General features: G+C 39.8%; 113 protein-coding genes, 1 other RNA gene, 1 pseudogene, 1 riboswitch and 1 other annotated feature (2 of these 117 running past the window's edge). Of the genes and pseudogenes, 96 read left to right on the top strand and 19 right to left on the bottom strand.

Going from position 1 to position 115,343, the window contains the following annotated elements; genetic code table 11:
- Window positions 1-157, bottom strand: the beginning of a protein-coding gene (locus MKY17_RS19670; protein WP_339200445.1) for an SH3 domain-containing protein. 1,613 nt of this gene lie to the left of the window's left edge; 157 of the gene's 1,770 nt are visible here — the first part of the coding sequence; the start codon lies at window positions 155-157; the stop codon falls past the left edge of the window.
- 129 nt (window positions 158-286) lie between these two features.
- On the opposite strand from MKY17_RS19670, the gene MKY17_RS19665 reads away from it, so the two are divergent.
- The 18 genes from MKY17_RS19665 (at window position 287) to MKY17_RS19580 (ending at window position 20,678) form a co-directional block, all read left to right on the top strand.
- Window positions 287-460: a hypothetical protein gene (locus tag MKY17_RS19665; RefSeq protein WP_034308777.1), complete on the top strand. Its 174-nt coding sequence runs from the start codon at window positions 287-289 to the stop codon at window positions 458-460.
- A 78-nt stretch (window positions 461-538) separates the two neighbouring features.
- Window positions 539-776: a binding site (T-box leader), on the top strand.
- 97 nt (window positions 777-873) lie between these two features.
- Entirely contained in the window at window positions 874-2,145 is a 1,272-nt protein-coding gene (gene hisS, locus MKY17_RS19660; RefSeq protein WP_339200444.1) for a histidine--tRNA ligase, read from the top strand.
- Window positions 2,146-2,157: 12 nt separating this feature from the next.
- The gene (aspS, locus tag MKY17_RS19655) at window positions 2,158-3,927 is read left to right on the top strand and encodes an aspartate--tRNA ligase (RefSeq protein WP_339200442.1); all 1,770 of its coding nucleotides are present in this window, start codon (window positions 2,158-2,160) and stop codon (window positions 3,925-3,927) included.
- Between the two features lie 86 nt (window positions 3,928-4,013).
- A non-coding RNA gene (gene ssrS / locus MKY17_RS19650) (6S RNA) lies at window positions 4,014-4,199 on the top strand.
- A gap of 375 nt (window positions 4,200-4,574) precedes the next feature.
- On the top strand, window positions 4,575-5,546 hold the full coding sequence (locus MKY17_RS19645) for a nuclease-related domain-containing protein (protein ID WP_339200440.1): 972 nt from the start codon (window positions 4,575-4,577) through the stop codon (window positions 5,544-5,546).
- 276 nt (window positions 5,547-5,822) lie between these two features.
- The gene (locus MKY17_RS19640; protein WP_339200438.1) at window positions 5,823-6,971 is read left to right on the top strand and encodes a M20 family metallopeptidase; all 1,149 of its coding nucleotides are present in this window, start codon (window positions 5,823-5,825) and stop codon (window positions 6,969-6,971) included.
- Between the two features lie 111 nt (window positions 6,972-7,082).
- On the top strand, window positions 7,083-7,844 hold the full coding sequence (locus tag MKY17_RS19635; RefSeq protein ID WP_034308767.1) for a tRNA threonylcarbamoyladenosine dehydratase: 762 nt from the start codon (window positions 7,083-7,085) through the stop codon (window positions 7,842-7,844).
- 187 nt (window positions 7,845-8,031) lie between these two features.
- Window positions 8,032-9,219 (top strand): ABC transporter substrate-binding protein, encoded by a 1,188-nt coding sequence (locus MKY17_RS19630; protein ID WP_339200435.1) that lies wholly within the window; start codon window positions 8,032-8,034, stop codon window positions 9,217-9,219.
- Between the two features lie 76 nt (window positions 9,220-9,295).
- Complete coding sequence (locus tag MKY17_RS19625) at window positions 9,296-10,174, top strand: branched-chain amino acid ABC transporter permease (RefSeq protein ID WP_098369668.1); 879 nt, start codon at window positions 9,296-9,298, stop codon at window positions 10,172-10,174.
- A gap of 13 nt (window positions 10,175-10,187) precedes the next feature.
- Window positions 10,188-11,159: a branched-chain amino acid ABC transporter permease gene (locus MKY17_RS19620; RefSeq protein ID WP_098369669.1), complete on the top strand. Its 972-nt coding sequence runs from the start codon at window positions 10,188-10,190 to the stop codon at window positions 11,157-11,159.
- Window positions 11,134-11,913 carry an ABC transporter ATP-binding protein gene (locus MKY17_RS19615; RefSeq protein WP_098369670.1) on the top strand — a complete coding sequence of 260 codons (780 nt, stop codon included), beginning with the start codon at window positions 11,134-11,136 and terminating at the stop codon, window positions 11,911-11,913. Before MKY17_RS19620 ends, MKY17_RS19615 begins: the two co-directional genes overlap by 26 nt.
- A complete protein-coding gene (locus MKY17_RS19610) occupies window positions 11,913-12,620 on the top strand; it encodes an ABC transporter ATP-binding protein (RefSeq protein WP_098369671.1) in 708 nt (235 codons plus the stop codon). Before MKY17_RS19615 ends, MKY17_RS19610 begins: the two co-directional genes overlap by 1 nt.
- A 745-nt stretch (window positions 12,621-13,365) precedes the next feature.
- Window positions 13,366-14,544, top strand: coding sequence for an ABC transporter substrate-binding protein (locus MKY17_RS19605; protein WP_076365040.1), 1,179 nt, complete (start codon window positions 13,366-13,368; stop codon window positions 14,542-14,544).
- A 163-nt stretch (window positions 14,545-14,707) separates the two neighbouring features.
- Window positions 14,708-15,586: a branched-chain amino acid ABC transporter permease gene (locus MKY17_RS19600; protein WP_339200432.1), complete on the top strand. Its 879-nt coding sequence runs from the start codon at window positions 14,708-14,710 to the stop codon at window positions 15,584-15,586.
- Window positions 15,587-15,599: 13 nt separating this feature from the next.
- Entirely contained in the window at window positions 15,600-16,565 is a 966-nt protein-coding gene (locus tag MKY17_RS19595; RefSeq protein WP_141995116.1) for a branched-chain amino acid ABC transporter permease, read from the top strand.
- Window positions 16,537-17,319, top strand: coding sequence for an ABC transporter ATP-binding protein (locus tag MKY17_RS19590; RefSeq protein ID WP_098369675.1), 783 nt, complete (start codon window positions 16,537-16,539; stop codon window positions 17,317-17,319). Before MKY17_RS19595 ends, MKY17_RS19590 begins: the two co-directional genes overlap by 29 nt.
- Entirely contained in the window at window positions 17,319-18,026 is a 708-nt protein-coding gene (locus MKY17_RS19585; protein WP_098369676.1) for an ABC transporter ATP-binding protein, read from the top strand. The genes MKY17_RS19590 and MKY17_RS19585 overlap by 1 nt, the downstream gene beginning before the upstream one ends.
- A gap of 768 nt (window positions 18,027-18,794) precedes the next feature.
- Window positions 18,795-20,678: a S8 family serine peptidase gene (locus MKY17_RS19580; protein WP_339200429.1), complete on the top strand. Its 1,884-nt coding sequence runs from the start codon at window positions 18,795-18,797 to the stop codon at window positions 20,676-20,678.
- 47 nt (window positions 20,679-20,725) lie between these two features.
- Here the strand turns inward: MKY17_RS19580 and MKY17_RS19575 are convergent, their stop codons facing one another.
- The 6 genes from MKY17_RS19575 to MKY17_RS19550 form a co-directional block, all read right to left on the bottom strand.
- Window positions 20,726-21,199, bottom strand: coding sequence for a VOC family protein (locus MKY17_RS19575; protein ID WP_339200427.1), 474 nt, complete (start codon window positions 21,197-21,199; stop codon window positions 20,726-20,728).
- A gap of 313 nt (window positions 21,200-21,512) precedes the next feature.
- Window positions 21,513-21,893 (bottom strand): helix-turn-helix domain-containing protein, encoded by a 381-nt coding sequence (locus MKY17_RS19570; RefSeq protein ID WP_286176902.1) that lies wholly within the window; start codon window positions 21,891-21,893, stop codon window positions 21,513-21,515.
- A gap of 451 nt (window positions 21,894-22,344) precedes the next feature.
- Window positions 22,345-22,536: a hypothetical protein gene (locus tag MKY17_RS19565; protein WP_048681418.1), complete on the bottom strand. Its 192-nt coding sequence runs from the start codon at window positions 22,534-22,536 to the stop codon at window positions 22,345-22,347.
- 201 nt (window positions 22,537-22,737) lie between these two features.
- A complete protein-coding gene (locus MKY17_RS19560; protein WP_339200423.1) occupies window positions 22,738-23,916 on the bottom strand; it encodes an MFS transporter in 1,179 nt (392 codons plus the stop codon).
- A gap of 1,229 nt (window positions 23,917-25,145) precedes the next feature.
- Window positions 25,146-27,170 carry a hypothetical protein gene (locus MKY17_RS19555; protein WP_339200421.1) on the bottom strand — a complete coding sequence of 675 codons (2,025 nt, stop codon included), beginning with the start codon at window positions 27,168-27,170 and terminating at the stop codon, window positions 25,146-25,148.
- Between the two features lie 1,600 nt (window positions 27,171-28,770).
- On the bottom strand, window positions 28,771-29,721 hold the full coding sequence (locus tag MKY17_RS19550; protein ID WP_339200419.1) for a glycosyl hydrolase family 28-related protein: 951 nt from the start codon (window positions 29,719-29,721) through the stop codon (window positions 28,771-28,773).
- A 136-nt stretch (window positions 29,722-29,857) separates the two neighbouring features.
- On the opposite strand from MKY17_RS19550, the gene MKY17_RS19545 reads away from it, so the two are divergent.
- A complete protein-coding gene (locus tag MKY17_RS19545) occupies window positions 29,858-31,111 on the top strand; it encodes a hypothetical protein (RefSeq protein ID WP_339200417.1) in 1,254 nt (417 codons plus the stop codon).
- Between the two features lie 973 nt (window positions 31,112-32,084).
- On the opposite strand, the gene MKY17_RS19540 is transcribed toward MKY17_RS19545, so the two are convergent.
- Window positions 32,085-32,396 carry a helix-turn-helix domain-containing protein gene (locus MKY17_RS19540; protein ID WP_339200415.1) on the bottom strand — a complete coding sequence of 104 codons (312 nt, stop codon included), beginning with the start codon at window positions 32,394-32,396 and terminating at the stop codon, window positions 32,085-32,087.
- Between the two features lie 478 nt (window positions 32,397-32,874).
- Here MKY17_RS19540 and MKY17_RS19535 point away from each other — a divergent pair, with 478 nt between their 5' ends.
- The 22 genes and pseudogenes from MKY17_RS19535 to MKY17_RS19430 all read left to right on the top strand — a co-directional run.
- Window positions 32,875-33,564 (top strand): Wzz/FepE/Etk N-terminal domain-containing protein, encoded by a 690-nt coding sequence (locus MKY17_RS19535; RefSeq protein WP_339200413.1) that lies wholly within the window; start codon window positions 32,875-32,877, stop codon window positions 33,562-33,564.
- Window positions 33,565-33,600: 36 nt separating this feature from the next.
- The gene (locus MKY17_RS19530; protein ID WP_339200412.1) at window positions 33,601-34,278 is read left to right on the top strand and encodes a CpsD/CapB family tyrosine-protein kinase; all 678 of its coding nucleotides are present in this window, start codon (window positions 33,601-33,603) and stop codon (window positions 34,276-34,278) included.
- A 139-nt stretch (window positions 34,279-34,417) separates the two neighbouring features.
- Window positions 34,418-35,182: a CpsB/CapC family capsule biosynthesis tyrosine phosphatase gene (locus MKY17_RS19525; RefSeq protein WP_339200410.1), complete on the top strand. Its 765-nt coding sequence runs from the start codon at window positions 34,418-34,420 to the stop codon at window positions 35,180-35,182.
- 128 nt (window positions 35,183-35,310) lie between these two features.
- On the top strand, window positions 35,311-35,469 hold the full coding sequence (locus MKY17_RS19520) for a hypothetical protein (RefSeq protein ID WP_339200409.1): 159 nt from the start codon (window positions 35,311-35,313) through the stop codon (window positions 35,467-35,469).
- A gap of 157 nt (window positions 35,470-35,626) precedes the next feature.
- On the top strand, window positions 35,627-37,456 hold the full coding sequence (locus MKY17_RS19515) for a nucleoside-diphosphate sugar epimerase/dehydratase (protein WP_339200408.1): 1,830 nt from the start codon (window positions 35,627-35,629) through the stop codon (window positions 37,454-37,456).
- A gap of 140 nt (window positions 37,457-37,596) precedes the next feature.
- Window positions 37,597-38,841: an oligosaccharide flippase family protein gene (locus MKY17_RS19510; RefSeq protein ID WP_339200407.1), complete on the top strand. Its 1,245-nt coding sequence runs from the start codon at window positions 37,597-37,599 to the stop codon at window positions 38,839-38,841.
- Between the two features lie 362 nt (window positions 38,842-39,203).
- Window positions 39,204-40,169 carry an ATP-grasp fold amidoligase family protein gene (locus MKY17_RS19505; RefSeq protein WP_339200405.1) on the top strand — a complete coding sequence of 322 codons (966 nt, stop codon included), beginning with the start codon at window positions 39,204-39,206 and terminating at the stop codon, window positions 40,167-40,169.
- Window positions 40,170-40,299: 130 nt separating this feature from the next.
- Window positions 40,300-41,421, top strand: a complete 1,122-nt coding sequence (locus MKY17_RS19500; protein WP_339200403.1) for a glycosyltransferase — start codon at window positions 40,300-40,302, stop codon at window positions 41,419-41,421.
- Window positions 41,422-41,434: 13 nt separating this feature from the next.
- Window positions 41,435-42,439: an NAD-dependent epimerase gene (locus MKY17_RS19495; RefSeq protein ID WP_339200401.1), complete on the top strand. Its 1,005-nt coding sequence runs from the start codon at window positions 41,435-41,437 to the stop codon at window positions 42,437-42,439.
- 7 nt (window positions 42,440-42,446) lie between these two features.
- Entirely contained in the window at window positions 42,447-43,727 is a 1,281-nt protein-coding gene (locus MKY17_RS19490; RefSeq protein ID WP_339202423.1) for a nucleotide sugar dehydrogenase, read from the top strand.
- Window position 43,728: 1 nt separating this feature from the next.
- Window positions 43,729-44,922 carry a glycosyltransferase family 4 protein gene (locus MKY17_RS19485; protein WP_339200399.1) on the top strand — a complete coding sequence of 398 codons (1,194 nt, stop codon included), beginning with the start codon at window positions 43,729-43,731 and terminating at the stop codon, window positions 44,920-44,922.
- Window positions 44,906-45,526: a sugar transferase gene (locus MKY17_RS19480; protein WP_339200397.1), complete on the top strand. Its 621-nt coding sequence runs from the start codon at window positions 44,906-44,908 to the stop codon at window positions 45,524-45,526. The genes MKY17_RS19485 and MKY17_RS19480 overlap by 17 nt, the downstream gene beginning before the upstream one ends.
- On the top strand, window positions 45,523-46,146 hold the full coding sequence (locus MKY17_RS19475) for an acetyltransferase (RefSeq protein WP_339200395.1): 624 nt from the start codon (window positions 45,523-45,525) through the stop codon (window positions 46,144-46,146). Before MKY17_RS19480 ends, MKY17_RS19475 begins: the two co-directional genes overlap by 4 nt.
- 17 nt (window positions 46,147-46,163) lie before the next feature.
- Window positions 46,164-47,327, top strand: coding sequence for an aminotransferase class I/II-fold pyridoxal phosphate-dependent enzyme (locus MKY17_RS19470; RefSeq protein ID WP_339200393.1), 1,164 nt, complete (start codon window positions 46,164-46,166; stop codon window positions 47,325-47,327).
- Window positions 47,328-47,565: 238 nt separating this feature from the next.
- Window positions 47,566-48,783, top strand: a complete 1,218-nt coding sequence (locus MKY17_RS19465; RefSeq protein WP_339200391.1) for a nucleotidyltransferase family protein — start codon at window positions 47,566-47,568, stop codon at window positions 48,781-48,783.
- Window positions 48,784-50,149: 1,366 nt separating this feature from the next.
- Window positions 50,150-52,090, top strand: coding sequence for a lasso peptide isopeptide bond-forming cyclase (locus MKY17_RS19460; protein ID WP_339200389.1), 1,941 nt, complete (start codon window positions 50,150-50,152; stop codon window positions 52,088-52,090).
- A gap of 15 nt (window positions 52,091-52,105) precedes the next feature.
- Window positions 52,106-52,237, top strand: a complete 132-nt coding sequence (locus MKY17_RS19455; RefSeq protein WP_339200387.1) for a paeninodin family lasso peptide — start codon at window positions 52,106-52,108, stop codon at window positions 52,235-52,237.
- A 198-nt stretch (window positions 52,238-52,435) separates the two neighbouring features.
- Window positions 52,436-53,380, top strand: coding sequence for an aldolase (locus MKY17_RS19450; protein ID WP_339200385.1), 945 nt, complete (start codon window positions 52,436-52,438; stop codon window positions 53,378-53,380).
- The gene (locus MKY17_RS19445) at window positions 53,367-53,657 is read left to right on the top strand and encodes a lasso peptide biosynthesis PqqD family chaperone (RefSeq protein WP_339200383.1); all 291 of its coding nucleotides are present in this window, start codon (window positions 53,367-53,369) and stop codon (window positions 53,655-53,657) included. The genes MKY17_RS19450 and MKY17_RS19445 overlap by 14 nt, the downstream gene beginning before the upstream one ends.
- Before the next feature lie 33 nt (window positions 53,658-53,690).
- Complete coding sequence (locus MKY17_RS19440) at window positions 53,691-54,173, top strand: lasso peptide biosynthesis B2 protein (RefSeq protein ID WP_339200381.1); 483 nt, start codon at window positions 53,691-53,693, stop codon at window positions 54,171-54,173.
- A gap of 209 nt (window positions 54,174-54,382) precedes the next feature.
- The gene (locus MKY17_RS19435; protein ID WP_339200379.1) at window positions 54,383-56,182 is read left to right on the top strand and encodes an ABC transporter ATP-binding protein; all 1,800 of its coding nucleotides are present in this window, start codon (window positions 54,383-54,385) and stop codon (window positions 56,180-56,182) included.
- Between the two features lie 1,242 nt (window positions 56,183-57,424).
- Window positions 57,425-57,588, top strand: a pseudogene (locus MKY17_RS19430) (ABC transporter ATP-binding protein); the annotation flags it as partial.
- A gap of 291 nt (window positions 57,589-57,879) precedes the next feature.
- On the opposite strand, the gene purF reads toward MKY17_RS19430, so the two are convergent.
- Complete coding sequence (gene purF, locus MKY17_RS19425) at window positions 57,880-59,250, bottom strand: amidophosphoribosyltransferase (RefSeq protein WP_339200377.1); 1,371 nt, start codon at window positions 59,248-59,250, stop codon at window positions 57,880-57,882.
- A gap of 402 nt (window positions 59,251-59,652) precedes the next feature.
- Between purF and MKY17_RS19420 the strand changes: the two genes are divergently transcribed.
- The 7 genes from MKY17_RS19420 to MKY17_RS19390 all read left to right on the top strand — a co-directional run bounded on the left by MKY17_RS19420 (window position 59,653) and on the right by MKY17_RS19390 (window position 63,196).
- Entirely contained in the window at window positions 59,653-59,790 is a 138-nt protein-coding gene (locus MKY17_RS19420; RefSeq protein WP_339200375.1) for a hypothetical protein, read from the top strand.
- Window positions 59,791-60,455: 665 nt separating this feature from the next.
- Window positions 60,456-60,539, top strand: a riboswitch (cyclic di-GMP riboswitch).
- An 18-nt stretch (window positions 60,540-60,557) separates the two neighbouring features.
- Window positions 60,558-60,662: an anti-repressor SinI family protein gene (locus MKY17_RS19415; RefSeq protein ID WP_339200373.1), complete on the top strand. Its 105-nt coding sequence runs from the start codon at window positions 60,558-60,560 to the stop codon at window positions 60,660-60,662.
- A gap of 489 nt (window positions 60,663-61,151) precedes the next feature.
- Window positions 61,152-61,289, top strand: a complete 138-nt coding sequence (locus MKY17_RS19410) for a hypothetical protein (RefSeq protein WP_170974034.1) — start codon at window positions 61,152-61,154, stop codon at window positions 61,287-61,289.
- A 96-nt stretch (window positions 61,290-61,385) separates the two neighbouring features.
- Window positions 61,386-61,667, top strand: coding sequence for a hypothetical protein (locus tag MKY17_RS19405; RefSeq protein ID WP_339200371.1), 282 nt, complete (start codon window positions 61,386-61,388; stop codon window positions 61,665-61,667).
- Window positions 61,664-62,146, top strand: a complete 483-nt coding sequence (locus MKY17_RS19400) for a VanZ family protein (RefSeq protein ID WP_339200369.1) — start codon at window positions 61,664-61,666, stop codon at window positions 62,144-62,146. The genes MKY17_RS19405 and MKY17_RS19400 overlap by 4 nt, the downstream gene beginning before the upstream one ends.
- Window positions 62,147-62,261: 115 nt before the next feature.
- Entirely contained in the window at window positions 62,262-62,720 is a 459-nt protein-coding gene (locus tag MKY17_RS19395) for a hypothetical protein (protein ID WP_144526643.1), read from the top strand.
- Between the two features lie 296 nt (window positions 62,721-63,016).
- Window positions 63,017-63,196: a hypothetical protein gene (locus MKY17_RS19390; RefSeq protein WP_339200366.1), complete on the top strand. Its 180-nt coding sequence runs from the start codon at window positions 63,017-63,019 to the stop codon at window positions 63,194-63,196.
- Here the strand turns inward: MKY17_RS19390 and MKY17_RS19385 are convergent.
- A complete protein-coding gene (locus tag MKY17_RS19385; RefSeq protein ID WP_144526645.1) occupies window positions 63,182-64,111 on the bottom strand; it encodes a LytR family transcriptional regulator in 930 nt (309 codons plus the stop codon). The two genes, MKY17_RS19390 and MKY17_RS19385, sit on opposite strands and share 15 nt — an antisense overlap.
- A gap of 677 nt (window positions 64,112-64,788) precedes the next feature.
- On the opposite strand from MKY17_RS19385, the gene MKY17_RS19380 reads away from it, so the two are divergent.
- Window positions 64,789-65,127, top strand: coding sequence for a hypothetical protein (locus tag MKY17_RS19380; RefSeq protein ID WP_339200362.1), 339 nt, complete (start codon window positions 64,789-64,791; stop codon window positions 65,125-65,127).
- 527 nt (window positions 65,128-65,654) lie between these two features.
- Entirely contained in the window at window positions 65,655-65,777 is a 123-nt protein-coding gene (locus MKY17_RS19375) for a hypothetical protein (protein WP_339200360.1), read from the top strand.
- A 29-nt stretch (window positions 65,778-65,806) separates the two neighbouring features.
- On the opposite strand, the gene MKY17_RS19370 is transcribed toward MKY17_RS19375, so the two are convergent.
- Entirely contained in the window at window positions 65,807-67,078 is a 1,272-nt protein-coding gene (locus MKY17_RS19370; RefSeq protein WP_144549919.1) for a replication-associated recombination protein A, read from the bottom strand.
- Between the two features lie 646 nt (window positions 67,079-67,724).
- On the opposite strand from MKY17_RS19370, the gene MKY17_RS19365 reads away from it, so the two are divergent.
- From MKY17_RS19365 to MKY17_RS19260, 22 genes are all read left to right on the top strand, one after another.
- Complete coding sequence (locus tag MKY17_RS19365) at window positions 67,725-68,144, top strand: Rrf2 family transcriptional regulator (protein WP_076365115.1); 420 nt, start codon at window positions 67,725-67,727, stop codon at window positions 68,142-68,144.
- Window positions 68,145-68,204: 60 nt separating this feature from the next.
- Window positions 68,205-69,350: a cysteine desulfurase family protein gene (locus MKY17_RS19360; RefSeq protein WP_339200357.1), complete on the top strand. Its 1,146-nt coding sequence runs from the start codon at window positions 68,205-68,207 to the stop codon at window positions 69,348-69,350.
- A 29-nt stretch (window positions 69,351-69,379) separates the two neighbouring features.
- Window positions 69,380-70,495 (top strand): tRNA 2-thiouridine(34) synthase MnmA, encoded by a 1,116-nt coding sequence (mnmA, locus tag MKY17_RS19355; RefSeq protein ID WP_339200355.1) that lies wholly within the window; start codon window positions 69,380-69,382, stop codon window positions 70,493-70,495.
- Between the two features lie 122 nt (window positions 70,496-70,617).
- A complete protein-coding gene (locus MKY17_RS19350) occupies window positions 70,618-71,283 on the top strand; it encodes a tetratricopeptide repeat protein (RefSeq protein ID WP_339200353.1) in 666 nt (221 codons plus the stop codon).
- A gap of 36 nt (window positions 71,284-71,319) precedes the next feature.
- Window positions 71,320-73,725, top strand: coding sequence for an ATP-dependent RecD-like DNA helicase (locus MKY17_RS19345; protein ID WP_339200351.1), 2,406 nt, complete (start codon window positions 71,320-71,322; stop codon window positions 73,723-73,725).
- A gap of 86 nt (window positions 73,726-73,811) precedes the next feature.
- The gene (locus MKY17_RS19340) at window positions 73,812-74,378 is read left to right on the top strand and encodes a LemA family protein (RefSeq protein WP_339200349.1); all 567 of its coding nucleotides are present in this window, start codon (window positions 73,812-73,814) and stop codon (window positions 74,376-74,378) included.
- On the top strand, window positions 74,378-75,151 hold the full coding sequence (locus MKY17_RS19335) for a TPM domain-containing protein (protein ID WP_144549914.1): 774 nt from the start codon (window positions 74,378-74,380) through the stop codon (window positions 75,149-75,151). The genes MKY17_RS19340 and MKY17_RS19335 overlap by 1 nt, the downstream gene beginning before the upstream one ends.
- 141 nt (window positions 75,152-75,292) lie before the next feature.
- On the top strand, window positions 75,293-75,757 hold the full coding sequence (locus MKY17_RS19330) for a PRC-barrel domain-containing protein (protein ID WP_260397977.1): 465 nt from the start codon (window positions 75,293-75,295) through the stop codon (window positions 75,755-75,757).
- Window positions 75,747-75,962, top strand: a complete 216-nt coding sequence (locus MKY17_RS19325; RefSeq protein ID WP_063233024.1) for a hypothetical protein — start codon at window positions 75,747-75,749, stop codon at window positions 75,960-75,962. The genes MKY17_RS19330 and MKY17_RS19325 overlap by 11 nt, the downstream gene beginning before the upstream one ends.
- A gap of 228 nt (window positions 75,963-76,190) precedes the next feature.
- Entirely contained in the window at window positions 76,191-77,267 is a 1,077-nt protein-coding gene (locus MKY17_RS19320; RefSeq protein ID WP_339200345.1) for an AI-2E family transporter, read from the top strand.
- A 309-nt stretch (window positions 77,268-77,576) separates the two neighbouring features.
- Entirely contained in the window at window positions 77,577-80,213 is a 2,637-nt protein-coding gene (alaS, locus tag MKY17_RS19315; protein WP_339200344.1) for an alanine--tRNA ligase, read from the top strand.
- A gap of 66 nt (window positions 80,214-80,279) precedes the next feature.
- Window positions 80,280-80,549, top strand: coding sequence for an IreB family regulatory phosphoprotein (locus tag MKY17_RS19310; RefSeq protein ID WP_034311358.1), 270 nt, complete (start codon window positions 80,280-80,282; stop codon window positions 80,547-80,549).
- Window positions 80,549-80,974, top strand: a complete 426-nt coding sequence (ruvX, locus tag MKY17_RS19305; RefSeq protein WP_063232961.1) for a Holliday junction resolvase RuvX — start codon at window positions 80,549-80,551, stop codon at window positions 80,972-80,974. Before MKY17_RS19310 ends, ruvX begins: the two co-directional genes overlap by 1 nt.
- 11 nt (window positions 80,975-80,985) lie before the next feature.
- Entirely contained in the window at window positions 80,986-81,273 is a 288-nt protein-coding gene (locus MKY17_RS19300) for a DUF1292 domain-containing protein (protein WP_339200342.1), read from the top strand.
- Between the two features lie 925 nt (window positions 81,274-82,198).
- Complete coding sequence (mltG, locus tag MKY17_RS19295) at window positions 82,199-83,335, top strand: endolytic transglycosylase MltG (RefSeq protein ID WP_339200341.1); 1,137 nt, start codon at window positions 82,199-82,201, stop codon at window positions 83,333-83,335.
- A 257-nt stretch (window positions 83,336-83,592) separates the two neighbouring features.
- A complete protein-coding gene (locus MKY17_RS19290; protein WP_098369732.1) occupies window positions 83,593-84,258 on the top strand; it encodes an O-methyltransferase in 666 nt (221 codons plus the stop codon).
- Window positions 84,245-85,174: a peptidase U32 family protein gene (locus MKY17_RS19285; RefSeq protein WP_339200340.1), complete on the top strand. Its 930-nt coding sequence runs from the start codon at window positions 84,245-84,247 to the stop codon at window positions 85,172-85,174. Before MKY17_RS19290 ends, MKY17_RS19285 begins: the two co-directional genes overlap by 14 nt.
- 32 nt (window positions 85,175-85,206) lie before the next feature.
- A complete protein-coding gene (locus tag MKY17_RS19280) occupies window positions 85,207-86,478 on the top strand; it encodes a U32 family peptidase (protein WP_098369734.1) in 1,272 nt (423 codons plus the stop codon).
- Between the two features lies 1 nt (window position 86,479).
- Window positions 86,480-87,118, top strand: coding sequence for a uridine kinase (gene udk, locus MKY17_RS19275; RefSeq protein ID WP_034308619.1), 639 nt, complete (start codon window positions 86,480-86,482; stop codon window positions 87,116-87,118).
- A 305-nt stretch (window positions 87,119-87,423) separates the two neighbouring features.
- A complete protein-coding gene (gene greA, locus MKY17_RS19270) occupies window positions 87,424-87,900 on the top strand; it encodes a transcription elongation factor GreA (protein ID WP_034308617.1) in 477 nt (158 codons plus the stop codon).
- Window positions 87,901-88,022: 122 nt separating this feature from the next.
- Window positions 88,023-89,774: a penicillin-binding transpeptidase domain-containing protein gene (locus tag MKY17_RS19265; RefSeq protein WP_339200339.1), complete on the top strand. Its 1,752-nt coding sequence runs from the start codon at window positions 88,023-88,025 to the stop codon at window positions 89,772-89,774.
- Between the two features lie 87 nt (window positions 89,775-89,861).
- Window positions 89,862-90,569 carry a YrrS family protein gene (locus MKY17_RS19260; protein ID WP_339200338.1) on the top strand — a complete coding sequence of 236 codons (708 nt, stop codon included), beginning with the start codon at window positions 89,862-89,864 and terminating at the stop codon, window positions 90,567-90,569.
- 67 nt (window positions 90,570-90,636) lie between these two features.
- On the opposite strand, the gene MKY17_RS19255 is transcribed toward MKY17_RS19260, so the two are convergent.
- Entirely contained in the window at window positions 90,637-90,849 is a 213-nt protein-coding gene (locus MKY17_RS19255; RefSeq protein WP_323598439.1) for a DUF2536 family protein, read from the bottom strand.
- Between the two features lie 158 nt (window positions 90,850-91,007).
- Here MKY17_RS19255 and MKY17_RS19250 point away from each other — a divergent pair, with 158 nt between their 5' ends.
- From MKY17_RS19250 to MKY17_RS19220, 7 genes are all read left to right on the top strand, one after another.
- Entirely contained in the window at window positions 91,008-91,646 is a 639-nt protein-coding gene (locus MKY17_RS19250; RefSeq protein WP_098369737.1) for a class I SAM-dependent methyltransferase, read from the top strand.
- A 16-nt stretch (window positions 91,647-91,662) separates the two neighbouring features.
- Window positions 91,663-92,358 carry a 5'-methylthioadenosine/S-adenosylhomocysteine nucleosidase gene (mtnN, locus tag MKY17_RS19245; protein ID WP_098369738.1) on the top strand — a complete coding sequence of 232 codons (696 nt, stop codon included), beginning with the start codon at window positions 91,663-91,665 and terminating at the stop codon, window positions 92,356-92,358.
- Between the two features lie 94 nt (window positions 92,359-92,452).
- Window positions 92,453-93,376 carry a cysteine synthase family protein gene (locus MKY17_RS19240; RefSeq protein WP_339200336.1) on the top strand — a complete coding sequence of 308 codons (924 nt, stop codon included), beginning with the start codon at window positions 92,453-92,455 and terminating at the stop codon, window positions 93,374-93,376.
- A 2-nt stretch (window positions 93,377-93,378) separates the two neighbouring features.
- Window positions 93,379-94,515 carry a bifunctional cystathionine gamma-lyase/homocysteine desulfhydrase gene (locus MKY17_RS19235; RefSeq protein WP_144526657.1) on the top strand — a complete coding sequence of 379 codons (1,137 nt, stop codon included), beginning with the start codon at window positions 93,379-93,381 and terminating at the stop codon, window positions 94,513-94,515.
- 133 nt (window positions 94,516-94,648) lie between these two features.
- A complete protein-coding gene (locus MKY17_RS19230; RefSeq protein ID WP_144549899.1) occupies window positions 94,649-94,915 on the top strand; it encodes a YrhC family protein in 267 nt (88 codons plus the stop codon).
- 484 nt (window positions 94,916-95,399) lie between these two features.
- The gene (locus MKY17_RS19225; RefSeq protein WP_144549897.1) at window positions 95,400-95,540 is read left to right on the top strand and encodes a YrzI family small protein; all 141 of its coding nucleotides are present in this window, start codon (window positions 95,400-95,402) and stop codon (window positions 95,538-95,540) included.
- Window positions 95,541-95,632: 92 nt separating this feature from the next.
- A complete protein-coding gene (locus MKY17_RS19220; protein WP_260397976.1) occupies window positions 95,633-95,758 on the top strand; it encodes a hypothetical protein in 126 nt (41 codons plus the stop codon).
- Window positions 95,759-95,935: 177 nt separating this feature from the next.
- Here the strand turns inward: MKY17_RS19220 and MKY17_RS19215 are convergent, their stop codons facing one another.
- Window positions 95,936-96,064: a hypothetical protein gene (locus tag MKY17_RS19215; RefSeq protein ID WP_339200332.1), complete on the bottom strand. Its 129-nt coding sequence runs from the start codon at window positions 96,062-96,064 to the stop codon at window positions 95,936-95,938.
- Window positions 96,065-96,267: 203 nt separating this feature from the next.
- Between MKY17_RS19215 and sigK the strand changes: the two genes are divergently transcribed.
- Window positions 96,268-96,990, top strand: a complete 723-nt coding sequence (sigK, locus tag MKY17_RS19210) for an RNA polymerase sporulation sigma factor SigK (protein WP_034308596.1) — start codon at window positions 96,268-96,270, stop codon at window positions 96,988-96,990.
- A 194-nt stretch (window positions 96,991-97,184) separates the two neighbouring features.
- Here sigK and MKY17_RS19205 read toward each other — a convergent pair whose 3' ends face one another.
- Window positions 97,185-97,487: a hypothetical protein gene (locus tag MKY17_RS19205; RefSeq protein WP_144549893.1), complete on the bottom strand. Its 303-nt coding sequence runs from the start codon at window positions 97,485-97,487 to the stop codon at window positions 97,185-97,187.
- A 162-nt stretch (window positions 97,488-97,649) separates the two neighbouring features.
- On the opposite strand from MKY17_RS19205, the gene MKY17_RS19200 reads away from it, so the two are divergent.
- Window positions 97,650-99,440: a M3 family oligoendopeptidase gene (locus MKY17_RS19200; protein WP_144549891.1), complete on the top strand. Its 1,791-nt coding sequence runs from the start codon at window positions 97,650-97,652 to the stop codon at window positions 99,438-99,440.
- Between the two features lie 68 nt (window positions 99,441-99,508).
- Here the strand turns inward: MKY17_RS19200 and pssA are convergent, their stop codons facing one another.
- Window positions 99,509-100,048, bottom strand: a complete 540-nt coding sequence (gene pssA / locus MKY17_RS19195) for a CDP-diacylglycerol--serine O-phosphatidyltransferase (RefSeq protein WP_098369745.1) — start codon at window positions 100,046-100,048, stop codon at window positions 99,509-99,511.
- Between the two features lie 136 nt (window positions 100,049-100,184).
- On the opposite strand from pssA, the gene MKY17_RS19190 reads away from it, so the two are divergent.
- Window positions 100,185-100,970: a phosphatidylserine decarboxylase gene (locus MKY17_RS19190; protein ID WP_098369746.1), complete on the top strand. Its 786-nt coding sequence runs from the start codon at window positions 100,185-100,187 to the stop codon at window positions 100,968-100,970.
- Window positions 100,971-101,022: 52 nt separating this feature from the next.
- Here MKY17_RS19190 and MKY17_RS19185 read toward each other — a convergent pair whose 3' ends face one another.
- A complete protein-coding gene (locus MKY17_RS19185) occupies window positions 101,023-101,163 on the bottom strand; it encodes a sporulation histidine kinase inhibitor Sda (protein ID WP_034311351.1) in 141 nt (46 codons plus the stop codon).
- A 465-nt stretch (window positions 101,164-101,628) separates the two neighbouring features.
- On the opposite strand from MKY17_RS19185, the gene MKY17_RS19180 reads away from it, so the two are divergent.
- The 8 genes from MKY17_RS19180 to MKY17_RS19145 are packed head-to-tail and all read left to right on the top strand — an operon-like array spanning window position 101,629 to window position 106,642.
- Window positions 101,629-102,150: a YqeG family HAD IIIA-type phosphatase gene (locus tag MKY17_RS19180; protein WP_076365171.1), complete on the top strand. Its 522-nt coding sequence runs from the start codon at window positions 101,629-101,631 to the stop codon at window positions 102,148-102,150.
- Window positions 102,132-103,256 (top strand): ribosome biogenesis GTPase YqeH, encoded by a 1,125-nt coding sequence (gene yqeH, locus MKY17_RS19175; RefSeq protein ID WP_098369747.1) that lies wholly within the window; start codon window positions 102,132-102,134, stop codon window positions 103,254-103,256. Before MKY17_RS19180 ends, yqeH begins: the two co-directional genes overlap by 19 nt.
- 20 nt (window positions 103,257-103,276) lie before the next feature.
- Complete coding sequence (aroE, locus tag MKY17_RS19170; RefSeq protein WP_339200330.1) at window positions 103,277-104,119, top strand: shikimate dehydrogenase; 843 nt, start codon at window positions 103,277-103,279, stop codon at window positions 104,117-104,119.
- Entirely contained in the window at window positions 104,113-104,403 is a 291-nt protein-coding gene (yhbY, locus tag MKY17_RS19165) for a ribosome assembly RNA-binding protein YhbY (protein ID WP_144549887.1), read from the top strand. Before aroE ends, yhbY begins: the two co-directional genes overlap by 7 nt.
- Before the next feature lie 11 nt (window positions 104,404-104,414).
- Window positions 104,415-104,984, top strand: coding sequence for a nicotinate-nucleotide adenylyltransferase (locus MKY17_RS19160; protein ID WP_098369749.1), 570 nt, complete (start codon window positions 104,415-104,417; stop codon window positions 104,982-104,984).
- Entirely contained in the window at window positions 104,974-105,546 is a 573-nt protein-coding gene (gene yqeK / locus MKY17_RS19155; protein ID WP_098369750.1) for a bis(5'-nucleosyl)-tetraphosphatase (symmetrical) YqeK, read from the top strand. The genes MKY17_RS19160 and yqeK overlap by 11 nt, the downstream gene beginning before the upstream one ends.
- Window positions 105,546-105,902 (top strand): ribosome silencing factor, encoded by a 357-nt coding sequence (rsfS, locus tag MKY17_RS19150; RefSeq protein ID WP_101222622.1) that lies wholly within the window; start codon window positions 105,546-105,548, stop codon window positions 105,900-105,902. Before yqeK ends, rsfS begins: the two co-directional genes overlap by 1 nt.
- Window positions 105,899-106,642 (top strand): class I SAM-dependent methyltransferase, encoded by a 744-nt coding sequence (locus tag MKY17_RS19145; protein ID WP_144549885.1) that lies wholly within the window; start codon window positions 105,899-105,901, stop codon window positions 106,640-106,642. The genes rsfS and MKY17_RS19145 overlap by 4 nt, the downstream gene beginning before the upstream one ends.
- A gap of 106 nt (window positions 106,643-106,748) precedes the next feature.
- Here MKY17_RS19145 and comER read toward each other — a convergent pair whose 3' ends face one another.
- Window positions 106,749-107,579 carry a late competence protein ComER gene (comER, locus tag MKY17_RS19140; RefSeq protein WP_260397975.1) on the bottom strand — a complete coding sequence of 277 codons (831 nt, stop codon included), beginning with the start codon at window positions 107,577-107,579 and terminating at the stop codon, window positions 106,749-106,751.
- Window positions 107,580-107,689: 110 nt separating this feature from the next.
- On the opposite strand from comER, the gene MKY17_RS19135 reads away from it, so the two are divergent.
- From MKY17_RS19135 to MKY17_RS19125, 3 genes are all read left to right on the top strand, one after another.
- On the top strand, window positions 107,690-108,325 hold the full coding sequence (locus MKY17_RS19135) for a helix-hairpin-helix domain-containing protein (RefSeq protein WP_141994189.1): 636 nt from the start codon (window positions 107,690-107,692) through the stop codon (window positions 108,323-108,325).
- A gap of 84 nt (window positions 108,326-108,409) precedes the next feature.
- Window positions 108,410-108,970 carry a ComE operon protein 2 gene (locus tag MKY17_RS19130; protein WP_098369754.1) on the top strand — a complete coding sequence of 187 codons (561 nt, stop codon included), beginning with the start codon at window positions 108,410-108,412 and terminating at the stop codon, window positions 108,968-108,970.
- 18 nt (window positions 108,971-108,988) lie between these two features.
- Window positions 108,989-111,295, top strand: coding sequence for a DNA internalization-related competence protein ComEC/Rec2 (locus MKY17_RS19125; protein ID WP_339200325.1), 2,307 nt, complete (start codon window positions 108,989-108,991; stop codon window positions 111,293-111,295).
- 76 nt (window positions 111,296-111,371) lie between these two features.
- Here the strand turns inward: MKY17_RS19125 and MKY17_RS19120 are convergent, their stop codons facing one another.
- A complete protein-coding gene (locus MKY17_RS19120; protein ID WP_034308559.1) occupies window positions 111,372-111,506 on the bottom strand; it encodes a YqzM family protein in 135 nt (44 codons plus the stop codon).
- A 343-nt stretch (window positions 111,507-111,849) separates the two neighbouring features.
- Here MKY17_RS19120 and holA point away from each other — a divergent pair, with 343 nt between their 5' ends.
- Window positions 111,850-112,863 (top strand): DNA polymerase III subunit delta, encoded by a 1,014-nt coding sequence (gene holA / locus MKY17_RS19115; RefSeq protein ID WP_098369756.1) that lies wholly within the window; start codon window positions 111,850-111,852, stop codon window positions 112,861-112,863.
- A gap of 88 nt (window positions 112,864-112,951) precedes the next feature.
- Here the strand turns inward: holA and rpsT are convergent, their stop codons facing one another.
- The gene (gene rpsT, locus MKY17_RS19110) at window positions 112,952-113,218 is read right to left on the bottom strand and encodes a 30S ribosomal protein S20 (protein ID WP_034308554.1); all 267 of its coding nucleotides are present in this window, start codon (window positions 113,216-113,218) and stop codon (window positions 112,952-112,954) included.
- A gap of 275 nt (window positions 113,219-113,493) precedes the next feature.
- Here rpsT and gpr point away from each other — a divergent pair, with 275 nt between their 5' ends.
- Window positions 113,494-114,612, top strand: coding sequence for a GPR endopeptidase (gene gpr, locus MKY17_RS19105; RefSeq protein ID WP_098369757.1), 1,119 nt, complete (start codon window positions 113,494-113,496; stop codon window positions 114,610-114,612).
- Between the two features lie 86 nt (window positions 114,613-114,698).
- Window positions 114,699-115,343: the 5' portion of a stage II sporulation protein P gene (locus MKY17_RS19100; RefSeq protein ID WP_144526672.1), read on the top strand. 555 nt of this gene lie beyond the right edge of the window; the window shows 645 of its 1,200 coding nt (coding positions 1-645); its start codon is at window positions 114,699-114,701; its stop codon lies beyond the right edge, outside the window.

Below are 115,343 nucleotides of genomic sequence, written 5' to 3'. Positions count from 1 at the left end.
CGATAGGGAAACTGAGGCCTGCACCTTCACGGACATTGACCACTTGGGTTGTCACGATATTTTCCCCTTCATCTTTTCCAAAAGCGTGATTGACGGGGAAAATCGCTGAGAATATCAGCATCAGTGTCAGGCCGAATAAACCCGATTTCTTCTTCATAAGTTGTCTCTCCCTTTTAATGTCTATAAGTATGTATTCTCGTTCAATGAAAATTTCCCTCTTCCCCTGTGCAAAAAACATTTTTTTTAGGAAAGAATAGAGCTTATATAACTCAAGGAGGGAAACTACATGAAATTCAGCGAAAAAGATCAAACGAGCTTAAGCGGAGGCAATCAAGTACTGGGCGTCGATTTTCACGATTTCATTCAAAAGGAACAAAGCGCAAACCTTGTTGAATTGGCATCCGAATTCGGGGTCAATGTCCGGACGATCAAAAATTTGAAAAAACGTTTGAACCAATAAAATGCGACAAAATCCTCAGTCTGCCTTGACATTTGATGTTAACGTCCGTATGATTATAAAATATCAGACTCATTACTGCAATAACCAATGATGGAGAAGAGTAATTAAGAAACACATGAAAAGAGAGGAAATGCCGAGGCTGAAAGCATTCCACATGATGACTTAATGAAAGAACCCTCCGTAGGCTTCACTCCGAACGGATTTACTTAATAGGAGATGGACGTAAAACAGGCGTTAACTGTTTTTGAGCGGGGGCACTTTTTTTTGTGCTTCAACTAGGGTGGCACCACGGGATATCCAAACTCTCGTCCCTTGTAACGGATAAGTTACAAGGGGCGGGAGTTTTTTGTTTGGAAAAAATCAGTATAGCGCCGTATCAGAAAGGGCGTCTTGCTTTAAAGGAGGAAACACACATGTCTATTCAGATTCCTAGAGGTACCCAGGATTTATTGCCTGGCCAAACGGAAATTTGGCAGTATATCGAGAACACAGCGCGTGAGATTTGTCAACGTTACCAATATAAAGAAATCCGCACACCGATTTTTGAGCATACGGAATTATTTTTACGTGGTGTAGGGGATACAACCGATATCGTACAAAAAGAAATGTATTCATTTCAAGATCGCGGTGAAAGGAACTTGACCCTTCGTCCGGAAGGCACCGCATCGGTTGTACGGTCATATATCGAGAACAAAATGTTCGGGTGGGCCAATCAACCGGTCAAGCTTTATTATATCGGGCCGATGTTCCGTTACGAACGTCCGCAAGCAGGCCGGTTCCGCCAGTTCGTTCAATTCGGCATCGAAGCTTTAGGAAGTAAGGATCCCGGAATCGATGCAGAGGTTCTGTCACTTGCGATGAACCTTTACAAGGAACTTGGTTTGAAAAAGCTGAAACTTGTGATCAACAGCCTTGGTGATAAGGAAAGCCGGACAGCGCATCGCAATGCGTTAATTAAACATTTCGAACCTCGCATCGGCGAGTTTTGCGGCGATTGTCAAAACCGTCTCGAAAAAAATCCTTTGCGTATCCTGGATTGTAAAAAGGATCACGATCACGAATTGATGAACACGGCTCCTTCCATCATTGAATATTTAAATGATGAATCCCGTATTTATTTCGAAAAGGTGAAACAGCACTTAACCGATTTGGAAATCGACTTCGTTGAAGATCCGACCCTAGTGCGGGGCTTGGATTACTATAATCATACCGCATTTGAAATCATGAGTGATGCAGAAGGCTTTGGCGCCATCACTACCCTTTGCGGAGGCGGCCGTTATAACGGGCTAGCTGAAGAACTTGGCGGACCGGAAACACCCGGAATCGGCTTTGCACTTAGCATTGAACGCCTGATTGCTGCCCTCCAAGCAGAAAACATCGAGCTTCCGATCAAAAAGGGAATTGACTGCTATCTTGTTTCATTAGGTGAAACAGCCAAGGATTATACCGTCAAACTTGCCCATCAATTGCGGAATGCCGGTTTTACCGTCGAAAAAGACTATCAAGACCGTAAAGTGAAAGCACAATTCAAATCAGCCGACCGCCTCGAAGCAAGATATGTGGCGACACTCGGGGATGATGAATTGGCAAATAATAAAATCAATGTGAAGTTCATGGAAACCGGTGAACAAGTCCAAATGGAACTTGCTACATTCGTTGAACAATTCAAAAAGCTACAGGCTTAAGGGGGAAATACCATGTTTGGCAGAACATACTTCAATGGTGAAGTGACAGAAGCAGCTATTGGTGAAAAAGTAACATTAAAAGGATGGGTACAAAAACGCCGGGATTTGGGCGGGGTCATCTTTATCGACCTACGTGACAGAAGCGGAGTCGTCCAAGTCGTTTTCAACCCGGATATCTCGGCAGACGCGCTGGCCACAGCCGAAAAGATCCGTAATGAATACGTCCTTGATATCCAAGGAACAGTCATCAAACGTGATGAAGCCAACTTCAATCCGAACGTAACAACAGGGACCGTCGAAGTTCAAGCTGAAAACGTTACAATTTTAAACGAAGCAAAGACCCCTCCATTCATCATTGATGAAAGAACGGATGTATCAGAAGACATCCGCTTGAAATATCGTTATTTGGACCTGCGTCGTCCAGCGATGTTCGAAACGTTGAAAATGCGTAACCAAACAACAAAAGCGATCCGTGATTACTTGGACGGTGAAGGCTTCCTTGATATCGAAACACCTATCTTAACTAAAAGTACACCTGAAGGAGCACGTGATTATTTAGTGCCTAGCCGTGTACACGAAGGTGAGTTCTATGCACTTCCGCAGTCACCGCAAATCTTCAAGCAGCTATTGATGGTATCCGGTTTCGAACGTTATTATCAAATTGCCCGCTGTTTCCGTGATGAAGACTTACGTGCTGACAGACAGCCTGAATTCACGCAAATCGATATTGAAACAAGCTTCATGAGCCAAGAAGATATCATTAACACCGCTGAAAACATGATGGCTAAAGTGATGAAAGAAGTAAAAGGATTGGACGTAACACTGCCATTCCCTAGAATGACATACAATGAAGCAATGAGCCGTTACGGTTCCGACAAACCGGATACACGTTTCGGAATGGAGCTTAAAGATGTTTCCGAAATCGTCAAGGACAGTGATTTCAAAGTGTTCACCGGCGCTGTTGCAAACGGCGGACAAGTTAAGGCGATCGTCGTTAAGGACGGAAATGCGGATTATTCCCGTAAAGATATTGATGGATTGGCTGAATTTGCAGCGATTTACGGTGCAAAAGGCCTTGCATGGCTGAAAGTTGAAGAAGACGGAGTAAAAGGGCCGATCGCCAAATTCTTCGCAGAAGATCAAGAGCAATTAGTATCTGCATTGGAAGCTGAAGTGGGCGATTTAATCTTATTCGTCGCGGATAAGAAAGGCATAGTCGCTGATGCACTTGGAGCACTTCGCAACAAGCTTGGTAAAGAAAGAGGCTTGATCGATCAAAGCAAATTCAACTTCCTATGGGTGACGGACTGGCCATTATTTGAATATGACGAAGAAGAAGGACGCTACTATGCAGCACACCATCCATTCACAATGCCATTCCGTGAAGACATGGACAAACTGGAATCAGACCCAGCAAGCGTCCGTGCACAAGCATATGACCTTGTACTGAACGGCTACGAACTTGGCGGCGGATCACTGCGGATATTCGAACGCGACGTTCAGGAAAAAATGTTCAAAGTACTCGGATTCTCCGAAGAAGAAGCAAACGTACAATTCGGCTTCCTAATGGATGCATTCGAATACGGAACGCCTCCACACGGCGGGATCGCCCTTGGACTGGACCGCATGGTCATGCTGCTCGCAGGCCGCACGAACCTTCGCGACACCATCGCGTTCCCGAAAACAGCAAGCGCAAGCGACCTGCTCGTTGACGCACCGAGTACTGTAAGTGACAAGCAATTGGCCGAACTTAACCTAAGACTTGCTGCACTTAAAAAATAATTCATTTGGCAAAAATATGAAAAAATACCTAGGTGTTTTTTCTTGAAACAGAGTTAAGCATTATGATATGATGTCTTCAATAAGTAAGAGTCCTGATGTGTTCGTTCTTTAACCTATAAGTTTTGACCGAACACTTATAGTTACCGGGAGCACTAGTTTCCTGGCCGCGTAAAAGCCTCCCTCGAAGAGGACTTACAAACGCGAGGAACCGAGCACCCACCTGCGGAGAGCGGGTTCAAAACAAAGGCGTAAACGGCACAATTGGGACTCTTACACCTTACAAAGCAACTCATGTTAAACAACATGGGTTTTTTTGTGCGTCAAAACAGTTAACTCACGAGTAAATGGTGCGAACTCACGAGTAAACTGCGTAAAATCACGAGTAAATGTCGCGAACTCACGAGTAAATAGTGCAAATTCACGAGTAAACTGCTTATATTCACGAGTAAAACGCAAACTCACGAGTAAATGGCGAGAATTCACGAGTAAATACCCCAAATTCACGAGTAAATGGCGCAAACTCACGAGTAAGCTACAAATCCCATGAATTAAACAGAGCGAACTCCCGGTAAAACGTCTGATTTCAGATCCTAGCAGGAAAAAAGGGCATTTACATAGAAGCTAAAGTAGAAGGAGTTGATGAATGGATGCTAAAACCGTGTGAAATGCCTATGAAAATGCTCAAACTGGAGGCATTAAGCAGGAGGCTATCAGCAAATCATCCAAAACAGGAAAGAATCAGGAACGATTTCCAAAAAATCCGTACAGGATATAACGGGGAGCTGAGTATCGGAAAAGAGCTGAAGAATCTTCCGAAAGAATATTGTGTATTTCATGATTTGAGATTAAGCCCCGATGGGAGCCGTTATTTTCAAATGGATTTCCTAATATTCACCCGGAATTACTGTATCATCATTGAAGTGAAAAATTTTGCCGGAACGCTCTATTTTGACCGCACCTATCCCCAATTGATTCGGACAAAAGATGGACAGGAACAGGCATATCTGGATCCGCTAATCCAGGTTGACGTGCAAAAATCCCGATTAAATGATTGGCTTACTTTTCACAAATTCCCCTCGCTGCCGATTGAAACGCTCATTGCCAATGCAAACTCGAATACCATCATCAGGACTACCCCAGGTTTTACCCCCATTTTCAAAAAAATCACGGGAAAAGAAACTCTGATTACCAAAATTCACACCCTTGAAGAAAAGTATCCTTCTGAGCAATTAACCCAAAGGCAGAGCAATAGACTTTCGAACACGATTCTGCATAAAAACACTCCGCATAATCCTGATATACTCGAATTGTATCAAATTGATGAGCAAGATCTGCTCAAAAGCGTTCAATGTCCTGAATGCTCTGCTCCCCATATGCAATATCACTGGGGCAAATGGTCATGCAGTCAATGTTATTACGCCGCGAAAGATGCCCACATTCAAACTCTTCGTGATTTTGCTCTCCTCATAAAACCCAATATAACAAATAAACAAGCACGGCTCTTTTTACAAATCGATTCAATTGATATCATGCAACGGATGCTATCTGCTTTGGAATTGCCTTATTCGGGGCAATTTAAAAATAGAGCTTATAAACTTGATGGATTAATTCACGAGTAAATAGTGCAAATTCACGAGTAAATGTCGCGAACTCACGAGTAAACTACGCAAACTCACGAGTAAACTGCGTAAATTCACGAGTAAATGGCCCAAATCTACGAGTAAACGCAAATTCACGAGTAATCAAGCCAAACTCACGAGTAAATACCCCAAACTAACGAAAAAACCCAAAAAACATCGAATAAACTTCAAATATTCCCATTTAAGTAACATTCCGCAATATAGATTCGTAAATTATAGTAAGGTTGAGCAATAGTCAGCCAAGGATAGAAAGTAGTGAGGGCTTTGAAAGATTTATTGTATGCAAAGAGGATGGAAATGCTTCAATTAGTGGAGCGGCTAGTGAATATAGATAGTGGTTCTCATACGAAAAAGGGTATTGATGAAATTGGTTCGATTTTAAAAACTAAATTTGAAAGTCTGGATTTTATTGTGAATACCGTTGAGCATCAGAATTATGGCAATCAGCTGGTCATCCAGCATCGTGATGCGCAACAACCGCATATTCTGCTCGTCGCCCATATGGATACGGTTTTTTCGGAAGGCACAGCGCAAAAACGTCCTTTTAAAGTGAAAGGAAGTCGGGCATACGGTCCTGGTGTAGCGGATATGAAGTCCAGTTTGGTTGAGCTTTTTTATGCGATCCTTTGCTTGAAACAGACGGGGCAGACAGGCTATAAGCATATCCAAATCATTCTTAATAGTGATGAGGAGATCGGATCTCCGTCGTCCGCTTCACTCATATCGGAAAAAGCGGCTAATAAGAAGTTCGCGTTAATTCTTGAACCGGCTAGGACGGACGGTTCGCTTGTCACGGCAAGAAGGGGCTGCGGTCAGTTTAAAGTGGATATCGTCGGGGTGGCCGCCCATTCAGGAATCGAACCGGAAAAGGGACGAAGTGCAATTGAAGAATTGGCCCATAAGATCATCGCCTTACACCAATTGAATGATCAACAGAAAGGAATCAGCGTCAATGTCGGCATGATTGAAGGAGGTTCCGCTGTCAATATGATCGCTTCCCATGCGGCTGCTTTTGTGGATGTGCGGATTTCGGAAAAAAGGCAGGAAGGCATCATCCTCAAGCAACTGAAAAATATCTGTGCTGAAACCTATATTTCAGGAACGATAACGACATTAAGCGGGAAAATGGACCGGTCCCCCATGGAAAAAAATGAGAAAACGAACTTGCTTTTAGAGACAATCCGTCAGGCTGGGAAGGAAATTGGCATCGAAATCACGGATACTGCCACGGGTGGAGGTTCGGATGCTTCCATCTCTTCTGATTTGGGAATCGCGACAGTGGATGGACTCGGGCCAATTGGAGGCAATGCACATAGTGAAGAGGAGTATATGGAAATTCCAAGTCTGACGGAAAGAACCCTTCTATTGGCAACCGTCATTCAAAAATTATCAAAAATGACCTAGTGCACCAATTCCGATTAGACTGCTCATATTTCGCTTGTCATTAATGATGTTTATGATATATTGTTAATTGGAAAGCTAAATAAGAACAGAATTTATTGGAGTTGAATATATATGCTGCATCAGTTTTCACGAAATGAATTGGCAATTGGCAAGGAAGGAATCGATATTCTGAAAAACACGACCGTTGCTGTCCTGGGGGTAGGAGGCGTTGGTTCATTTTCAGCCGAAGCATTGGCACGTTCCGGGGTAGGCCGTATTATTCTTGTGGATAAAGACGATGTCGACATCACAAATGTAAACAGGCAGATCCATGCTCTATTATCTACAGTCGGTCAACCGAAAGCGGAATTGATGAAAAATCGCATTCAAGACATCAATCCCGACTGCGAAGTGATCGCACTTAAAATGTTCTATACAGAAGAGACGTTTGAAGAATTCTTCAGTTATGGCCTGGACTATGTCATAGATGCATCGGATACGGTCATTTATAAGATCCATGTGATGAAGGAATGCCTGAAACGGAATATTAAGGTGATTTCAAGCATGGGGGCCGCTAATAAGATGGACCCGACGCGTTTTCAAATTGCCGATATCTCCAAAACGCATACCGATCCGCTTGCCAAGGTCATTCGTACTAGATTGCGTAAAGAGGGCATAACAAAGGGAATTCCCGTTGTTTTCTCCGACGAGAGCCCTATTGTCATTCGTGAGGATGTCCGAAAAGAAGTCGGTAATGATGAGGCAAAAATCCGTAAAGCCCAAATGCCTCCGTCTTCGAATGCTTTCGTTCCATCCGTTGCGGGTTTAATTGCAGCAAGCTGGGTGATCAATGATATATTGAAAGACATTGAAGTTCGCCGTGTAAACGATTGATAAAAATCAACTGACTCTATAAAGGGTCAGTTTTTTTGTGTCGAATAGTAGATATTCCCTTTTAATAACTTTTTTATCCATATCATATAGACGGGGTCGAAAGAATGAGATACACTATTTTCAGAATATTATTTTTATTCAGATATTCTATTTGTTTAAAAGAACACACAAAACAAGGGGGTTTCAAATGAAGAAGAAAAAGCTAGCAGGAGTGTTTCTATCACTTTCATTGGTTGCAGGGGCGCTGGCAGGTTGTAGCGGCGACTCGAAAACTAGCAGTTCAGGCGGGGGTTCATCAAAATCTGGTGACACAATTAAAATTGGGGCCAACCTTGAATTGTCTGGAGGTACGGCATCATTCGGCCAATCGGCTGCAGATGGTCTGAAACTGGCCATCGATGAGATTAATAAAGAGGGCATCAACGGTAAAAAACTGGAAATCGTTAAGGTTGATAATAAATCAGATGCAGCAGAAGCTACAAGCGGTTCGATCAAGTTAGTCAGCCAGGACAAGGTTGTGGCTGTAGTCGGATCTGCGACAAGCACGAATACATTGGCACAGGTTCAAGTCGCACAGGATAATAAAGTTCCTCTACTCACACCAACTGCAACAAATCCCGACATTACCAACAAAGCTGGAAAATTAAATGATTATGTGTTCAGAACTTGCTTTATCGATCCATTCCAAGGTACGGTGGCAGCCAATTTCGCATCTGACGAAATAGGGGCAAAGACGGCTGCGATCTATGTGGATAGCGCAAGTGATTATTCTAAAGGACTGGCCGCAGCTTTTAAAGAAGCGTTCACTGCCAAGGGCGGTAAAATCGTGGCAGAAGAAGCTTATGTAACGAAAGATACTGATTTCCGCTCTACATTGACACGTATCAAATCCGCAAAACCGGAGTTCGTTTTCCTTCCTGGTTATTATGAAGAAGTCGGATTGATCTTAAAACAGGCACGTGAAGACGGCATAGACCTTCCATTCATGGGTGGGGACGGCTGGGATTCCCCGAAGGTCGTTGAAATTGCCGGAGCGGAAGCTTTAAAAAATACTTATATCACGAATCACTATTCCCCGGAAGATGAAGATGCTAAAATCCAGGATTTCGTTGCAGCCTTCGAAAAGGAATACGATAAAACACCGGATGCCTTTGCCGCACTTGGCTATGACACTGGGTACTACCTGGCCGATGCCATCAAGAGATCTGGAGATGCTTCTCCCGAAAAAATCAGACAAGCATTGGAAGATGTCAAAGATCTTCAATTAGTTTCCGGAACACTGAACCTTGATGAAAATCATGATCCGATCAAATCGGCGACCATCTTGGAATATGTAGATGGCAAACAAACGTTCAAGACAAAAATCAATCCATAATACCTTATGTGAATAGGGGGCAAGTTCCCCCTATTCTATATTCACTTAAAAAACACCTTAACGGGGAGAGTGCAATATGGAACTGATTCAGCAATTGGTAAATGGCATTTCACTCGGAAGCATTTATGCTTTGATCGCTCTTGGTTATACGATGGTATATGGAATCGTCAAGCTCATCAACTTCGCCCATGGCGACGTATTCATGGTCGGTTCATTTGTAGGGTTTTACGCCATTACCGTAATGGACTTATCCTTCATCCCGGCTTTATTGATTTCGATGGTCACATGTGCCATCTTTGGCGTTTTAATCGAACGCATTGCTTATAAACCCCTTCGTAATGCAACACGGATTGCAGCCTTGATAACGGCCATCGGTGTTTCCCTTCTGATAGAAAATGGGCTGATTTACATCCGGGGCGCCCAGCCGGAAGCCTATCCAAATAATGTCCTTCCGATGGATAAACTCGATATATTGGGAGTTTCCATCAGCAGTCAATCGATATTGATCTTATCTGTTTCCATCATATTAATGATCATCCTACAATTCGTTGTCCATAAAACCAAAATCGGCAAAGCGATGCGTGCCGTTTCATTCGATTCCGAAGCTGCAAAGCTGATGGGAATCAATGTGAATAATACGATTTCAGCTACGTTCGCCATAGGTTCGGCCCTTGCAGGGGCGGCTGGTGTCATTTTTGGAATCTACTATATTAAAATCGAACCGTTGATGGGTGTCCTTCCTGGCCTTAAAGCATTTGTTGCAGCCGTCTTGGGCGGCATCGGCATCATTCCGGGAGCGATGGTCGGCGGTCTGCTGCTTGGAGTGATCGAAGCTTTGGTCAGTGCAGCCGGTTACTCATTATGGCGCGATGGTGTGGCTTTCGTCGTACTTATCTTGATTTTGATTTTCTTGCCGCAGGGACTGTTCGGTAAAAATAAAAGAGAAAAAGTATAGGGGAGACATGGCGATGACTACTTTAAAGAATTCAAAGGGTTTTTGGCTCTCGATCGTGCTCGCACTTATTTTTTTCGGAATCATGCAGTACACCATTTCAAACGGTATCCTTAATCCATTTTATATCAACACGCTTATGTTCATCGGCATCAATATCATGCTGGCGACGAGCCTTCATTTAATCATTGGTATAACCGGGCAGTTCTCGATCGGACATGCAGGTTTTTTAGCGGTTGGGGCCTATGCTTCCGCAGTCATGACAATGAAGCTGGAACTTCCTTTCATCATAGCTATATTGGCTGGGGGCGTCATCGCCGCTGTTGCGGGTATGGTGATCGGAATACCCAGCTTGCGTCTGAAGGGGGATTACTTGGCGATAGCTACCCTTGGATTTGGGGAAATTGTCCGGATCGTCCTTTTGAATATTGACTATGTAGGCGGGGCAAGCGGGATGCAGGTATCCCACCTGACCACTTGGCCATGGGTTTTTGCCTGTGTCATGATCACCGTCTTAGTCATCAGGAATTTCACCAATTCGACTCACGGGCGTGCATGCATATCCGTAAGGGAAGATGAAACGGCAGCTGATGCGATGGGAATCAATACGACCTATTATAAAGTGGCGGCTTTCGTCATCGGAGCTTTTTTTGCCGGAATTGCCGGATCGCTTTATGCCCATAATTTTTATATTATCCAGCCATCGAATTTCGGTTTCCTGAAATCCTTCGATATACTGATTTTCGTCGTACTTGGCGGTCTTGGAAGTCTTTCAGGCTCGGTTTTGGCCGCAATTCTACTGACGATCGTGACGACATTCCTTCAGGATTATCCGGAAACGAGGATGATCATCTACAGTCTTGTCCTGATCCTGATGATGATTTTCCGCCCGCAGGGTTTAATGGGAACAAGAGAAATCACATCATTGTTCAAACATAAAAAAACGAAAGGGGGCAAAAAGGATGGAAGCCACAATACCGTTGCTTAAAGTAGATTCGGTGGGTATCCGTTTTGGCGGATTGAAAGCGGTGTCCGATGTGAACGTCGAATTATTTCCAGGGGAACTAGTAGGCTTGATCGGACCGAATGGAGCTGGGAAAACGACCTTCTTCAATTTATTGACGGGTGTGTATGTCCCTACAGAAGGAACGATTGCCTTGAACGGGGAAAATCTAAATAAGCAGCCGCCATATAAAATTACCCGAAAAGGGATTTCGAGGACCTTTCAAAATATTCGCCTCTTCAGTGAGTTATCCGTGATCGATAACGTGAAGGTTGCTTACCACTCGCTTTCCAAGCATGGAATTGCAAGCTCCATATTCCGGGTGCCGGGACATTTTTCCGGAGAAAAGGAAATGAATGAAAAGGCGCTGGAATTCTTGAGGATATTCAACCTTGATCATTTTAAGGATGAAAAAGCGAAGAATCTTCCATACGGACAGCAAAGGCGGCTGGAAATTGCCCGTGCTCTTGCCGCCAATCCGAAACTTCTTTTACTGGATGAACCTGCAGCCGGGATGAACCCGCATGAAACGAAAGAATTGATGAACCTCATTGCTTTTATCCGGAGGGAATTCAATCTTACCGTTTTGCTCATCGAACATGATATGTCATTGGTCATGGGGGTATGCGAACGGATTTATGTCCTTGATCATGGACAGCTTATCGCTCACGGAAAGCCGGAAGAAATCCGCAACGATCCAAAGGTTATCGAGGCATATTTAGGAGAGGAGGTTTCCTGATGCTGAAAATAGAGGACATCAATGTTTATTATGGCAATATCCAAGCGTTAAAAGGGGTTTCCATGGAGATAAACGAGGGGGAAATCGTGACTTTGATCGGGGCGAACGGAGCGGGAAAAAGCACGTTGCTTAAAACGATTTCCGGTCTGTTAAAACCAAAGCAAGGAAAAGTTCTGTTCGAAGGCGATCCGATCGGGGGAAAAGCTGCACAGTCCATCGTGAAAATGGGCATATCCCATGTACCTGAAGGCCGCCGTGTCTTTGCTAACATGACGGTTGCCGAAAACCTGGAGCTTGGGGCCTATTTGCGGAAAGACAAAGAGAACATTAATAAAGACATGAAAAAGGTCTATGAGTTATTTCCGAGACTGCTGGAGAGAATCAAACAGCAGGCTGGCACGCTTTCAGGCGGTGAACAGCAGATGCTTGCAATGGGTCGGGCTTTGATGGCGAAACCACGTTTATTATTGCTCGATGAACCTTCGATGGGCCTTGCACCGCTTCTGGTGAAGCAAATATTCAACATCATCCAGGAAATCAGTGAGTCCGGCACAACGATCCTTTTGGTCGAGCAAAACGCCAACCTTGCTTTATCCATTGCAGATCGGGCTTATGTCGTTGAAACGGGCCGAATCGTCCTCTCGGGCAATGCCGATGAACTCACTTCAAGTGAAGAAATAAAAATGGCCTATTTAGGAGGCCATTGAACCGCCGTTTGGCAGTTTGAGTTTCTAGTCAAAAGGAGTTGTTTGGAATGGGTGTGCGAGACTCCTGCGGGAAAAGCGCGTCCAAGGGAGACACCACAGGCGCAAAGTCTGCTGAGGGCGGGACCGCCCGCGGAAAGCGAGTGCTCTACGTTCCAATCAACGTTAAATCAAATATTATCAGGTTTGTCTACAGTCAAGAACCGCCATTTGGCGGTTTTTTTGATTGATGATCGGGATATGCATAATATACAGGGAGATAAAAGCAGGGGATATTCATGCACGATTTTATACATCCAGTATAGTATTATTCAATTTTGATATAGGAATTAAGACTAAAAAACAATGAAAAAAATGGGTTTAATTCCCTATCAATATACTTGTATTTTGGAAAAAATGTAAGTAATAGGATGAAAAAAATAAGAGAATGAATAAAATTTTTTGAGCAATTAATAAAGATTTTACAATATCAATATAATTAAATTATCAGTTTTTTCTGATTATATCGCCTATTTTCACAATATTTAAAATATATAAAGATAAAAATGATATAGCACTCTCTGTGAAAAATATCCTATTTAGCGAAATCTTCTCACAATTATTGTATAGACGGAATGAAAATTATGCGGTAAACTATTTTTCGAAATATTAATTTAATTTGAAACATTTCATCTAATCAATTTTTTCTGAGGCATCTTGAATAAATATTCATGCATCAGAGCTTGATTACAAAATGGGGGGATTATTTATGAAAAAGAAAAAGTTAGCAGGTGCATTCCTTTCTCTAACACTTGCTGCAGGAGTGCTGGCTGGTTGTTCCGGCTCTGGTTCATCAGAAAAATCAAGCGGGGATGGAGATACGATCAAGATTGGTGTCAACCTTGAATTATCTGGCGGCGTAGCTTCATATGGACAATCGATTGCAGAAGGCCTGGAGCTTGCGACTGCAGAAATCAATAAAGAAGGCATTGACGGTAAAAAAATCAAACTTATAAAAGTCGATAATAAATCTGAAGCATCTGAAGCGACAAGCGGAGCGATCAAGCTGACATCACAAGATCAGGTTGCAGCGATCGTCGGTGCAGCGACAAGCACGAACTCAATTGCACAAGTGCAGATTGCCCAAGATAATAAAGTGCCGGTCATCTCACCATCTGGTACAAGCCCTGAAATCACTTTCAGCAAGGATAAATTGAACGATTACATTTTCCGGACAAGCTTCATCGATCCGTTCCAAGGGACAGTAGCTGCGAATTTCGCCACTAAAGAAATCAAAGCGAAAAGTGCAGCCATCTATATTGACAGCGCAAGTGATTATTCAAAAGGATTAGCCGCAGCCTTTAAAGAACAATTCGAAAAAAATGGCGGAAAGATCGTGGCTGAGGAAGCTTACATTGCGAAAGATACTGATTTCCGTTCCACATTGACTCGTTTGAAATCGGCAAAACCTGATTTCATTTTCCTTCCTGGTTACTATGAAGAAGCTGGTTTGATCGTGAAACAGGCACGCGAAACTGGACTTGACGTACCATTCATGGGCGGCGACGGATGGGATTCTCCTAAGCTAGTTGAAATTGCCGGTGCAAAAGCTCTAAATAACACATTCATCACGAACCATTATTCTTCAGGTGACCCTGATGAGAAAATTCAGAATTTTGTGTCAGCATTTAAAGCGAAGTACAAAGATAAATCCCCTGATGCATTTAACGCTCTAGGATATGACACAGGATACTTCCTTGCAGACGCGATTAAACGTGCTGGTTCAGCGGATTCAGAAAAAATCAAAGAAGCGCTGGAAAAAACGGCAGACCTTGAGCTTGTAACAGGTACATTCACATTGGATGAAAAACATAATCCAATCAAATCTGCTACCATCCTTGAATTTAAAGAGGGAAAACAAGTATTCAACACAAAAATCAATCCTTAATTTCGGAGAAAAACTCCAACCTTTTCGCCGGCCCTTCGTCAATAAGAAGGTGCTGGCGAATTCTCATTTTCAAAGCATACCAGGTCGCTGAACTTCCCCATTGCGGAATGAAAAGAGTCTGGACTAATCACTCATAAAATTAGATTTTCAAGGAGAGTCGAACATGGAATTGATACAACAGTTAATAAACGGGATTTCACTAGGAAGTATTTATGCCCTTATCGCTCTCGGATATACGATGGTTTACGGGATTGTAAAATTGATAAACTTCGCACATGGCGATGTATTCATGGTAGGCTCATTCGTTGGGTTTTACTCGATAACGGTTCTGGATCTGTCATTCATTCCCGCCCTATTAATCTCGATGACGGTCTGTGCGCTGTTTGGGGTTTTGATCGAGCGTATCGCGTACAAGCCATTGCGTAACGCAACACGTATTGCTGCACTTATCACTGCCATCGGTGTTTCCCTTTTGATCGAATACGGATTCATCTACCTACGCGGTGCACAGCCGGAAGCTTATCCGAATGATGTATTGCCGACAGAAAAGTTCAATATTTTTGGAGTTTCCATCAATAGCCAATCGGTTTTGATTTTTGGAGTGGCCGTAGTTCTAATGATCATCCTTCAAATCATCGTTCATAAATCAAAAATAGGAAAAGCGATGCGTGCCGTTTCCTTCGACGCGGATGCAGCTAAGCTGATGGGAATAAATGTCGATAACACGATTTCTGCCACCTTTGCAATCGGTTCCGCATTGGCTGGGGCAGCGGGTGTCATTTTCGGTATTTACTATATTAAGATCGAGCCGCTCATGGGTGTGCTTCCGGGATTGAAGGCATTCGTTGCCGCCGTACTTGGAGGGATCGGGATTATACCGGGCGCGATGGTCGGTGGCTTATTGCTAGGTGTCATCGAGGCTTTGGTCAGTGCCGCCGGTTACTCATTATGGCGTGATGCTGTAGCCTTCGTCGTACTGATTCTTATCTTGATTTTCATGCCACAAGGCTTATTCGGTAAAAACAAAAAAGAAAAAGTATAGGGGAGACAAAGCAATGACTACAATTAAGCGAGCAAAAGGTTTTTGGCTCTCGATTTCACTATCATTGATCTTTTTCGCCGTAGTTCAAGTGTTAATCGGCGGCGGATCGCTAAATCCTTTTTATCAAAATACGCTCATGTTCATCGGGATCAATATCATTCTGGCAGCGAGCCTTCACTTGATCATCGGGATAACCGGGCAGTTCTCCATCGGACATGCCGGATTCCTGGCAGTCGGTGCCTATGCTTCAGCCGTTATGACGATGAAGCTGGAAATGCCATTTTATGCGGCATTGATAGTCGGAGGTTTGGCGTCAGCGTTGGCAGGATTGATCATCGGAATTCCAAGCTTACGCTTAAAAGGTGACTACCTGGCGATTGCGACCCTCGGTTTTGGGGAAATCGTCCGGATCATGCTTTTGAATATCGATTATGTCGGCGGGGCGAGCGGCATGCAGGTTTCCCATTTGACTACTTGGCCGTGGGTATTCGCTTCCGTCCTCGTTACGATCATCGTTATCCGAAACTTTACTAGCTCGACCCATGGTAGGGCCTGCATATCGATCCGCGAGGACGAGACGGCTGCCGATTCGATGGGAATCAACACGACGTATTACAAAGTTGTCGCGTTTGCAATCGGTGCTTTTTTTGCCGGTATTGCTGGAGGGCTTTACGCTCATAACTTCTATATCATCCAGCCATCGAACTTCGGATTCTTGAAATCATTCGATATTTTGATCCTAGTCGTACTTGGCGGTCTTGGAAGTCTTTCCGGTGCCGTATTGGCCGCGATATTACTGACGGTAGTCACGACTTTCCTGCAGGATTATCCGGAAACTCGAATGATCATCTACAGCCTTGTGCTTATCGTGATGATGCTCTATCGTCCACAAGGTTTAATGGGGACAAAAGAAATAACATCCATGTTCAAACGTAAAGGAGGAAGCAGCCATGAAAAAAATAAAAACACCGCTGCTTAAAGTCGATTCAGTCGGCATCCAGTTCGGAGGGCTTAAAGCCGTTTCTGATGTTAACGTCGAGTTATATCCAGGAGAATTAATTGGCTTGATCGGGCCGAACGGCGCTGGAAAAACAACTTTCTTTAATTTGCTGACAGGAGTTTACGTCCCGACAGAGGGCACCATTTCTTTGGAAGGTGAAAACTTAAGAAAACTGCCTCCATATAAAATTACACAAAAAGGGATCAGCCGGACATTCCAGAACATTCGCTTATTCAGTGAACTATCCGTGATCGATAATGTTAAAGTGGCCTATCATTCGCTTTCGAAGCATGGCATTTTAAGTTCAATCTTCCGCATGCCGATCCATTTTAAAGGCGAAAAGGAAATGGATGAAAAGGCGATTGAGTTCCTGAAGATCTTCAACCTTGATCAATATAAGGATGAAAAGGCGAAGAACCTGCCATATGGTAAACAAAGACGTTTAGAAATCGCCCGTGCACTTGCAGCCAACCCGAAACTGCTTTTACTGGATGAACCGGCTGCGGGGATGAATCCCCAGGAAACGCATGAACTCATGAACCTGATTGCCCTTATCCGTAAGAAGTTTGATTTGACCGTATTATTGATAGAACATGATATGCCGCTCGTCATGGGTGTTTGCGAACGCATATACGTACTCGATCACGGACAACTGATCGCTCAAGGAAAGCCAGAGGAAATCCGTAACAATCCAAAAGTCATCGAGGCCTATCTGGGCGAGGAGGTTTCATAATGTTAAAAATCGAGGACATCAACGTCTATTACGGAAACATTCAAGCCTTGAAAGGAATCTCGCTTTCTATTAACGAAGGCGAAATCGTGACCCTTATCGGGGCGAATGGAGCCGGGAAAAGCACGATGCTGAAAAGCATTTCCGGCCTATTAAAACCAAAACAAGGGAAGATTATCTACGAAGGGCAATCCATCGGCGGAAAGGCAGTACAATCCATCGTGAAAATGGGCATATCCCATGTCCCTGAAGGCCGGCGTGTCTTTGCTAACATGACGGTTGAAGAAAACCTTCAGCTTGGTGCTTATTTACGCAAAGATAAGGCAGGAATCAAGCAGGACATGGAGAAAGTCTATGAATTATTCCCGCGTTTGCTAGAGCGCCTGAAACAGCAATCCGGAACCCTTTCCGGCGGGGAACAGCAAATGCTCGCAATGGGCAGGGCCCTCATGGCCAAGCCCCGGCTTCTGTTATTGGACGAGCCATCGATGGGACTCGCGCCATTATTGGTGAAGCAAATCTTTAACATCATCGAAGAAATCAACAAAACAGGTACAACGATCCTGCTGGTCGAACAAAATGCCAACTTAGCACTATCCATCGCGGACAGGGCCTATGTTGTCGAAACCGGCCGAATTGTCCTATCAGGCAAATCAGAGGAACTGACCGCAAGCGAAGAAATCAAGAATGCCTATTTAGGAGGACATTAAACCGCTTTATAGTGTTACAGACTGCAGGCAAACTCGAAGAAAATCGAGTTTGCCTGCAGTTTTTTTGAGGGATTGTTGATTTCCACTCCAGGCACTCGCTTTCCGCGGGCGGTCTGGGAGCCTCCTCGCCGCTTCGCGTCTGCGGGGTCTCCCCTGGACTCGCTTTTCCCGCAGGAGTCTCGTACCTTCCACTCCAATCAACTTTGTTTTAATAGTAAGATAGAACTCCTTTTGCCTGCAGTTTTTTTGAGGGATTGTTGATTTCCACTCCAGGCACTCGCTTTCCGCGGGCGGTCCGGGAGCCTCCTCGCCGCTTCGCGTCTGCGGGGTCTCCCCTGGACTCGCTTTTCCCGCAGGAGTCTCGTACCTTCCACTCCAATCAACTTTGTTTTAATAGTAAGATAGAACTCCTTTTGCCTACAGTCTTTTTGAGGGATTGTTGATTTCCACTCCAGGCACTCGCTTTCCGCGGGGGGGCCGGGAGCCTTCTCGCCACTTCACGTCTGCGTGGTCTCTCTTGGACGCGCTTTTCCCGCAGGAGTCTCGCACCTTCCGTTCATATAAAATTTAGGCAGAACCTAATTTTGTCGACAAACTGAGTCCGCTTTATAGCGGTTTTTTGTTTTTAAATAAGCTATTTTAACTAGATAAAAAGGTTAGTAAATCCAAATCAGACGGTATACAATCTAGTTAGGAATAATAGTAGAATTGGTTCATGATATAACCTCATCGATAGCTATTCTTAATCATATTTTTTGGAGTGATTGTATGCACAAACTTATTCAGGCTTTACTGCCGGTATTATTACTGTTTATGATTCTGCCAATCTACCAGCCAGATGTTGCATCTGCAGAGGAGACCCCGCAATCTGATGGTGTCATCGTCAAATATAAAGAGACGAATGATGAGCCGATCAACGAGTTGATAGAAAAGGTGGAGGTTCCTAAAGGGGAAACGACCGACAACGTAATCGAGGAACTAGAAGAACAGAAGAATGTGGAATATGCAGAACCAAACTATCTTTTCAAGAAGATGGAAAGCCCGAACGATCCAGCTTACATAGACCAATGGCATCATAAAAGGCTTGGTACGAGTGCAGCGTGGACAAAAACTATGGGCTCGAAGGAATTGATCGTGGCCATCATTGACGACGGCATCGATCGCAACCACGAAGATTTAAAAGGGAAGATCGTCAATGCCTATGATACGATAAAAAATCGGAAGCATATCGTACCAAAAGGGGCGCATGGAACACATATCGCAGGCATCATTGCCGGTTCTGCGAACAACAGCATAGGCGGAACTGGTGTTGCCCCAAACGTTAAACTAATGCCGATCAATGTCTTTGATGGAGAATATGCCGATACGGCCGATATCATTGAAGCGATACATTATGCCGTTCAGCAAAAGGCAAACATCATCAATATGAGTTTAGGAGATACCAGTTATTCGGAGGCCTTGAATAAGGCTGTCCAGGAAGCCTATAAAAAAGGCGTACTGATCGTCGCGGCTGCCGGGAATGAAGGGGATATGGGGAAAAATGTACAGCGTGTGTACCCAGCCGCATTCAGCCACGTCATATCCGTTGCTGCCACTGACTCAAGGGACAGGCGTCCCAGTTATTCCAACTACCATTCAACAGTCGATATTGCGGCCCCTGGAGATGATATCCTTTCAACCTTGCCATATGGTAGATACGGCTGGATGAGCGGAACATCGATGGCCACGCCGATGGTGGCGGGTGTAGCGGCATTGATTTGGTCCAATGAGCCCAAACTCAACAAAACTGAGGTCGAATACCGTCTCTACGATTCAGCCGTGGACCTAGGTGCAAAAGGGAAAGACATATACTATGGAAACGGGCGGGTCAATGCCAAAAGAGCACTCGAGATGAAGACACTGACCAAACCGGCCGTGACCGCGATATCCGATAAGGACACCAAGATCAATGGGAAAATCCCGACTGATTTTAAAACGGGTACCGTCTCCATTTATACCGGTAAAAAGCAACTTGCCACAGTGAAAATCAACGGCGAAAAAACGTTTACAGCGACTATTGCAAAACAAACAGCAGGCACGACCATCTCTACTAGAGTCATCGATAAATCGGGAAATAAAAGTATTCCTGTTTCATTTAAAGTGGCAGATAAAACGGCTCCTGCAAGACCGTCCGTAAATACGGTAGGTGACAATACCGTCAAAGTAACCGGCAAAGCGGAAACGGGCTCTTCCGTCACTGTCAAAACTGGCAGTACGGTTCTAGGCAAATCAAATTCCAACAGCGCAGGGAATTTCACCGTAACGATGGCAAAAAAACAAAAAGCCGGAAAAGTCCTATCCGTTACAGCAACCGATAAAGCAGGAAATGTTAGCTCGATCAAAACAGTAACCGTCGCAGACAAAACAGCACCAAGTAAACCGACGGTCAACACAGTAACGACAAAAACGACAAAAGTAACAGGCAAAGCAGAAGCCAACTCCACGGTATCCATCAAAGCATCAAGAAAAGTGATCGGCTCTGCCACAGCAACGGCTAAAGGCACATTCTCGGTTAATATCCCTAAGCAAAAAGCCGGGCAGAACCTATATACCTATGCTAAAGACAAAGCGAAAAACGTTAGCGAATCAAGAAAAGTAACAGTTAAAAAGTAATAAAAAACAAGAACAGCTCCCAATACTCAAATTGGGGGCTGTTCTTGTCAATCTCTATTTCCATACATCATTTCCGTGCTTCGGCTGTAAAGTTCAATGATATTGCCGAAAGGATCTCCACAATATATTAAATAATAGGGCTTTTTCTCCCATGTATTCCATATATCGCTCCGCTTTCTTCCGCGAGAAGCAGCAATATCATCAGCCAGCTTTTCGATATCATCCGCTATTAAGCAAATATGAAAAAAGCCCTCATAACCGCGACTCTCACCCTTAGGCATCCTCGGCTCCACAAACTCAAAAAGCTCAATCCCCACTCCATTATCCGCCATCAAATGTGCATTACGCATCTTTTTAACATCATCACCAAGAAGATCATTCGTCATATTATGTTCATTCTCTGAACTTGCATCAAACGAATAGGGACCCGCCAATAACCTGAAACCCAACACCTGCTCATACCACTTAATCGCAGCATCCAAATCAGGTACAGCCAAGCCAACATGAGTAATTGCTGTCATATGTATCCCCCCTGATAATAAAATACCCTTTTAAGGTGAGGGGCAAACGGTACCGTTTTGGACAAAAAAAGAAGCAATAGCCAATGGTATAAATAAGATAAGTAGTCGAGGAAAAATGAATTTAAAGAAGCATACGGTGCAGGAACAAGCGGAAGATATTTGTGATAAATTAGGGAGTTTACGCTTTGCTGGATAGCTTTGCAGACCAACAGATTTAATAAAAAATACAAATAAGGTGCTGCCATTACGTAGCACCTCAGCTTTTTTTAAAATTTCTATTAGCTAGACAATTTCGAAATGACTTCTTCTTGTTTTATTTTTTCTTTGATTGTAACCAGTCTAAAAAGTCATCCCTGAAAACCCTCTTGGACCTTTTTAAACGAATTAAAGGAAAATCGGGACTTCCCATGTATTCATCAGCAGTTCTTTCACTAACATTTAAATAATCTGCCAAATGCTCTACAGTTAATAATTCTGGTAGTTGTGATATCTCATTCGTTTCGTTCGTTATTATTTCTTCCCTTTTTTCATCATTTACGTAATTTATATGCCCTTCTCCAATGCATACTGCTACTTTCTTAGAACACTTGGGACACGTCAGTGTATCAACCCTATCTTCCATAACAGAAAAACGAGATACTACGCCAAACAGCGTTGAACAACTTTCACATAAATAAGTATATACACCTTCCACTTTCAAATTTATCACTCCTTTGACTTATCATTTGTTAAACTAACAAAATCTATAAGGAGCCAATCTGATATGTGACAGGCTTAAGCGCTTTTCACTAATGACGCTTCTATTATAATGCTACACCGAAGGTACTCCTCCAGTGTTAAAACAAGGGGAACTGTTGGGATAATTCGCCGATGGGGAGTTTTTTTGGCCACTTTAAAGATTTAGCAGAATATAAAACATAAACGGATAGATGTTGATCGAGTTATATAAGAATACAATGAATCTCGTTATCAATGGACTAAAGAAAATGGCCTCGGTACAATCCCGGGAACACTTATTAGCTTTATTAGCACTTTGTTAATAATACACTTCTAAGGTGAGGGGCAAACGGCATCGTTTTTGGACAAAAAAAGAAGCAATAGCCAATATTGCTTCTGGTTTACATATATCGACCTCATGAAATTCTTTAAATCTCACCCTCTTCAAGCCTCCTATTATACTCAACTTTACTAATTAATCCCTTTGCATTACAGGTAAGACAATCTGTATAAATATCGTAAGCACCTGTACCTGCACAAACATGGCATTTAACATGAGTTTCCGGTATATCCTTATGCATGAATGAAAAAACTTTTCCAATATACTGCAGAATAATCATTCCCAAAACTCCTTTTTTTTCTATCATACAACGAAAAAGAGAGAAGGAAACAGGGAATACAATAACATTACTTAAAACAAATAAAACCATAACATAGTTTACATAGGGTTAAAAAATGTGCTGATTCAAATGCGATAAACTGTTCTGCACTTCTGTTTTCAGAAAAAAAGAACATCGATAAAGATGTCCTATAATGTGTAATTACTTCATTTTTCTTAAAATCCATAGGTACGCCAATATTGAAATCCCCACAGAGACTGCGGCCATTATGTAAATGCTTATATACCCAAACAGATAGCCGATTTGTCCGAAGAGGATGGCCCCGAAACCGATTCCAAGATCAAAGAAGGAATAGAAAGTGGCATTGGCCATACCTTTTCGATTTCGGGCAGCGTGTTCAAGAGACCATGCTTGAAGAGCCGGTTGGACAGCACCGAATCCAATGCCATAAAAAATAGCTGCCATATACAGAATCATGTTACTTGGCATCCAGGCTAGCAATAGCATCGCCACTACGATAAAAAGAGTAGACGGAATGAAGACAGCTTGATGTCCTTTTTGATCATAGATCTTTCCAGCAAACATACGTGTGAAAATAAGAGCTAAAGCGTAAAGAAAAAAGTACCCTTGAATACCTGTCAGACCTTTTTCAATTGTATAAAGCGGTAAGAAGGTAGCAGTCCCGCCAAAAGTTACCGTAATGAAAAAAACAAGTACGGACGGAGCAACAGCGCTTTTTTCATATATGTCAAACCTATTAGTTTTTACTGGGACAGAAGCATGATCTACTTTTTTATACGTAATTGTTGAAGCCATGATCCAAGCTGCCAGGCTTAATACTCCGCAAAATAAAAACAAATGTTGAAAGGTTAAAACATCCGCTAAGAACAGCCCGAATGAAGGACCAAAAGCCATCGCCAAATTACCCGATAAAGTGAAGTATCCCATTCCCTCACCCCGACGCCTTGCTGGGATAAGATCAGAGGCAATCGTACCTGATGCCGTGGTCGTATATCCCCAGCCAATCCCTTGTACAATCCTTATGGCGCATAGAAGGAAAATACTCATCATAAATCCAAACGAACCAATCGCTACAGCCAAAAGGGCTAGACCGAACAAGAAAACAAAACGTCTGCCTTTTGTTTCCAAGGCCTGTCCAGCAAAGGGGCGGACAATCAGGGCAGAAAATAAAAACATGCCAGCAACTAACCCAATATACCGTTCATTTCCGCCAAGCTCTTTTACAAAAAGCGGAAGGGTAGGGGAAGTCATCTGAAAGGATAAAAAAACAAAAAAGTTAGCCAAGAAAATCATAATAAAATCACGTGACCAGATTTTATTAACAACCGGAAGTTCTTCTTTTAACAAACGTACACCCATAATAGTTATTCTCCTCAATTGATAGTAATTATCATTCTCATTTTACTAAAGTTATAAAGAACAATCTATAAAAATTAAGTGAACACTATAAATCTAAGTAATATTGACTACAACAAAATAAAAAGAGCCCTAGGGCTCTAAAATAAACTATTAATGATCAATTTTATCCATCCAATAAAAGAAATCCATAGCGGTATGCTCAAAGATGTACCAAACAAAAGTCCTTTAAAGAAATTCCCTTCATTTTCACCTATCATATTGAACACACCCCTCGGCTTGGTTTTCTTGTGATTATTATAAATGAAAGCGCTTTCTTTGTATATGAGGCATTTGAAGCAATTACTTTACAATTTAATCCATAGATTAAATTGTAAAGTTGAATCGGTAGGTTTGCTCATGAAATTAAAATAAATCTTGAGCATCTAACCAGGATCTTGATATGATGCTGGATTTTCTAGTTTTTCGAAATACCGCTAACTGTGCTGTTAAGAACATCTACAAAGATGTTAAGCATTACGCATCTTTGTAACATGATCACCCAAAAGATCATTCGTCATATTCGTTTTTTTTCATCAATGCATCATATGAAAAGGGACCAGCCAATAACTTGAATCCCGACACCTGTATTTAATCGCACCATCCAAAATCAGGTACAGCCAATCCAATATGAGTAATTGCTGTCATATGTATCCCCCCTGGTACCCTATTTATGTTAGGGGCAAACGGCATTGTTTTGGACAAAAAAAGAAGCAATAGCCAATATTGCTTCTGGTTTACATATATCGACCTCATGAAATTCTTTAAATCTCACCCTCTTCAAGCCTCCTATTATACTCAGCATTGCTTATTAATACCTTTGCATTGCAGGTAAGACAATCTGTATGAATATCGTAAGCATCTGTACCTGCACAACCAGGGCAATTGACCTGAGTTTCCGGTATATCCTTTTGCATGTGTGAAAAAACTTTTTCAAAATACTGCAGAATAATCATTCCCAAAACACTTTTTTTTCTATCATACTAAGAAAGTGTGAAGGAAACAGGAAATACAACATTACTTAAAACAATTAAAACCATAACATAGTTTACATGGGGTTAAAAAAAATTCTACTGAGATTGATTCATGTGTAGTGAAATTAGATGTAAGTAAGGGGGAGAGTTGTGAACAGTTTATTAATGGCGATTCTGAATTGTGTTACTTATTTAAATTTATGGTTTCTCATTTGTTATTTAGCGTATCTGTCCACCAGTATCCATTAATTCTGTTCCTGACGGTTGTGTACCGTTCATAATTATTGTACCCCCAGATTGAGCTCTTAAATTATTTATTCTACTTAACCCAGTGTTTGAAGAACTATAGATTGTAGTTAGGCGCTGAGCTGATATTCCGTATCTTATATTGTTAAAATCGCAATTTTCAACAATGATTCTATCAGATGCTAAAGCTGTCAATGCATCTTTAGAATGTAGTAAGGAGTTGCGAATGTTGGCAAATCCGGTAAAATATTGGAAAGATACACCATCTGTTGTTGCATGATTTGTTTTTACACCCTCTATTATTAATTGTTGGATAAACGAATTCCAAAAGTATATACGGGGAATGATAACATTATTGGGAGTAGTTACATTCCCTGTAATCGTCAACATTCCATTCATTTGAAACTCTGACAATCCGACGGAAGTAACGTTATTATATATCCCATCGGCAATCTTGATTATTATAGAAGCACTTTCACAGTTTTTAGGCAGCATTGTCAATACACGAGATAGCGTTTTTGCGGGATATCCGATTTCGGTTAGTCTGGCATTATTGTCATCTCCAGTGGTTGCATTGACATAAAAAGTATATGTTCCAAACATATCTGATTCAATTTTTTTAGGTGATCCATTTTTGAACGTGAATGGTTTTCCTTCTACAGAGTTTCCTTTAAAAACTATTTTTTCGATTTGACCATAACTCGAATTCAAAAATGCATTACAGAATTCAACCGCATTAAACCCTTTAAATGAATTTCCTTCTATTAAAACACTTTTTATTACTGATGTTCCGACTGATGTTATTTTTACAGAACCATATGATTTAACAATGTTCGGATCAAATATATTGTTAGAAATAATAACGTCTTCATAATCAAGACCATAGGTTCCTACTGCTCCATAGATTTCGACAACCTCGCGTGTGTTTATGGTTTTAAAGTTATTTCCCATTATTTGAACACGCTGACCCCATTTAGCTGTAATACATGGAAAATACCCTTTTTGACCACTTGTACAATCGATAAAGAATTGATTATTACTTGCAATTGTATGAGAATTTCTAAAATGCACAACGGCTTCTCCTTGGAATAAATGTTCATCAAGGATGACGAATTTATTTCCTGAAACACTATTAAACCTCTCATCGTTAAAAGGATTACGTGTAAATTTTGAAAGTTGTGTATTTTGCATTTCAATATTATTTCCTTCAACACCCCAAAACTCATTATTTGTAACGTTCAAGAAAATACCGCGTAAATACATTCCATTAGCGTCATTGCCAGTCCCTGTCTTTCCTGGTAAGGGATCTTTTATATTAATAAATTTATTTTTATCAAAGTTCCAACTAGAAGAACTATATATATGGTCGTTTACAATAGTACTTTCATACATTCTAATCGCACTACGAACCTTTAAATTTATAAATATACACATGTGTATATTTCCCCCATGAATAGCAGCTTGCATATTAATTGCAAAGCCTAACGGAACAGTAATATCACTTTGTGTAAATTCACAAGTATCAATATTTATATTGTGGTTTCTCTCATAGGAAGCATGACTAGTTGTAGATGATAATAAAATACCAGTATTAGATATAAAAAATTTACAGTACTCAATATTTACATCATATACGTTGACTAATGTAATCAGTCGAGTTGAAGCACTATCATTTCCATTAGCATCAAATTGTATGCCTTCGATTCTAATACCTTTTAAAGCAGGGAGAGAATCATCAATGTCTATTGTTTGATGATTTAAATTTCCATAATACAAAATGCTTCCTTCTGTTGTTCCTCTTGGTAATTTTAAAACAGCGTTTCCTAAACCGAACCAATGCATATTATTTCTAGGAATTACGTTCTTACAAATATAATCACCATCTGGAAAAAATACTGTATACCCTGTATCGGTAGCTCGTTGTATCCTTGAGCTATCGTCTATTTCAGGGAAAATTATCGGAAAATCTTTAATGCTTACCCAGTCGATGTTATTCATTTTTCTTTTCAACCTTGATGTGGTAGGTTTTATTTTTATTCATATATACAACTCCTTATATAACAATATATGTTGTTGTTCTTGTCTTGTCTCAACAAGTAACACAGTTATTGTTAATTAAATGCTCAACATTTTAATACTGATTTTCTTCAAACTCTCTCCGTGATTTACTAGCAATTGTATTCCTTCTTTTTAGGCCAATAACAATCCCTATAATTTAATATAAGCCCTATATTTTGAAAGAATTGAACATAATGAAACAGTAATAAAAGTCGCTTATTCGGGGAGTTTCTTTTTCTATATAAAAGAAACTCCGTTTATCAAATTCAAATATATGAACGGGTGAAAAACTTAAGTGAATATTTTCAATGAATTTAAAAAAAGTAATAGAGAATAATTTACATGACAACATGTTTCCAACGTTGGTTTCTTATCCTCCAGACTTCATGCTGAAAGCAGGACAAGAACCTAAAACAAATCTTTATAAAACATGAATTTAATGAAGGATGATTGTCAGGAAAATCGAAAAGTAGCTTAAAACGTTGGGAAATTTGTTTGATCAATATAGGGGGGGCTACACAGAATGACGGGGAAAGGGAAGTTTAGGTAGAGCAAAATTTAAAGAGTATATAAAGAATATTTTAAAGAAAGCAGAAGCACGTACTTAAGAGGATGTTCAAGATTTCTAAAAAAGCTAAAAGAACTCGACAGGCGGGCATCTAGAAGAAAAAGCAACTAAAAGGATTAATTCTGATTAGTAGAACAAACGATTCGTCACACGACAACGCTTGTATAGTAAGCTTTTGTAAACTAGCAGGATTTAGCAGAAGTGGATAATTACTTGTTTACTCGCCGAAAATACCTAATTTAGTGAAAATGCGAAAGACTGATTACTACCTCATAAAAAAGTTATTTGAAATAACTAATCAATGAACTTGAGCTCTAATCAAAACATGATTTTGGGGAACAAGTATTTTGTCACGATAATCATATTGCAAAAGCTCCATCTAGAAACAAAACTCGGCGGACTAAACTCTAAAAAATTTACCATCGCGACTATGAGCAGAAAACTGTTCCTAACCTATTAAATAGGAACTTTCACCAAGGAAAGTTCTGCTTACAAATATTACATACGTTAATTGCAGTACAAGAGTATCAACTTATCAATCTTGTGTTAAAGAAGAAAATAAACGAGAAATAATTGCTCTTTACGTACTTAATAAGAAGCATTAAGCTAGAGGTATCTATCGAACACTAGAGATGCTTTCTGATTCCCTAAATGTACTCTTTCATTCTGAGCGATGAAACACTTAGATTCAAGGTGTTCATAATACGCATCTAGAGTTTAATGTTATCAATAGAGCATAAATAAAATGACTCCAGCACAATACCGAAGTCATTTATTAGTTGCTTAACTATAAAGGTTTGTTTTTTCAGCACAGTTCAGTGTTTACTAATTTAAGCAATTAACTTATTGACCAGTTTACCATATTTTCGTTACTTGATGGGGTTCCCCCCTATAGTTTTATAAGTGGATATTGTAATATTAACTGCTTGGAAAAGGCTTTTTATCGTATTCATTTTATCGTACAGTTTTTTACTACTTTGGGTTTTTTAGAACATATTCTTCACCCATTTTTATATGTCCTTTTAAGTCTCCAGGTATGAAAGTACCGATGTTATCTCTTATCTGTTTCGTTTTGTGAATCTCTATGCTTACAGGATGGTTACTACCTGCATAACCACTTAGAGCAAATAATATTCCATAACCTTCGTTTTTTTCGGTAGTAGGATTAATAATTTTTATACCTTGCAGAAACTCTGAAGGATTGTTGGGTTCAAAATCAATCCCACTTGCTGGCGGGGTTCCATTCGTATTCGTTATTACAGGATCAATTATTTTTAAATTTATCGCTGAAATAACTGAAATACCCTGTCTTCTGTTATTTTTTATGATAGGTTTCTCTATGGTAATATTATTGCTGAAATTTTGTTGTTCTGTACTTCCAATATATATACCATCTCCCCAAAAATTTAGAATTGTATTATTTTTAATATAAACATTCTCCGATCCCCTGATACTTATCCCAATTCCCCATTCTCCAGTTTTTCCTTTGTGTTCCTCCCTTTCTCCTAAAAGGGTCACGCCCCCTAATATAGACACATTTTTCACATTATGAATCCTTAAAATTTCATAACTTTCAGCATTGTTTGGAAGAGCCTTTAATGTAGTTCCTTCTTCAAATTTCAAGGTAATGTTATCTCGTAAATTTATAGACTTTAATGCATCAATTAAATAAACCCCTTGAGAAAATGAAACAGTCCCCCCACCTTTTGTGTCTACATGATCAATAGCCTTTTGTATTTGATGGGTATCATCAATTCTATCATCAGCAATTGCATTATAGGATTTAACATTCACAGTTATATTGTTGTCTAGACCGGTCTGAACTTGTTTGGATTGGTGATTTGTTAATACTAACACGCCTCCTATTAAAGCTAGGGTAATGAAAATATTAATTAATTTACGGTTTTTTATAATAATGATCATCCTCCTACTATTATGTATATCTCTATTGATAATACCATGCAGTCCCTTTCTTTTAAGTATAAATATTTAGAATTTAGATTGTACTTCCAATGGTGTTCATATAGAATAAGAGCTGATTACTAAAAGGTGGTGCTTCATGAACAAGCTAATTTATTTAATTTTTCTATTAGGGGTGTTTTTTTCCCCATTTACAACTTTTTTGCCTCTTGGAATTAACATTTCAATGTATGACATCATATTAATTAGTTGTTTTGGACTTATAATCGTTGCTACAGCAATTCAATTTGAGGGTTACAATAAAATTTTAAGTTCGAAAGAATACTTTCTTATTATTTTATTTGTTTTAGGTGGTTCAATATCTGCCTTTAATGCAACATCTTTTTTTGGAAGTACACTAATAATGGTTCAGTATTTGTTTGCAATAATAATTCAAATAATAGTGATCTCACACATTCTTATATATTCAAAAAATATAGATAAAAATTTGTTTCGAATTTTAGACACTTCCATTTATGCATTGATGGCTATTTTGAGCATTGGAGTTCTTGCCCAATTAGGTCTTCTACCGAATAGCTCTGAGTTTTTCGCAGGCAATGGAAGACTTATTTCAGTCCAAGGTAATGCAAACTCATTAGCAAAATACCTCGTGTGCTGTCTACCAATCTTGCTTTTTTATATTGACATAAAAAGAAAAACTTTGTTGTCCTTTTTTTTATTAGCTATGCTTATTATTAATTTATTTTTAACAGCTTCATTTGGAGGTATGGCATACGCATTAGCAACTTTTATATATTATTTTATGATAAAATCATTATTCATCACCAAACCTATACGATTTAAAAATGGAGAAGTATTTTTTGTGAAAAAAATATTAAGTATAAGAAATATTTTTATTATGTTTTTTTCTGTTGCTATAGTTATATACATTTTTATCAATCCACCTGAAATTTTTTCAAAAAGAGTTTTAGCTACAGATGATTTAGATGGGGCAGGTAGTTTTAGTCTTAAAGTATCACTAATGAAAGAAGCATTAGAACTTATAGTTACTAAGTACGGTATTATAGGTATGGGACTTGGTAGTTATCCATTTGAAAGCCAATATCATACAAATGTACACAACTTATATCTTCTTGTTTTTGCAGAATCCGGGGTGTTTGGCTTTGTTGGTTTAATCGGGTTATTGATATATACATTTTGTATTAGCCTGAGACTTATCAAACATGTAGGTAACACTACCAAATACATTCTTATAGGTATGAACAGTTCATTATTCGGCTTATTAGTTTCGGTTATAACTACACCACATACATATTCCCGAAGCACTTGGTTGTTAGTGGTTCTCCTTTTATGTTATACAAAACATATCCAGAAAAAGAATTTTAATATTTAAGGAAGAAATATTAAATAAATCTCTTCGTATTTTATTTGCTCTCCAGCGGGACAGGATAATTGGTGAAAGAACTTAGTACAACGTAGGAGGTAACTTATTCGAGAGAATTCGAGCAGAGGACTTGAAGTCAAACCTCCGAACATACTAACCTGTTAATCCTTATAAAAAACAAAACAATTTTTGATATTACCAATGATCGTAATGGAGTGGAAATCCAAAGTAATATATTGGAGAAGGGAAAAATACTTCTCTAACAATAGAACTAAACCGAGAGGTGTTAAACTAAATTCAGCTTGATGATTTAAATTAAGGATTTCTAGATACTTGATAGTTTTTTTGGTTTAACCTATCACATTCATGAGATTGACGGTACTTTTAAAAATAATTTAACACTTTTGAGTATCCAGCAGAAATGCTGGGTTTTTTTATAAAATATAAATTAGGAAGTTAATGACGTGTGGTAAATTGGAATAATCTACTTTATTGCTGCATGGAAGAGTGATTAAAAAGGAGAAAAACAATTAGAAATAGTGAAAAATATAAAGCTTGAATAAAAGTTTTCGTTACCCTATTCTAATGTTGACTGTAAGAATCATTCCTCCAAATCCGGGCGCTAATAGTAAAACGGAGAATAGTTTATATTTTAATTATTTGGATAATATAAAAGGCTTCTGAGAAGGTTATTAAAAGGAATAAATTTACTTTTGTTTAAAAGTGTTGAAGAGACTGACTAATGAAGAGGGTATGAGATTGCTTGATATTTTAATAGATGATAACATCGAAATCAAGGGCATATCATCATAGAGCCTATGTGAATAAAGTAAATGATTTTATTAAAAGTCAAAAAAAGGTGTACTGAGGGAAAAATGGTTATACCTAATATTCCCTCTCTTGAAATAGTTTTAATAGTGTATGTTAAGTATGTTCTCGATGTTATAGAACCAAAAAGAGAGCAATTCATGAATATTCATATTTAACGAACATTACATTTCCTAACCTCGATAAATTCGCGTATTTCCTCTTTCGATATTCCTGCCCCCAGAACATCCAGCATGATTTCCATCCACTCTTCATCCATCCCCTTGTCTGTTTGTTCATTCAACAGAGCATCGACCTTAATACAAAGTATTTTAGCGATTTTTTCCAAAACTAATATAGTAGGGTTTGTTTGAAGGTTTCTTTCCAGTGAGCTTATATAGGATTTGGCAACGCCGGATTTTGCGGAGAGTTCACTTATTGACATTTTCCTTTCTTCCCTAAGCGACTTAACTCGGTAACCTATCATATAGACCACACCTAACCATTAATATGAAAATAATATATACTAATTTAAACTATTACTTTCAGTTTACACATTTTCCTTTCATTATTAATGATAACTAGGCACTAAAATACTTGACTCAATTATATATATAAACGAATTTTCTTGTATTGGTAGGCATTTAGTTAGGTTTTATTATGGTAAATGTTGTTAAATTACACAAATGCCTAACAAAATATGGTAGTAGGTATATACTTAGGTTTAATAAAATTTCAGGCGGAAATATTCTGGGAAATGAGTTATTTAGATGTCATTAATACAATATTTGAGATTTGGATTTTTTTTCCTTTGTGTTACCGTTTTCTTTTTTGTAAAATTACTTAGGCATTTGAAAAGTATTCTTTCAATGTAAGTTTCATGTAAATTTCCTTGAAAATACATAATGATAGGTAATATTATGGTATAATGCAATAGGTCATTTTTAACATAACAGGAGGATGAAATGGAAGAAACTATTAGTATTAATGATATTTTTAAAACATTAAAGAAACGTTGGAAGCTAATCATACTGCTGACATTAATTGCCGCTTTGATTAGTGGATCAATTTCTTATTTCTTATTAACACCCGTTTACCAATCTTCAACACAGATTCTCGTTAATCAGAAACAATCGGAAAACCAATTGGACTCTACACAAATCCGATCTAATATCGACATGATCAATACATACAGTGTGATCATAAAAAGCCCTGCCATTTTGGAGAAGGTCATTGATGAATTAGAACTAGAGCAAAGCGTAGAACAACTTAGTGAAAAAATCACGATTAACAGCCAAGAAAATTCACAAGTCTTCTCATTAACGGTTCAAGATAGTAATCCGTCAAAGGCAGTAGAAATAGCAAACACGGTTTCTGAAACTTTCCAAAAGGAAATCAAGAATATCATGAACGTCGACAATGTAAGCGTACTAGCAAAGGCAGAAATTAAGGAGAATCCTACACCTGTAAAACCTAATCCACTATTGAATATCGCAATTGCAATCGTAGTAGGATTGATGGCTGGAATAGGCTTGGCATTCCTACTAGAGTATATGGACAATACGATCAAGGACGAGGATGATATTGATAAACTCCTAGAATTACCTATACTTGGATCGATTCAAAAGATTACACAAGTACATAATAAAGGATAATCCGGATAAGAAGCTGTATGAAAGGAAGCGGGATTTTTGAGAAGTAAAGATAAAAAACAGGTGAATTTGATTGCACAGACAAATCCTAAATCACCTATCACTGAACAATATCGATTAATTAGAACGAATATACAATTTTCCTCAGTGGATAAGGACGTACAAACCATTGTGGTAACTTCATCGGAGCCTAATGACGGAAAATCGACCACGGCTGCGAACCTTGCCATCGTTTTAGCACAAGAGGATAAAAAAGTTGTGCTCGTGGATGCTGACTTGCGGAAACCATCGGTTCATTATGCTTTTAGCCTTAGTAATATAGAAGGACTTACGAGTGTGCTAACGAAGAAAATGAGCATAGAAAAAGCACTTATGAAAACGAATGTGCCTAATCTGGAAATTCTGACGAGTGGACCAATACCGCCTAACCCTTCGGAATTATTAAATTCCAAAGCAATAGAAACAGCGATTGATGAATTAAAAGGAATGTATGATTATATCATTTTTGACACACCGCCGGTTCTTGTAGTGCCGGATTCCCAGATTGTAGCCAGTAAATGTGATGGAGTGATCATGGTAGTGGCGAGCGGCAAGACAAACAAACAAAGTGCAGTAAAAGCAAAGGAGCTTTTAGTTAAAGCTAAAAGCTCCTTGCTTGGAGTCGTTTTGAATGGCGTTGAAACGGATAACAGCAATTATTATTACTATCAATCTTAACAAAAATAAAACAATTTTCGACAAAATAACACCCTGTTTAATAGCAGTTTTATATGCTACTATTAATCAGGGTAATAGTTCCTATTTTTGAGAATTAGGCCTTTTTCCCTATTTGTTTTATAAAGGAGATGTATGAAATTTGATTGACATACATTGTCACATTCTCCCAGGGGTTGATGATGGATCCGCGGACTTAAAGGAAAGCTTGAATATGGCACGAAAAGCGGTAGAAGCAGGAATTACCCATATTTTTGCCACGCCACATCACTTAAATGAGAAATATGTAAATGTTAAAAGCAACATCATTGACCGTGTAGTGAGGTTAAATGAAGGTTTACAAGAAGAAAATATTCCTCTTACCATTCATCTCGGACAAGAAGTAAGAATACACCGGGACATATTTACTTCACTTGAAAAGGAAGAAATTCTAACACTGGACGATAATGGTACATATTTACTACTAGAGCTCCCATCTGGAAGGGTTCCTACATACACACAAGAAGTGATTTATGAGTTGCAGCTGAAAGGAATCACACCGATTATCGTACACCCGGAGAGAAATAAGGAATTAATAGCGAATCATAAACTATTATTTGAATTGGTTCAGGAGGGCGCGCTAACTCAAATTACCTCAGGCAGCATTACCGGGACTTTCGGGAAAGGCATCCAATCATTTTCAAAAAAAATAATTGGACATAATCTGGCTCATTTTATTGCAACAGATGCCCATAATATTGGCTTTAGAGGGTTCACGTTACAACAAGCCTATGAAACAATTACTAAAGTATATGGGATAGAACGTACATTTTATTTCAAAGAAAATGCTGAACAGCTATTAAAGGACCAAAGTCCTGTTGTTGAAAGCCCAGTACCTTTCAAAAAGAAAATATTAGGAATCTTTTAGATTTATAGTAAGTTGGGAAACGCTTTCATTATTATAATAAATAATATTCGTTAATGTGTAAAGTTTTTTGGGGGTCATTTGAAGTATTGGATTCAGTGTAAAAGGAATTAATAAGGAGATAGATTCGATTGAAAAGGTTTGATGATTATCCGAAATCTATAAAGAAAGCACTGCGTTACATACAACAAGATGCTCCCTTAGTCTTATTAAATCAATTAGAGACGAGCTTGACAAAGTCTATTAAGAAAAGAAAAGAAGCTCTACAAAAGAAGGAAAAGGAACTATGAGAGTCATTTAAAATATAAATGACAATACAAGGTTATGTAATGGAATAAAATTCATACCGGTTTTCATTTAAAAGTAAAGGCCTAGAACATTAGAGTATTGCTTTTCCGGTATTAAAAAGTGAGTATCCTGATTTCATTATTAAAGGGGGAAATTTGGTTGGCCTATCGAAATCGACTAACACTACTGGCACTATTAGATTCCTTAATTGTATTATCGGCCATATACGTAAGCTATTTAGTATTACATCCATATTTAGAAATATTTAAGCTAACAGCACTCTTAGTCAGCTCAGTCTCTCTATTAATAAGCCATCATATTTTTGCTTCGATTTATAAGCTATATAAAAAGGCTTGGGAGTATGCAAGTATCGGGGAATTGATATCCATAGTAAAAGCTGTAACCTTATCAGTTATCACTGTAGTTATAATTCAGGTTTTGGTTTTTCAGGATGTATATGTAAGAGCTATGGTATTAACGTGGATGATGCATGTAATCCTTATTGGTGGATCCCGTTTTTCATGGAGAATGCTGCGTGACCGTTTTATAAACAATCAATTGGATGTAAAAAATACATTGGTTATTGGTGCTGGATCAGCTGGAACCATGGTTGTTCGTCAACTACTTAATAATCATGAAACGGAACTCAAACCTATTGCATTTATTGATGATGATCCTAAGAAAGATAAATTAGATATCTTGGGTATACCCGTTGTTGGCAACTCTAAACATATTCCTGAAATGGTTGAAAAATATCATATTGATAATATTGTCATTGCAATTCCTTCATTAAGTAAAAAAGAATTAAAGGTCATCTTTGATGAATGTGTGAAAACAAATGCAAAAACTCAAATCATGCCGATGATTGAAGATATTATGTTAGGAAAAGTAGCCGTTAATCAGTTTAAAGAAGTGGAAGTAGAAGATTTATTGGGCAGAGAACCTGTTGAATTAGATATGAATAGTATCTCGGGATACGTTACTGGTATGACCATTCTTGTAACGGGTGCAGGCGGCTCTATTGGATCGGAAATTTGTCGTCAAATATGCAGATTCTCTCCAAAAAAAATTGTACTGCTCGGACATGGTGAAAATAGTATTTATCAAATTGATATGGAATTGAAAAGATTGTATTCAGATCAAATAGAAATCATACCGGTTATTGCAGATATACAGGACCGAGAAAGAATATTTGAAGTAATGGAAACCCAAAGACCCGATGTTATCTATCATGCGGCTGCACATAAACATGTGCCACTTATGGAGTACAATCCTCATGAAGCCGTAAAGAATAATGTTTTGGGAACTAAAAACGTAGCAGAAGCAGCAGATATTTATGGGGTGTGCACTTTTGTTATGATTTCATCCGATAAAGCTGTTAACCCAACGAATGTAATGGGGTCAACTAAGCGGATTGCTGAAATGGTCATACAACAGTTAGATAAACATAGTACAACAAAATTTGTTGCCGTCCGATTTGGAAATGTTCTTGGAAGCAGAGGAAGTGTAATCCCTCTATTCAAAAAGCAAATTCTAGCTGGAGGTCCCGTTACTGTTACGCACCCTGAAATGACACGTTATTTTATGACAATCCCTGAAGCATCCCGGTTAGTTATTCAAGCTGGATCTCTTGCAAGAGGAGGAGAAATCTTTGTTTTGGATATGGGGGAACCTGTGAAAATTGTCGATTTAGCTACTAATCTTATTCAATTATCGGGTTACTCAATTGAGGAAATCGGAATTGAATATTCTGGAATACGACCTGGAGAAAAAATGTATGAAGAGCTACTAAATGAAAATGAAGTCTATGCAAAGCAAGTTTTTCCGAAGATTCATATTGGAAAAGCGGCTGTGGTTGAAGGAGAAGTTCTTTGGCAGTTTATTGATAGTCTCCCAGAGAAACAAACAGCTCTGTTGAAAGAACAGTTAATCGAGATTGCCAATGCTAAAGAAGGAATACAACAAGCTATGAAAGAAGCAATCTATTAAGAGGAGAATGAAAAAATTGCTTGTAAAGAAAGGGCTTGGTTTTCCTCTTGTTTAATTAAATAAAGAAATGATGTAAATAAATTGTTTAAATAAGTCATTAAAAATAAAATTTCTAGGATTTTTATATAAGGAAAACTTAAATGTGGAAAAAATTAAAAAATATATTTTCTAAATTATCATGGTCCTTGTTTGGGAATATAATTTATGCATTGTCCCAATGGATTATTATTACTATAATTGCCAGATTTGGCTCTACTGCTGACCTTGGAGTCTACTCTCTTGGATTAGCTATTACTGCTCCCATTGTACTTTTTTTTAGCTTTCAATTAAGAACCTTTTTAGCGACTGACAGTAATAATGAATATAATTTCGCTCAATATTTTGGTGGGAGAATTATACACTTAACTATTTCTTTCATATTGATAATTCCTATAGCATTTCTTTATAGTAACAATATTGAAACTATTTTAGTTATCATATTATTAGGGATTATTAAGTATTTTGAAGGTTTAAGTGATATTTGTATGGGGCTTTATCAAAAGAAAAGCAAGATTGATATAATAGGAAAATCCCAAATGTATAGAGGGATTTCTAGTATAGTTGCAGTAGGTATCCTTTATTTTTATACTCGAAGCCTTATTTTCTCTCTTCTGGGGTTGCTAATTGTAATGATAGTAAGATTAGTGAATTATGATCTGAAACATTTGAAACCTTTGGGGGAATTTACTCCTGTATTTGATCGTAGCTCGATACAATTAATGAAGATGGCATTTCCATTAGGGGTAGTTTCGTTGATTAGTTCCTTGAACACTAATATCCCAAAATACTTTCTTGAATATTTTTCAGGGACTGAAGAGGTAGGAATATTTTCAGCATTATATTATATATTAATCGCTAGCAATATGCTGATTACACCAATTTCGTTACTGGTTGCCCCTGGAATTGCTAATGCATACAAACAAAATAAAATCAAAAAGTTTTTGAAAGTTAACTTGCAATTATCTATGGTCTCAGTAATTGTTTCTTTATTAATAATCACTTTAATTGTTCTACAAGGAGAATTTATACTGAATATTTTATATGGTAGTAAGTATACTCCCTATAATGATTCTTTTATAATAATTTCATCTTCCCTGATATTTGGTTTTCTTACAACCTTTTTCACTGTGTCCATTGTTGCTGCAAGAGCTATTCAAATACAACCCATAATGAATTTAATAGTAACTATTGTTACCATAATTAGCAGTTACTATTTCATTAGTACAGATGGTATTAATGGAGCATCATATACCCTATTAATCTCTCGTATGTTTCAAGCTTTACTTAGTGGCAGTTTATTGTTTTATATTATATATAAAAAAAATAAATTCTATCACGTCAAATGATTATCGCAATTGTGATAAAAATTTTTTTGTGAAGATAAAATCATTTGTTAATAAATACCGATATTTTACCGCGGAATTTCAGTGGTAAATGATATGAGGGCACATAACCGATGTGAGTTTATTTACTAGGGTAGTGGGCAATACAAACGTATTTAATCTTGTTAGATTAAGCGAAATTAATGATTAACAAGCAAAGTTATGTCTCCAATTGCGATATTCTTTAGTTGACACCCTATAAAGCCTGTCATGGATATGGTCTCTTTATTAGAAAAAGTGCCTGAGCTCATTATCCGAGAGAAGTTATCCCGAGTCGCTAAGTGACGTTGCATGTGATATTTCTATCTTAAGGGAGGTTTTATAAAATGATTTTTCAAATCAAAAATACGTTAAGAAAAATTTCTAATAGAAATAAATCAATAAAAAAACTATACCTATCAGCTAATAAAATTAAAGTTAGGGCAGTATCTAAAATAAGTGATGAAAGATTTGCTAAGATGAAATATAAAGAAAATACAGGTAAAAAATTGAATATAGAAAATCCTGTATTATTTAATGAAAAATTATGGTGGTTGAAAATTAATAATAGAGATCCTTTATTAACTATTTGTTCCGATAAATATAAAGTTAGAGACTATATAAAAAAGTGTGGATTAGAACAAATATTGACCAATATTTATGGGGTATACAATAATGCTGATGAAATTAAATTTGAAGAACTGCCAGATAAAGTTTTCATCAAATGCAATCATGGTTCAGGTACAAATATAATATATGATAGGAATACCTTTTTTGATGAAGAGAAATTTAAAAGGAATTTTAATTATGCTTTGAAACAGAACTATTATTTACAATCAAGAGAGTGGAATTATAAAAACATTATACCTAAATTAATAGTTGAAGAAGTATTAGAAAGTGAAGATAATAGTTCATTAATAGATTATCGATTTCTATGCTTTAAAGGAAAAGTAAAGTTAATATTTGTAGATATAGATACAACTAATCCTGATGGGTCTCATAGTGCAGATGCTCGAAGAAATATATATGATACAAACTTTAATCATCTAGATGTGAAAGTAGGAAGGGAACACTTTGATCAATCCTTAATATCCAAACCTCAAAACTTAGATAAAATGATTGAATATGCAGAGATACTATCTAAACCGTTTCCTCACTGTAGGGTAGATTTGTACAATATTAAAGGGAAAATTTATTTTGGAGAAATAACTTTTTATCACGGTGGTGGTTCACAAAATATAACTCCGCTAGAGTGGGACAAGAAAATGGGTAGCTGGATAGATATAGAAAGTGAAACAGTAGTGAAAAAATAATATTAGAAATATAGTTAATTGTTTTTTGCTTATTAATTAATTTAATTACTTTTATACTTAAAGGGTAAAAATGAAATGTTTTATTAAATAAATTAAGTAATAGAAATACATTAGGTGATGTGATAAATATATGTCTAAGCTGAAAATTATCCACATTATAGTTGGATTAAATGTGGGTGGCGCAGAAACTATGCTTTTCAAGCTGTTAAAAAATGCTGACCATACAAAGTTTGATTTCGAAGTTATCTCTATGATGGATGAAGGGGTTTTCGGTCCTAAAATAAGAGAGTTGGGAATACCAGTGCATACTCTAGGGATGAAAAGAGGTATAATTAATCCTTTTTTTATAAAAAGGGCTAGGTCTCTTGTAAAAGATGCACAGATTATTCAAACATGGATGTATCATGCAGATTTCTTTGGTTTTTTAATTAAAAATCGTTCCACTAAACAAAAACTTATATGGGGTATAAGACACTCGAATCTTGAGAAAAATATGAATAAAAGTTTGGTATTAAAGATTGCTAAATTAAATGCATTACTTTCCAAAAAGGTAGATTCTATAATCAGTTGCTCAATAAATGCAGCAGAAATTCATGCGAAATTTGGTTACAGTACTTCTAATATGATAACAATACCAAATGGTTTTGAATTAGATACATTTTATAAACTACCTAATGCAAAGAGTTTAATTGAGAAAGAAATAAAATTACCTAAAAATAAACCGCTTATAGTACATGTAGGAAGATGGAATGTCCAAAAGGATTACCCGAATTTAATAAAGGCAATTCATTTAATTCAGTTAAAGAGGTCAGATGTAAACTTTTTACTATGTGGAGTAAATATTGATGAAAATAATAAAGAACTAATAGGATTATTAAAGCAAAATAAGGTTGAAGAAAATGTGTTTTTACTTGGTAAAAGAGAAGATATACCGAAAATTCTCTCTGCTGCTGATATATTGATTTCATCATCCTCTGGAGAAGGTTTTTCAAATGTTATTGGTGAAGCTATGTCTTGTGAAACTCCATGTATTGTAACCGATGTTGGTGATTCGGCATTTATTGTCGGTCCTTATGGTGTAGTGGTTCCTCCTCGTAATGCTGAAATGCTTGCGCATGCAACAAATGAATTTTTAAATAAAACCGAAGAAGAAAAAAAATTATTAGGTAAACAAGCAAGAAAAAGGGTTATTGAGGAATTCGAAGTAAAGAAAATTGTAAGTAAATTCGAAGATCAATATAAAATCAAATAAAGGGGTAATTATAATGAAAGTATTAGTTACGGGTGCAGCTGGTTTCATAGGCTCTCATTTATCAAAAAAGTTATTAACAAACGGTAATACGGTTATTGGAATTGATAATTTAAATGACTACTATGATGTGAATTTAAAAAAATCCCGACTTTCGTTGATAGAAAATAAAAATTTTTATTTTGAGAAAACGAATCTCGAAGATCGCGAGAGCATTAATGCTATTTTTGAAAAACATATGCCAGACGCAGTTGTAAATTTAGCTGCTCAAGCAGGCGTACGCTATAGCTTAGAGAATCCACATGCATACATTGAATCAAACATAGTGGGTTTTACTAACATTTTAGAAGCATGTCGCCACAACAAAGTTGGACAGCTAATTTATGCCTCCTCGAGTTCAGTATATGGTGCAAATACGAACCTTCCATTTTCTGTTCATGATAATGTGGATCATCCAATTAGTTTGTATGCTGCAACGAAGAAAGCAAATGAATTAATGGCACATACATATAGTCACTTATATGGCTTGCCTACTACTGGACTTCGGTTCTTTACTGTATATGGTCCATGGGGTAGACCAGACATGGCCTTGTTCTTGTTTACAAAGGCAATTATCAACGGTGAACCTATAAAAGTATTTAATAACGGAAATATGATGCGCGACTTTACGTATGTTGATGATATTGTTGAAAGTATTTTTCGTTTGATTCAACAAAAGCCAGAACCAAATTTAGAATGGAGCGGAAAGAAACCTGATCCAGGAACAAGTTATGCTCCATACAAGGTTTATAATATAGGAAATAACAATCCAGTAACATTGATGGAGTTTATCAATGCTATCGAAGAAAAATTAGGAATTGAAGCTAAGAAAGAGTTTTTACCACTTCAAGCCGGTGATGTTCCGGAAACATATGCGGATGTTGAGGATTTATATCGTGATATCAATTTTAAACCTCAAACGGATATTAAAGATGGAATTAGCAACTTTATTGATTGGTACAGAGAATATTATGGAGTGTGATTTAGAGATGAATAGAAAAATAGCAGTAGTTGGACTTGGATACGTAGGATTACCAGTAGCAGTTGCTTTTGGTAAAACACATCCCATTGTTGGTTTTGATATTAATGAACACCGTATTAATACCTTAATAGATGGAATAGATTATACAAATGAAGTAGAGACTAATGATCTCTTAGCAGCTGAAATTGAGTTTACCAATGATGGGTCTAGATTGCATGATAGTGATTTTATTATTGTCGCTGTTCCAACCCCAATTAATGAAAATAAGCAACCAGATTTAACGCCATTACTAAAGGCTTCAGAAACAGTAGGTGCATATCTATCAAAAGGTACAATTGTTGTATATGAGTCAACTGTCTACCCTGGGGCAACAGAGGAAGAATGTGTTCCAGTACTGGAGAAAGCATCGGGCCTAAAAGCAGGGAAGGACTTCTTTGTTGGGTATTCACCTGAACGTATTAATCCAGGAGACAAGGAGCATAAATTCACAACAATTACCAAGGTTGTATCAGGACAAAATGAAGATGTATTAGAAACTGTAGCTAGTGTATATGGATCTGTAGTAGAAGCAGGTGTTTACCGTGCTAGTTCAATTAAGGTAGCAGAAGCCGCAAAAGTTATTGAAAATACCCAACGTGATCTTAACATTGCACTGATGAACGAGTTATCCATTATATTTGACCGTCTAAATATTGATACGAATGAAGTATTGAAGGCAGCTGGAACGAAATGGAACTTCCTGAAATTTTCCCCTGGTTTAGTTGGGGGACATTGTATTGGTGTTGACCCATATTATTTAACACATAAAGCAGAAAGCGTAGGTTATCACCCCGAAGTTATTTTAGCGGGCCGCCGAATTAATGATGAAATGGGTAAATTCATTGCAACTTCTTTGGTTAAACAAATGATTCATAAAAATATGCCTATACAAGGGGCAAGAGTAACTGTACTGGGTCTTACCTTTAAGGAAAATGTACCAGATCTTCGTAATTCTAAAGTAATAGATGTTATTCGAGAACTAGAGGAGTTTGGTATTGAGGTCCAAGTTACAGATGCAATGGCTGACTTTGGTGAAGCAGTAAAAGAGTACGGGGTTGAATTAATTCCTCATAATCAACTTAAACCAGCAGATGTAGTTGTTTTTGCTGTAGCCCACGATGATTATATTCAAAAAGGGTGGGAACAATTTAGTCAATTACTTAAGCACGGTAAAGGAATAGTTGTTGATATTAAGAGTGTGTTAGAAAGAGAAACCTGCCCTGATAATATTACTCTTTGGAGATTATAGTATGCAAAATAAAAAAGTACTACAAATTTGTGCAATTGATTTGAGTGTTGATGCTCTATTAAAGCCATTGATACTCAAGTCAATGGAGGAAGGGTATGAGGTACATAACGCATGTACAGACACAGGGCGATTTGAAAGGTTAAGAACAGAAGGGTTGACGATGGTGGATATAAAAATCGATCGCCAAATCAACCCTGTTTCTAATCTCAAATCAGTTATTAAACTGTTCAAGTTAATGAAAAGGGAAAAATATGATATTGTCCATGTACATACACCAATTGCCGCCTTAATAGGTAGGGTTGCAGCCAGATTGGCCGGTATAGAAAATATAATTTATACAGCTCACGGTTTTTATTTTCATGAAGAAATGTCACCTAGACAATATAAACTTTTCTATTATATCGAAAAATATGCTGCCCGCTTTTTGACAGATTGGCTCCTCTTACAAAGCAGAGAAGATTATGAGCTTGCTTTAAAAGATAAATTCTGTCATAAAGAAGATCGTATACTGCATTTGAGTAACGGTGTTGATATCCATAATAAATTTAATCCTAACCTGAAGTCACTATCTAAAATAGATGAACTTAAATCTAATCTTGGTGTTGATCAGGCGGATGTTGTGTTTATGTTTGTAGGACGGTTAGTAAAAGAAAAAGGAATTTTTGAACTATTAGAAGCTTTTAATGGTATTTCTAAAATGCATAATAATATTAAACTGATATTAATAGGAAGTCTGCTAGAAAGTGAACGGGACCAAAGTAGTTATCATAAGATGAAAGAGTTATTAAATAACCCAGGGATTATCCAATTAGGATTTAGAAAAGATATTCCTGATCTAATGGCTATAAGTGATGTATTTGTTCTCCCATCTTATCGTGAAGGCTTACCAAGATCTATTATTGAAGCAATGTCAATGAAGTTACCGGTTATTGCAACAAATATTAGGGGATGTCGGGAAGAAGTGTTTAACGATAGAAATGGTTATTTGGTGAATAAAGGATCATCAAAAGAATTGTCTGACAAGATGATCCAGCTTTTCTTAAATGAAGATAAAAGAGTGAAATTTGGAAACGAGAGCCGGAAAATTGTAGAAGAACTATTTGATGAAGAAAAAGTGATAAATAAACAAATAAATTTATTTAACTATTTAATTTCTAAAAAGAAAAAGAGTGATTATATTGAAAAGACTATTTGATTTTATTTTCTCTTTTTTAGGGCTTATCTTTTTGTCACCCGTTTTTTTGATAACTGGTTTGCTTATAAGGTGTAAGTTAGGATCACCTATAATATTTAAACAACAACGTCCTGGAATGTATGGAAAGTCGTTTAATGTTTACAAATTTCGCTCTATGACAGATGAGCGGGATGAAAAAGGTGAATTGCTGCCAGACCATGTGCGTTTAACAAAGTTTGGACAGTTACTTCGAAAGCTTAGTTTGGATGAATTGCCCCAACTGTATAATGTATTAAAAGGTGATATTAGTCTAGTCGGTCCTCGTCCGTTATTAATAGAGTATTTGGAGTTATATACACCTGAGCAAGCTAGACGGCATGAAGTCCGTCCAGGTATTACTGGCTGGGCACAGGTAAATGGTCGAAATGCTATTTTATGGGAGGAAAAATTCGAATTGGATGTTTGGTATGTTGATAATCGTTCTTTTTGGTTGGATATGAAAATCCTATTTATGACAGTGCATAAGGTGTTTAAGTCTGAAGGTATTAGTCAGAATGGCCATGTTACCATTGAAAAATTTAGAGGTACATATCAAAAAGAATCAATGCAAGAGAGGCATTTATGAAAAAGATCTGTATTATTGGGCAGGGTGGCCATAGTAAAGTAATTGAGGATATTTTACTTTCTTTAAAGGAATACGAAATAGGGGCATATTTAGATGACAGATTTATAGATACTAAACATAAGAATGGGACTTTATATGGTCCCATTTCCTTAGTTAATCAATTGATAAGTAACTCCCATTTTAGTTTTATTGTTGCAATAGGAAATAATGAAATTCGTAAGAAAATTGTAGAAACATTAAAAATTCCGTACGACCGTTATGCACTTCTAATACATCGAAGTGCAATTATAAGCCCAACCGCTTCAATAGGATTAGGAACGGTTGTAATGCCAGGTGCCATTATTAATGCAGATACTCAGGTTGGACAGCATGCTATAATAAACACAGGTGTGGTTGTAGAACATGAGAACAGAATTGGGAACTTTGTTCATCTCTCTCCAAATGCTACATTAACTGGAAATGTTCAAGTAGATGAAGGAAGTCATATCGGCGCAGGTGTAACGGTTATTCCAAATATAAGCATAGGTAATTGGTGTATTGTTGGTGCAGGAGCAACTGTTATACGAGATGTAGGGGAATTCAAAAAAGTAGTAGGGACACCTGCTAAATTAATAGAATAGTAAAAGGTCGTGATATTATGACACAATCAACTATACAGCAGAAAAGAATATTTTTGTCATCACCACATATGAGTGGAAACGAACAAAAATATATTAATGAAGCGTTTGAATCCAACTGGATTGCGCCGCTTGGTCCGAATGTTGACGCCTTTGAAAAAGAATTGGCTGAGTATGCGGGCACAAAGGGTGCAGCGGCACTCAGCTCCGGTACAGCAGCAATCCATTTAGCGTTACAATTGTTAGATGTAAAACAGAACGATAAAGTGTTCTGTTCTTCCCTTACATTTATTGCTAGCGCTAACCCGATTGTTTATCAGAAGGCAGAGCCAGTCTTTATTGATTCAGAGCCAGACACTTGGAATATGTCCCCAAAAGCATTAGAAAGGGCGCTTGTTGACGCAAAGCAACAAGGCAATCTTCCAAAAGCAGTTATTGTGGTGAATTTATATGGCCAGAGTGCTAAAATGGATGAAATTGTATCACTTTGTAATCAATATAGAGTGCCTATTATTGAAGATGCAGCTGAATCTATTGGTTCAACATATAAAGGAAAGAAAAGCGGATCTTTCGGTAAGTTTGGGATTTATTCATTTAATGGAAATAAAATTATTACTACATCTGGCGGTGGGATGCTCGTGTCAGATGATGAAGAATCGTTACGGAAAGCTAGATTTTTAGCCACGCAAGCACGAGATTCTGCTATGTATTACCAGCATAGTCAGATAGGTTTTAATTATCGTATGAGTAATATTCTTGCAGGTATAGGACGGGCACAGCTAGAGGTATTGGACAACCGTATAAATGCTAGACGGTTAGTTTTTCAACGATATGAACAAGCCCTAGAACAAATTGAAGGCTTACAATTTATGCCTGAACTAGAGGATACGTTTTCTAATCGTTGGTTAACTACATTAACAGTAAATAGCGAAAAACTCGGATTTTCTCCAGTGGATATAATTAATTCATTAGCGGATGTAAATATTGAAGCAAGGCCTGTATGGAAACCACTTCATCTCCAGCCAATTTTTGAAGGGTGCAAATACTATCCCCATGATGAAAAGGTAAGTATCTCAGATCATCTCTTTGCAAACGGTATTTGCTTGCCATCAGGTTCAAATATGACGATTGAAGAACAGGAAAGAGTAATTAACACTATTTTAGTTACACTTTCTAAAAAATAATCATTTATTTTAATAAAAAATAAAATCTTTTTAATATCTTAATTATAAGCGAGTAACAAGATGAAAATCATATGGCTGTTTTGAAATAACTGATACTATTAGTATCTCGTTATGATTACAGCCTTTTTTGAATGGCGATTTTTAGCCAAAAGTTATCCTGGAGTAGTGGTACTAATATCAAGAAGAGTTCTAATGAGCGGAATTATCAAAATTAGTTAAAATGCCTAAGGAGGAGTCAATGGATAACAATTTCAATCTCGATTTTGATTTATTATCTAAGGAATTAAGTTTGTTACTTGAGATTCTGAAGATAGAAGATGAAAATAGTATAAAGAAATTAATTATTGAATTACCCAAAGATATTGATTGGGAGAAATTCCTGAGTTTAACAAGACATCATCGGGTTTATCCATTAATTTATTCAAAGTTAATTAAAATTGATGAAAAAATTGTTCCTTCACATGTTATTCAAACCTTGTACAATGATTATAAAAAAAATACGTTTCAAATGCTACACTTAAGCGGAGAAATGGAACAAGTAAGCAAAGTGTTTACAGAAAATCAGATTCGACTTCTTTTTTTGAAAGGTCCTGTAATTGCAGCTGACTTATATGGAGATATTTCCTTGAGAACTTCCAAGGATTTAGATATTCTAATTCAAATTACCGATTTAAAAAGAGCAGACGAGTTTTTATTGATTTTGGGTTATGAAAGAGAGGAAATCCCATTTGCCAAGTGGAAATGGATGAATCATCACGTAAGCTATTTTCACCCTCAAAAGAGGATCGAGATTGAAGTTCATTGGAGAATCCACCCTTATCCTACGAAGGTGCCGAATTTTAATGAATTATGGGAACGTAAAAGGATTAGTGAAATCACAAGCTATCCTGTCTATTATCTTGGAGTAGATGATTTGTTTTTATTCCTAGTTGAACATGGTGCTAGACATGCTTGGTTTCGTCTACGTTGGTTGGTAGATATTGATCAAATTCTAAGAAAAAGAATAACTAACAATAATATATTACAAAAAAATCAGCAAAACAATCATTCAGGAGGACAAGCAATTATTTTAGCTTCTCAGCTATTAAACAGTCCAATCAATCAAGAGATGCATCTATTATCAACTGAGAAACGTTCAAGAAAGCAAGCACAAATGGCGTACTTTTTCATAATAGAAATGGGTAATTTAAATGAACTCCAGCCAAAAGATAATTTGGCTAATTATCAAAAGCATCATACGTTTTTGACAAATATGAAGAAATATTTCTCCCTTAATCGTTATTTATTTTCACAGAAGTCGAATGTGCATAAGTTTATATTTATTATTAAATTATTTTTCCCAAGTTCTATGGATGTAAATACTTTGAAGTTGCCTAAACTCCTTCATTTTTTATATTTTCCATTACGTCCTTTTTTATGGTTCTGGAGAAAGACAAGGTACAAAGTTCTTAAATAAATAGAAAAAATATCCAAAACAAAAGAGTGGTAACTTAATAGTGTAGTATTTTGTGTTATCTTTCTGCTGCATAGTTTTTCTATATCTATTTTTATTTCCATCATTTATATATTCTTTGGGCGTGACAATTAATATGTGGGGTAGGGGAAAACACCCTATTCCTTAACTTTATATGCGAAAATCAAATCTAAACTGAAGTAAAAAAATATACATTCTTGCGATTTTGAACACTGTTTGTTTTTTTACACCTTAGAAATTCAGTAGTTATAACCACCTATCTCTGCCTCCATAAATTCGAATGGATTTCTATCCCATCAAGCAAGTAATCCAGCCTTTGGTATTTCTTAATCATTTATAAATGGTAAGCAAATCCTTATTTTTCATGAATATGTTGGGAGTGAAAAAATCTTCATTGTTTTTTATGATTAAATAATTGAAAAGATTTTTAGCTTACTGTAAAAACAGGTTTTTCTTTTTCCTATTTTCTCGGAATAAAAATTTTCATTCATATCGGTCAATAAGGAAATTTGAACGGAACACTCCTTCTTTTCTACACTTAATTTTTTACTTCATCACTAGGTAATATATCTTTTGAAAAGAGCTATTAGAGCAAAAGATAGGGCGTTTCTTAGGCCTCTTCAACGTTATCTCCCAATAATTTTAAAACAATAGTTGTGATATTTTTTAATGATTTGCAATCTGTGGAATAAAAAACTTTTGTTCTTCCATTTAATGTATTTTTATATAGTATAAATTATTTCTTTACGTTTTTACCCCCTAAAACAAAAATATAATTAGCATAAGTTAATGAGTTTATTTATTCACAAAGGTGTTCAATCATTGTTGGATATAATGTTTTCAAATGTTAGATTTCGAGAATTTCCCTCTTCATCATTTTGATAGCTTCTTTCCCACTAACTGGCCTTTCTGTATGCAAAAGAAGGAGATAATGCGTGTGGATAAAATAGCTAATTTATGCAGTTTGTTATCTAAATCACAATCATTGTGAAGAGATAGTATTTTAAATTGACACAGAGAAAAATAAATGATATTTTTAACTTAACTAATTCGTTATAAAGAACAAAAATATTCTTAGTGAAGTACGAGTGAGAATATATATTCATATATTGAGGAAAGGATGAATATTAATGCCTCTATTTCTAATGAAAGAAATTTGGACACCATTAAAATTAGTCGGGGTGAAATTCTTTAAATCAGATGATAGAAGTATTTTCATCAAAGTAATGAACCAACGTAGAAGGAAGTTAAAATAAGTATACTTGATGCTCATACTCATAACCTATATGAGTTAAAGGTATGGGTATAAATGGATATATTAACAGGACACAGTAACCAGGGGGAAAACATGAGTGCTATAGCCGGTATTTATCATTTTAATGAAGAGCCTATGAATCTTCAACAATGCCGTAATTTGATGACGGCTTTACAAAAATACCCTGCTGATTCTATCCAAATCTGGCATTCTGAAAAGATTTTTCTCGGTTGTCATGCCCAATGGATTACGCCGGAATCTGTTGGAGAGCAGCTACCGTTTTATGATTTTGAAAGGCGATGTACCATTACTGCTGATGCGATTATTGATAATCGTGATGAGTTATTCCAGAGGTTACAAGTGAAGCCATCCGATCAAAAGGGCATGACGGATAGTGAACTGATTCTCCTCTCCTATTATAAGTGGAGTGAAGATGCTCCCAAATTCTTAGTAGGGGATTTTGCTTTTGTCATTTGGGACGAAAAGAAACAGAAGTTGTTTGGAGCAAGGGATTTTTCAGGAAGTAGAACTCTTTATTATCACCAAAATCATCAGAAATTTGCATTTTGTACGACTATGGAACCACTTTTATCATTACCTTTTATTGAAAATAAGTTGAATGAGCAGTGGCTAGCTGAGTATTTGGCCGTATCGGGAATGATTGATGCAGTAGATTCTTCATTAACCCCGTATACAACCATAAATCAGATACCACCATCTCATAGCTTAACAATACAGAATAATAGGGTGACTTTAAAACGATATTCCTTCTTAACTCAAGGAGATAAGTTAAAACTTAAATCTAATGAAGATTACATAGATGCATTTCAAAATGTCTTTCAGGATGCTGTAACATCTAGGTTAAGGGCACACCGGAAAGTTGGCGCCCAGTTGAGTGGAGGTTTGGATTCTGGGGCTGTTGTTGGCTTTGCTGTGAATAAATTGCAGCGGGAAAACACTGCACTACATACATATAGTTATATTCCTTCCGAAGATTTTAAAGATTTTACCCCTAAATACTTATTGACAGATGAGCGGCCTTTCATCAAATCAACGGTAGGTCATGTTGGCGGCATTATTGATCATTATTGTGACTTTAAGGGGAAAGATTCTTATTCTGAAATAGAAGAATTTCTTGACATCATGGAAATGCCATATAAGTTTTTTGAAAATTCCTTTTGGTTGAAAGGGATGTTTGAAAAGGCAAATGAGGAAGACATAGGTGTTTTACTTAATGGGGATAGAGGAAATTTTTCAATTTCCTGGGGGTTCCCCTTGGAGTATTACTCGCTCCTATTAAAAAGATTAAAGTGGATTCGCCTTTATCAAGAGTTGGACCAATATAGGAAAAATGTTGGAGTATCTAGACGAAGTCAGATGCAAACTATTGTGAGGGTCGGATTTCCAGTTATTAATCGTGTATTTCCGGAAGGTGCTCGATATAGGATTCCTTCCTTAATTAACCCTAGTTTTGCAGAAAGAACGGGCATTTATGACAAATTTAAAGAATTCGGCATGGATCAAACAGGCTGGTATTCGAATTCTGATATTTTTAATGAAAGAAAAAAGCACTTTGAAGATATCTTTCAGTGGAATGCAGGTAATACGCTCTCAACAAAGCTCTCCTTACGATACAAGTTATGGAAGCGAGATCCAACTAATGATATCCGTGTAATTCGCTTTTGTTTGTCACTCCCTGAAAGTCAATATGTACAGAATGGGTTGGATCGTGCCCTGATTAGAAATGCTACAGTGAATTTCTTACCCGATAAAGTAAGGCTAAATCAACGGTACAGGGGTGTGCAAGGAGCAGATTGGGTTCATCGAATGTTGCCAAAATGGGAAGCATTCACAGATGAGTTGCAGCAGCTTAGAACAGATAAAAAAGCATTAGAGTATCTAGATCTTCAAGCAATTAACAAAGCACTAATAAAGATTAATGAAGGTGCTAGGCCAGAATATGCAACTGATCCTGATTATAAGTTTTTAATGCGTAGTTTAATCGTATATCGATTTTTAAAAAAATTTGATTAAAAGGAGGTGATTAGTATGAAAAAGGAATGGAAAAAACCTGAATTAGAAATTCTTGATGTTAATCAAACAATGCTTGGAACTGACGGCGAGTATACAGATGCTGCATTTCCTAATGACACTCCTAAAGGTAAATTAACTTTTAGTTAAAAAAGAAGTTAATTTGTTTTAAAGCTTTTTGTACCCTCAGCTCAGAAGGAATCATACATATTAAGTCGCAAAAAAATTGACCCCTAATAGTTGGTTAATAGGGGTCTCTCTATCTTAATATAATAGAAGTTGATCTGCAATTTAGAGATCTATTGAACGAGTATGCGTATGAATTATTGATAAAGTGGTGATAATTATATGATCGGTATCAAAACAAGGACTGTTTATGAAGCGTATGGTTTAACCGTCTCAAGTGATATAGCTTTGCCTGAATTGCTTCCTATTAATATAGTGGATGATAAAACGGATATTGCTATCGAAAAAGCTGATCTCCATACATTATGGTCAGAGCATTCAGTTCCTGATGATGATTTTGTCATTAAGAAAGACTGGATTATGTTCCATGTTTCCAATACGGCCATTTTCTTGATCCAAAGCGGTAATAGAATAGAATTTTGTCCAATTGATGCGGCACAAGAAGATGAGATTCGGCTTTATATCCTCGGAACATGCATGGGTGCCATTTTGATGCAAAGAAATATCCTTCCTATACATGGAAGTGCGGTAGCCATAGATGGAAAGGCATATGCGATTGTTGGTGATTCTGGTGCTGGGAAATCGACTCTTGCTTCAGCTTTTTTAAAAAGGGGCTATAAGCTCATGAGTGATGATGTCATACCAGTAACATTGAATAATGAAAATATACCCATTGTAACACCTTCGTATCCACAACAAAAATTATGGCTGGAGAGCTTAAAACATTTTGAAATGGATTCAAATAACTATCAGCCACTCATTGTTAGAGAAGATAAATTCGCTGTTCCTGTACAAGATCAATTTATTACCGAACAACTCCCGCTTGCTGGCGTTTTTGAATTGATCATGAGTGAAGATACCGAGATAGATATTAAGCCTATACCATCTCTTCAAAGATTTTATAAATTATATCATCATACATACCGCAATTTTTTTATCCAAAGAGCTGGTTTGATGGACTGGCATTTCAACACTTCTGCCAAAATGATTAAGAAAATTGAGTTTTTCCAATTACGTAGACCAACGAATCGTTTCACGGCTCCGGACTTATCCGAAATAATTTTAAATGCATTAAAAAGGGAGGAAAGTGTTCATGACTATCAATAAACTTGATACAAAAAATCTATATAGCCAAAGTCCAGGAAACATAGTAAGTGACATGGATGGGGAAAAAGTCATGTTAAGCGTTTCTAACGGAAAATATTATAATTTAGGTGAACTGGGCGGGGAAATTTGGGAGTTAATGAAGGAACCCATTACAATTCAAGAGTTAGTTACAACATTACATTCACAATACAATGTCGATCAAACCGAGTGTAAAGAGCATGTCACGGACTTTTTAAGTCAATTGCTGGAACAAGGCTTAGTTAGCATCCATTCCTAGTATCATGAATCTTTAGTCTAGGAGGCTAAAACAATGAATATCGTAAAGAAAGCTCAGACTTTTCTTCGATTAGATTTCAAGACAAAGTTGCTGTATATCGAAGCCTTTTTACATTTAGGCAGGGCCCGTTATCTTAAAAGCATTTCCTTTTCAAAAGTTGCCCCAACACTTGGTGAACAGATGAAGGAGTCATCATTTGAATTAAATGCAGCGGATAAAGAGACTTTAGCAAATGTATCGCGGGCTATAAAAATTATGAGCCGCTACACCATATGGGAAAGCCAGTGTCTTGTAAAAGCAATGGCGGCTATGAAGATGCTGGAAAAAAGAAAGATTGATAGCACTCTTTATTTAGGTACAGCCAAAGATGAGAATGGAGGGCTCATTGCACATGCTTGGCTGCGCAGTGGACCTTTTTATATAACAGGAGCTGAAGTGATGGATAGGTTCACTGTTGTCTCTAAGTTCTCTAAAGAGAACGGGATTAAGGGTCTAAAAGAACAAAAATCTAGTTAATCTGATAACAGTCTATTTGAGCCAAATAAACCCTCCAAGATTTATCCAGGAGTCCACGCTTCACCACCCCACCCTTACTATTATATCTTCATTGTGAATAATAATCTTAGAAAAGTGGATACCGATACCTTTCCTTCCATTTTCGCGCTTTACCATCGGTAATATGGAGGAAAACGATTAAATATGGGCTGCGAATGGAGGATATGGTTATGAAACATCTGTTACTTTTTACGAAACAAATACATGATTATTCGGGGAAAATTCTCTATATCAATCTTGTTTGTATGATTTTAATAGGTTTTTTAGAAAGTTTAGGAATTTTCTTATTGATCCCATTGATTGGATTGACCGGTGTAATGGATATAAAAACGGATGAAGTGCCTTTCATAAGCTGGGTTAATGAGTTATTCTTGGGAATTCCGGAAACGCTAAGCCTTTTATTAATACTTGGTGTTTATGTGATATTAATGGTGGGACAAAGTGTATTTAAGCGGAATCAAACAATTTTGGGAGTGAAAATCCAACAAGGTTTTGTTAGAAAGTTAAGGGATGAGGCGTACGGAAGTCTGCTGCAAGTGAATTGGGGATTTTACTTAAAAAAGAGGAAATCCGATATTATCAACATCATGACAAATGAAACCTTCAATGTAAGTGCAGGGATAAATTTGTTTTTACAGTTTATATCCTCCCTTATTTTTACTTTCATTCAAATCGGCATAGCTTTTTATTTATCTGTTCCAATGACGAGTTTTATAATAGCATTTGGGTTCATTCTCATTTTTTCGTCCCGGAAATTTGTGAAAAAGTCTCAGTCTATTGGGAAGGAAACCTATCAGCTAACACAAACCTATTTAGCGGGCATGACAGATCACCTTAACGGAATGAAAGATATCAAAAGTAATTCCCTTGAGGAATCTCATTTGAATTGGTTTCTGTCTTTAAGTGAGAGAATGGAAAAAAACAGAATCAAGTTAACGACTTTAAATACTACCTCCCAGATGATCTTCAAAATTGTATCTTCAATCTTAATTGCCATTTTTGTATTTTTTTCGATAAAGATGTTCATGGCCCAGCCAGCACAATTAATGTTGATAACGGTTATTTTTTCGAGATTATGGCCAAGGTTTACTAGCATTCAATCTAATTTAGAGCAAATAGGATCTACGCTTCCGTCTTTTAAAGCACTGTCGGATTTACAAAACGAATGTAGAGATGCAAGAGAGTTATATGAATCCGATTATAAAAATATCAAGCCTATTGAAATTGAACGAGGGTTGGATTGCCGTAATGTTTATTTTAGTTATGATCAAAACGAGGGCACCTATGCCCTTAAAAATATAAACATACACATACCCTCTAACCGTATGACGGCTATTGTAGGGCGATCGGGGGCCGGTAAAAGCACCTTAATAGATATATTAATGGGATTAAATCAACCTGATCGGGGCGAAGTCAGAATAGATGATATTCCCCTTACTAATGACCGCTTATTATCGCTGCGGAGGTCCATAAGTTATATACCACAAGATCCATTTCTCTTTAATGCAACAATAAGGGAAAATTTGCTGATCATTGACCCTGATGCAAGTGATGAATCCATATGGGAATCTTTGGAGTTCGCTGCAGCTGCTGATTTTGTCAGTAAGCTTCCTCAAGGTCTGGATACACTCATCGGGGATCGGGGTGTCCGACTGTCAGGGGGAGAAAGGCAGCGTCTAGTGTTAGCCAGAGCGATTTTACGCAAACCTGCCATCCTGGTATTGGATGAAGCGACAAGCGCATTGGATACGGAGAACGAAGCGAAGATTCAATCTGCTATTGAAAGATTAAAAGGAAAAATGACCATCATCGTCATAGCTCACCGATTATCGACGATTCGCAATGCCGATCAAGTACTGGTCATGGATCAGGGAGAAATCATTCAGGTCGGTGGATATAACCAGTTAGCGAATGAAAAAAGAGGGATGTTTAGCAATTTATTAGGTATCCAAATGGAATCAAGTGTGTAATTCTCTAATTAAAGCCGATTTGCTGACCTTTCTTTTAACATTGAGTAGATACTATACTGAAATGGTATTAATTAACATCGTAATAAATAAATGGTATATCCGGCGTATTTAATTGTAATAAAGAATGAAAGGTTCGTTGAATGTTATGAAGTAACAAGCTTATTTCTTATGAATAGTTCTACCATCAGGATTATATGACATTACAATGCATAAGTTAGAAAAGAATAGAAATAAAAAATGAATTTCTAATATGTGGATTAACCAATCGAATATTGGGTATTATTAAATATAATTAAAGATAGAGAAACTATTAAAAGCTATGACTCATATCTAGAGAGCGGTTGCTCTATTGACTGGGTTAATTAAGAAAGGATGAATTTTTTTTAATGCCTTTATACCAAATGAGAGAAATATGGACACCCTTAAAATTAGTTGGAGTTAAGTTTTTTAAATCCGATGATAATAGTATTTTCATCAAGGTTTTTAACCAACATCGAAGAAGGTTAAAGTAAGATGTTTTGATATAATGAGTATTAACCTAAATGTACCTCCAAAGTGTTAGGAGAACCACTTTAGCAGAGCAGATAGCGTGTTATATAAAAGTCATTAATTTGTTTATTGAAAGCCTAAAATAAAAAAGTTTTAGGCTCCTTAGTATGCTTGGTTTTAAAGATCCATCATGATATGAGTAAGTGAAGTAATATTATGATAAAAGGTGTCTAAGGGGACACAGGGGTATGAAGAAAATCGGTGAAATCACCTGTCATAAAAATACAAACTTCACATCATTTAAGGAAAGATATTTTGTATGAGGTAATAGTTACAGAGTAAAAGAATGGTATGTATAAAGGGAAAAAATTCAGGATTATCGTTCGTGACTTCATTAGGAGAGAACAGAACTTGAAAGGTCATCATATCAATGGAAAATATAAGAATATTAGTACATGGGGAAGACTGTTAATCAACCTTCTTTTTTTATGAACTGTTTTCTAATCAACCACAAACTTATTTCTATTCCATTTGTTTAAATGGAATTAATTGGTGTGTTAAAACAGGAACAAGGTCACAATAATAAAAAATCATATAAATGAGTGATATTTTATAATAAATAAACCTAGCAATTTTGTGAGGGGACTATTGAGGAGAACATTATTCAGTTTACCATTGTGGTTGTCATTTCTTGGTTGGATCAAAATTATAATGAATTTTATAAGTTAAGAAATTATAGACTCGGAATAAAAAGATACACTCATTGGTGATCGAGAAGTTCGACTGTTAGGAGGAGAAAGACAGCTCGTGTACTAGCCCGAAGAATTTTACGTAAACCATCGATCCTTGTTCTTAAACAACAAGTGCCTGAAAGACTCAAAGGAACCTTGACCATTATTGTAATTGCTCACCGGTTATAGACGATTCGTAATGCGGATCAGTATTGGTTTTGGAGTAGGGTGAAGAAGCCTAGTAACACGAATCTCTTAAATCCCGGTTCAGCATAAACTTGAACACCTTAAAAAAGTTGTATAGATAAGTGGAGCCATCCATTTGTAGAGAGAAAGAGAGAGATAAGTAATTGTAAGTGGTAAGAGAAAACAGTGACATATTCCAAGGTTTAATAGTAGGAAAATGGCAGGCATCACACAAAGACGGTTGTTTTTGTGCGGTGCCTGCCATTTTTATCCTACTTAAGCTGTATCACTTCAAATATTAGTTGGGTATGCACCACTAAAACAGGCTATACAGCGACTGCTAGTTTCTCCAAGATCCATATCTACTGCCTCTAATAACCCTTCGGTGCTTAAGAAGGCTAATGAATCTGCCCCGATAACCTTTCCCATAGCTCGTTCGTGTTCGTGTTTGTTGGCAAATAGTTCTTCCTTAGTTGGCATATCCACTCCATAAAAACAAGGGTTTCTAACCATAGGTGAACTAATTCTTACATGGACTTCATTGGCACCTGCTTGCCGAATCAATTGGACAATGCGCTTGCTTGTCGTACCCCTAACAATCGAATCATCGACTAATACTACCCTTTTTCCTTCCAAAATTTCTTGCACAGCGCTTAATTTCAGTCGAACAGCTAAGTCGCGCAATTCTTGCGTGGGCTCAATAAATGAACGACCAGCATAAGGATTTTTAATAATCCCCATTTCATATGGAATTCCTGATTGTTGGGAAAAACCAATGGCGGCAGGAACGCTTGATTCGGGAACTGCAACGACAACATCAGCTTGTGTCGGATGTTCTTTTGACAGAATTTCACCTAATTCTTTCCGGATTGTTAAGACACTTCTTCCTTGAATAACGCTATCCGGACGGGCAAAATAAACAAACTCAAAGGAACAAAGGGAAACCTTACCTTTTTCTGCAAATCTTCCAGTTTGAATTCCATTTTCATCTATAAGAAGCCATTCACCCGGTTCAACTTCCCGCCAGAACTTAGCATCAACCGCATTTAAAGCGCAGGTTTCTGAGGCGGCGATGATTGATTCGCCAATTTTTCCAAGGCTAAGCGGACGTAACCCATGACGATCCAAGGCAATTAGCATTTGTTTTTCAGTCATGATAATTAAGGCAAATGAACCGTCGATACGTTTAAGCATATCAAGAGCGCTTTCTGCGAAATGCTTTTTACTTGAACGAGCTATTAAGTGAGCAATAATTTCAGTATCGGTTGTTGTTTGAAATATGCTTCCCTGCTGTTGTAACACGTCCCGTTCTATCCTTGCATTTACGAGGTTACCATTATGAGCGACAGCCAAGTCCCCCTCGCTATATTTAAAAACGAGGGGCTGTGCGTTTTGCAATAAACTTTCACCAGAAGTTGAATATCGTACATGACCAATGGCCATATTTCCGCTTAGTCCATCAAGGATGTCCCGTGAAAATACTTGGGTAACTAATCCCATTCCCCTGTGATTCCTGAATGATTTCCCATCACTAGCCACAATCCCTGCACTCTCCTGACCACGGTGTTGAAGTGCATGAAGTCCGTAATAAGTTAATTCGGCTGCTTTTGGGTGATTAAACACTCCAAATACCCCGCATTTCTCCTGCATTTCTGAATCCATTTTTCTCTTCCTCCCGTTGATATCCTTTTTGTTATTTTTGGCAAAAGGTGAATTTATATCCTATTTATTTACTAAGAGGTAAATCGATATGGATTAAACTAATTGCAGCCATAAAACAGTTCTATGGACAGGTAGGGATAATTGCTTAGCATTATTATATTGGTATAAAAGACTTTTGGGTATAATGGAATATTTTGAATTAATGTATTTTGTATAATTTATAGTAAACTATATAGTAAAGAACAGATATTAATTTATAAAATCTAGCTCATTATAAAAATAGTGAATAATACAGTTAATATTTTTGCAGATATGAAGTTACTTTAATATGAAAATCAAGCAAAGGGACTTCGCAGAAAGCGTTGTCATATAGCTGCCATCAAGATATGAGGAGAATATTTGATGACAAAAAACAAATTTATTACGTACGAGGAAGCTTATGAAAAGAAAGAAAGAAGTAAGAAAATTTTTATTGGGTCTTATATTACTATTATTTTAATTTTGATTTCTTTATTAACTTTTTTTCTTGGTAAATCATAACGGATGTTAAATAGGGCTGAGAAATCAGTTCTTTTTTTGTGTTAAGAAGGTGAATGAGGGAGTATGCAGGGAGCTCTCCTTTTGTCGAAATGGCTAGTCAAAAGAGCCAATCTTTATTTTCAGAATACTTGTTGTGGGACTTTTGTGGGGAATGCTTTGCTTTTAAGCTTTACGTTATGGTTGTCATTTTTCGGTTGGCTCAGGATGTTTAGCAATTTATTAGGTATCCAAATGGAATCAAGTGTGTAAATATTTATAGAGTCACGAACAGTCAGGTTACAGCCATATTATGGCTTGTAATGCTGGCTTTTTTTCTTAGAAGAAATATTTTAAAACTGAATTAATAGTTCAAAATATTATTTTTGTGAAATAGCAAATATAAGAATTTTATAGAGATTATATCTCTATTTTCAATAAAAGAGTTTTATATAAAGCGCATTATACCAATGTTTTTCCATTGTGATGTCACTTTTTGATGAATGATGTTGAAAAATGACGTAAAAAAACGAATAGTATTATGAGCTATTATTACGTTTTTAAGTATAATTAACATTAATATAGTTTTAATTAAGGGGAAATTTTTTAGGTCATGATGGTTTATTTAGCACCATGGAAACAGGGATTCTAGAGATTTATTAATTTTTTAGAAAATTAATGTGAAATATTCTTGAGAAAGGCAAACCTATTGAAAAGTAGGGACGCAAAATTACAGGTCTAAGGCTAAATGCTAAGACGGCTGTTTTACCACAAGTTGGGTGGGATTTGACATGGAAGCTAAAAATGAACGGGAAGAATGGGTTTATCTAATTTTAGAGGCTAAAAGTTTAGGATTATCTATTGAAGAAGTGCGGGAGTTCATAAAAGGAAAATGAAAAATTATCTTAGGGAAGGCTGTTATACAGTCTTCTCTTTTTGTTTTCATTACAGGAAATTACCGTAAAGGTATCTAGAATAAAGAACATGGGGACAATAATAAAAATATAACCTAATTGAGAGGGATTTTTATTATGGATGGACTTAGTGCTTTTGTGAAGGGATTAATATGGGGAACTTTATTCAGTGTACCGTTATGGCTGTCATTTTTCGGTTGGGTAAAAATAATCATGAATTTTATAAAGTAAGCGCTTAATTAAAATGATACCTAGGCAGGATTTAACATGATGATCATAGAATTTAGTTATTGTACATAATGCGTTAGTCGTAACCTACTACATATGTAAGAAATATAGCCTATAAAAAAATAGTTATTAATACTTAAATATTTTTGGTAATGTGCCGATAATACATATAGAGCTCAGGCAAAGGTACTTCGCTGAAAGCGATGTCAGATAGCTGCCATCAAAATATAAGGAGATTATTTGATGACAAAAAACAAATTCATTACGTTCGAGGAAGTTTATGAAAAGAAACAAAGAAGCAAGAAGATTTTTATTGGGACTTATATTACTATTACTTTAGTATTGATTTCATTAATGACTTATTTTATGGGACAAGCATAATATGGATTTTCGAAGGGGCTGAGGAATCGGTCCTTTTTTGTTTTTTTATCCACACATATTGACTAGTAGATTTCTTTCCTACTGAATATGTACAAAATGTTAATTTTCAGTAATTTTTCTGTTAGTAAACTAGTTTCCACTTGCCATCCCCTTATATATATGGGATTATCAAATAAAAGAGCTATATTCCTTATTTTTGAAAAAAGATTAGGGACAACTTATGAAATGGTGGAGTGGAAATTTCAAATGGATTTTTATGATATTTTAAAAGACACTTTTGCAAAAGGTGAGTCTGGACAAGATGTTACTGTAAATGAACTTGTGGAAGAGATTAAGGAGAAATTAAGCGGGATCATTGAAGAACCTGAAAGAATATGATCCGTAGATACTTCTTCCCGGGTTTGCTCGTTTTGTGGGCGATGGTCATCTTCTTTTTTTCCTCGCAGACGTATGAGGAGCAAAGCATAACCCCTTTTTTAGCGCAGTTCAATACTCCATATTGGTATGATAAGCTAAGTGGCATTTCATTCATGTATGGAGGGGTTGAGGTGAGTGCCCAAATAGCTGGAGTAAATGGCTTTCTGGAGTTTTTCCTTCGGAAGGGTGCCCATCTTTTTATCTTTTTTGTGTTTGGATTATTGACGTATCGTGTTTGGGGCCGTTTTGTGAAGAATCCTGTTCTTTCGTTTTCAGGGGCTCTTTTATGTGTCCTTTTTTATGCAAGTGCTGACGAACTGCATCAAAAACTAACCGGTGGCCGAACTCCCTTGTGGCAGGATGTCATGCTTGACACGTTCGGCGGTTTGCTAGGAATCTTCTTTTCTTTTTTCTTTTATCGATGGAGAAGGCGTCAATGAATCTAAGAAATCATTTCAGAAACATATACTTAAGGAGCATGTCTAACAACATGCTTCTTTTTTATGGTTTTCCATTATATATATAAATGAATGATAACCTGTGAGGGTGATGAGGGTGAGGAGACAAAGTAAGATTCCGATAGGAGTATTGACGGCTATTCTCATGGTTTTAGTTGCAGGAGTTTGTATCATTTTTCTTTTTCCGAGCGGATCAGAAAGCGTGGTTGAAGATTTCTATGAGTATGAAAGTGAAGCGGAGTTCGGGAAATCCTGGGATTTGTTAAGTTCTGAAATGAAGCAGCGGTTTCCGAATCGGGCAGATTATGTGCAAAATCGGTCACATGTATTTTTACAGCATATGGATGTGAAGTCCTTTCAGTATGATGTAGGCCGTTCTAAGAAAGTGAAGAACTGGAAGTTGGATAAGAGTGGAAGGCTGCATAAAACGGCCTATGAGATTCCAGTTACACAGGTCTTCAATTCTCGCTTTGGAATGTTTACTTTGAAACAAAATTGCTATGTCGTCAAAGAAAAAGGCGAATGGCGTATATTATGGGATTATCGGTTTGAATAGATTCCTCTCCTTTTTCAGGCTCAAGTTCTTTTTATTGAAAAGGGAGAGGCGCTGCTCTCATGTAATGCCGAATAGATTTACTTCTCATGAAACATATTTCATTCTTGAACGGTCACTGATGGCTTTCAAAATAAACATTTTGTCCTGTGTGCTTAGCATAGCCCAGCTGCCTGCTTTGATTTTCATTTAAATACACTCCTTTTGTTTAGGTTTAATTATTTTAGTTGATGATTGTTGGTTGTGGATTTCCGGGTCCAAAGAATAATTGTGTCTAGTGATTATAGGGGCAAGGGGAGATGGAATTGTCAGCTCATATTAGATTATACCGTCTTTTAATGCCTAATAAACAACAAAAATTCCAACAAATCTCTACAATTGGTGTTCGTTTTTTGTCAGAATATTGGACGGGGAAATTGAAAAAGCTGTCAGGATGCGGGTCCGGACAGCTCTTTCATTTTTTCTTATTTAATGGATAATTGTTCTTTTAATTCGGATTGAACCTTTTCTTTTTCTTCATCCGACACAATATAATAGTAGATTCCGTCGATTTTCGTTCCGGTACCGTTTATGGATGATTGGGTAATGCTTTTGCTTGCATCCCTGTAGTTCTTTTGGATGTCCATCATGTCATCAAACGTCAAATTAGTCTGGATATTATTACCGAGTGCATCGAAGACTTCATCGTATTTCGTCAGGGAGGAAAGGCTTGCGCCTTCTTTGATGACTGCTTCGATGATGGCACGTTGTCTCGATTGACGGCCAAAATCACCACTTGGATCATCATGTCTCATTCTTGAATAGGCAAGGGCTTCTTTCCCGTTTAGGGTCTGCGTTCCTTTTGCAAAATGAATGCCATCGGAGGTGAAGTCCAAATCGTTTTGAACGGTCACGCCGCCGACTGCGTCAACGATATCCTTGAAGCCTTCCATATTGATCTTCATATAATAGTCGATTGGGATATCAAGGAAGTTTTCAACGGTATCCATGGACATTTTCGCGCCGCCGAAGGCAAATGCATGGTTGATTTTATCCTGTGTACCATGACCGACAATCTCGGTCCGTGTATCACGTGGAATGCTTAGCATTTTGACCGATTTCTTTTGTGGATTGACTGTCAAGACGATCATAGTATCTGAACGGCCTTTGTCGCCATCACGTTCATCGACGCCAAGCATGAGCATCGAGAATGGCTCCTGATCTGATAGCGCAAGGTCTTTCGTTCGTTTATCCGTGGTACGGTCTATTGGTGTATGCATTGTGTCAACGGTTTTTGTCAGTGAATTCCATACGGAGTAGGCAAAAGCTCCCCCAGCTAATATGAAAAGTAGGACAATTATCCCGACTACCTTCAGCCATGTCCGTTTCTTTTTCTTCTTTTTTTCATGTCTCATATTTTACTTCCTTCCTCTTTTTGTAACCACTTCATCTATTATATTTAATTTCATAATAAAAGAATAGTATATTTTACTATTTTATAATACCTTTGACATATTTTGGTGTGGTGTTTACTAGTAACTAGAACAAATCTGAGGGGTTAGGAAGTTAGAATCATTAAAAGTTTAATATAGTGAATGATTGGGAACTCTACACTTTTTTCATTGTTGGTTGTGTAATTTGGCCTAGTGCATCCAGATATTTAGAGATTGCAAGTCTTTTTATAATCATGATCTTACAGCCATTTATTATGTTCTCTTTGATTTTTAAATGTTTGAATTATGAAGGGGAGATGCAATTGTGGATGTACAATCCTTTGTCTGCAGCGATGTTGCTTGGAAGTAAAATATTGTAACGGCGGCAAGTTTTGTCTTTACCATGTTTATGATGAGTTTATGGGGAGTGTTTCATGAACTCGAAAGGATTCAACGACTGTTTGTGTCACTTCAGTGATGATATTTGGGCTGCACTCGGCTTTTAGTGGTTCATCGTTGTTTAGCTTGTCTCAAGCCAAGTCGAATGAAGTTTTACACTAAAATGGGTGGTAAGCAAAGTCCCTATTAGAAAGGAGGCGCATATATATGCAGTACGGATATCCCTAAAGAATAAATAAATATTGGAGGCTAAAGAATAAATGGAATATTCAACTGAAAGTTCATCGTACGAAAGCAGTTCAACGGAAAGCTCATCAGATGAAAGTAGCTCAACGGAGAGCTCATCGTCCGAAAGCAGTTCAACCGAAAGCTCATCAGATGAAAGTAGCTCAACGGAAAGTTCGGAAAATGAAGGCGATTCAAATGAAGGTGATTCAAATGAAGGCGATTCAAATGAAATCCTTTCCGACGCCGCAGAAGAAATTGAAAATTCAGCTGAGGGAGAAGAGAATGGCAGCCCTCGTCGTGTGAATGTATTTAAGAAAATGTGGCTGGAAAATATGATTAAAGCTTCGAAGGGTATCTATAACGAAGATTGAACACACAGGTACAGCAACTAAAAAGTTGTTGTGCCTTCATATGAAAAGGGACATGCCGCTAGCAGTGGTAATTGACATATCCTCTTACTGGATACAGGAGCCTAATTTTTCTGCGGCTAAAAGTACGTACATGCAATAATCTGAATTTAAAATGCTGTAAAAGTAATCGGGCTAGAATCATATTTGGAAATGTTGTTTCTGCCCTTGATGAAACCTTAACAGATTGCGGACTAATTTCCGGGAAAGATTGGCCAAGCAAGGCGATTCAAAGGGAATTTAGCCTAAGCGTTCCGGTTTCTAACTAAGAAAGACCTAGCCGGAGCGTTTGGCTGACAGTTATACATACTGATTGTGGATGATTTGGACACAATGGCTTACTGTTTGGATATAGGTTGTTTTTTACGGTCACCAAATGATATCTAAATTTATTGGTCAATATAATTAGAACTATATGGAAATATTCATCTAGTTGGGATTTTAATAGAAGGAAGTTTGTAAATTTAGTTCGGAAAGGAGATATCTTTAATGTGCCGAGATGGAATGTAGCTGTACACTTTACGGCGAAAGTTGGCATCATTGAGAAGGTGAATGCTCAAGGGGAGACGGTTTTTGTTAACAGGGGGCATGTTAAAAGTTTTCATTTTCCATAAAAAAACTCCGGATCTGAAGTGATCCGGAGTTATTTTTTTTTCTCGATATTTTCATAGACCGAGGCAAGGGCTTGTTCAAATTTCCCGCTCTTTTTCGGTTTGTAATATTTTTTGCTGCGCAGTTTGTCCGGTAAGTATTGTTGCTTCACCCAGCCATTCTCGTAGTCATGCGGATAAAGGTAGCCGATGCCTCGTCCGAGATCTGTGGCCCCTTTGTAATGGGCATCCTTAAGATGATCAGGTACATCTCCACTATGGCCGCTGCGAATGTCGGTAAGCGCTGCATCAATTGCGGCAATGGCCGTGTTTGATTTTGGTGATAGGCATAACTCGATCACTGAGTTGGCAAGTGGAATCCGAGCTTCAGGAAAACCGAGTCGTTCAGCGGCTTCGACTGCAGCGAGGGCCCTGGGACCAGCCTGCGGATTGGCAAGAGCTATGTCTTCGTAAGCGATGACTACCAAGCGGCGGGCAATGCTGACAAGATCACCGGCTTCGACCAAGCGCCCCAAATAATGAAGGGCTGCATTCACATCACTGCCGCGAATTGATTTTTGGAAAGCCGACAGTACATCATAATGGGCATCCCCATCCTTGTCATGTGAGAAGCTTTTTTTCTGCATGCATTCCTCGGCAATTTGCAGATCTATATGAATGGTTCCGGATTCATCGGGTTCGGTGGAAATGACGGCGAGCTCAAGAGCGTTAAGGGCACTGCGGACATCTCCGTTCGAAGCAGTCGCGAAATGGGTAAGGGCATCAAGGCCGACATCGGTTTTATACGCACCAAGCCCCCGCTCTTCATCATGAAGTGCCCGTTCCAGGGCTTTGGTTATATCATTGGTTTCCAATGATTTGAGCTCGAAAATCTGGCACCGGCTTCTGATGGCCGGGTTGATGGCGTGATAGGGATTGCTGGTCGTTGCACCGATCAAGGTAATCATCCCGTTTTCAAGATAAGGCAATAGGAAGTCCTGTTTCGCCTTATCGAGTCGATGAACCTCATCAAGCAGCAGGATCACTTTCCCGGACATCTTAGCCTCCGCTGCCACGATTTCCATATCCTTTTTATTATTGGTCACCGCGTTCAGCGTTCGGAAAGCAAACTTCGTGCTTCCGGCAATCGCACTTGCAATCGATGTTTTGCCAATTCCCGGCGGACCATACAGGATCATGGAAGAAAGCTGTTTTGCTTTCACCATCCTTGCGATAATTTTTCCTTCACCGACCAGATGCTCCTGCCCGATGATCTCATCAATCGACCGAGGCCGCATCCGGAAAGCAAGCGGTTTTATATTCATTGCGCACCTCTCCTTTTTATATAAGGTATCACAACTGATGGGGGAAATGCGCTGATTATGCTGTAAAAGAAGTCGAATTCGATTATGGCAGTTCCTTTGGGGATTTAATTTGTGCTATAAGGTTGATAAATCGACCTACCGGCGGAATAATCCTACCTATCCTTCTATGAGAGAGTTAAATAGATAAAACTCTGCCTTTAGTCTGGTCAAAATGGGCTGGTTTGTAATGGTGGGTTTAACAAGGTATAGAAATCATGAAGTGCCGAAATGTGAGCATCAAGGGAATTATCAGGTACGGCAAATCCGCTTTCTTGATTGCCGCCCCTTGGAAAATTTATGGCACTTGTGGCAGCATACTCCGGTTTGGAGGGCGGTGATCGGAATTCTATCTTTCTCTAGCGGTTTAGGGATATAAGGAATATGACCATAGAGCAATAAATTCGATAATCGTTTTATTGCTTTAGTAGAAAGGACCGCTTCGTTATATTTCTCAATTTAAGAAGCATTCCATTCTTTTCTCCCATTTTTCCTACCTCTCCAATTTGGATAATTTGACAAATGGAGGGCGGGTGAATGCATTTCCGGCGGGAATATGCTATAATTTCAAAAGAATTTAGAAACGGATAAATAATTTGAGGTGTATATTATGAAGATATCTACTAAAGGCCGTTATGGTTTGACGATCATGATCGAGCTTGCTAAACATTATGGAGAAGGCCCGAAGAGTTTAAAATCGATTGCCCAGACGCATAATCTGTCGGAGCATTATTTGGAGCAGTTGATTGCGCCGCTTCGTAATGCGGGGTTGGTGAAGAGTGTCCGCGGTGCGTATGGCGGGTATATCCTGTCTAAAGATCCTCAGGAGATTACTTCGGGAGATGTCATTCGCGTATTGGAAGGCCCGATTACCCCTGTTGAAGGAATTGAGGATGAGGAGCCGGTTAAGCGGCAGCTTTGGATCCGGATTCGCGATGCCGTGAAGGATGTATTGGATAATACGACGCTTATGGATTTGGCGAGCTACAAGGATACGGGTGAAATCGATTCTTATATGTACTATATTTAAGTGATTAGCAATGCGCCTATTATGTAGGCGCTTGCGTTTTTTAATGGAGGCGACAAAAAAGTGGACAGAATATATTTAGATCATGCTGCGACTTCCCCGATGCATCCGAAGGTGATCGATAGGATGATGACAGTCATGAGCCATGACTTCGGAAATCCGTCGAGCATTCATGCTTTCGGGCGGGAGGCACGCCATGTTTTGGATGAGGCGCGTTCGAGTATTGCGACGAGCATCGGTGCGGGCCGGAATGAAATCATTTTCACGAGCGGTGGAACTGAGGCTGATAATACGGCGATCATTGGTGTTGCGAATGCTTATAAAGAAAAAGGAAAGCACATCATTACGACGGAGATTGAGCATCATGCGGTTTTGCATACATGCCAATACCTTGAGAAGTCTGGCTTTGAGGTCACATATTTACCTGTGAATGAAGCGGGGCTTATTTCAATTGCCGATTTAAAGGCGGCATTGCGGGATGACACGATTTTGGTTTCGGTCATGTATGGCAATAATGAGGTTGGAACGATCCAGCCGATTGCTGAAATTGGACAGCTGCTCAAGGGGCATCAAGCCATTTTCCATACGGATGCGGTTCAGGCATATGGTTTGATCTCTATCGACGTTCGTGAGTTGGGTGTGGATTTGCTGAGTGTATCCGCGCATAAAATCAACGGTCCCAAAGGAATTGGCTTTCTTTATATGCGTGAAGGCTTGAAGCTGAATCCGCAATTATATGGCGGGGAACAAGAACGAAAGCGCCGTGCTGGTACGGAGAGTGTGCCGGCCATTGCCGGTTTTTCAGAGGCTGTTTCAATTGCTAAAAGCACGATGGAAAAGAAAAAGGAGCAATACAAGCGATTTAAAGACGTATTGCTTGCCGTCTTTGATGAGGCGGATGTACAATATGAAATTAACGGATCTATGGAACAGTCGCTGCCGCATTTGCTGAATGTCAGTTTTCCGGGTACGAATGTGGAATCGATGCTCGTCAATATGGACTTGGCAGGTGTTGCTGTATCGAGCGGGTCCGCTTGTACTGCTGGGTCAATCGATCCGTCGCATGTGCTTGTGGCGATGTTCGGGAAAGATTCGGAGCGGACGAAGAATTCGATTCGTTTCAGCTTCGGTCTGAACAATACGGAAGAGGAAGTAAGGCAGGCAGCTGAAACCACCGTGAAAATCGTTAATAGATTAGTGGGAAGATAATTCTCACTTTAAATAAATGAGGTGACAGAATGAGAAAAGCACCACAGGACACCCGCGTCGTCGTGGGTATGTCAGGAGGCGTGGATTCTTCTGTGTCAGCCCTGCTATTGAAGAATCAAGGCTATGATGTGGTCGGGATTTTCATGAAGAACTGGGATGATACAGATGAAAACGGAGTTTGTACGGCAACGGAAGATTACAATGATGTAATTGCCGTTTGTAATCAAATCGGCATCCCTTATTATGCAGTCAATTTCGAAAAGCAGTATTGGGATAAAGTTTTCACTTATTTCTTGGATGAGTATAAAGCGGGCCGTACCCCGAATCCGGATGTAATGTGCAATAAGGAAATCAAGTTCAAGGCCTTTCTTGAACATGCCGTAAGCCTTGGCGCCGATTATGTGGCTACAGGTCATTACGCACAGGTTGAGTACCGTGATGGCGAATACAAAATGCTTCGCGGTGTCGATAATAATAAAGATCAAACGTATTTCTTGAACCAGCTTACTCAAGAACAGTTGGAAAAAGTCATGTTTCCGCTTGGACACATTGATAAGAAGGAAGTCCGTGAAATTGCGAAAGAAGCGGGCCTTGCCACGGCAACGAAAAAAGATTCTACAGGGATCTGTTTTATCGGTGAACGCAATTTCAAAGAGTTTTTAAGCAATTACCTCCCAGCTCAGCCCGGAGATATGGTCACGATGGATGGCAAGGTAATGGGCAAGCATGACGGATTGATGTATTACACCATCGGTCAGCGTCACGGTCTAGGGATTGGCGGCAGCGGCGAACCTTGGTTTGTTGCGGGAAAAGACTTGAAGCGCAATGTTTTATATGTGTGTCAAGGCTTTGATAATGATGTGCTGTATTCCAATTCCCTTCGTGCAGTGAATGTCAGCTGGGTAGCGGAACAAATACCGGCTGGTGAATTTACATGTACCGCAAAGTTCAGATACCGTCAAGAGGATAGCGGTGTTAAGGTGAAGGTATTGGAAAATGGTGATGTCGAAGTCATCTTTGACGAGCCAGTCCGCGCGATCACGCCTGGACAAGCAGTCGTATTCTATGATGGTGAAGTGTGCCTTGGCGGCGGTACGATTGATGAAGTATTTAAAAAAGGTGAAAAACTGACTTACGTAGGGTAAAATAAGCATGTCCCCAGCTGTGTTTGCGGTTGGGGACTTCTTTTGGATTGCGGGTGTACCGCCTGAATTCGACCACTGGCTTATGCTATACTTTTTAATATAAAAATGGAGTGTGAATGGATATGGATAAGAATCAACAAGGAATTGAATTTATGCAGCAAGGGAAATACGAAGAAGCGGCGAAAGTTTTTAATGAGGCGATCGAGGAAAATCCGAATGAGCCTGTTGCCTACATAAACTTTGGGAATGTATTGACTGCCGTGGGTGAAACGGAAAAAGCGGTCAAGTTTTACAAAAAAGCGATTGAGCTGGATGAAAATGCAGCAGCGGCTTACTATTCATTAGGAAACTTATATTATGAATCCGATTCTAAATTAGTTGAAGCGAAGGATATGTTTGAAAAGGCAATCCGTTTGGGACTGGATAACAGCGATGCTTACTTCATGCTTGGATTGACATTGATGGCGTTAGATCAACCGAAATTGGCGATGCCTTATTTACAAAGAACGGTGGAGCTGAGCCCTGAGGACGTTGATGCGAGATTCCAATATGCGCTATGTCTTGCCAATGCTGAATTGTATGATGAATTGATCAATCAACTGAATTTAGTTGTGGAACAGGATCCGGGCCATGCGGATGCTTATTATAATTTAGGCGTTGCGTTTGCAGGGTACCGTGAGGATGCGAAAGCAGCGATGGTTTATTTTGATAAGGCTTTGGAAGCACAGCCAGACCATATGCTCGCTGCGCACGGAAAGAAACTGTTGGAAGAAATGAATGCTGAGTAAATAAACGGCATATGCATGGAAAGGTGGGGAGAAGCGTTGAGCCAGCAAGACTCATTGGATTTGTTTTCAGAAGAGAAAATGTTCATGAAAGGAAGTCATTTAGTGACGATCTTTCATAATGAAGAAAACATGTACTCGGTTGTAAGAATTCGCGTGCATGAAACGAATCTGAATTATGAAGAGAAGGAAGCGGTCGTAACAGGTTATTTTCCAAGGATGCATGAGGATGAGATCTATATTTTTTATGGGGCCATGAAGGAACATCCGCGTTTTGGCCTTCAATACCATGTAGAACATTTTCGCAAGGATCTCCCTCAATCCAAGGAAGGAATCGTCAGTTATTTATCCGGTGACCTTTTCAAGGGCATTGGGAAAAAAACAGCTGAAAGCATTGTTGAGACACTGGGTGAAAAGGCAATTTCAAAAATTCTGGCTCAGCCTTCGCTACTTGATGATATTCCGAAGCTATCCGGGGAAAAGGCAAAGGGACTCTATGATACATTGGTCGAGCATCAAGGTCTGGAGCAGGTGATGATTGCCCTGAATCAATATGGCTTCGGTCCGCAGCTGTCGATGAAGATCTATCAAATGTATAAGCAGGATACGATCACGATGGTTCAGGGAAATCCGTATAAGCTCGTTGAGGATATTGAAGGGATTGGTTTTGGACGGGCGGATGAGCTTGGGCATCAGCTAGGCATTTCCGGCAGCCATCCCGATCGAATCAAGGCTGCGTGCTTGTATACGCTTGAATCACAATGCCTCCAGGACGGAAATATCTACATAGAAGCCGAGCAGCTATTGGAGGCTGTCAAACGTCTGCTGGAGGAAAATAAACGGGATCGCATTGAGTTCACGAACATTTCCTCGGAAATAATCGAATTGACGCAAGAGGGGAAAATAGTTGTCGAGGATCAACGAATTTATCCGCCTTCGCTATTCTATTCGGAAAAGGGAATCGTGATGAACATCAAGAGGCTGCTTGCTCAAACCGAGTATGAGGACCAGTTCCCGGAATCGGAGTTCTTGCTGGCACTTGGGGAGCTGGAAGAGCGGCTGGATGTATCCTATGCCCCGGCCCAAAAGGAAGCGATCCAAACAGCCCTGCAATCACCCATGTTAATCTTGACGGGCGGACCTGGTACCGGTAAGACGACAGTCATCAAAGGCATCGTTGAGCTATATGCAGAGCTGCATGGTGTATCCATGGATATTAACGATTATAAAAAAGAAGGAAGCGATCCATTTCCATTCGTACTTGCGGCCCCTACCGGCCGTGCAGCGAAACGCATGGCCGAATCCACGGGGCTCCCCGCTGTTACGATCCATCGTTTGCTTGGGTGGAACGGGAGTGAAGGCTTTTCCCATGATGAGGATAATCAGCTGGATGGCCGTATCGTAATCATCGATGAGGTTTCCATGGTGGATACTTGGCTGGCCCATCAATTGTTTAAAGCTCTGCCGGAAAATGTCCAAGTGATATTGGTTGGTGATGAAGATCAGCTGCCATCTGTAGGCCCTGGGCAGGTTTTAAAGGATTTGCTTGCATCGAATTGTGTACCGACTGTCAGTCTGGAACATATTTATCGTCAAGCTGATGGCTCATCGATCATTGAATTGGCCCATGAAATCAAAAAAGGAAGGCTTCCGGATGATGTCACGAAACAGCAAGAAGATCGATCGTTCATTCGCTGCCAAACAGGTCAAATCCCCCAAGTAATCGAGAAAGTGGTTGCTAATGCGAGGACGAAAGGCTTCACGGCCAAGGATATACAGGTGCTGGCTCCCATGTATAGAGGGCCTGCCGGGATTGATGCCCTGAATAAAATGCTTCAGGAAGTGTTCAATAGCAATGTGAATGAAAAGCGGCGGGAAATAAAATTCGGAGATGTGATATACAGAACGGGAGATAAGGTGCTTCAACTGGTGAACCAGCCAGAGGAGGGTGTCTTTAATGGCGATATGGGTGAAATCGTGTCCATATTGTTCGCTAAAGAAAATACCGATCATGTCGATAAAGTAATCATATCGTTCGAAGGCATCGAAGTGACTTACACGAAACAGGACTTGAACCAGATTACACATGCCTATTGCTGCTCCATCCATAAGTCGCAGGGAAGTGAATTCCCGATTGTCATTTTACCTGTAGTGAAAAGTTATTATCGGATGCTCCGCCGTAATTTATTGTATACGGCGATTACCCGCAGTAAAAATTTCTTGATCCTTTGTGGTGAAGAGGATGCATTCCGTTTAGGGATCGAGCGTAATGATGAGATGCGCCGGAAAACGACTTTGCGTGAAAAGCTGCAAGAGATTTTGAGTGAAGAAGAAATGCCGGTGGTAAAGGAAGAGGTACAACAACAATCAAGTTATCTTGATATTCTCATGCATGCTGATCCGATGATCGGGATGGAGAATGTCACGCCATATGATTTTATGTAGCTCTATTTGATGAATTTTGTTTAAAATTCATAGTTTTGGTGGAACTATAGAATATAACTTATATGTGAAAGAGTAGGGGGAATTAGATGAAAAAAGGTTGGATAATAGGGATAGTCGTTGTCGTTTTACTGGTCATTTTTGGTGCATCTTCGTACAACGGCCTTGTAAGTGCCAGTGAAGACGTCGACAATAAATGGTCACAGGTGGATAACCAATTAAAACGGAGAGCGGATTTGATTCCGAATCTTGTCGAAACGGTTAAGGGTTATGCTTCGCATGAAACGGAAGCCATTAAAGCGGTGAGCGATGCACGCTCGAAGCTGGCTGGTGCCAATTCGACTGAAGATGCGATTGCAGCCGATCAACAATTAAGCGGGGCCTTGAGCCGGCTTTTGGTGGTTGTGGAGAACTATCCGGATTTAAAGGCAAATGAGAACTTTAAGAGCCTCATGGATAGTTTGGAAGGAACGGAAAATCGGCTCACGGTAGCCCGAAAAGACTATAATGATGAAGTTACCAACTATAATAAAATGATTAAACGCTTTCCGAAGAATGTGATGGCAGGAGCGTTCGGGTTCGATGCCAAACCATATTTTGAAGTGACCGATCAAGAAAAAGAAACGCCAAAGGTTGATTTCGGGAGCGATAAATAATGAAAAAACTCGCTGTGTTTGCGCTATTCTTCATTCTCACGTTCAGTTTAGCAAACGTGGCCGCAGCACAACCTAACATTCCTGAACCAGTTGGGGATATATATGTTCAGGACTTTGCCGGAGTCCTGAGTGAACAGGAAAAATCCGAACTCATCGAACTTGGGAAACGATTGGATGATGCCACAAAGGCACAAATTTCCGTTTTGACGGTTGATTCGATGGAAGGATCCGAAATCGAGGAGTACTCGGTCGAGGCATTGAGATCATTCAAGCTTGGGGATGCCGAGCTGAACAATGGAGTCCTCATTGTGCTGGCCATGGAAGAACAGAAAATCCGTATTGAAGTGGGGTACGGTTTGGAAGGGGCCATTACCGATATAAAATCTGGACAGATTTTGGATGATGTGGCTATCCCTGCGCTGAAAGAGGGTAAATATGATGTTGCCCTGACGGAAACCTATAAGGCCGTATATAACGATGTCACGAAAGAATACAACTTAGGTGACGAGTTTTATCAGGATCTCTCCGTTCAGCCCGAGTCAGAAACCTTTCAGCCATCAGGTTTACAGATTTTCCTGATCATCATCGTTGTCATCATCGTATTCATCCTCGATGCCAAGTTCTTTAAAGGATTTTTCCTTCAAACGCTAATCAATATCCTTTTGATATTCATCAGTCGCGGAGGCGGCGGCGGCCGTGGAGGCGGCAGCGGCGGTCCACGGGGCGGCGGAGGAGGAAGTTCCGGTGGCGGAGGTGCCAGCAGAGGATGGTAAAGCAGTGGGTCAGACCGGGAAACCGGTCTTTTTTTTATGCATGGTCCCTGTATTTTAAGGAAGTTGCACCAACAATGGAAAACCTTTCAGCACATCTATTTTCAGCAGTAAAGAGATAATAAAAATGTTCGGAAAGGCGGGATGACCTTGCGGACGTTTTCTTTATTGAAAGGTATGCCGGTTTTTACAATCAAAGGAGAAAGAATCGGCACGGTCCACGATTTATCAATTTCTGAAATGGGACAGGTAACAGGGTTGGTCATTCATCAACAAGCATTGTTCAAAAGAGCTTTTCATTTGAGACTTGACGATATTTCTTCATTCGGTCCAGATGGGATCGTCATCAGGCAGCAAGATTCAACCTTAAGTAAAGTGCCTGCGGATTCCATTTGCCTGTCGAAGGACGAGTTATTGGGACGCATGCTTTTTTCAGAAATGGGCGAAGAACTTGGTTTACTGCAGGATGTATATTTCAAGGAGAAAATGGGCACGATTATAGCGTATGAAACAACGGATGGATTTTTCTCTGAGTCGACAGTGATAGAATCAAAACAGCCGCCTGCAGTAGGGAAGGATACCATCATTGTTTCAGTTTATGAACAGTGAGGTGTCCATTTTGGAAATAAAATGTCCGAATTGCCGCAGTAAAGATGTCGGGAAGATTGGCGTAAATCAATATTATTGTTGGAATTGCTTTATTGAAATGACTCTATCCGAAGGGCTCATTAATACGCATCAGGTCGAGGAAGATGGAAGTTTAAGCTCATTGGACGATTTGTTTGAGGAAAATGACCGCCGCTTCAGTATGTAATTAACGGAAGAGGTGTTTGCAATGGCTAGACGTTCACGCAATACTCTAATGAATATGGGTTCGGATTTGATGAACTCGAAGATGGTCAAACGGAACATGAAGAAAATACGCAAAAGATTAAAGTCTTTATTATAGCAGGAATGGGTGTCCTGAATTAATGAGGGCACTCTTTTTTATGTATGAAAACCTTCCGCCTTTCGAAGAATAAATGAGCGGGAGGTGTTTATTGTGAGTATTCGTTTAAAATGGTTTTATCGCCTGGGTTTTTTATTGCTCTTATTTTTCGTTATCTATATTTTTATGAAACTTAAGCCCATGTGGGGACCTGCCGTCACTGTATTCGTGACGGTACTGCTGCCTTTTTTGATTGGTGCGTTCATCAGCTACTTGCTGCACCCTGTAGTGGAATATTTAAATGAGAAAGGGATGCGTCGCTGGCTTTCGATTACGATCATCTATTTGTTGTTTTTCGGAGGGATCGGCTTTGCTGTGTATAAAGGTATTCCTGTGATGGTCAGCCAGGTACGCGAGCTTTCGGAAAGCGTACCGGAACTGGTTGAACAGTACCGGGGCAGAATTGATAAACTCAACCATCAGACGGCGGCCTGGCCGTTCGGAATTCATGAAAGATTCGAAGAAGGTGTCACCCTTTTCGAAGGTTGGCTGAAGCGTATACCTGAAAAGGCGATGGAGTATGCAATGAGGATGATTGATTTCATACTCCTTATTGCGTTGATTCCATTCATTGCTTTTTATATCCTGAAAGATTTCACAGCTTTAAAAAAAATGGCATGGTATATGACTCCGAAGAAGTGGCGCAAGCAGGGACGGGCATTCGTTCGTGATGTGGATGCGTCGCTTGGCGGATATATCCGCGGACAAATCATCGTCTGTGCCGTGATCGGATTGATTTCCTCGCTGCTGTTCTGGGTAGTCGGAATGCAATATCCGCTTCTATTGGGGGCGATTATCGGAATAACGAATGTCATTCCGTATTTCGGACCGATTATTGGGGCCATTCCCGCAGTGATCATCGCCGCGACAATGTCAGTTAAAATGGTGTTGATCATCGCGGTCATCGTGCTCGTACTTCAATTTCTTGAGGGAAATATCCTGTCGCCGCTAATAGTCGGTAAAAGCCTCCATATGCATCCGCTGTTCATCATGCTTGCATTATTGGCCGGAGGCGAAATAGGCGGTATCGTGGGCATGGTCGTTTCGATTCCCATTTTGGCTGTGTTGAAAGTTTTTGTACTTCATGCCCGCGTTCACTTTAGAAAGAAGCCGCCCCTTATTGACAAATAAAAGTCTTGTGAATATAATCCATTACATAAGATAATTCGTTGAAGGATGAAGTATGCTGAAGTCCATCTAAAAGAGAGGGGTCCCCTAGGCTGAAAGGGACTGCCAGGTGAAGAGCAGCAGAAAGCTAGTCCTGAGAGCAGCTAATACCTGCCGTCATGCCGCGTTAAGGCTTTTATGAAGGTGATGGGCCTGGGTGAATTCCCGCGTCCATAATCAGGGTGGTACCGCGAGTCAACTCTCGTCCCTGTTTTTGGGATGGGGGTTTTTTGTGTGCTCAAAATTACATAATTTTAAAAGGAGGATATATATATGAAGTATTTAACTGGTGCTCAAATCCGCCAAATGTATTTAGATTTTTTTAGTGAAAAAGGCCATAACATCGAACCGAGTGCGTCATTGGTTCCTCATGAAGATCCATCATTGCTTTGGATCAATTCCGGGGTGGCGACGTTAAAGAAATATTTTGATGGACGGGTGATTCCTGAAAATCCAAGGATTACAAATGCTCAAAAGGCCATCCGTACGAACGATATTGAAAACGTGGGGAAAACGGCACGTCATCATACGTTTTTCGAAATGCTCGGAAACTTCTCCATTGGTGAATACTTCAAAGAAGAAGCCATCACATGGGCTTGGGAGTTTTTGACGGATGAAAAATGGATTGGGTTCGACAAAGAGAAATTGGCTGTGACGATCCATCCTGAAGATGATGAAGCATTCGAACTCTGGAATAAGAAAATCGGTGTTCCTGCTGAAAGGATCATTCGCCTGGAAGAAAACTTCTGGGATATCGGTGAAGGTCCAAGCGGCCCGAATACGGAGATTTTCTATGACCGCGGACCGGCATATGGCGATGATCCGAATGATCCGGAACTATATCCAGGCGGGGAAAATGAACGACATCTTGAAGTCTGGAACCTTGTGTTTTCTCAATTCAACCATAATCCAGATGGTTCTTACACACCGCTTCCAAAGAAGAATATCGATACAGGCATGGGCCTTGAACGTATGGCTTCCGTCGTTCAAGATGTGGCGACGAACTATGATACAGATTTATTCATGCCAATCATCCGGGCAGTCGAAGAGATTTCCGATGTGAAGTATGGTGTTGATACAGAAAAAGATGTTGCATTCAAGGTCATTGCCGACCATATTCGTACGGTAGCCTTTGCAGTAGGTGACGGGGCTCTTCCATCCAACGAAGGACGCGGTTATGTATTACGCCGTTTACTACGCAGAGCGGTTCGATATGCTAAGCAAATCAACATCAATCGACCATTCATGTTCGAGCTTGTGACGGTCGTAGGCGAAATCATGAAAGACTTCTACCCTGAAGTCCTCAAGAATAAAGAGTTCATTGCAAAAGTAATCAAAAATGAAGAGGAACGCTTCCATGAAACATTAAATGATGGACTGTCCATCCTTTCTGAAGTCATTAAAAAGGAAAAGCAAAAAGGCGGTACGACCATTCCGGGCAGTGATGCATTCCGTTTATATGACACATATGGTTTCCCGATTGAGTTAACGGAAGAATATGCAGAAGAAGAAGGCATGACGGTCGATCAAGCCGGATTTGAAAAAGAGATGGATGCACAGCGTGAACGTGCTCGTTCAGCGCGTCAAGATGTGGATTCGATGCAAATTCAAGGCGGGGTATTGGGCGATATCAAAGTTGAAAGTGAATTTGTCGGCTATGATCAAGTAGCTGTCGAAGCGAAAGTTGCTGCCATCATCAAAAATGGCGAGCTTGTTACGGAGGCAGAAGAAGGAGAAGAAGTTCAAGTGATACTGGACAAGACTCCTTTCTACGCGGAAAGCGGCGGACAAATAGCCGATATAGGAACGATGGCCAGTGAATCCGTGAAGGTTGATGTCCATGATGTCCAAAAAGCTCCTAATGGCCAAAATCTGCACCGTGTAACAGTTACTGCCGGCACTTTAACAGCAGATTCCAATATCGTTGCTACATTAAATCAAGAAAACCGCATCCATATCACGAAAAACCATACAGCGACGCATCTTCTGCATCAGGCGTTGAAAGATGTGCTTGGTACACATGTCAACCAAGCTGGTTCACTCGTACAAGCTGAGCGTCTTCGCTTCGACTTCTCTCATTTTGGTCAAATAACGGCGGAAGAGATTGAACAAATCGAAACGATTGTAAATGAAAAGATTTGGCAAAGCTTACAAGTGAATACGGACTATAAAAACATTGAAGAAGCCAAGGCTATGGGCGCAATGGCCTTGTTCGGCGAAAAATACGGCAAGATTGTCCGTGTCGTTCAAATCGGCGATTACAGTTTAGAACTTTGCGGCGGTGTCCATGTCCCGAATACAGCGGTAATCGGCTTGTTCAAAATCGTTTCCGAAAGCGGCATCGGTGCAGGGACTCGCCGTATAGAAGCGGTAACGGGTGCTGGGGCATACAAATTGATGACTGAGCAAATCGGTGTCTTGAAAGACGCGGCTGCTAAATTGAAAACAAACCTGAAAGACGTACCTTCAAGAATTGAAACGGTACTTTCTGAAGTGAAGGATCTTCATCGTGAGAATGAAAGCCTTACTGCAAAATTAAGTAATATCGAAGCAAGCAGTCTTGTTTCTAACGTAAAAGACATAAATGGGGTTCAAGTATTGGTGGCAAAGGTTCAAGCTACCGACATGAATAATCTGCGTGCCATGGCAGATGATTTGAAACAAAAGCTTGATTCTGTCATTATCGTATTAGGTTCGGCCCAAGGCGATAAAGTCAATTTGATTGCCGGGGTGACCAAGGATTACATCGATCGCGGTTTCCATGCTGGTAAATTGGTCAAAGAAGTTGCTTCCCGTTGCGGCGGTGGCGGCGGCGGACGTCCAGATATGGCCCAAGCCGGCGGAAAAGACCCTGAAAAATTGGATGCAGCACTTAATTTTGTTGAAGAATGGGTCTTATCGATTTCATAATCAATGGAAAGTGTTGTACAATGAAGGTAATAGTGGATTCTGGACGCTGAGGAGAGGTGCATGTTAATGAGTTCCTTTGATAAAACGATGAAATTTAATTTTCCCGAAGAACCATTCGAAAGAGATGTACAAGAAGTATTGTCTCAAGTATATGTTGCACTTCAGGAAAAAGGTTATAACCCGATAAACCAGATTGTCGGTTATCTATTATCTGGTGACCCGGCCTACATCCCGCGCCATATGGATGCTCGAAACATTATTCGTAAGCTTGAACGCGATGAAATCATCGAAGAATTGGTTAAGTCGTATCTTAAGAACCATCGAGAGGAATACTAATGCGCACAATGGGACTTGATTTAGGTTCAAAAACCATCGGCGTTGCCGTGAGTGACGCGATGGGTTGGACTGCACAAGGATTGGAAACGATCAAAATTAACGAAGCTGGAAATGACTTCGGCTTTAAACGCCTCAATGAAATTATAAAAGAGCATGATGTTTCTAAAATTGTCCTCGGTTTACCTAAAAACATGAATGGGACTGTTGGACCGCGAGGCGAGATCAGCCAAGATTTCGCTAAACGATTAGAAAACAAATTCAAGCTGCCGGTGTTTCTCTGGGATGAACGGTTGACAACTATGGCGGCTGAACGTGTCCTTCTTGAGGCGGACGTGAGCCGAAGCAAACGCAAGAAAGTCATTGATAAAATGGCAGCTGTCATGATTCTGCAAGGATTCTTGGACAGACAAACAAATTCTTTATGAGGTGAATACAAATGGAACACGGCGAAAACAACATTACAGTAGTAGATGAAAACGGAAACGAGCAGCTTTGCGAAATCCTTTTCACATTCGATTCAGATAAATTCAACAAATCTTATGTACTTTACTATCCGATGTCTGCAGAAGATGACGAGGAAGAAATTGAAATCCACGCTTCATCATTCGTACCAAGCGAAGATAATAAAGATGGTGAACTTACACCGATCGAAACAGAAGAAGAATGGGATCTTGTCGAAGAAATGTTAAATACATTCCTTGACCAAGAAGAAGAAGAAGAATAAGAAAAAAACCGGCCCCTAAAGGTCGGTTCTTTTTTTGAAAAGGGGCTCAATCTAAATTTTAAAACAAAGTTGATTGGAATGGAAGGTACGAGACTCCTGCGGGAAAAGCGTGTCAATCGGAGACCCCGCAGGCGCAAAGGCGCCGAGGAGGCTCCCGGACCGCCCGCGGAAAGCGAGTGCCTGGAAAGGAAATCAACGTTCAAATTGTACAAACCCCTAAAAAACAGTAGACATTAAGGACGGTTTTTCATTTATGTACTAGTAACGGCCTTATCTTTTCTCTGCGAATAAAAGTATAAATGTAGCGAGTGGACCTAAAAATAATGATAACAAGAACCAATTCAACGCCGTTCTATTTTTACCTTGAGCAAGTCCGGCGTTTATGAGTGCCAATGTCCCCCAACCTACAAAATAAGAATTATCCAACTCCTTCACACCTTTCTATATCATTAATTAATAATACCATTCCTGTATGAATATTCCTTTCATTTCCTGAAATGCCTAATACATGCAGGGGGAATTTTTTTTAAGCTGAGTAAATAATTAAAACAAAGTTGATTGGAGAGTAAGGTGCGAGACTCCTGCGGGAAAAGCGCGTCTAGGGGAGACCCCGCAGGCGCAAGCCGAGGAGGCTCCCGGACCGCCCGCGGAAAGCGAGTGCCTGGAGCGGAAATCAACGACTAAATTGTACAAGCCATAAAAAGACTGTAGACAAAGATATCACTATTTTCCTATAAAATAACATCTGTATATTGACAAAACTAGTGCATTTTTGCCATAAATAGAGTATTGATGAATGTAGTTTTGCAAAAAACATGTAATTATTTGTTGATTTTAGTATAATGTTCGAAGCAAAGATTAATTAGAGAAAGCATCATCAAGAAACCATTCTGTAGTTGGTGTTGAGTTTGCAGGGGGAATGAAAATGGATGAAAAAGATAAAAATTTATCTAAAAAGGAACATATCCGAATGAAATTGTTAGAACAGCAAGGAGAAGCCAAGCTGGTTCGTAAAATCATCATGATTACGGTAGCTTCGCTTATTTTACTAATTGGGATAGTTGGTCTTGTGGGCTTTTTATATATCAACTCAGCCATGAAACCAGTCGATCCGGATGATGATACCATCAAGAAAGTGAAAATCCCAATCGGTTCTTCCGTTAACGGAATTTCAACGCTGCTTGAAGAGCAGGGAATAATCAAGGACGCACGCGTATTCAAATATTATATTAAATTCCGCAATGAATCCGGTTTTCAGGCAGGGGAGTATAAATTATCACCTTCCATGCCAATTGAAGATATCGTCACAAGCATCAAAACCGGAAAACTCATGAAGGAAGCTGCAATGAAGATAACCATTCCTGAAGGAAAGCAGCTTATCCAAATTGCTGATATCATCGCAGTGAAGACGGGTGAAGATCCGAAAAAGGTCTTTAAGAAATTGAATGATAAAAAGTTCGTAAATACCATGCAAGAGAAATTTCCGCAGCTCTTGACCTCAGAAATTGAAAATGAAAAGGTTTTATATCCGCTTGAAGGGTACCTTTTCCCGGCTACTTATGACTTTTATGAGGAAAAGCCGACCCTGGAATCGATCGTCATCGAGATGCTGAAGAAAACCGAAGAAACATTGCAGGCTTACGAGAGCCAAATGGACAAGAACGATTATTCCGTACACCAGATGCTGACCTTCGCCTCGCTTGTCGAAGAAGAGGCGACGGCGCAAGTCGATCGCGGAAAAATAGCTTCCGTCTTTTACAATCGTATTGAGGAAGGTATGCCGCTTCAAACGGATCCGACCGTTTTGTATGCGAAGGGTTCACATAAGAGCAGGGTGTATTATAAAGACCTTGAGGTGAAATCCCCTTATAATACGTATAAGAATAAGGGGCTGCCGCCAGGACCGATTGCCAATGCCGGAACGACATCGATCGATGCGGTACTGAAACCTGAGAAAACGGATTATCTGTACTTTTTGGCTACACCTGAAGGGGAAGTCCTTTACTCCAAGACCTTGGATGACCACAATAACAAAAAGGCAGAGCATATTTCCAATAAATAAATAAAAAATAGCAATGAGACTGTGGGGGGAGAGATATTACTTTCCCCTTGTTTTTATGATAGAATAGTACAAGTGAATTTTTGATCCGATTCTTATCGGTGACGTAACTCGGCGAATGCCGGGTTTTATTTTGAAAGATAAGGAAATGTAGATCGTCAAGCATACTTGTTTCAGCTCCTTGTGAAGAAATTGTCCAATCAGTTTTTTCATGTTACTGACCAAGCGCTTTTGTTTTCCTTATAAATGGAGGAAACGTTTTGAACGGAAAAATAGAACAATATCTTCATTCCTTAATTCCGGAGCGTACGGGTTTGCTTAAGGAGTTGGAAGATTTTGCGATGGAAAATAATGTGCCGATCATGGAGCCCGAAGGCATTGAGGTGCTGCTTCAGATTTTAAGGCTTCATCAGCCAAAGAGGATATTGGAAGTAGGTTCGGCAATTGGCTATTCGGCCATTAGGATGGCTGAGACCCTTCCGGAAGCTCGAATCGTCACACTTGAACGGAATGAAGCCCGTATTGAGCAGGCAAGGGCTAACTTCGAGAAGGCGGGACTGTCGGAAAGGATCACCCTCATTGAAGGGGATGCCCTTGAAGCGGGACCGAAAGTGATGGAACATGGTCCGTTTGATATCATCTTCGTTGATGCAGCTAAAGGGCAGTACAAGCGATTCTTTGAACTGTTTGAACCATTCCTTGCTGGTGCTGGCATTATCATTACTGATAATGTTTTATTCAAAGGCTTGGTTGCCGAAAACATTGAAGAAATGGAAATGACGAGAAGAAAGCGAGCTCTTATTAAAAAAATCAGGGACTTTAACATCTGGTTACATGACCATCCCAACTTCGATACCGTAATTTTGCCGATTGGTGATGGTGTGGCCATTAGTAAACATAGAGGTGACAAAAATGAAAAAGCCTGAATTACTTGTGACTCCGACAAGTGTCGACCATATAACAGAACTCATCGATGCTGGCGCTGACGCCTTCGTCATTGGCGAACAACGTTATGCGCTAAGGCTGGCAGGGGAGTTCAAACGTGAAGATGTAGAGAAGGCGATTGAGCTTGCACATGCTGCGGGCAAGAAAGTGTACGTATCCATGAACGCCATTTTCCATAATGAAAAAGTGGACGAGCTTGAAGGGTATGTCACATTCCTTAAAGAGGCTGGTGCCGACCGGATCATATTCGGTGATCCCGCAGTCTTGATGGCTGTCCGTGCCGTGGCACCTGAAATGCCCCTGCACTGGAATACAGAGATGACGGTAACGAACTGGTACACATGTAATTATTGGGGGAAACGCGGTGCTGTCCGCGCCGTTGCTGCCCGTGAGATAAGTCTGGACGAGATAGTGGAAATGAAGGAAAATGCCGAAGTGGAGATTGAAGTCCAAGTGCATGGCATGACATGCATGTTCCAATCGAAGCGTACGCTTCTTGGTAATTACTTTGAATACCAAGGCAAGGCATTGGAAGTGGAAAATCGGAAGGAACAAAGAAATATGTTCTTGCATGATAAGGAACGTGAAAATAAATATCCGATTTATGAAGATGAAAATGGTACACATATCATGAGTCCGAATGATATGTGCATGATTGATGAACTTCAGGAATTGATTGAAGCGGAGATTGATTCACTGAAAATCGAAGGATTATTACAAACACCGGAATATATCATTGAAATGACAAAGTTATATCGGGAAGCGATTGACGTATGTGCTGAAGACCCTGACGGCTATGATGATGTGAAATCGGAACTTTTTGAAAAAGTCAAAGCGATTCAGCCGGATAACCGTGAGTTGGATACCGGGTTCTTCTTTAAAGAATCGGTTTATTAAAGAAAAGGGTAAGAGAAAGAGGAGGAATAGCCTTGAATGCTATTGCTGATAAAATTTCCAAGATCGTTGATGGAAAGAGAGTCATTGTAAAAAAACCGGAATTGCTAGCTCCGGCCGGCAACCTTGAAAAATTAAAAATTGCCGTCCATTACGGCGCGGATGCCGTGTTCATTGGCGGTCAGGAATATGGTCTTCGTTCCAATGCCGGCAACTTCACGTTTGAGGAAATGAAGGAAGGCGTCGAATTCGCTAATAAGTATGGTGCTAAAGTATATGTAACTACAAATATCTTCGCACATAATGAAAATATCGATGGTCTGGATGAATACCTGGAAGGTCTTCAGGAGGCTGGGGTTCATGGTATCATCGTCGCCGATCCATTAATCATTGAAACATGTAAAAGGGTCGCTCCGAACGTCGAGATCCATTTAAGCACGCAACAATCGCTATCGAACTGGAAGGCTGTTCAGTATTGGAAAGAAGAAGGCTTGGAGCGTGTTGTTTTGGCACGTGAGACGAGTGCTGATGAAATCCGTGAAATGAAGGAGAAGGTCGATATCGAAATCGAGGCTTTCGTTCATGGAGCCATGTGCATTGCCTATTCTGGTCGCTGCACCCTTTCGAACCATATGACGGCACGTGATTCGAACCGCGGAGGCTGCTGTCAGTCTTGCCGTTGGGATTATGATTTATATGAGTTGGATCAAGACGGAGAAAAGGCTTTATTCGATAAAGAAGATGCTCCATTCGCAATGAGTCCAAAAGACTTGAAGCTGATTGAATCACTGCCAGGCATGATTGAAATTGGCATAGACAGCTTAAAAGTCGAAGGAAGAATGAAATCGATTCATTATATTGCAACAGTTGTCAGCGTCTATCGTAAAGTGATTGATGCGTATTGTGCCGATCCTGACAATTTCAAGATTAAACAAGAATGGCTGGAAGAGCTTGATAAATGTGCGAACCGTGAGACGGCATCATCGTTCATGGAGGGGGAAATTCCTGGGTATAAACAGCAAATGTTCGGGAATCATACCGTAAAGACTCGCTTCGACTTTGCAGGATTAGTGCTTGATTACAACGAGGAAACTAAAATCGTTACCATGCAGCAACGTAATTTCTTCAAGCCTGGGGATGAAGTGGAGTTTTTTGGACCGGAAATTGAAAACTTCACTCAAAAAATCGGTACGATCTGGGATGAGTCAGGTAAGGAGCTGGAGGCAGCCCGCCATCCGCTTCAAATTGTCCGCATTCAAGTAGATAATAGAGTTCATGTGAACAATATGATGCGGAAGGAGAATTGATATGACAAGAAAGAAACCAGTGGTCATCGGAGTTACCGGAGGGTCGGGATCAGGTAAAACAAGTGTTACCCGTTCCATTTTTGAATTCTTTCAAGGACATTCCATCTTGATGATCGAACAAGACTATTACTATAAAGATCAAAGTCATCTGCCTTTTGAAGAGCGCTTGAAAACGAACTATGATCATCCGCTTGCATTTGATAATGATTTGCTAATCGATCACATTAACGCATTGCTGCGTTATGAAACGATAGAAAAACCGGTTTATGATTATTCGATCCATACGCGTTCAGAAGAAGTCATCACAGTTGAGCCCCAGGATGTCATCATCCTTGAAGGGATTCTTGTGCTGGAGGATGAGCGCCTCCGGGACCTGATGGATATGAAGCTTTATGTTGATACGGACGCAGACTTGCGGATCCTTCGTCGGATGACCCGTGATATTAAAGAACGCGGCCGTTCCATAGATTCCGTCATCGAGCAATACATCAGTGTCGTCCGTCCGATGCATAATCAGTTCATAGAACCGACGAAGCGTTATGCCGACATCATCATACCAGAAGGCGGTCAGAACCATGTGGCGATTGACCTTATGGTGACAAAAATTCAAACAATCCTTGAACAAAAGTCTTTTTTGTAATAACATAGCATAAATAATGATAGGTGCCATTTTCCTCCGTTTATTTAAATAATCCCATTTATTTATTGGGAAAGACTGGACAAATGTTGGAAAACGCAATACTCTATTCTTGATACAGAACGAACCGGCTGCTCACCGCAGTCGGTTTATATACTAAGGAACGGATTGTTTCTTAGTATCGAAGCGTGTACTTTTTAAGTCGCGCAATTATATATTTTGACTCGATTTCAGGGTTAAGCACTATATAGTACATAAACTTGTCACAGCGAAAGCTTGCTGTAAAGAATTTGAAGGAGTGAAGGGTTTTGGCAATTGAAAAAGAATATCCAATGACTAAAGAAGGTAAGTTAAAGCTTGAACAGGAACTGGAACAGTTAAAAACGGTTAAACGTAAAGAAGTGGTGGAAAGAATCAAAATCGCCCGCAGTTTTGGGGACCTTTCCGAGAACTCAGAGTACGATTCCGCAAAAGAAGAGCAGGCTTTCGTTGAAGGACGCATTACAACAATCGAAAACATGATCCGTAATGCAAAAATCATTGAAGGCAATGATTCGAATACAGATACAGTTTCACTAGGGAAGTCGGTAACATTCGTGGAACTTCCAAATGGTGACGAAGAAACATATTCCATCGTAGGAAGCGTTGAAGCGGACCCATTCGAAGGGAAAATCTCCAATGATTCCCCGATCGCGAAAAGCCTGATAGGGAAAAGGGTCGGCGACAAGGTATCGATCATGACACCTGGCGGCGAAATGAGCGTGAAGATCGTATCCATCGACTAAATAAAAGCAAAAGAGGGTGTCCATGGGGCATCCTCTTTTTTATCGGAAAAGTGCCGCGTTAAATTTGTTCATAATTGTTTAAAAATTCGCACCTCGTCAACAATGGTTACGAGGTGTATTTTATGAAAAAGAAACGAATGAGGTTGCTGGCTGTTTTTTTGACCACTTTCATGCTGATGCTCATAGGCAGGCTTGCCTATATCCAACTTGTATCGACAGAATCTTTTTCAAAGCATGATGTGAACCTGTTAGAAGCAAGCGTGAATCAGCGTTCACAAGTATTAAAGATTGATGATGGACGCGGAAAGTTTTATGACAGAAATGGAGAACCGCTTGCACATGAAGAAATCCCGACGCTCGTCCTATTTCCATTTTTAAAAAAAATGACATGGCCCATAGATGAAGTGGCCTCGATAATAGGCAAATCGGAAGCGGAGTTAAAACGGGCGATAGAACAAGCGGATGAACCATTCGTATTTGGCGGAGATGAACCGATAGAGTTGACGTCCAGTCAATCCAAGGCAATCAATGAATTGAAGATTCCCGGGGTCTTTGCCGTGAATGAGAAATTATATCCTGATCAGACCCCTGCAGCGCAATTGATCGGAACGACGAATATATCAGATGCGGAAAAGAAAAAACGTTATCCGGACATGAATTTATCTCCTGAAACGAAAATAGGCAATACGGGGCTGCAAAGGACCTTCGATGAGTTCTTGCTTTCCTCTGGGGAATCGAAGCTCGTTTTTCACGTGGACGCCAGTGGAGGCCCAATGTTCGGTGTAGATGTTAAATATGTGGAACCTGCAAATCCGCTTTACCCGGTGAAGGTCGTGACGACGATCGATAAAGAAATTCAGGAGAAAGCGGAGAAGCTCGTCGATGAACGCGGGATAAAAAAAGGCGGTCTCGTACTGATCGATATCGAAAAAAGTGAAATCGTCGCAATGGTATCACGTCCGGCACTTAATGTAAAAGATCCGAATGGCGAAGGGGCCGTCAATATGATGCTGACTCAAAAAACGCCGGGTTCCGTCTTTAAAACGGTCACGGCAGCAGCGGCCATCGATTATGAAGCGGCTAGTCCCACCAGGACATTTAATTGTAATTTGACGATAGACGGCAAAACGGATAAACAGAGGGAACTGGGCATGCTTAATTTTGAAAATAGCTTTGCCCAGAGCTGCAACAGGACGTTTGCCGAATTGTCACAGGAAATAGCAGAGAAGGATCCGGAATTTTTGGACAAATATGCAAAAATGTTAGGGCTGGTTGGTGAATCGGGCTGGCAAGGGGACGTCTATCACACTGAAGTCACTCAATTGCATCAAGAACAAACCGGGAAGGTCTGGCATGATGACGATTTAAAAAAAGATCCTAAAATGATTGCCAAAACAGCAATTGGCCAGCAGGATGTCCAAACGACACCGCTCGCGATAGCGAATATGATGGCAACGATTGCCCGCGGCGGCAAGAAGGAACAGGTCAAAGCCGTTTCCAAGGTCGAATTTAACAATAGTACGACGGTAGTCGATTTTCCCAATCAAACTATTGGCGGTGATACACTGTCTCCATATACAACGATGAAGATGCAGCATCTTCTTAGGAAGGTCGTGACGGAAGAGAAAGGGACGGGCGCTTCCTTGAGAGATTTGCCTGTGGAGGTCGCTGGCAAGTCTGGAACGGCTCAGACCAATATCAAAAAGGGGCAGCTGAATAAATGGTTTGCGGGCTACTTTCCATATAAAGATCCCAAATATGCTCTTGTTACCGTAAGTTTTGAAACGAAGGAAAACAGTTCCAGCATGACGCCTCTTTTTTCAGATATTGTAAAAGTCCTGTACTCCAAGGACCAGGACAAAAGCGAGAATTGACGAAAGGTGTAGGAAACCCTTCCCTTCTATCTCTGGCTAAATCATGTTAAAATGAGTCAGTAAGAAATGGTAAGGGAGGAATGGACCTTGGGCTCACGTTTTAATCAGAGAGATCAAAAAAGAAAAGTAAATAAAATATATAATATTGCAATCACCATCGTTTCCATTTTAATCGTCATTGTCGCAGTCACGATTTTCTTAAGTGATGATGGCACCGAAACAAAAAAAGCTACGACTGAACCGAAGCAAATCGCCGATACAGATTCGGGGAAAGTAGCGGACAAGCCTGCTGGGAAAGAGGAAGAAACGGATTCAGAGAAGGAAGACGCAGTAGGAGATAGTGAAGCAACAGAAGAAGATGCAGTAGAAGAAGATAGTAAAGCAACAGAGGAAGATGCAGAAGAGAAGGCTGAAGATGGTGCAGATTCAGAAAAAGCGGGAGATGCCGAACTTGTGGAAGTGGAAGGCAGCGGAGATGGCAATGTTGCTCAAACATATACGAGTGAGGGCTGGAAACCAGTAGGAACTGAGCAATCCGGGGATCACACTACAAGCTTTGAAAAGGGCTCGGTCGATTGGAATGAAATGAGTAAAGCCATAGCAAGCGGAGCTGGAATCGATGAAGGCAGCATGAAGATATGGTGGCTGCAAAACGGCGGTTCGTCCAGCACGGCAATCGGTACCGTTTCTGAAGGAGATGATCCTAAAACCTACCGCGTTTATATTGAATGGGTGGACGGATCAGGTTGGAAACCTGTAAAAGTCGAAGAGCTGAAGACAAACGATAAAAGGTAATGGTCAAAAATTTATAAACGAAAACCCCCGAAAGGAATTCAACTTTTCGGGGGTTTTTTCATGGTGATCACTTTTTTGCTTTAAAGTGGACGACTGCACTATAAAAACGTCTGCCTTCTTCACTTACATACATTTGGTGTGACACGGATTCCACCTGAAGCATGATCGCTTTATTGATTTCAATTTGTGATTGGATTTTTTCTTCAAGATTCTTAATGCTTTCTGCCTCGAAAAATTCTATTTTATCTTCAAATAAGTTTAAGTCGAGTTGAAAACCCATGACTGTTCCCCTCCAACATTCAGATACTGTTAGTTTAACACCATTTTGGACGAATCTGAACCGAATGAATGATTTGCCTAAAAAACAAGAACTGATTCTGTGTTTATTTCATATTATGCTTATAGGTTTTATTATCTTATCATAAAAGGTGATTAAAAATGGGCAGAGAATTTATAGATTTATTTGAAGAATGGTCGAAATCTTATGATGATACGGTTGGTGGACACGATATTGAGTATCAAGAGGTTTTTAAACATTATGATAACATATTGAACAGCGTCACAGATCGAGCTCATGGCCATGTGCTGGAGTTCGGAGTAGGTACCGGGAATTTGACGGAAAGGCTTTTGAAGAAAGGCCTGAAGGTATCGGGAATAGAACCTTCACCTGCGATGAGGGAAATAGCGGTAAGCAAGCTGGACGGAAAAACAGAAATTGTGGATGGCGATTTTATCGATTTTCCGAAGCCGGAACAGGTTGATTCGATTGTGAGTACGTACGCGTTTCATCATTTAACAGATGAAGAAAAAGAAAAAGCTATAGCCAACTATGGAAAGTTACTGAATACTGGTGGTAAAATAGTGTTTGCGGATACGATGTATCAATCAAGGGAAGCGCATGAACAAGCGATTCAAGATGCAAGGCAGGCAGGCTTTCATAATTTGGCAAACGATTTGCAAACGGAATATTATACTACGATTCCTTTTTTGGAAAAAGTGCTTGAAGTAAATGGATATAAAGTGAACTTCGAGCGCTGCAATCAATTTGTCTGGATTATGGAGGCGGAAAAATTATAGGAAGAGGTTTTTACTAATGAAGGTAGCCATAATCGGAGCAATGGAAGAAGAAGTTACGATTTTACGTGATAAATTGGAGGGTTTGGAGCAGGTGACCATTGCCGGTTCCGAGTTCAATACAGGCACACTGAATGGTGTCGAGGTCATTTTGCTTAAATCGGGAATCGGTAAAGTGAATGCGGCAATGTCCACAGCGATCCTGTTAGAAAAATTCAAACCGGATGCGGTCATCAATACTGGCTCTGCCGGCGGTTATCATCCAGCACTTAATGTAGGGGATGTGGTCATTTCCTCGGAAGTACGCCACCATGATGTCGATGTGACGATTTTCGGATATGAATACGGTCAAGTCCCTCAGCTGCCTGCAGCTTTCACTCCGGATGAGAAGCTTTTCGCAATAGCGGAAGAAGCAGCAAAAGAAATCGAGGATATACAAGTGGCAAAAGGGTTGATCGTGACGGGGGATTCTTTCATGAATGATCCTGACAGGGTTGAATTCGTCAGGGGGAAATTCTCTGATTTATACGCGGTGGAAATGGAAGCGGCAGCCATTGCACAGGTAGCCTTCCAATTCAAGACACCGTTTGTCATCATTCGTTCCCTTTCGGATATCGCAGGTAAAGAGTCCAATATTTCCTTTGATAAATTCCTGGAAACTGCGGCTCTTCATTCAGCGGCACTGATTTTGAAAATGGTTGAAAAAATGAAATGAATGGTAAGTGATCAGCGGAAGTCTTTCTGCTGATCATTCTTTATTGCATAATTCTTATTAAGTTGGTAGGATAACTATGAAAGGGTGTCCGAATATGAAAGTCTTTCAAAACATTCATGAGTTGATAGGGAAAACGCCGATGATGGAAATCACCCATTTCACGCTTCCGGATGAGGTCCGTATCTTTGCCAAACTCGAATACTTTAATCCGGGAGGCAGTGTGAAGGATCGGCTTGGTCAAGAACTGTTAGCCCAAGCGTTACAGACAGGGAAGGTGAAAAAGGGCGGGACGATCATCGAACCGACTGCCGGAAATACTGGGATTGGCTTGGCGTTGGCTGCGATAAACAGTGGAGTGGACGTGATATTTTGCGTTCCGGAGAAATTCAGTGCCGAGAAACAGGAATTGATGCGTGCCCTTGGAGCGAATGTGATCCAGACCCCGACAGAGGAAGGAATGACAGGAGCAATCGCAAAGGCAAAGGCGCTGCTGGCTGAAATTCCGGGATCATATTGTCCCCAGCAGTTCGCCAACCCATCCAATCCTGATGCATATTATAAAACTCTGGGACCTGAAATATGGGAACAGATGGAAGGCGATGTGGATGTGTTTGTAGCCGGTGCCGGGACGGGCGGGACATTCATGGGAACATCGCGATATTTAAAAGAAAAGGACGCTGCTGTCAAAACGGTCATAGTCGAACCAGAAGGATCGATTTTAAACGGCGGCAAGGCGGGACCCCATAAAACAGAGGGGATCGGGATGGAATTTTTACCTGCCTATATGGATGAAACGTATTTTGACCAAATCCATACGGTAAGCGACGATGAGGCGTTCCATATGGTGAAGGAATTGGCGCTTAAAGAAGGACTTCTTGTTGGAAGTTCTTCTGGCTCGGCATTTGCAGCGGCATTGAAAGAAGCAGCTAAAGCTACCCCGGGTTCGAATATCGTTGTGATATTTCCGGATTCCAGTGAACGGTACTTAAGCAAAAACATTTATCAGGGAGGTCTTTGAAAATGAGGAAAAAAACACAAATGATCCATGGCGGTATTTTTGGTGATGAAAAAACGGGAGCGGTGTCGGTGCCGATTTATCAAGTGAGCACTTATAAACAGGATGGTCTGGGGAAAGATCGAGGATATGAATATTCACGTACAGGCAACCCAACCCGCCATGCCCTTGAGGAATTGATCAAGGATCTTGAAGAAGGAAAAAGAGGATTCGCCTTCGGTTCAGGAATGGCAGCGATAACGGCGGTTATGATGCTGCTGAGTCAAGGTGATCACGTTTTATTGACGGATGACGTTTATGGAGGTTCTTTCCGAGTGATGACAAAAGTGCTGAACCGCTTCGGGGTGGAAGCTACGTTCATCGATACGAGTGACATACATTCGATCCAAAACGAGATCAAAGACAATACAAAGGCACTGTTCATTGAAACCCCGACGAATCCATTATTGAAGATCACTGATCTAGAGGCGGTTTCAAAAATCGCTAAAGAAAACGGTATCCTCACTGTTGTGGATAATACCTTCAGTACGCCATACTGGCAAAATCCACTTACACTTGGTGCTGATATCGTGCTTCATAGCGCTACGAAGTACTTAGGGGGGCACAGCGATGTTGTAGCGGGTCTTGTCGTGGTGAATGATGAAAAACTTGGCGAGGACCTTCATTTCATCCAAAACTCCACAGGAGGCGTGCTGGGGCCCCAGGATTCATGGTTGCTGATGCGCGGCATTAAAACGCTTGGAATCAGGATGGAAGAACATGAAAAAAACACCTCCCAAATCGTTCGTTTCTTATCCAGGCATAAAGCCGTTTCGAAAATTTATTACCCAGGTCTTGAAGACCATCCAAACCATGATATTGCTAAAGAACAATCGCGTGGCTTCGGCGGCATGGTTTCATTCGATGTCGGCAGTGCCGAAAAAGCCGAATCCGTTTTGAATAAAGTGAAATACTTCACGCTGGCTGAAAGTCTAGGGGCAGTGGAGAGCTTAATTTCGGTTCCAGCCAGGATGACACATGCTTCCATCCCCGCTGAGCGCCGTGCAGAGCTTGGAATAACGGATGGGTTGATTCGTATTTCAGTAGGTCTTGAAGATGTTGAAGACTTATTGGAAGACTTGGAACAAGCGCTGCAAGGATAATCGGAGAGGGGCCGCTTCATAGCTGGCTGCCATTATTTACACCCTGTCATTTGGAATAAATATGGTAGAATGAGATATCGATATCTTATTAGCTTGAAAGAAGGTGGAATGGCATGAAAGAAGGTGGAATGGCATGAAAAACCGCAAAAAACAAACGGTTGCATTGCTGCGTTCGAAAATGGTCGATTTTAAATATTTTGCGATCACTTTGTTATGTGTGGGTTCGTTCTTCTATTTAGGAACCATCCTTCCCTCTGGCGACAAAGCGATGATTGACACATATGTCTATATGGGAGCGACAATAATGTTCCTGGGCATGTCCATAGTATTTTTCTCATTATCCAAAAAACACAAAAAGATCCTGGCCGAAATGGATGACCAAGACTCTTTACAACAATAGAAGCAAACCTGATTCTTTAATGGAATCAGGTTTTTTTGTTTTTCTAACGTTGTTGCCCAATAGGGGCAAATTTATCATACTACTTGCCACTTTAGGTAATAATAGCCCTTGAAAATGGGGGAAAAGATGGAAATTTCAAAAAAATAGGCAAAAACCGTTTACAAAAATCGAATTTATGGATATACTTACCAGGTAATAAAAAATATTCCAAAGGAGGTCGAAGAAAATGACATTGTATCTATATGGAGTCGTCACTATTAGCCGGTCCGTTTCAATTGACAATCACATAACATTCGACCTGTGCCAAGCGGAATATTTCTAAAGCAATTTGGCTTTATTAATCATTCAGACATAGCGGCCGCAGGGAGAAGTGTTTTATCCTGCGGCCTTTTTATATTTTCTAAAAAATCCCGCAGGAGGACGTAACTTTCTGCGGCCTTTTTATGCCTTTTTGTTGGGCCGCTCCCTTAAAGGAGGTGATATTATGACACTGAATATGCTTTTTTTCACAATCACGATTAAAATGAAAAAAATGACTGCCGAGGAATGTTTGCAACAGGAGAGAATCCAGAAGATTCGAGAAGAACATCTAGATAAAGCGTTGAAGCATCGTCCTTTTTTCTAAAAAATATACGAGGTTGGTATCCCGTTCATAAAAAAAATAAGAAAGGTGGAGGTTAATATGTTGAACTTGGTATACGTAAAAGGAGAGAAGCGTTGCTATTGGCAGGAGAAGGATACCGGCTAACGGATCTGCCGGTGAAACCAAGCATTGTCATGGTCTGTATATATATGAACAGCGGAAAAGGCCATTGGAAACATGATAAAGTGAAGGTATGGTGATTAATGGTTATGACGCTGCTTAACTCGGAACTGCAACGTTGGAAATGAATATGTAAATGGAAAACTCGGCACTCGGGCCGAGTTTTTTTCTTTGCCTGAATCAGCAGCACGAACCTAATCCTCCAAAACCAAATCCACATCCGGGCAACCAGCAAAACCCGAAAATGAGCAATAAAATCAGGAGGACAATAAACAGACCATAACCATAGCCGTAACCGTAACCGTAACCGTAACCGTAACCGTAACCGGACCCTGCATAACAAGGCGCAGGAGCTGGATAACCATAACTGCATGCGTATGGTCCATAGTTATATCCCATTGCAAAAACCCCCTTTCCCTAAAAAATTCCCTATCATTATATGAACATTTGCCTTCGTTCGTTTGGGAATTCATCCAGGCTGGTTTGAACATTTAACACTTTCGTGATTTCTTTTAGTGGGACAGGCACGAACAAGCCCACTGTTGCATAGGTATGAATAGGGAAGCCAAAGAAACGGGGGATGAAGCCAATGCCCGGAATACTTACAGTTGTCGGTTATATTATCAAAGAATTTTACTTATTCGTTTCCTATGTGAAAAACAACGCTTTTCCCCAGCCCTTGTCATCTCAGGATGAAAAGAAATATCTGAAGCTTATGAGTGAGGGGGACGGTGATGCCCGTAACATCCTGATCGAGCATAATCTCAGGCTTGTTGCCCATATCGTCAAGAAATTCGAGAATACGGGCGAAGATACAGAGGATTTGATTTCGATTGGGACAATTGGTTTGATAAAGGCCATTGAGAGTTATTCGGATGGGAAGGGTACGAAGCTGGCCACATATGCGGCGCGATGCATCGAGAATGAAATCTTGATGCATTTACGGGCGACAAAGAAAACGAAGAAAGATATTTCCCTGCATGATCCGATCGGTCAAGATAAAGAAGGAAATGAAATCAGTTTAATCGATGTACTGAAATCGGAATCGGAAGATGTCATCGATACGATTCAGCTCAATATGGAAATTGAAAAAGTGAAAAAGTATATTGATATTTTGGATGAACGCGAAAAGGAAGTCATTGTAGGCAGGTTCGGACTGGATTTGAAAAAGGAAAAAACCCAGAGGGAAATCGCTAAAGAGCTTGGCATTTCCCGCAGTTATGTATCAAGGATCGAAAAACGTGCCTTAATGAAGATGTTTCACGAATTTTACAGAGCAGAAAAAGAGAAGGAAAAGAAAGCCAAAGGATAGGAATGGTAAAAGGCAAAGAGAGTGCGGGGAAATTTCCCCGCACTCTTTTTTTTAATATTTATTTCTGATCATATCTGCAAATGCGTGATAAATCTCGATTCCCTGAAAAAGGAACAGACGGGAAGCGGTTAAAGAAAATACCCCTACCATAATTAATCGAAACCACATATGAATCACTCCTCCATTTTATTTTTTTATAAAATGTCAGAGCGTAAGGCTACGTAATTCGCCTGGAAAAAAACCGGACCGAGATATCGTCGACGAAGATTTGAGTGAAAATAAAGAAAACTTAAAATGGAAAATTCGAAAAAGATAATGATGATAAGAGACTGCCAGGAACCAAAGCTAGGCACGAAAGGCTGTTTCTTATCGGCCTTATCCCAATGGTGAACATCGGTATGTTCCTCAATGGTTAGCTGCTGTGCGTGATGATGGAACTGTATGGGCAGTGTCCAAAGGAGCAGGATGATGGCAGACATGTGAATAAAGAATTTCATATGAATCAACCACCCCTTTCCCAAGAATATATACATCATAACATGCTTTTAATCTGGGATATAGAAAAATGTTCCGACAAAATACTGAAAATTCCTTTTAATTAGAAAAATATCGAATTTACCTCTATAATGGGATTAGTGATAAAAAGGGGGCAATTTAGTATGGGATATTCTTTGACGTGGGATTTGGATATCTTTTTTAAAGGAGGAAGCTCTTCTAAGGAGTTCCTGATTTTTTTAGATGAAATTAACGACGAGGTAAAAGAATTAGACCGACTTGTAAGCAATATCAATCCAGCAGGAAATGATGAGAGCAGTTTAATCAAGGCATTTGATCTTTTTAAAAATACAAATATGAAATCCACGCAGGCACGTGCATTCATTGGCTGCCTGGAAGCGCAAAATGCGCAGGATAAAAAAGCTGGTCAGCTGCGTATCAAACAAATGAAGATAGTCGCTTCACTTAAAATGGTGTTAAGCAAGCTGGATGAAAAGTTGATACAGCTTGATGATGCTTTTTTTAAAAAAATCCTCGAAAAAGAACCATTGAATGAATTGAAATTCGTATTGAATGAACGTCGGGAAAAGGCAAAGGAAAAGCTTTCCGTGAAGGAAGAATCATTAATCACCCAATTGGCTATGGACGGTTTTGAAGGTTGGAGCCAAATGTATGATACGATCGTCGGTTCAATGACCATCCCTTATAAGGGTGAAAAGCTTTCTGTAGGCCAAGCGGCGAATAAATTTTCTGATCCTGATGAAAGGAACCGGAAAGAATTATTTACGGCGTGGGAACAGGCTTGGGAGGAAAAAAGTGACCTATTTGCCCGGACTTTGAACCACTTGGCTGGATTCCGTCTCAGTGTGAATGAAAAAAGAGGCTGGGATGATATTTTGAAAGAGCCCCTTGAAATAGGGAGGATGAAAAAAGAAACCCTTGAAAGCATGTGGAATGTAATTGCCGATCATAAGGAGCCGCTTGTGAGGTTTTTAGAAAGGAAAGCGGAGTTACTGGAATTGGATAAATTAAGTTGGGCGGATTTGGATGCGCCGCTCGCTGTTACAGCAGAGTCCAAAGTAATGGATTATCAAGAAGGTGCAGACTTCATCATACAGCAATTCTCTAAGTTCGGCTCTCAATTAGCAAACTTCACCCAAAAAGCTTTTGAAGACAGCTGGATTGAAGCGGAGGACAGACCAGGTAAGAGACCAGGCGGTTTTTGCACCGGTTTTCCATTAAATAAGCAGTCAAGAATTTTCATGACGTATTCGGGTACCCCATCCAATGTATCGACATTGGCCCATGAATTGGGACATGCATTCCATTCATATGCGATGAGGGATATCCATCCATTGAATCGGTCATATGCCATGAATGTGGCTGAAACGGCCTCTACTTTTGCTGAAATGGTCGTTGCGGATGCAGCTGTGAAGGAAGCGGCCAGTGAGGAAGAAAAGCTGGTGCTTTTAGAAGATAAAATTCAGCGGTCCGTGGCATTATTGATGAATATCCATGCCCGCTACTTATTCGAAACAAGGTTTTATGATGAGAGGAAACAAGGGTATGTCAGTGCCGAACGGCTGAATGAACTGATGGTCGATGCACAAAAAGAAGCTTATGGCGATGCTTTAAGTGATTATAATCCAACGTTCTGGGCTTCAAAGCTCCATTTTTATATTACAGGTGTACCATTTTATAATTTTCCGTACACATTCGGATACTTATTCTCATTAGGCATATACGCGAATGCCCTGAAAGAACCAGCAGGATTCGAAGAAAAATATATCGCTCTATTAAAGGATACCGGTTCCATGAAGGTCGAGGATTTGGCGGAGAAACATTTAGGCGTCGATTTGAAGACCAGGGATTTTTGGGAAGAAGCGGTCAATGCCTGTATGGAGGATGTAGAAGAATTCTTGCGTTTGACCGACCCCCTAGTCCGAAAAGCTTAAGATGGGTTTTCGGATGGAATATGAATGAAAAAAGCGGATGTCCGGTATAGGACATCCGCCTTTCTTATTTAAACTTTCTTCAGTTTAAATGGACTGACCATAAGTAATGATAATATAATCATGAGGGATAAGAAAAAGACCGGATGGAAATACGGGATGGCTAGATAACTTAAAGTAGCGATGCAGCCCGCAACCGTAATTGGCACTCCTGTAAAATATCCATTGCTTTCGCTTATATTGAAGCGGGCGAGACGAAATGCGCCACAGCCAATATAGAAAACCGTGAATAGTGTGCCAGGTGCTCCGAATTCTATTAATATTCCTTGGTATAATAATAGAGCTGGTGCGACGCCAAAGGATATGATGTCACACATCGAATCAAGTTGCTTACCCAATTCCGATTCAATGTTGAATTTCCGAGCAACCATACCGTCAAAGCGATCTGCAAGGGCAGCCAGGAAAATTAATAGCAGGCTTAAATTCAATTGGCCGTGCATTACGGCAATTATCGCAAATCCACCAAGGGATAAATTAATTAAAGTAAGTATATTTGCTGTTTGTGCTTTTAATTTTTTAATGGTTTGATCTAGGGCGTGTAATAAAAACATCTTTTCACTCCTTTCAAATGAAACAAATTAAAACAAAATATAGTAAACATAAGTATTTATTATATAATAATATTTTATTTAACACAATTTATGCAAGGGATTTTTAGAATAATTTTACAATTTGGAGTGGTTTTATTTGTTTCAGTCTTTGTATCGCGTTCTTATTGAACTGACGAATGGTCAGTATTCATCAGGTTTATTAAAGCATTTTAGTCAATCTCGTTGGAGCAGGCCCTTAATTTTACTTTATGTAAAAACATTCAATCTTAATCAACAAGAATTTGGTAAGGAGGTAAAAGCTTATACTAACCTGCACGAGCTTTTTACCAGGCAGTTAAAGGCGGATGCCAGGCCAATTACGGCAGTTCCTTCTGCGGTAGCTTGTCCTGTGGACGGTGTTCTTGAGGATTCAGGGGAGATACGCGCTGATAAAAATATCGTCGTTAAGGGAAAGGTATATTCAATGGGGGAAATGCTTGGGGATGAGCTTTGTTTGGAAAAGTACTTAGGGGGAAAATATCTCGTGTTATACTTAAGCCCGAGTCATTACCATAGGATTCATGCACCAATCAAGGGTTCCGTGGTCAAACGTTGGACCCTTGGAAGGAAATCGTACCCCGTTAATAAATGGGGGATGAAATATGGAAAAGAGCCTTTATCAAAAAATTACCGGACAATAACTGAACTTCAAAATGAAGCGGGAAGTCTGGCAATGGTGAAAGTCGGGGCCATGTTCATAAATTCGATCGTCATTACTGATGAATCGGATGAATTGGAAAAAGGACAGGAATTTTCTTATTTCAGCTTTGGGTCCACAGTGGTTCTTCTTTTTGAAAAAGGAAGTTTTGAACTTGAAGGAAACATATCCATTCCCGCAGATGTCCGTGTGGGTGAAACAATCGGATTCATGAGAGCCGTCTAACTTCAAATGAAAATAAGAGGCTGACATTTGATGTCAGCCTATGTATTTCATATTAAAATATTGATCGGATTTTATGTGTTAGGGATCTTCGATGAATTTCCGTTTCTATGAGGCGGATGAAATCGGTACTCAACTTTAAATTCTGTGCTTTAAAATAGGATTCAAGCAACAGGTCATCAGATAGTTTTTGCATCAGAACGCCATTTGCGGCTGCTCACCTCCAATTGGGATTGCGAGTAATAATTTGGTGTTTTCTTGCATATAATGATAAGTCTTCCTTGATGTACCCCTACTGTATCAGAAATAAACGTGGAGAACAATCGTTCTGTTATCCACAGTTGAAAGTGGATAACTTGTGGTTAAGTTGTTTACAAGGTGAGCGAAATGGTGCACATCAGTATGGAAAATGTTAGTAAAGTTATCCACAGATTGAATAAATGAATTTTTTGTCGAAATCTTTTATGAATAATTAGTTCTTTTGTTCTGGTCAGCCTGCAAATTTCCCATTATTTAATGAAAAATGCCTTTCCATATCAGAAAACATACATTATGATGTTTCTTTACCGTCAGCCCTTCTTTCCTAATTTTTTTTGAAAGTGTGCTGAAAATTCGATATGATGGAGACGGTAAATTTTAACGAAAATATAGAGGTGTCAATATGCTTAAATTATTTTTGCCGAGTGAACATGTTAAAAGCATTTTTAATATAGATCCTCAAGAATTGAAAAAAAGAGGCATTAAGGGAGTCATTACCGATTTGGATAATACTCTCGTTGAATGGGACAGACCAACTGCCACCCCCGATTTAATCAAATGGTTCGACAATATGCGGGATCATGGGATTTTAGTGACGATTGTGTCCAATAATAATGAAAATCGGGTTCGGGCTTTTTCCGATCCGCTTCACATTCCGTTTATCTTCCAGGCCAGAAAACCGATGGCAAGAGCTTTCCATAAAGCCCGTAAGGCAATGGGATTGAAATTGGAAGAAACGGTGGTAATCGGCGATCAGTTATTGACGGATGTATTGGGAGGGAACAGAGGCGGGTTTCATACGATCTTAGTGCTCCCTGTAGCACAAACCGACGAATTCAGAACAAGGATCAATCGTTATTTTGAAAGAAAGATCATGGCGTTTTTTAAACGAAAAGGAATGATAGAATGGGAGGATCACAATTGAACAATCATCAAGAATTAGTGTGCATCGGCTGCGGTGTGAAGGTCCAGACTGAAGATCCGAAGGAATTGGGCTTTGCCCCTAAATCAGCTCTGGAAAAGGAGACCATCGTTTGTCAGCGCTGCTTTAAATTGAAACATTATAACGAAGTTCAGGATGTTTCCTTAACAGACGATGACTTCTTGAAAATCTTGAATAAAGTAGGCGAAACCGACTCTTTAATCGTCAAAATCGTCGATATTTTTGATTTCAATGGAAGCTGGCTGCCTGGCCTGCATCGATTTGTAGGAAGAAATGATGTTCTTCTGATCGGAAATAAGGTTGATTTATTGCCTAAATCCGTAAAACCGAACAAGTTGATCAATTGGATGAAGCAATCGTCCAAGGAATTGGGTCTTAACCCGGTTGATGTCCTGCTTGTCAGTGCGGAAAAGGGAAAGCACATACTTGAAGCGGCTGATGCGATTGAGCGGTATCGCAAAGGTAAAGATGTCTATGTGGTAGGATGTACGAATGTAGGGAAATCGACTTTCATCAACCGTCTTATAAAAGAATTGAGCGGAGAAAGTGATATCATCACGACTTCCCACTTCCCAGGGACTACCTTGGATATGATCGAAATTCCTTTGGATGATGAACAGGCGTTGATCGATACACCTGGAATCATTAATCATCATCAAATGGCTCACTATGTGGACAAACGGGACTTCAAGGTGATTATGCCGAAAAAGGAAATCAAGCCGAGAGTGTACCAACTGAATGAAGCGCAGACGCTATTTTTCGGAGGGCTGGCCCGGTTGGACTATGTCTCAGGCGGAAGGCGTTCATTGACTTGCTACCTTTCGAATGAATTGAATATTCACCGTACGAAACTGGAAAAAGCCGATGAATTGTATAAAAACCATGCCGGGGAATTACTGACGCCACCACGGCCTGAACAAATCGAGGAGTTTCCGAAGCTGATTCCTCATGAATTCTCCTTGAAAGATGGTAAAATGGATATTGTGTTTTCTGGTCTTGGCTGGGTGACGGTCAATGAGCCAGGAGCGAAAATCGTTGCACATGTTCCAAAGGGCGTCAATGTGATCGTTCGCAAATCATTAATCTAAATATAGGGGTCGTCTAGTCTATGAAAAAGATATATGGGGTAATGGGAGATCCAATTGCACATTCGATGTCACCGGACATTCATAATGATGCATTTGAAAAAGAAAATATAGAAGCGGTTTATCATCATTTTCATGTGACGAAAGAAGGTTTGAACGATGCCGTGAAGGGCATGAAAGCCCTTGGTATAGAAGGGTTTAACATCACGATTCCTCATAAGACTTCAATCATCCCTTTCCTTGATGAAGTGGATGAACTGGCCCTTGCAATCGGTGCTGTAAATACGGTTGTTAACAAAAATGGTCGGTTTATAGGGTATAATACAGACGGAAAAGGATTTTTTAAATCTTTATGCGATGAAATATCAGGTGACATCAAGGCTAAAAAAACGTTAGTGATCGGAGCGGGCGGTGCTGCGCGTGCGATTTATTTTACCCTCGTAAAAGAAGGGGTAAAGCAAGTTGATATTGCAAACCGGACAAAGGAAAGAGCGGCCCAGCTTGTTTCTGATTGCCCATATGATAAAGTATCGAAGGCACTCTCGATTATCGAAGCGGAAGAAAGCTTATCACAATATGATTTAATCATCCAAACGACTTCTTCTGGAATGAGCCCGGAATTGGATCATTCACCGTTAAAGGTCGACCAGCTTAAAACCGGTACAATTGTCAGTGATATCATCTATAACCCTTTGCAAACCAAACTGCTTCGTGAAGCGGGGGAAAAAGGGGCGGAAACGCAAAATGGTTTGGGGATGTTCATCAACCAGGCCGCACTCGCATTTGAGATATGGACAGGCATTATGCCGGATACAGCAAGAATGACAGATATTGTCTTGAACAAACTAGGAGGTAACACATGTTAACAGGAAAACAGAAAAGATTTTTACGATCAAAGGCCCATCACCTCAATCCAATTTTTCAAGTTGGTAAAGGCGGCGTCAATGATAATCTCATCAAGCAAATTGGTGAGGCGCTTGAAGTACGTGAATTAATCAAGGTCAGCATCCTGCAAAACTGTGAAGAGGACCGCAATGAAGTGGGACTTTCTTTATCAAAAGGTGCACGGGCGGAATTGGTTCAGATTATCGGCAACACAATTGTGCTGTATAAAGAATCAAAAGAAAACAAACAACTTAAATTACCTTAAGGAACCTATCTATGAAAAAAATTGGAATTCTTGGCGGTACATTCAATCCTCCGCATATCGGGCATTTAATTATAGCGAATGAAGTGCTGGATGCCCTTGAGCTAGATGAAATCAGGTTCATGCCAAATCACGTTCCTCCACATAAGGAAAAATCGGAGGAAGTAACCGATATGGACAGGCTGGCCATGTTGGAAAACGCGATAGCCGGAAACCCATCTTTTTATATTGAGGGTATTGAAATAGAAAGAAAAGGCACATCTTATACGTATGACACAATAAAATTGCTGAAAGAACTTGAGCCAACCAATGAGTTCTATTTCATAATTGGCGCAGATATGATTGAGTACTTACCAAATTGGCACCGTATCGACGAGCTGGTGCATATGGTCAATTTTGTCGGGGTGAAGCGCCCTGGATATAACGAAAAGACCGTATACCCAATCACGATGGTGAAAGTCCCCCAGATGTTCATTTCGTCTTCCATGATACGAAGGAAGTTAAGGACGGGGAAAACCGTGAAATATTTAATAGCAGATCCAGTGGTGAAGTATATTAAAGGGAATGGTTTATATGAATCGTGAGAAAGCATTGGCGCTGGTCAAAGAACAAATAACCGAGCGCAGGTACATTCATACCTTGGGTGTGGTCGAGTCAGCAATTGAACTTGCTGAACGGTATGGTGCCGACGTCAAAAAAGCCGAACTGGCTGCCATTTTCCATGATTATGCAAAATTTCGTCCAAAAGAGGAAATGGAGCAAATAATAATCGCTGAAAAAATGGACCCGGCGTTACTTGAATACAATATGGAGCTGTGGCACGCTCCTGTCGGGGCTTATCTGGTGAAAAAGGAAGCTGGCATTCAGGACGCTGAAATCTTGGATGCGATTGCCTATCACACGTCTGGCAGGGTTGGCATGAGCCTATTGGATAAAGTCGTATACCTTGCTGACTATATTGAGCCTGGACGTTCTTTTCCCGGTGTCGACGAAGTCAGGCAGACGGCAAAGCAAAATTTGGATCATGCTGTCATTCAGGCTTTAAGGAATACAGTTGTTTTTTTAATGAAAAGAAATCAGGCAATTTACCCTGACACATTTAAGACATATAATGATTTGATCATGAATTTGAAGGAGAAGATGTAATGACTGAACGTGAACTTCTTGTAATTGCAGCAAAAGCGGCGGACGATAAAAGAGCGGAGGATATCGTGGCATTGAACATGCAAGGTATTTCTCTTGTAGCGGATTACTTTTTGATCTGCCACGGTAATTCTGAAAAACAAGTACAAGCAATAGCTCGTGAAATGAAGAGCAAAGCTGATGAATCAGGAATCAATGTAAAACGTCTTGAAGGTTTTGACGAGGCGAAATGGGTGCTTGTTGATCTTGGCGATGTAGTGGCCCACATTTTCCATAAAGATGAAAGAAATTACTATAACCTCGAACGTTTATGGGGAGATGCACCTTTTGAAGATCTAGAGAGTGAACTGACTACATGACGTACGAACGCTTTGCCTATGTATACGATGAACTGATGAAGGACGCACCTTATGAAAAATGGCTGATGATCCTTACGGCGAAGCTGGAACAGTACGGAATTGGCGGTAGGAAAGTCCTGGATTTAGCGTGTGGAACCGGGGAAATGACTGTTGAATTGGCGCAACACGGATTCGAAGTCACCGGTGTGGATTTATCTGATGAAATGCTTCTTGTTGCTAATGAAAAAGCGGTTAAGCTTGGATTATCGATTCCGCTTTTCCAGCAGAATATGGCAGAACTCGAAGGACTTGGCCAATTTGATTGTGTCACGATTTTTTGTGATTCGCTGAACTACCTTCGCGATGAGGAAGATATAGTCAAGACGTTCAGCCGGGTTCATGAGCATTTGAAGGAAGGCGGATTATTTTTGTTTGATGTCCATTCCATTTATAAAATGGAAGAAATCTTTCGTGATAATACGTTTGCTGTCAATGGAGAAGAAGTATCCTATATATGGGACTGCTTCCCAGGTGTTGAACCTTACAGTGTGGAACATGATTTAAGTTTTTTCGTAAGGGACGATGAAAGCGGCCTGTATGACCGATTTGATGAGTTGCATTACCAACGGACCTATCCGGTTGAACAATATAAAAAGTGGTTGGAGCAAGCAGGTTTTACGGTTTCTGAAATTCTGGCGGATCTTGAAGACGCACCGCTTGCAGCGGAAACCGAAAGAATCTTATTTGTAGCCAGTAAATGATAAAGAGGTCATGAGCCCCCGTTCGTACATCATTCTGTACGAGCGGAGATCTGACCTCTTCTTTTTTTATACTTTTAGAAGGAGTTAACGATATTGATTACGAATATTAATAAGGATGGCCGAACTGCTTTTCAACTTCGTGAAGATCCTCTGCAAACTTTTCATGTGTCGCTTGAAAAAGATGATGGAACATTTCCCCGGTTTCAGCTTCTAAAACCTTGATCCCCTCACCTGTTATTCCACCCTTTACACAAACCTTTTCCTGTAAGGTCGGCAATGTATAAACCCCTTTACCAAGCAGTTCCCCTAAGCCAACCAGCATATTCTCAGTCAAAGTCGTAGCCGTTTCTTTATCTATCTTCGTCGTTTGGCAAGCCGCGTCAATAAAAGCTTGTGCTAAATAGCTGAAAAAGGCAGGACCGCAGCTGACGATATCGGAAGATACCCGGGTGATATCATTTTCAATGATGACCGGTGCCGATATGGCGGAGGCCAAATCAAATAAAGCTGACACTTTCTCCTTACTGCAGCTCTTGCTGAAACTAAGTAACGATACCCCAGAACCCACACGGTTCGTTATGCTCGGGATAAAACGGGCACAAGGGGCATTCACGGCAGATTCAAGCTGGGAGACCGAAAGCGGGCTTGTGATGGAAATAACCAGCTGATCCCTTTTTATATGATGTTTGATGCCCTGTAATAGGCTGTTAATTTGCAATGGTTTTACACAGAGAAAGATAAAGTCCGCTTGTTGGACGATTTCGGCTGCGCTTTCCGCAACCTTGATACCAGGGTGTTTTTCTTTCAGCACCAATGCTTTGGAAAGCGTGCGATTTGTAATGATTAGATCCGCCGGATTCAATATTTTTGCCTCCAGCCATGCCTCGATTAAAATGGTACCCATATTTCCGGTTCCGATAACACCGATTTTCTTCAATTCCGATCAACTCCTCTCACTTAAAGCGATTGATTCTCCTAAAAACACTATGTATTTTTAATCTGTCCTATGACAATGTATCGTGCGAAATCCAACAAGGAGGTAAAGAAATGGAAGGGATTTTTAAAAGAAAATTGACGATTATAACCGTTGCCGTGGCATTTGTGGCAGCGGGCATTTACTTTTTTTTGCAACAAGTGGAGGATCCGGCTGATACGGAAGATATATTTTCCATTACTGCAAAAGAATCTGAACATAAACAAAGTGATGATGAAACGCCTGCCGAACCTGAGATCATTAAAGTGGACGTTAAAGGGGCGGTCAAGTCCCCAGGCATATTCACTGCACAGGCAGGTGACCGGGTGATCGATTTGATTTCGGCAGCGGGCAGTTTTACGGACAAGGCTGATAAGGATAAAGTGAATTTTGCCCAAATTGTCGAAGACCAAATGGTCATTTATGTTCCGGAAATAGGTGAAGAAGACGAGGGGAAGTTGGAGAATATACAGGTCGGGTCAACTGGTGATGTCGTTTCAGGGGGGACATCAGGAGGACTGGTGAACTTGAATAAAGCTACACAGGAAGATTTGGAAACCTTGACGGGAATTGGACCATCCAAAGCGAATGCGATCCTGGAATACAGAGAAACGGTAGGGAAATTCAAGGAGGTCGATGACTTGAAGAAGGTAACGGGAATCGGTGATAAAACGTTTGAAAGGTTACGGGATTCCATTTCGGTGAAATGAATGATTGAATATGCTACACAAATGGCCAGGAAGAAGGTAAAATTGAAGAAAATCATTCTAGTGGTAAGGGGATAGGGATAGAACATGAACAGAATTAGTTGGGATCAATATTTCATGGCGCAAAGCCATTTATTAGCTTTAAGAAGCACATGTACACGCCTCACTGTAGGGGCGACCATCGTCAGGGACAACCGAATCATTGCGGGGGGATATAATGGGTCCATTGCCGGAGGGACGCATTGTATTGATGACGGCTGTTATGTAATTGATAATCATTGTGTCAGAACGATACATGCAGAAATGAATGCACTTTTACAATGTGCGAAATTTGGGGTACCTACTGATCGGGCAGAAATATATGTGACGCATTTTCCGTGTCTTCAGTGCTGTAAATCACTCATCCAAGCTGGCATAAAGGCTGTTTATTATGCAGAGGATTACAAAAATCATCCATATGCCCTGGAATTATTCAAACAGGCTGGTGTCAAGACCGAGAAGGTTGAAGCAAAAGGGGCCATCGATGTTAATGGAAAACAAAAAAAGGACTTTGTATTCTCATTGCTGGCTCAACTTGAACGATCAGACTTGGGAAAAGAAGATTTATTGGAGTTGGAAAAGCAGGCCAATCAAATATTTGAAAATTAAATAAGACGGGGGGCAGGCATGGCTAGACATCTTATTTTACTAGCTGTTTCGGCTACATTTGGTGTTACGGCCCATTCTTTTTTAAATGTAAGGCTGCTAATCATTATCCTTATTTTTCTCTGTTTCCTCTATTTTTCGGTGGGGTTAAGCGTGAAGGCCCTTAGTTTTCATTTGGTGATCATGGGGATATTTATAGGGGCCGCCTCCTTCTCCGATCACCGAAACAAAACTGCCTATCATGGAACGGATAGCCGATTTATCATCACTTTTACCGACCAACCGAATATAGATGGAAATTCATTAAAAGGATTCGTGCGCGGTGAGAAAGGTGAACGGCTAGTGCTTCGTTATAAAATCACAACCGAATTGGAACAGCAAAAGCTGAGTCGGTTTCTGCGAATCGGTTTATCATGTCCGGCAGAAGGGACATTGCAAATTCCCGACAAAAACAGGAATGAAAACAGTTTCGATTACCAGCGTTATCTTTTCCGCCATGGCATCCATTGGATATTCAAAGCAGATTCCATTTCATTTGAAGAATGCAAAAAGGCTGGAAACTCGATTCCAGTTTTGATTCGTAATTGGCGCCTGAAGGGAATTACGTATATTAGGGAACACTTTCCGGAAGAATCGAGCGGTTTTGTCACAGCCCTCATATTCGGCGACCAGTCATATATAGATGAAGGCGACCTTACTAATTATCAGCGGTTAGGTCTGGTTCATTTACTGGCGATTTCCGGTCTCCATGTCAGTTTTTTAACGGGGATGTTATTTTACTTCGGCATCAGGGTTGGGATTACACGGGAAAGAATGATGGTGGCCATCTTAATCTTCCTTCCGGTTTACATGTTACTTTCAGGTGCCAGTCCATCTGTGGTGAGATCCTGTTTAATGGCTATGCTTTTCTTTCTGCTCCTGCTATTCAAGAAGCGAATCTCGGCGGGTGCCGCGATCGGATCGACCTATATGGCATTATTGTTTTTTCGGCCTAATATGATCTATGATATAGGTTTTCAGCTTTCATTCGCAGTCACTTTCTCCATTATCATGTCTTCAAGCATTTTCTTACAATATCCTAAGAAAACAACGCAGCTATTCATCATCAGTTCCATCTGCCAATTGGCAGCCCTTCCGATTTTGCTTTTTCACTTTTTTGAAGTATCCTTTCTTGGCGTGTTTCTAAACGTATTGTATGTTCCGCTTTATTCCATCATATTGCTGCCACTTTCACTGATTTCCCTCCTTATTCATTTATTACTGCCTCCCTTGGGGCAACCCCTCATATCATTATTGAATTTCATATTCGTACTCTGCAATAAAGCCGCTGATGCAGCATCGAATTTGCCGCTGGCTTCCATTCAGTTTGGAAAACCACCTTTCATCATGATGGCATTACTTGTTATTTCCCTTTTAGGGTTATACCTGACTTGGGATGTATCTTTTGAAAAAAGTAAAATCTGGTGCGGAATAATGATTGTCCTTTTGCTTTTTCAATATAATTTACAAAGATTCTCTCCTTTTGGTGAAGTGCAGATCATCGACGTTGGACAAGGTGACTCCATTTTAATCATCCTGCCGTTCAATCGCGGCAATTATTTGATCGATACGGGTGGGCGAATTACATTTCCAATCGACACGTGGGCAAAAAAGCGAAAGAAGTTCAACACCGCGGATGATATCATTATTCCATTATTGAAAAGTAAGGGGATCCACCAATTGGACAAACTCATTTTAACCCATCCGGATGCAGATCATATGGGAAGTGCAAAAGAATTGATTGAAAATTTTAAAGTTGGGGAGATCATCATTGGAGGCTGGAGTGAAGAGCAATATAGGGATATGGATTTTGTGTCCATGGCAAGAGATAAAAAAATGAAAATGACTGTCCTTAGAAGGGGGGACAATTGGGTGGCGGGCGGAGCGCCGTTTGCTGTGCTAAGTCCATATGAGAAAGAAGAAAATAAGAATGATTCATCCGTAGTTCTATTCACGGAGCTTGGGGGATTGTCATGGTTATTAACTGGTGATATGGGAGAAGGAGGGGAAAAGGAACTATTGAGCACATTTCCGCAGTTGCAGGCGGATATCTTGAAGGTTGGACACCATGGCAGTAAAACTTCTTCTTCCATGGCCTTCCTTGAACAGATACAGCCGAAAGCGGCGCTTATTTCAGTTGGAAAAGATAATGGCTACGGTCACCCTCATGGAGACGTAATTGGGAATCTTGAGAAAAATGGCATAAAGGTGTTCAGGACGGACGAGGATGGTTCTATTATTTACAAGTATTACAAAAGCAGCGGAACCTTTCGGAAGACACTCCCATAGTATGTAGAAAATCAAAAAGAAAGAGACTGCAGCGGCAGCCTCCATCAGGAAAAATAAGTGCATGTAGTTAAAGAAATCAGGATCCGACAGCTTTAATGACGACAGCTATGGTGAACATGGCAGCGAAAAATACAAAAGAACCGATGAATCCTATAGCGGAATCAGCGACGTCATCTGTTTTTGACTGAACATTCTTTTCGAATTCGTTCATTATTTACCCCTCCTATTTCTGCTAATAGTATAAAACATTACCAAAAAAAAATCTACAGGCTTCATTCCTTCATTTCCTTTACTGACAAGAGTTGACACAAATAGTTTGGGATTTTGAGGTCAAAATATAAGTACAAACAAAGCAAGTGAAAGTGAAAAGCTCATTTTTTGTTCTACATGAATACTCTACCCGCTTTCAAGGGAGATTACCCGGGCCTTTCTTGAAAGTGTTCATATAGATCCGGAACTAGCCCTTTTTAAGGGCTAGTTCCCTTTATAGCTTGTCAAATGGTCCATCCACCTATACCATTAGAGAAGAATACATAGTAAAGAGGCGGATTCTATTGGTATTAGACGTTTGGAAAAGTATAAAAAAAGGGCAATTCTCGCCAGTATACTTGTTATATGGGACAGAAGCCTATCTAATTAATGAAACGAAGCAGCTATTGATCGAAAATGTCCTTCACGAAGATGAGATGGATTTTAACTTTGCTCAATTTGATTTAGAAGAGACGCCTGTTGAAACTGCGCTTGAAGATGTCGAAACACTCCCGTTTATCGGGGAAAGGCGCCTTGTTTTCATGCAAAACCCATTTTTTTTGACAGCTGAAAAAACGAAGTCAAGAGTTGAACATAATGTGAAAAGACTGGAAGCGTATTTGGCTGACCCGGTCCCTTATTCTATTGTCGTATTGACCGCACCTTATGAGAAACTGGATGAACGGAAAAAAATCACCAAGGAACTGAAGCGTAAGGCGGTTCTCGTTGAAGCGAAGAAGCTTGGTGATCATGAGTTAAAGGGGTGGGTGAAGGAGAGGGTCGAAGCTTCTTCAGTCCAAATAGATGAGCAGGCAACAGAGCTTTTACTTGAACTTGCAGGAACGAATCTGATGATGCTGACGAATGAACTGGATAAAATGGTGCTTTATGCAGAAGCTGATAAACACATTACGGTCGAGATAGTGGAAAAGCTGGTCGCTAAATCACTGGAACAGAATATCTTCACGCTTGTTGATCATGTGTTACAGCGAAAGATGGAGAGTGCCATGTCGATACTGCACGATCTTCTCAGGCAGAATGAAGAGCCCATCAAGATCTTGAGTGTCATTGCAGGTCAGGTCAGGCTCATGTATCAAGTGAAGGAGCTTTCCCGTCAGGGCTATAGCCAGCAAAAAATTGCGGGTCAACTGAAGGTGCATCCTTACCGGGTAAAGCTGGCACTTGAAAAGACGGGGAAATTCCAGGAACGCGAGCTGTTGAGCATCATGAACGACTTAGCGGAAGCGGATTATAAAATGAAGACCGGCCAAGCGGATAAGGCAATCACGCTTGAGCTGCTGCTTTTGAAAATTAGATGATAAAAAAGGTGGCAGATATCCTGTCACCTTTTTTATGCAAAAAACGGCACAAAAAAAACGATCCGATTGGATCGTTTATTTTTTGTCATTATGCGTTAAGAGCGTTAAGTCTTTTCGCTAAACGAGATTTTTTACGGGCTGCCGCATTTTTATGGATTAATCCTTTAGATGCAGCTTTGTCTAATTTCACAGCAGCTGTTAAAAGAGCTTCTTTAGCAGCTTCAACGTTTTCACCAGCTAATGCAACTTCAGCGTTTTTCACTGTAGTACGCATAGTTGATCTAACAGTAATGTTATGAACGCGTTTTTTGTCGTTAATTTTCACACGTTTAATAGCAGATTTAATGTTTGGCATTCCGTTCACCTCCTACAAAGAAATCGAGATTATATGAACTCGACTTTTCAAATCCATATCAAATAGCACAAGTGATATTCTATCAGACTGCTCATAAATATGCAATACTTCAGATTGAGAATCGAAAAGGAATTATAATTTCGGGAATAAATTCATCTCGTCATCACTCATTGTACCAAAAAAATGAATAATAAAAAAGCAAAAATGACAGAATGTTTAAGAGAGACTATTGAAAATACTAGATTAGATACAATTCAAAACATCAGGAGGCCGTTATGGAAAATAAATTGGACCTTAGTGAATACGGAATTCGTACAGATTTGGCGATAGAGGCAAAGGAAATTGCCCTTGAACATAAAGGTGTTGTAGAGGAAGTGGATGTATCCCGTATCGAAGGGGTCATTATTAAGGAAAAAGAAGTGGATGATCTGAAGGTATCCTTGGTCGAGGTCACGGCTGAGGGTGAAAAAGAAATCGGTAAGAAACAGGGCAGTTATTTGACCATCGAAGTGCAGGGCATCCGCCAGCAGGATACGGAAACGCAGCAACGGGTGGAAAAGGTGTTCGCCAACGAACTGGCTTACTTCTTGAAACGGAATAAAATCACCAAAGAAAGCAGTTGTTTGGTTGTAGGTCTTGGTAATTGGAATGTTACTCCCGATGCTCTTGGACCAGCAGTCGTTGAGAACCTTGTAGTCACAAGACATTTGTTCGAATTGCAGCCGGAGTCCGTCAAGGAAGGCTATCGGCCGGTCAGTGCGATTTCCCCCGGGGTGATGGGGATTACGGGAATCGAGACGAGTGACATCATTAAAGGAGTCATCGAAAAAAGTAATCCTGATTTCCTGATCGTCGTTGACGCATTGGCTGCCCGTTCGATCGAACGGGTGAATTCCACGATTCAAATTACGGATACAGGCATCCATCCAGGGTCTGGTGTTGGAAATAAACGAAAAGAATTGAGCCAGGATACACTGGGAGTTCCTGTTATAGCAATTGGAATACCTACCGTCGTGGACGCCGTATCAATTGCCAGCGATACGATAGATTATATTTTGAAGCACTTTGGCAAGGAACTGAATGAAGGGGACAGACCATCACGATCGCTGGCACCCGCTGGATTCAGTTTTGGGAAACGCACGAAGTTGACCGAAGAGGATATGCCAGGTGAAAAGGAGCGCCAAACCTTCTTAGGAATGATAGGTGTCCTCCCTGATGAAGAGAAACGGAAATTGATTTATGAAGTGTTGTCACCGCTTGGTCAAAATTTAATGGTTACACCGAAAGAAGTCGATGTTTTCATTGAGGATATGGCCAATTTAATAGCCAATGGTTTAAATGCAGCCTTGCATCATTCAATAAATCAGGATAATACCGGCTACTACACCCGTTAAATCACTTTCAGTGCCCAAAAATGGTGTTCTACCCTTTCTAGCAAAGTCATAGGTATTAATAGACAAGCTATAGAGAGGGTGGAAGGATGAAAAGAAGAAATTCCCCAGGAATCATTACAGCCGTTCACGGATCAACAATAATAAAAACTTTTCTAGGTATTCTCGCCTTGCTTCTTTTTGTTTTTTCAGTCAGTGGGGTCATGACCTCCCTAAGACCGGAGTATCGGATATCTTCTAATTCCGTACATACTGTAGCCAACCAATTCTCGGGAAAAATGCTGTTCTCGATGCTGGCCAATGAAAACCATTATCTTTTTAATGCCCTGCCGGAAGGAAAGCAGGAATCGGTGATTACGAATCAATTGATAAAAGTCTCGACAAATATTTCACTCGAGGACCCGCGAAGTCTACTTGGCAGGGAACTACCTGGTTTTTCAATTTTTGATAATGAGATCCTCGTTGCTGGGGAAGGAACGAATTATACGAATATGCCATATGAATCCTCGCCGCCGGTAGACGTCCTGAATGAAGAAAGGGATGCATCCCTGCAAAACCTGGATGAGATTGAAGAACCGGAAAAAGGAGCGGCCAATCAGCCGAAACAAACGACCAATGGACGGAAAGTGGTCGAGATTTACCATAGCCATAATCGGGAGTCATATCTTCCATATTTAAAAGGTGTGACAAATCCGGACCTGGCCTACCATTCTAAAATTAATATTACGAAACTC

This window comes from Peribacillus sp. FSL P2-0133 (genome assembly GCF_037975445.1).
Lineage (GTDB): Bacteria > Bacillota > Bacilli > Bacillales > DSM-1321 > Peribacillus > Peribacillus simplex_E.
The sequence above is the reverse complement of the archived record's forward strand: the minus strand, read 5'-3'. Positions and strand labels throughout refer to the sequence as shown.

Excerpts from the sequence above, each read along its gene's own strand:
- MKY17_RS19665 (WP_034308777.1), top strand. The coding sequence starts at position 287 with ATGAAATTCAGCGAAAAAGATCAAACGAGCTTAAGCGGAGGCAATCAA.
- hisS (WP_339200444.1), top strand. The coding sequence starts at position 874 with ATGTCTATTCAGATTCCTAGAGGTACCCAGGATTTATTGCCTGGCCAA.
- aspS (WP_339200442.1), top strand. The coding sequence starts at position 2,158 with ATGTTTGGCAGAACATACTTCAATGGTGAAGTGACAGAAGCAGCTATT.
- MKY17_RS19645 (WP_339200440.1), top strand. The coding sequence starts at position 4,575 with ATGCTAAAACCGTGTGAAATGCCTATGAAAATGCTCAAACTGGAGGCA.
- MKY17_RS19635 (WP_034308767.1), top strand. The coding sequence starts at position 7,083 with ATGCTGCATCAGTTTTCACGAAATGAATTGGCAATTGGCAAGGAAGGA.
- MKY17_RS19630 (WP_339200435.1), top strand. The coding sequence starts at position 8,032 with ATGAAGAAGAAAAAGCTAGCAGGAGTGTTTCTATCACTTTCATTGGTT.
- MKY17_RS19625 (WP_098369668.1), top strand. The coding sequence starts at position 9,296 with ATGGAACTGATTCAGCAATTGGTAAATGGCATTTCACTCGGAAGCATT.
- MKY17_RS19620 (WP_098369669.1), top strand. The coding sequence starts at position 10,188 with ATGACTACTTTAAAGAATTCAAAGGGTTTTTGGCTCTCGATCGTGCTC.
- MKY17_RS19615 (WP_098369670.1), top strand. The coding sequence starts at position 11,134 with ATGGAAGCCACAATACCGTTGCTTAAAGTAGATTCGGTGGGTATCCGT.
- MKY17_RS19610 (WP_098369671.1), top strand. The coding sequence starts at position 11,913 with ATGCTGAAAATAGAGGACATCAATGTTTATTATGGCAATATCCAAGCG.
- MKY17_RS19605 (WP_076365040.1), top strand. The coding sequence starts at position 13,366 with ATGAAAAAGAAAAAGTTAGCAGGTGCATTCCTTTCTCTAACACTTGCT.
- MKY17_RS19600 (WP_339200432.1), top strand. The coding sequence starts at position 14,708 with ATGGAATTGATACAACAGTTAATAAACGGGATTTCACTAGGAAGTATT.
- MKY17_RS19595 (WP_141995116.1), top strand. The coding sequence starts at position 15,600 with ATGACTACAATTAAGCGAGCAAAAGGTTTTTGGCTCTCGATTTCACTA.
- MKY17_RS19590 (WP_098369675.1), top strand. The coding sequence starts at position 16,537 with ATGAAAAAAATAAAAACACCGCTGCTTAAAGTCGATTCAGTCGGCATC.
- MKY17_RS19585 (WP_098369676.1), top strand. The coding sequence starts at position 17,319 with ATGTTAAAAATCGAGGACATCAACGTCTATTACGGAAACATTCAAGCC.
- MKY17_RS19580 (WP_339200429.1), top strand. The coding sequence starts at position 18,795 with ATGCACAAACTTATTCAGGCTTTACTGCCGGTATTATTACTGTTTATG.
- MKY17_RS19575 (WP_339200427.1), bottom strand. The coding sequence starts at position 21,199 with ATGACAGCAATTACTCATGTTGGCTTGGCTGTACCTGATTTGGATGCT.
- MKY17_RS19565 (WP_048681418.1), bottom strand. The coding sequence starts at position 22,536 with ATGATTATTCTGCAGTATATTGGAAAAGTTTTTTCATTCATGCATAAG.
- MKY17_RS19560 (WP_339200423.1), bottom strand. The coding sequence starts at position 23,916 with ATGGGTGTACGTTTGTTAAAAGAAGAACTTCCGGTTGTTAATAAAATC.
- MKY17_RS19555 (WP_339200421.1), bottom strand. The coding sequence starts at position 27,170 with ATGAATAACATCGACTGGGTAAGCATTAAAGATTTTCCGATAATTTTC.
- MKY17_RS19550 (WP_339200419.1), bottom strand. The coding sequence starts at position 29,721 with ATGATCATTATTATAAAAAACCGTAAATTAATTAATATTTTCATTACC.
- MKY17_RS19545 (WP_339200417.1), top strand. The coding sequence starts at position 29,858 with ATGAACAAGCTAATTTATTTAATTTTTCTATTAGGGGTGTTTTTTTCC.
- MKY17_RS19540 (WP_339200415.1), bottom strand. The coding sequence starts at position 32,396 with ATGATAGGTTACCGAGTTAAGTCGCTTAGGGAAGAAAGGAAAATGTCA.
- MKY17_RS19535 (WP_339200413.1), top strand. The coding sequence starts at position 32,875 with ATGGAAGAAACTATTAGTATTAATGATATTTTTAAAACATTAAAGAAA.
- MKY17_RS19510 (WP_339200407.1), top strand. The coding sequence starts at position 37,597 with ATGTGGAAAAAATTAAAAAATATATTTTCTAAATTATCATGGTCCTTG.
- MKY17_RS19505 (WP_339200405.1), top strand. The coding sequence starts at position 39,204 with ATGATTTTTCAAATCAAAAATACGTTAAGAAAAATTTCTAATAGAAAT.
- MKY17_RS19500 (WP_339200403.1), top strand. The coding sequence starts at position 40,300 with ATGTCTAAGCTGAAAATTATCCACATTATAGTTGGATTAAATGTGGGT.
- MKY17_RS19495 (WP_339200401.1), top strand. The coding sequence starts at position 41,435 with ATGAAAGTATTAGTTACGGGTGCAGCTGGTTTCATAGGCTCTCATTTA.
- MKY17_RS19490 (WP_339202423.1), top strand. The coding sequence starts at position 42,447 with ATGAATAGAAAAATAGCAGTAGTTGGACTTGGATACGTAGGATTACCA.
- MKY17_RS19485 (WP_339200399.1), top strand. The coding sequence starts at position 43,729 with ATGCAAAATAAAAAAGTACTACAAATTTGTGCAATTGATTTGAGTGTT.
- MKY17_RS19475 (WP_339200395.1), top strand. The coding sequence starts at position 45,523 with ATGAAAAAGATCTGTATTATTGGGCAGGGTGGCCATAGTAAAGTAATT.
- MKY17_RS19470 (WP_339200393.1), top strand. The coding sequence starts at position 46,164 with ATGACACAATCAACTATACAGCAGAAAAGAATATTTTTGTCATCACCA.
- MKY17_RS19465 (WP_339200391.1), top strand. The coding sequence starts at position 47,566 with ATGGATAACAATTTCAATCTCGATTTTGATTTATTATCTAAGGAATTA.
- MKY17_RS19460 (WP_339200389.1), top strand. The coding sequence starts at position 50,150 with ATGAGTGCTATAGCCGGTATTTATCATTTTAATGAAGAGCCTATGAAT.
- MKY17_RS19455 (WP_339200387.1), top strand. The coding sequence starts at position 52,106 with ATGAAAAAGGAATGGAAAAAACCTGAATTAGAAATTCTTGATGTTAAT.
- MKY17_RS19450 (WP_339200385.1), top strand. The coding sequence starts at position 52,436 with ATGATCGGTATCAAAACAAGGACTGTTTATGAAGCGTATGGTTTAACC.
- MKY17_RS19445 (WP_339200383.1), top strand. The coding sequence starts at position 53,367 with ATGACTATCAATAAACTTGATACAAAAAATCTATATAGCCAAAGTCCA.
- MKY17_RS19440 (WP_339200381.1), top strand. The coding sequence starts at position 53,691 with ATGAATATCGTAAAGAAAGCTCAGACTTTTCTTCGATTAGATTTCAAG.
- MKY17_RS19435 (WP_339200379.1), top strand. The coding sequence starts at position 54,383 with ATGAAACATCTGTTACTTTTTACGAAACAAATACATGATTATTCGGGG.
- purF (WP_339200377.1), bottom strand. The coding sequence starts at position 59,250 with ATGGATTCAGAAATGCAGGAGAAATGCGGGGTATTTGGAGTGTTTAAT.
- MKY17_RS19420 (WP_339200375.1), top strand. The coding sequence starts at position 59,653 with ATGACAAAAAACAAATTTATTACGTACGAGGAAGCTTATGAAAAGAAA.
- MKY17_RS19415 (WP_339200373.1), top strand. The coding sequence starts at position 60,558 with ATGGAAGCTAAAAATGAACGGGAAGAATGGGTTTATCTAATTTTAGAG.
- MKY17_RS19410 (WP_170974034.1), top strand. The coding sequence starts at position 61,152 with ATGACAAAAAACAAATTCATTACGTTCGAGGAAGTTTATGAAAAGAAA.
- MKY17_RS19405 (WP_339200371.1), top strand. The coding sequence starts at position 61,386 with ATGTTAATTTTCAGTAATTTTTCTGTTAGTAAACTAGTTTCCACTTGC.
- MKY17_RS19400 (WP_339200369.1), top strand. The coding sequence starts at position 61,664 with ATGATCCGTAGATACTTCTTCCCGGGTTTGCTCGTTTTGTGGGCGATG.
- MKY17_RS19390 (WP_339200366.1), top strand. The coding sequence starts at position 63,017 with ATGGAATTGTCAGCTCATATTAGATTATACCGTCTTTTAATGCCTAAT.
- MKY17_RS19385 (WP_144526645.1), bottom strand. The coding sequence starts at position 64,111 with ATGAGACATGAAAAAAAGAAGAAAAAGAAACGGACATGGCTGAAGGTA.
- MKY17_RS19380 (WP_339200362.1), top strand. The coding sequence starts at position 64,789 with ATGGAATATTCAACTGAAAGTTCATCGTACGAAAGCAGTTCAACGGAA.
- MKY17_RS19370 (WP_144549919.1), bottom strand. The coding sequence starts at position 67,078 with ATGAATATAAAACCGCTTGCTTTCCGGATGCGGCCTCGGTCGATTGAT.
- MKY17_RS19365 (WP_076365115.1), top strand. The coding sequence starts at position 67,725 with ATGAAGATATCTACTAAAGGCCGTTATGGTTTGACGATCATGATCGAG.
- mnmA (WP_339200355.1), top strand. The coding sequence starts at position 69,380 with ATGAGAAAAGCACCACAGGACACCCGCGTCGTCGTGGGTATGTCAGGA.
- MKY17_RS19350 (WP_339200353.1), top strand. The coding sequence starts at position 70,618 with ATGGATAAGAATCAACAAGGAATTGAATTTATGCAGCAAGGGAAATAC.
- MKY17_RS19340 (WP_339200349.1), top strand. The coding sequence starts at position 73,812 with ATGAAAAAAGGTTGGATAATAGGGATAGTCGTTGTCGTTTTACTGGTC.
- MKY17_RS19335 (WP_144549914.1), top strand. The coding sequence starts at position 74,378 with ATGAAAAAACTCGCTGTGTTTGCGCTATTCTTCATTCTCACGTTCAGT.
- MKY17_RS19330 (WP_260397977.1), top strand. The coding sequence starts at position 75,293 with ATGACCTTGCGGACGTTTTCTTTATTGAAAGGTATGCCGGTTTTTACA.
- MKY17_RS19325 (WP_063233024.1), top strand. The coding sequence starts at position 75,747 with ATGAACAGTGAGGTGTCCATTTTGGAAATAAAATGTCCGAATTGCCGC.
- alaS (WP_339200344.1), top strand. The coding sequence starts at position 77,577 with ATGAAGTATTTAACTGGTGCTCAAATCCGCCAAATGTATTTAGATTTT.
- MKY17_RS19310 (WP_034311358.1), top strand. The coding sequence starts at position 80,280 with ATGAGTTCCTTTGATAAAACGATGAAATTTAATTTTCCCGAAGAACCA.
- ruvX (WP_063232961.1), top strand. The coding sequence starts at position 80,549 with ATGCGCACAATGGGACTTGATTTAGGTTCAAAAACCATCGGCGTTGCC.
- MKY17_RS19300 (WP_339200342.1), top strand. The coding sequence starts at position 80,986 with ATGGAACACGGCGAAAACAACATTACAGTAGTAGATGAAAACGGAAAC.
- mltG (WP_339200341.1), top strand. The coding sequence starts at position 82,199 with ATGGATGAAAAAGATAAAAATTTATCTAAAAAGGAACATATCCGAATG.
- MKY17_RS19285 (WP_339200340.1), top strand. The coding sequence starts at position 84,245 with ATGAAAAAGCCTGAATTACTTGTGACTCCGACAAGTGTCGACCATATA.
- udk (WP_034308619.1), top strand. The coding sequence starts at position 86,480 with ATGACAAGAAAGAAACCAGTGGTCATCGGAGTTACCGGAGGGTCGGGA.
- MKY17_RS19265 (WP_339200339.1), top strand. The coding sequence starts at position 88,023 with ATGAAAAAGAAACGAATGAGGTTGCTGGCTGTTTTTTTGACCACTTTC.
- MKY17_RS19255 (WP_323598439.1), bottom strand. The coding sequence starts at position 90,849 with ATGGGTTTTCAACTCGACTTAAACTTATTTGAAGATAAAATAGAATTT.
- MKY17_RS19250 (WP_098369737.1), top strand. The coding sequence starts at position 91,008 with ATGGGCAGAGAATTTATAGATTTATTTGAAGAATGGTCGAAATCTTAT.
- mtnN (WP_098369738.1), top strand. The coding sequence starts at position 91,663 with ATGAAGGTAGCCATAATCGGAGCAATGGAAGAAGAAGTTACGATTTTA.
- MKY17_RS19240 (WP_339200336.1), top strand. The coding sequence starts at position 92,453 with ATGAAAGTCTTTCAAAACATTCATGAGTTGATAGGGAAAACGCCGATG.
- MKY17_RS19235 (WP_144526657.1), top strand. The coding sequence starts at position 93,379 with ATGAGGAAAAAAACACAAATGATCCATGGCGGTATTTTTGGTGATGAA.
- MKY17_RS19230 (WP_144549899.1), top strand. The coding sequence starts at position 94,649 with ATGAAAAACCGCAAAAAACAAACGGTTGCATTGCTGCGTTCGAAAATG.
- MKY17_RS19225 (WP_144549897.1), top strand. The coding sequence starts at position 95,400 with ATGACACTGAATATGCTTTTTTTCACAATCACGATTAAAATGAAAAAA.
- MKY17_RS19215 (WP_339200332.1), bottom strand. The coding sequence starts at position 96,064 with ATGGACCATACGCATGCAGTTATGGTTATCCAGCTCCTGCGCCTTGTT.
- sigK (WP_034308596.1), top strand. The coding sequence starts at position 96,268 with ATGCCCGGAATACTTACAGTTGTCGGTTATATTATCAAAGAATTTTAC.
- MKY17_RS19205 (WP_144549893.1), bottom strand. The coding sequence starts at position 97,487 with ATGAAATTCTTTATTCACATGTCTGCCATCATCCTGCTCCTTTGGACA.
- MKY17_RS19200 (WP_144549891.1), top strand. The coding sequence starts at position 97,650 with ATGGGATATTCTTTGACGTGGGATTTGGATATCTTTTTTAAAGGAGGA.
- pssA (WP_098369745.1), bottom strand. The coding sequence starts at position 100,048 with ATGTTTTTATTACACGCCCTAGATCAAACCATTAAAAAATTAAAAGCA.
- MKY17_RS19185 (WP_034311351.1), bottom strand. The coding sequence starts at position 101,163 with ATGCAAAAACTATCTGATGACCTGTTGCTTGAATCCTATTTTAAAGCA.
- MKY17_RS19180 (WP_076365171.1), top strand. The coding sequence starts at position 101,629 with ATGCTTAAATTATTTTTGCCGAGTGAACATGTTAAAAGCATTTTTAAT.
- yqeH (WP_098369747.1), top strand. The coding sequence starts at position 102,132 with ATGGGAGGATCACAATTGAACAATCATCAAGAATTAGTGTGCATCGGC.
- aroE (WP_339200330.1), top strand. The coding sequence starts at position 103,277 with ATGAAAAAGATATATGGGGTAATGGGAGATCCAATTGCACATTCGATG.
- yhbY (WP_144549887.1), top strand. The coding sequence starts at position 104,113 with ATGTTAACAGGAAAACAGAAAAGATTTTTACGATCAAAGGCCCATCAC.
- MKY17_RS19160 (WP_098369749.1), top strand. The coding sequence starts at position 104,415 with ATGAAAAAAATTGGAATTCTTGGCGGTACATTCAATCCTCCGCATATC.
- yqeK (WP_098369750.1), top strand. The coding sequence starts at position 104,974 with ATGAATCGTGAGAAAGCATTGGCGCTGGTCAAAGAACAAATAACCGAG.
- rsfS (WP_101222622.1), top strand. The coding sequence starts at position 105,546 with ATGACTGAACGTGAACTTCTTGTAATTGCAGCAAAAGCGGCGGACGAT.
- MKY17_RS19145 (WP_144549885.1), top strand. The coding sequence starts at position 105,899 with ATGACGTACGAACGCTTTGCCTATGTATACGATGAACTGATGAAGGAC.
- MKY17_RS19135 (WP_141994189.1), top strand. The coding sequence starts at position 107,690 with ATGGAAGGGATTTTTAAAAGAAAATTGACGATTATAACCGTTGCCGTG.
- MKY17_RS19130 (WP_098369754.1), top strand. The coding sequence starts at position 108,410 with ATGAACAGAATTAGTTGGGATCAATATTTCATGGCGCAAAGCCATTTA.
- MKY17_RS19125 (WP_339200325.1), top strand. The coding sequence starts at position 108,989 with ATGGCTAGACATCTTATTTTACTAGCTGTTTCGGCTACATTTGGTGTT.
- MKY17_RS19120 (WP_034308559.1), bottom strand. The coding sequence starts at position 111,506 with ATGAACGAATTCGAAAAGAATGTTCAGTCAAAAACAGATGACGTCGCT.
- rpsT (WP_034308554.1), bottom strand. The coding sequence starts at position 113,218 with ATGCCAAACATTAAATCTGCTATTAAACGTGTGAAAATTAACGACAAA.
- gpr (WP_098369757.1), top strand. The coding sequence starts at position 113,494 with ATGGAAAATAAATTGGACCTTAGTGAATACGGAATTCGTACAGATTTG.